88 protein-coding genes and 4 tRNA genes (2 of these 92 only partly in view) are annotated in these 115,343 nt (G+C 44.5%); 50 read left to right on the plus strand and 42 right to left on the minus strand.

Features of this window, described 5'->3' with window-relative positions; genetic code table 11:
* From FM038_RS01965 to FM038_RS01975, 3 genes are all read left to right on the plus strand, one after another.
* Positions 1-1,762, plus strand: the 3' portion of a protein-coding gene (locus tag FM038_RS01965; protein WP_142871708.1) for a patatin-like phospholipase family protein. It extends 452 nt beyond the left edge of the window; the window shows 1,762 of its 2,214 coding nt (coding positions 453-2,214); its start codon lies off the left edge, out of view; it ends in the stop codon at positions 1,760-1,762.
* A 194-nt stretch (positions 1,763-1,956) separates the two neighbouring features.
* The gene (locus FM038_RS01970; RefSeq protein WP_142871709.1) at positions 1,957-4,170 is read left to right on the plus strand and encodes a patatin-like phospholipase family protein; all 2,214 of its coding nucleotides are present in this window, start codon (positions 1,957-1,959) and stop codon (positions 4,168-4,170) included.
* A 142-nt stretch (positions 4,171-4,312) separates the two neighbouring features.
* On the plus strand, positions 4,313-6,364 hold the full coding sequence (locus FM038_RS01975; protein ID WP_142871710.1) for a M13 family metallopeptidase: 2,052 nt from the start codon (positions 4,313-4,315) through the stop codon (positions 6,362-6,364).
* A 102-nt stretch (positions 6,365-6,466) separates the two neighbouring features.
* Here FM038_RS01975 and hxpB read toward each other — a convergent pair whose 3' ends face one another.
* Complete coding sequence (gene hxpB, locus FM038_RS01980; RefSeq protein ID WP_142871711.1) at positions 6,467-7,132, minus strand: hexitol phosphatase HxpB; 666 nt, start codon at positions 7,130-7,132, stop codon at positions 6,467-6,469.
* Positions 7,133-7,545: 413 nt separating this feature from the next.
* Between hxpB and acnB the strand changes: the two genes are divergently transcribed.
* Complete coding sequence (gene acnB, locus FM038_RS01985; protein WP_142871712.1) at positions 7,546-10,143, plus strand: bifunctional aconitate hydratase 2/2-methylisocitrate dehydratase; 2,598 nt, start codon at positions 7,546-7,548, stop codon at positions 10,141-10,143.
* A gap of 175 nt (positions 10,144-10,318) precedes the next feature.
* Here acnB and rsd read toward each other — a convergent pair whose 3' ends face one another.
* Positions 10,319-10,786 carry a sigma D regulator gene (gene rsd, locus FM038_RS01990; RefSeq protein WP_142871713.1) on the minus strand — a complete coding sequence of 156 codons (468 nt, stop codon included), beginning with the start codon at positions 10,784-10,786 and terminating at the stop codon, positions 10,319-10,321.
* A gap of 493 nt (positions 10,787-11,279) precedes the next feature.
* Here rsd and hemE point away from each other — a divergent pair, with 493 nt between their 5' ends.
* Positions 11,280-12,344, plus strand: coding sequence for a uroporphyrinogen decarboxylase (gene hemE, locus FM038_RS01995; protein ID WP_142871714.1), 1,065 nt, complete (start codon positions 11,280-11,282; stop codon positions 12,342-12,344).
* Positions 12,345-12,406: 62 nt separating this feature from the next.
* Here the strand turns inward: hemE and FM038_RS02000 are convergent, their stop codons facing one another.
* The 4 genes from FM038_RS02000 to FM038_RS02015 all read right to left on the minus strand — a co-directional run bounded on the left by FM038_RS02000 (position 12,407) and on the right by FM038_RS02015 (position 16,195).
* Positions 12,407-13,879 (minus strand): sensor histidine kinase, encoded by a 1,473-nt coding sequence (locus FM038_RS02000; protein ID WP_142871715.1) that lies wholly within the window; start codon positions 13,877-13,879, stop codon positions 12,407-12,409.
* 38 nt (positions 13,880-13,917) lie between these two features.
* Complete coding sequence (locus tag FM038_RS02005; protein ID WP_142871716.1) at positions 13,918-14,670, minus strand: response regulator transcription factor; 753 nt, start codon at positions 14,668-14,670, stop codon at positions 13,918-13,920.
* A gap of 80 nt (positions 14,671-14,750) precedes the next feature.
* On the minus strand, positions 14,751-15,485 hold the full coding sequence (locus FM038_RS02010) for a spondin domain-containing protein (RefSeq protein ID WP_142871717.1): 735 nt from the start codon (positions 15,483-15,485) through the stop codon (positions 14,751-14,753).
* Positions 15,486-15,493: 8 nt separating this feature from the next.
* Positions 15,494-16,195, minus strand: coding sequence for a spondin domain-containing protein (locus FM038_RS02015; protein ID WP_142871718.1), 702 nt, complete (start codon positions 16,193-16,195; stop codon positions 15,494-15,496).
* A gap of 352 nt (positions 16,196-16,547) precedes the next feature.
* On the opposite strand from FM038_RS02015, the gene FM038_RS02020 reads away from it, so the two are divergent.
* Together FM038_RS02020 and FM038_RS02025 are read left to right on the plus strand one after the other, a co-directional pair.
* Complete coding sequence (locus FM038_RS02020; RefSeq protein ID WP_142871719.1) at positions 16,548-19,124, plus strand: putative bifunctional diguanylate cyclase/phosphodiesterase; 2,577 nt, start codon at positions 16,548-16,550, stop codon at positions 19,122-19,124.
* 117 nt (positions 19,125-19,241) lie between these two features.
* Entirely contained in the window at positions 19,242-20,045 is an 804-nt protein-coding gene (locus FM038_RS02025; RefSeq protein WP_142871720.1) for an SDR family oxidoreductase, read from the plus strand.
* Between the two features lie 73 nt (positions 20,046-20,118).
* Here the strand turns inward: FM038_RS02025 and purD are convergent, their stop codons facing one another.
* Positions 20,119-21,411, minus strand: a complete 1,293-nt coding sequence (purD, locus tag FM038_RS02030; RefSeq protein WP_142871721.1) for a phosphoribosylamine--glycine ligase — start codon at positions 21,409-21,411, stop codon at positions 20,119-20,121.
* 252 nt (positions 21,412-21,663) lie between these two features.
* Complete coding sequence (gene purH, locus FM038_RS02035) at positions 21,664-23,265, minus strand: bifunctional phosphoribosylaminoimidazolecarboxamide formyltransferase/IMP cyclohydrolase (protein WP_142871722.1); 1,602 nt, start codon at positions 23,263-23,265, stop codon at positions 21,664-21,666.
* 308 nt (positions 23,266-23,573) lie between these two features.
* On the opposite strand from purH, the gene zntR reads away from it, so the two are divergent.
* The 4 genes from zntR to FM038_RS02055 all read left to right on the plus strand — a co-directional run bounded on the left by zntR (position 23,574) and on the right by FM038_RS02055 (position 30,049).
* The gene (zntR, locus tag FM038_RS02040; protein ID WP_142871723.1) at positions 23,574-24,053 is read left to right on the plus strand and encodes a Zn(2+)-responsive transcriptional regulator; all 480 of its coding nucleotides are present in this window, start codon (positions 23,574-23,576) and stop codon (positions 24,051-24,053) included.
* A 2-nt stretch (positions 24,054-24,055) separates the two neighbouring features.
* Positions 24,056-25,429, plus strand: coding sequence for an SO_0444 family Cu/Zn efflux transporter (locus tag FM038_RS02045; protein ID WP_142871724.1), 1,374 nt, complete (start codon positions 24,056-24,058; stop codon positions 25,427-25,429).
* Between the two features lie 432 nt (positions 25,430-25,861).
* A complete protein-coding gene (locus tag FM038_RS02050) occupies positions 25,862-27,700 on the plus strand; it encodes a multiheme c-type cytochrome (RefSeq protein WP_142871725.1) in 1,839 nt (612 codons plus the stop codon).
* Between the two features lie 369 nt (positions 27,701-28,069).
* Complete coding sequence (locus tag FM038_RS02055) at positions 28,070-30,049, plus strand: S9 family peptidase (protein WP_142871726.1); 1,980 nt, start codon at positions 28,070-28,072, stop codon at positions 30,047-30,049.
* 88 nt (positions 30,050-30,137) lie between these two features.
* Here the strand turns inward: FM038_RS02055 and FM038_RS02060 are convergent, their stop codons facing one another.
* The 3 genes from FM038_RS02060 to FM038_RS02070 form a co-directional block, all read right to left on the minus strand.
* Positions 30,138-31,196 carry a DUF4382 domain-containing protein gene (locus tag FM038_RS02060; protein WP_142871727.1) on the minus strand — a complete coding sequence of 353 codons (1,059 nt, stop codon included), beginning with the start codon at positions 31,194-31,196 and terminating at the stop codon, positions 30,138-30,140.
* 254 nt (positions 31,197-31,450) lie between these two features.
* Entirely contained in the window at positions 31,451-32,179 is a 729-nt protein-coding gene (locus tag FM038_RS02065; protein ID WP_142871728.1) for a YebC/PmpR family DNA-binding transcriptional regulator, read from the minus strand.
* A 199-nt stretch (positions 32,180-32,378) separates the two neighbouring features.
* The gene (locus tag FM038_RS02070) at positions 32,379-33,323 is read right to left on the minus strand and encodes a LysR family transcriptional regulator (RefSeq protein WP_185965734.1); all 945 of its coding nucleotides are present in this window, start codon (positions 33,321-33,323) and stop codon (positions 32,379-32,381) included.
* 97 nt (positions 33,324-33,420) lie between these two features.
* Between FM038_RS02070 and FM038_RS02075 the strand changes: the two genes are divergently transcribed.
* The 3 genes from FM038_RS02075 to FM038_RS02085 all read left to right on the plus strand — a co-directional run bounded on the left by FM038_RS02075 (position 33,421) and on the right by FM038_RS02085 (position 36,592).
* Entirely contained in the window at positions 33,421-34,479 is a 1,059-nt protein-coding gene (locus FM038_RS02075) for an HlyD family secretion protein (protein WP_142871730.1), read from the plus strand.
* A 2-nt stretch (positions 34,480-34,481) separates the two neighbouring features.
* Positions 34,482-36,071 (plus strand): DHA2 family efflux MFS transporter permease subunit, encoded by a 1,590-nt coding sequence (locus FM038_RS02080; protein ID WP_142871731.1) that lies wholly within the window; start codon positions 34,482-34,484, stop codon positions 36,069-36,071.
* Positions 36,072-36,139: 68 nt separating this feature from the next.
* On the plus strand, positions 36,140-36,592 hold the full coding sequence (locus FM038_RS02085; RefSeq protein ID WP_142872888.1) for a GNAT family N-acetyltransferase: 453 nt from the start codon (positions 36,140-36,142) through the stop codon (positions 36,590-36,592).
* An 82-nt stretch (positions 36,593-36,674) separates the two neighbouring features.
* Here FM038_RS02085 and FM038_RS02090 read toward each other — a convergent pair whose 3' ends face one another.
* A complete protein-coding gene (locus FM038_RS02090; protein ID WP_142871732.1) occupies positions 36,675-36,920 on the minus strand; it encodes a hypothetical protein in 246 nt (81 codons plus the stop codon).
* Positions 36,921-37,142: 222 nt separating this feature from the next.
* Between FM038_RS02090 and FM038_RS02095 the strand changes: the two genes are divergently transcribed.
* Positions 37,143-38,027 (plus strand): radical SAM protein, encoded by an 885-nt coding sequence (locus FM038_RS02095; protein ID WP_142871733.1) that lies wholly within the window; start codon positions 37,143-37,145, stop codon positions 38,025-38,027.
* A 21-nt stretch (positions 38,028-38,048) separates the two neighbouring features.
* On the opposite strand, the gene FM038_RS02100 is transcribed toward FM038_RS02095, so the two are convergent.
* The 4 genes from FM038_RS02100 to FM038_RS02115 form a co-directional block, all read right to left on the minus strand.
* Entirely contained in the window at positions 38,049-38,999 is a 951-nt protein-coding gene (locus FM038_RS02100) for a LysR family transcriptional regulator (RefSeq protein WP_142871734.1), read from the minus strand.
* A complete protein-coding gene (locus FM038_RS02105; RefSeq protein WP_142871735.1) occupies positions 38,996-39,937 on the minus strand; it encodes a LysR family transcriptional regulator in 942 nt (313 codons plus the stop codon). The genes FM038_RS02100 and FM038_RS02105 overlap by 4 nt, the downstream gene beginning before the upstream one ends.
* A 646-nt stretch (positions 39,938-40,583) precedes the next feature.
* Positions 40,584-41,609 (minus strand): outer membrane beta-barrel protein, encoded by a 1,026-nt coding sequence (locus FM038_RS02110; protein WP_142871736.1) that lies wholly within the window; start codon positions 41,607-41,609, stop codon positions 40,584-40,586.
* Positions 41,610-42,002: 393 nt separating this feature from the next.
* The gene (locus FM038_RS02115; RefSeq protein WP_142871737.1) at positions 42,003-42,836 is read right to left on the minus strand and encodes a mechanosensitive ion channel family protein; all 834 of its coding nucleotides are present in this window, start codon (positions 42,834-42,836) and stop codon (positions 42,003-42,005) included.
* A gap of 231 nt (positions 42,837-43,067) precedes the next feature.
* On the opposite strand from FM038_RS02115, the gene FM038_RS02120 reads away from it, so the two are divergent.
* Positions 43,068-43,526, plus strand: a complete 459-nt coding sequence (locus FM038_RS02120) for a hypothetical protein (RefSeq protein ID WP_142871738.1) — start codon at positions 43,068-43,070, stop codon at positions 43,524-43,526.
* Between the two features lie 86 nt (positions 43,527-43,612).
* On the opposite strand, the gene FM038_RS02125 is transcribed toward FM038_RS02120, so the two are convergent.
* Positions 43,613-43,825 (minus strand): HP1242/YdcH family protein, encoded by a 213-nt coding sequence (locus tag FM038_RS02125; protein ID WP_142871739.1) that lies wholly within the window; start codon positions 43,823-43,825, stop codon positions 43,613-43,615.
* Positions 43,826-44,154: 329 nt separating this feature from the next.
* On the opposite strand from FM038_RS02125, the gene udp reads away from it, so the two are divergent.
* From udp to FM038_RS02145, 4 genes are all read left to right on the plus strand, one after another.
* Entirely contained in the window at positions 44,155-44,913 is a 759-nt protein-coding gene (udp, locus tag FM038_RS02130; RefSeq protein ID WP_142871740.1) for a uridine phosphorylase, read from the plus strand.
* Positions 44,914-45,244: 331 nt separating this feature from the next.
* Complete coding sequence (locus FM038_RS02135; protein WP_142871741.1) at positions 45,245-45,700, plus strand: NfeD family protein; 456 nt, start codon at positions 45,245-45,247, stop codon at positions 45,698-45,700.
* Between the two features lie 72 nt (positions 45,701-45,772).
* A complete protein-coding gene (locus FM038_RS02140; protein WP_142871742.1) occupies positions 45,773-46,690 on the plus strand; it encodes an SPFH domain-containing protein in 918 nt (305 codons plus the stop codon).
* Entirely contained in the window at positions 46,687-47,628 is a 942-nt protein-coding gene (locus tag FM038_RS02145; protein WP_142871743.1) for an SPFH domain-containing protein, read from the plus strand. Before FM038_RS02140 ends, FM038_RS02145 begins: the two co-directional genes overlap by 4 nt.
* 92 nt (positions 47,629-47,720) lie before the next feature.
* On the opposite strand, the gene FM038_RS02150 is transcribed toward FM038_RS02145, so the two are convergent.
* Positions 47,721-50,234, minus strand: a complete 2,514-nt coding sequence (locus tag FM038_RS02150) for a bifunctional diguanylate cyclase/phosphodiesterase (protein WP_185965735.1) — start codon at positions 50,232-50,234, stop codon at positions 47,721-47,723.
* A complete protein-coding gene (locus tag FM038_RS02155; protein ID WP_185965736.1) occupies positions 50,231-51,262 on the minus strand; it encodes an ABC transporter substrate-binding protein in 1,032 nt (343 codons plus the stop codon). Before FM038_RS02155 ends, FM038_RS02150 begins: the two co-directional genes overlap by 4 nt.
* Before the next feature lie 375 nt (positions 51,263-51,637).
* On the opposite strand from FM038_RS02155, the gene FM038_RS02160 reads away from it, so the two are divergent.
* From FM038_RS02160 to FM038_RS02195, 8 genes are all read left to right on the plus strand, one after another.
* Positions 51,638-51,991, plus strand: coding sequence for a RidA family protein (locus FM038_RS02160; RefSeq protein ID WP_142871745.1), 354 nt, complete (start codon positions 51,638-51,640; stop codon positions 51,989-51,991).
* Between the two features lie 218 nt (positions 51,992-52,209).
* A complete protein-coding gene (gene uvrD, locus FM038_RS02165) occupies positions 52,210-54,381 on the plus strand; it encodes a DNA helicase II (RefSeq protein ID WP_142871746.1) in 2,172 nt (723 codons plus the stop codon).
* Between the two features lie 98 nt (positions 54,382-54,479).
* On the plus strand, positions 54,480-55,343 hold the full coding sequence (gene ubiA, locus FM038_RS02170; protein WP_142871747.1) for a 4-hydroxybenzoate octaprenyltransferase: 864 nt from the start codon (positions 54,480-54,482) through the stop codon (positions 55,341-55,343).
* A 259-nt stretch (positions 55,344-55,602) separates the two neighbouring features.
* On the plus strand, positions 55,603-56,160 hold the full coding sequence (locus tag FM038_RS02175; protein ID WP_142871748.1) for a hypothetical protein: 558 nt from the start codon (positions 55,603-55,605) through the stop codon (positions 56,158-56,160).
* Positions 56,161-56,245: 85 nt separating this feature from the next.
* Positions 56,246-57,328, plus strand: a complete 1,083-nt coding sequence (locus tag FM038_RS02180) for a hypothetical protein (RefSeq protein ID WP_142871749.1) — start codon at positions 56,246-56,248, stop codon at positions 57,326-57,328.
* A gap of 118 nt (positions 57,329-57,446) precedes the next feature.
* A complete protein-coding gene (locus FM038_RS02185; RefSeq protein ID WP_223292981.1) occupies positions 57,447-58,151 on the plus strand; it encodes a DUF4336 domain-containing protein in 705 nt (234 codons plus the stop codon).
* A 112-nt stretch (positions 58,152-58,263) separates the two neighbouring features.
* Positions 58,264-58,818, plus strand: a complete 555-nt coding sequence (cyaB, locus tag FM038_RS02190) for a class IV adenylate cyclase (RefSeq protein WP_142871750.1) — start codon at positions 58,264-58,266, stop codon at positions 58,816-58,818.
* 688 nt (positions 58,819-59,506) lie between these two features.
* On the plus strand, positions 59,507-60,052 hold the full coding sequence (locus FM038_RS02195; protein WP_185965737.1) for a porin family protein: 546 nt from the start codon (positions 59,507-59,509) through the stop codon (positions 60,050-60,052).
* A gap of 334 nt (positions 60,053-60,386) precedes the next feature.
* Here FM038_RS02195 and FM038_RS02200 read toward each other — a convergent pair whose 3' ends face one another.
* The 4 genes from FM038_RS02200 to FM038_RS02215 form a co-directional block, all read right to left on the minus strand.
* Complete coding sequence (locus tag FM038_RS02200; protein WP_142871752.1) at positions 60,387-60,965, minus strand: nucleoside triphosphate pyrophosphohydrolase family protein; 579 nt, start codon at positions 60,963-60,965, stop codon at positions 60,387-60,389.
* Between the two features lie 202 nt (positions 60,966-61,167).
* Positions 61,168-63,117 carry an alpha/beta hydrolase family protein gene (locus FM038_RS02205; RefSeq protein ID WP_142871753.1) on the minus strand — a complete coding sequence of 650 codons (1,950 nt, stop codon included), beginning with the start codon at positions 63,115-63,117 and terminating at the stop codon, positions 61,168-61,170.
* 104 nt (positions 63,118-63,221) lie between these two features.
* Entirely contained in the window at positions 63,222-64,385 is a 1,164-nt protein-coding gene (locus FM038_RS02210) for a saccharopine dehydrogenase family protein (protein WP_142871754.1), read from the minus strand.
* A 56-nt stretch (positions 64,386-64,441) separates the two neighbouring features.
* Entirely contained in the window at positions 64,442-65,521 is a 1,080-nt protein-coding gene (locus FM038_RS02215) for a saccharopine dehydrogenase (RefSeq protein ID WP_142871755.1), read from the minus strand.
* Positions 65,522-65,682: 161 nt separating this feature from the next.
* Between FM038_RS02215 and FM038_RS02220 the strand changes: the two genes are divergently transcribed.
* Together FM038_RS02220 and nhaC are read left to right on the plus strand one after the other, a co-directional pair.
* Positions 65,683-68,070: an aminotransferase class III-fold pyridoxal phosphate-dependent enzyme gene (locus tag FM038_RS02220; protein WP_223292982.1), complete on the plus strand. Its 2,388-nt coding sequence runs from the start codon at positions 65,683-65,685 to the stop codon at positions 68,068-68,070.
* Positions 68,071-68,289: 219 nt separating this feature from the next.
* Positions 68,290-69,816, plus strand: a complete 1,527-nt coding sequence (gene nhaC / locus FM038_RS02225; RefSeq protein ID WP_223292983.1) for a Na+/H+ antiporter NhaC — start codon at positions 68,290-68,292, stop codon at positions 69,814-69,816.
* Positions 69,817-69,893: 77 nt separating this feature from the next.
* Here the strand turns inward: nhaC and FM038_RS02230 are convergent, their stop codons facing one another.
* The 3 genes from FM038_RS02230 to FM038_RS02240 form a co-directional block, all read right to left on the minus strand.
* Positions 69,894-70,832 (minus strand): acyltransferase, encoded by a 939-nt coding sequence (locus FM038_RS02230; RefSeq protein ID WP_142871756.1) that lies wholly within the window; start codon positions 70,830-70,832, stop codon positions 69,894-69,896.
* 7 nt (positions 70,833-70,839) lie between these two features.
* Complete coding sequence (locus FM038_RS02235) at positions 70,840-71,745, minus strand: acyltransferase (protein WP_142871757.1); 906 nt, start codon at positions 71,743-71,745, stop codon at positions 70,840-70,842.
* Between the two features lie 129 nt (positions 71,746-71,874).
* Entirely contained in the window at positions 71,875-73,398 is a 1,524-nt protein-coding gene (locus tag FM038_RS02240) for a YifB family Mg chelatase-like AAA ATPase (protein WP_142871758.1), read from the minus strand.
* A 192-nt stretch (positions 73,399-73,590) separates the two neighbouring features.
* Here FM038_RS02240 and FM038_RS02245 point away from each other — a divergent pair, with 192 nt between their 5' ends.
* The 5 genes from FM038_RS02245 (at position 73,591) to cysE (ending at position 77,881) form a co-directional block, all read left to right on the plus strand.
* On the plus strand, positions 73,591-74,187 hold the full coding sequence (locus FM038_RS02245; protein WP_142871759.1) for a TetR/AcrR family transcriptional regulator: 597 nt from the start codon (positions 73,591-73,593) through the stop codon (positions 74,185-74,187).
* Between the two features lie 147 nt (positions 74,188-74,334).
* Positions 74,335-75,492 carry an iron-containing alcohol dehydrogenase gene (locus FM038_RS02250; protein WP_142871760.1) on the plus strand — a complete coding sequence of 386 codons (1,158 nt, stop codon included), beginning with the start codon at positions 74,335-74,337 and terminating at the stop codon, positions 75,490-75,492.
* 102 nt (positions 75,493-75,594) lie between these two features.
* Complete coding sequence (locus tag FM038_RS02255) at positions 75,595-76,275, plus strand: type 1 glutamine amidotransferase domain-containing protein (RefSeq protein WP_142871761.1); 681 nt, start codon at positions 75,595-75,597, stop codon at positions 76,273-76,275.
* A gap of 11 nt (positions 76,276-76,286) precedes the next feature.
* Positions 76,287-76,913, plus strand: a complete 627-nt coding sequence (locus FM038_RS02260; protein ID WP_142871762.1) for a glutathione S-transferase family protein — start codon at positions 76,287-76,289, stop codon at positions 76,911-76,913.
* 182 nt (positions 76,914-77,095) lie between these two features.
* Complete coding sequence (gene cysE, locus FM038_RS02265; protein ID WP_142871763.1) at positions 77,096-77,881, plus strand: serine O-acetyltransferase; 786 nt, start codon at positions 77,096-77,098, stop codon at positions 77,879-77,881.
* Positions 77,882-77,980: 99 nt separating this feature from the next.
* Here cysE and FM038_RS02270 read toward each other — a convergent pair whose 3' ends face one another.
* Positions 77,981-78,784 carry a GGDEF domain-containing protein gene (locus tag FM038_RS02270; protein ID WP_142871764.1) on the minus strand — a complete coding sequence of 268 codons (804 nt, stop codon included), beginning with the start codon at positions 78,782-78,784 and terminating at the stop codon, positions 77,981-77,983.
* A 168-nt stretch (positions 78,785-78,952) separates the two neighbouring features.
* Positions 78,953-79,825 (minus strand): HTH-type transcriptional activator IlvY, encoded by an 873-nt coding sequence (gene ilvY / locus FM038_RS02275; protein WP_142871765.1) that lies wholly within the window; start codon positions 79,823-79,825, stop codon positions 78,953-78,955.
* A 187-nt stretch (positions 79,826-80,012) separates the two neighbouring features.
* Here ilvY and ilvC point away from each other — a divergent pair, with 187 nt between their 5' ends.
* The 7 genes from ilvC to FM038_RS02310 all read left to right on the plus strand — a co-directional run bounded on the left by ilvC (position 80,013) and on the right by FM038_RS02310 (position 90,034).
* Positions 80,013-81,494 carry a ketol-acid reductoisomerase gene (ilvC, locus tag FM038_RS02280; protein WP_142871766.1) on the plus strand — a complete coding sequence of 494 codons (1,482 nt, stop codon included), beginning with the start codon at positions 80,013-80,015 and terminating at the stop codon, positions 81,492-81,494.
* Positions 81,495-82,031: 537 nt separating this feature from the next.
* Entirely contained in the window at positions 82,032-83,687 is a 1,656-nt protein-coding gene (gene ilvG, locus FM038_RS02285; protein ID WP_142872893.1) for an acetolactate synthase 2 catalytic subunit, read from the plus strand.
* Positions 83,688-83,795: 108 nt separating this feature from the next.
* On the plus strand, positions 83,796-84,023 hold the full coding sequence (gene ilvM / locus FM038_RS02290; protein ID WP_142871768.1) for an acetolactate synthase 2 small subunit: 228 nt from the start codon (positions 83,796-83,798) through the stop codon (positions 84,021-84,023).
* 98 nt (positions 84,024-84,121) lie between these two features.
* A complete protein-coding gene (locus tag FM038_RS02295; RefSeq protein WP_142871769.1) occupies positions 84,122-85,045 on the plus strand; it encodes a branched-chain amino acid transaminase in 924 nt (307 codons plus the stop codon).
* Between the two features lie 153 nt (positions 85,046-85,198).
* Positions 85,199-87,049 carry a dihydroxy-acid dehydratase gene (gene ilvD, locus FM038_RS02300; RefSeq protein ID WP_142871770.1) on the plus strand — a complete coding sequence of 617 codons (1,851 nt, stop codon included), beginning with the start codon at positions 85,199-85,201 and terminating at the stop codon, positions 87,047-87,049.
* A 1-nt stretch (position 87,050) separates the two neighbouring features.
* The gene (gene ilvA / locus FM038_RS02305) at positions 87,051-88,625 is read left to right on the plus strand and encodes a threonine ammonia-lyase, biosynthetic (RefSeq protein ID WP_142871771.1); all 1,575 of its coding nucleotides are present in this window, start codon (positions 87,051-87,053) and stop codon (positions 88,623-88,625) included.
* Positions 88,626-88,891: 266 nt separating this feature from the next.
* Positions 88,892-90,034 (plus strand): pyridoxal-phosphate-dependent aminotransferase family protein, encoded by a 1,143-nt coding sequence (locus FM038_RS02310; protein ID WP_142872894.1) that lies wholly within the window; start codon positions 88,892-88,894, stop codon positions 90,032-90,034.
* Positions 90,035-90,139: 105 nt separating this feature from the next.
* On the opposite strand, the gene FM038_RS02315 is transcribed toward FM038_RS02310, so the two are convergent.
* A complete protein-coding gene (locus FM038_RS02315; RefSeq protein ID WP_223292984.1) occupies positions 90,140-92,134 on the minus strand; it encodes a TonB-dependent copper receptor in 1,995 nt (664 codons plus the stop codon).
* Between the two features lie 137 nt (positions 92,135-92,271).
* Positions 92,272-93,384, minus strand: coding sequence for an MBL fold metallo-hydrolase (locus FM038_RS02320; protein WP_142871772.1), 1,113 nt, complete (start codon positions 93,382-93,384; stop codon positions 92,272-92,274).
* Between the two features lie 118 nt (positions 93,385-93,502).
* Here FM038_RS02320 and FM038_RS02325 point away from each other — a divergent pair, with 118 nt between their 5' ends.
* Together FM038_RS02325 and FM038_RS02330 are read left to right on the plus strand one after the other, a co-directional pair.
* On the plus strand, positions 93,503-94,111 hold the full coding sequence (locus tag FM038_RS02325) for a TetR/AcrR family transcriptional regulator (RefSeq protein ID WP_142871773.1): 609 nt from the start codon (positions 93,503-93,505) through the stop codon (positions 94,109-94,111).
* 284 nt (positions 94,112-94,395) lie between these two features.
* Positions 94,396-95,022: a hypothetical protein gene (locus tag FM038_RS02330; protein WP_142871774.1), complete on the plus strand. Its 627-nt coding sequence runs from the start codon at positions 94,396-94,398 to the stop codon at positions 95,020-95,022.
* A gap of 165 nt (positions 95,023-95,187) precedes the next feature.
* Here the strand turns inward: FM038_RS02330 and FM038_RS02335 are convergent, their stop codons facing one another.
* The 4 genes from FM038_RS02335 to creD all read right to left on the minus strand — a co-directional run bounded on the left by FM038_RS02335 (position 95,188) and on the right by creD (position 99,676).
* The gene (locus tag FM038_RS02335) at positions 95,188-96,546 is read right to left on the minus strand and encodes a sodium-dependent transporter (protein WP_142871775.1); all 1,359 of its coding nucleotides are present in this window, start codon (positions 96,544-96,546) and stop codon (positions 95,188-95,190) included.
* Positions 96,547-96,835: 289 nt separating this feature from the next.
* Positions 96,836-97,312 carry an Lrp/AsnC family transcriptional regulator gene (locus FM038_RS02340; RefSeq protein WP_142871776.1) on the minus strand — a complete coding sequence of 159 codons (477 nt, stop codon included), beginning with the start codon at positions 97,310-97,312 and terminating at the stop codon, positions 96,836-96,838.
* A gap of 110 nt (positions 97,313-97,422) precedes the next feature.
* Positions 97,423-98,226, minus strand: coding sequence for a phosphatase PAP2 family protein (locus FM038_RS02345; RefSeq protein WP_336512790.1), 804 nt, complete (start codon positions 98,224-98,226; stop codon positions 97,423-97,425).
* A gap of 88 nt (positions 98,227-98,314) precedes the next feature.
* Positions 98,315-99,676 carry a cell envelope integrity protein CreD gene (creD, locus tag FM038_RS02350; protein ID WP_142871777.1) on the minus strand — a complete coding sequence of 454 codons (1,362 nt, stop codon included), beginning with the start codon at positions 99,674-99,676 and terminating at the stop codon, positions 98,315-98,317.
* Between the two features lie 205 nt (positions 99,677-99,881).
* Here creD and FM038_RS02355 point away from each other — a divergent pair, with 205 nt between their 5' ends.
* Positions 99,882-100,727 carry a DUF417 family protein gene (locus FM038_RS02355; RefSeq protein WP_142871778.1) on the plus strand — a complete coding sequence of 282 codons (846 nt, stop codon included), beginning with the start codon at positions 99,882-99,884 and terminating at the stop codon, positions 100,725-100,727.
* 85 nt (positions 100,728-100,812) lie between these two features.
* Here FM038_RS02355 and ubiK read toward each other — a convergent pair whose 3' ends face one another.
* The 4 genes from ubiK to FM038_RS02375 all read right to left on the minus strand — a co-directional run bounded on the left by ubiK (position 100,813) and on the right by FM038_RS02375 (position 106,305).
* The gene (gene ubiK / locus FM038_RS02360) at positions 100,813-101,067 is read right to left on the minus strand and encodes a ubiquinone biosynthesis accessory factor UbiK (RefSeq protein ID WP_142871779.1); all 255 of its coding nucleotides are present in this window, start codon (positions 101,065-101,067) and stop codon (positions 100,813-100,815) included.
* 240 nt (positions 101,068-101,307) lie between these two features.
* The gene (locus tag FM038_RS02365) at positions 101,308-104,385 is read right to left on the minus strand and encodes a multidrug efflux RND transporter permease subunit (protein ID WP_142871780.1); all 3,078 of its coding nucleotides are present in this window, start codon (positions 104,383-104,385) and stop codon (positions 101,308-101,310) included.
* 12 nt (positions 104,386-104,397) lie between these two features.
* Positions 104,398-105,516 carry an efflux RND transporter periplasmic adaptor subunit gene (locus tag FM038_RS02370; RefSeq protein ID WP_142871781.1) on the minus strand — a complete coding sequence of 373 codons (1,119 nt, stop codon included), beginning with the start codon at positions 105,514-105,516 and terminating at the stop codon, positions 104,398-104,400.
* 174 nt (positions 105,517-105,690) lie between these two features.
* On the minus strand, positions 105,691-106,305 hold the full coding sequence (locus tag FM038_RS02375) for a TetR/AcrR family transcriptional regulator (RefSeq protein ID WP_142871782.1): 615 nt from the start codon (positions 106,303-106,305) through the stop codon (positions 105,691-105,693).
* 283 nt (positions 106,306-106,588) lie between these two features.
* On the opposite strand from FM038_RS02375, the gene rep reads away from it, so the two are divergent.
* Positions 106,589-108,601 carry a DNA helicase Rep gene (rep, locus tag FM038_RS02380; protein ID WP_142871783.1) on the plus strand — a complete coding sequence of 671 codons (2,013 nt, stop codon included), beginning with the start codon at positions 106,589-106,591 and terminating at the stop codon, positions 108,599-108,601.
* Positions 108,602-108,642: 41 nt separating this feature from the next.
* Here the strand turns inward: rep and FM038_RS02385 are convergent, their stop codons facing one another.
* Entirely contained in the window at positions 108,643-111,279 is a 2,637-nt protein-coding gene (locus tag FM038_RS02385; RefSeq protein ID WP_142871784.1) for a sensor domain-containing diguanylate cyclase, read from the minus strand.
* 246 nt (positions 111,280-111,525) lie between these two features.
* On the opposite strand from FM038_RS02385, the gene FM038_RS02390 reads away from it, so the two are divergent.
* From FM038_RS02390 to FM038_RS02405, 4 genes are all read left to right on the plus strand, one after another.
* A tRNA-Arg gene (locus FM038_RS02390) sits at positions 111,526-111,602 on the plus strand.
* A gap of 62 nt (positions 111,603-111,664) precedes the next feature.
* Positions 111,665-111,740 (plus strand) — tRNA-His (locus FM038_RS02395).
* A gap of 37 nt (positions 111,741-111,777) precedes the next feature.
* Positions 111,778-111,854 (plus strand) — tRNA-Pro (locus FM038_RS02400).
* Between the two features lie 194 nt (positions 111,855-112,048).
* Positions 112,049-112,125, plus strand: a tRNA-Pro gene (locus FM038_RS02405).
* A 416-nt stretch (positions 112,126-112,541) separates the two neighbouring features.
* Here the strand turns inward: FM038_RS02405 and FM038_RS02410 are convergent.
* The 3 genes in view from FM038_RS02410 to FM038_RS02420 are tightly spaced (at most 19 nt apart) and all read right to left on the minus strand, a layout consistent with a single transcriptional unit that may run on beyond the window.
* Entirely contained in the window at positions 112,542-114,467 is a 1,926-nt protein-coding gene (locus FM038_RS02410; protein ID WP_142871785.1) for a bifunctional diguanylate cyclase/phosphodiesterase, read from the minus strand.
* Between the two features lie 8 nt (positions 114,468-114,475).
* Positions 114,476-115,183 (minus strand): transglutaminase-like cysteine peptidase, encoded by a 708-nt coding sequence (locus FM038_RS02415; RefSeq protein WP_142871786.1) that lies wholly within the window; start codon positions 115,181-115,183, stop codon positions 114,476-114,478.
* A gap of 19 nt (positions 115,184-115,202) precedes the next feature.
* Positions 115,203-115,343: the final stretch of an OmpA family protein gene (locus FM038_RS02420; protein ID WP_142871787.1), read on the minus strand. The gene runs 459 nt beyond the window's last position; only the last 141 of its 600 coding nucleotides appear in the window; its start codon lies beyond the right edge, outside the window; it ends in the stop codon at positions 115,203-115,205.

The following is a 115,343-nucleotide window of genomic DNA, read 5'->3' on the forward strand; positions in this document are numbered from 1 at the left end:
TGGTCACTTTGATGAGCTTGCAATCCCTTACCGAGCAGTAGCGACAGATCTTGAAACCAGTCAAGCCGTTGTTATAAGTAATGGCAGTATCGTTAAGGCGATGCAGGCGTCGGCCACTGTTCCTGGTGCGCTGCAGCCTGTGGAGCATGAAGGTCGGTTGTTAATTGATGGTGGCATAGCAAACAACATGCCTGTAGATGTAGTAAAAGCACTCGGTGCCGATATTATCATTGCGGTCGATATTGGTTCTGCTTTGGTAAAAAAAGAGAACTTAACCAGTACGATTGCAGTGCTTAACCAGTTGTCGACTATGTTGACCAATGCGAGCACCGATAAACAAAAGTTATTGCTAACCAGTGAAGATATTCTTATTCGTCCTGATGTGGGAGAAATGAGCACAACTGATTTTACCATCATGCCAAAAGCATTTTCATTAGGTGAACAAGCAGCGTTAAAGCATTTAGTGAGTTTGCAAAGTTTAAGTGTTGATAAAGAAGAGTTCCAAGCTTATCTGGCAAGAAAGAAGAAACTTAGTCGTCGTTGGCTCGAAGATATAAATCACCCAATTGTGAATATCGTCTTCAATAATGATTCGAAAGTCAGTGACGCTACGTTAAGGGAAACACTAGACCTGCAAGAGGGGGAAGTCGTTACTCAGGAGCGGCTAGCTAAGGGGATTGCTGATATCTACTCTTTGGATAAATTTGAACGTGTAAATGCCGAGTTTATTGATACTGACCAAGGTAGGGTCTTGACCTTAAATGCTCATGCTAAATCTTGGGGGCCAAATTATTTTCAATTAGGATTCAGTTGGGAAGATGATTTCACTTTAGACTCAGTCGTCTCTTTCGATTTCGCTTATACGCTGACAGATTTAACCGACTTAGGGGGAGAGTGGCGTAATGAGTTAAGGTTAGGTTTTGAAAAGCTTATTTCGTCCGAGTTATACCTACCATTAGATTATGATCAAGATTTTTATGCCAGAGCTGAGTTGGGGTATGAGCTTAAAGATTGGAATTTTTATGAGAACAATGCCCGCGCCCTGCAGTTATCGCAGACACTCTATCGTGGTGATTTGGGGATCGGTTACAACTATGTCAAAGAAGGCATGATGGAGTTTGGCTTTACGGGTGAATCAGGTGAGCTTGAGAACAAAGCATTTATAGATGCAATTAAGTACGATACGTTTGGGGCATATCTGAAGTTTGGATATGATGATTTAAATAGTATTAACTTTCCGACAGAGGGTAACAGATTTACTTTTAACCTTTTTTACCGCAATGAGAAAGTACCCGATCTAGTCGGTAATGCGAGTTCTGAAAACTCTTTCCAAATAGAGGCCGATTGGCGTGGTGCACTTAGTGTAGGAAACCATGCCTTTGTAGGGATTGCATCTTTTGCAACGGTGGATATAGATGACAGCTTTAGTGTCCATATGTCTGAATTAGGTGGATTTCTTAATCTTTCCGGCTATCATAAAAATGCCTTAGTCGGCCCTCATAAAGTATTTGGCGCATTCGTATATCAATATGATTTAGGTAAGGATGTGCTTGGCATGAGAGATTATCCCCTTTATCTTGGCGGTAGTGTAGAGGCTGGTAATGTTTGGACCATTAGAAGTGAGGCTGACTTGAGTGATCTCATTTTTTCTGGAAGTCTTTTTCTTGGAACTGATACAGATATAGGACCTGCAGCACTTGGTTTCGGTTGGGCAGATGATGGCGAAAAAACTATCTTCCTATTTATCGGTAAGAACTGGTAAAAACGACTAATCACTCAGTACTACTGGGTGAAACTGTTCATGGATGAGTTAATGTTACTCTCTCGTTTATGCCTCCCACAAACTCAAGGATTAATTCAAGTTAGTACTGCTTTGATTGTATTTAAGCTTTAATTTGAGTTTTTGTTAGAATAGGCTCACAAAGTGGCAACAATAACAAAAGAATCCAATAGACTATGACACGTTCAGTTACTTTTTTTATCATATTGTTCCTTAGTTTTTCTATATTTGCCGAAGAAATCCGTCCTAAAATTGGTTTAGTGCTGAGTGGTGGCGGGGCTAAAGGTGCCGCTCATCTCGGTGTGCTTAAAGTATTGGAAGCGAATCGTATACCCGTTGATTATATTGCTGGAACAAGCATAGGTGCTTATGTCGCGGGTATGTATGCGTTAGGCTACACGGCAACCGAAATAGAGAAGATCATGCTCAATGAGACATGGTCCGATGGCTATTCAGATACCATTCCTCGCCAAACATTGACCTACAGAGATAAGCAGCATAGAGATACCTTTAATATTCCAATTAACTTAGGTTATAGCGATGAAGAGGTTCAGGTGCCTAATGGCTTGCTTCGTGGGCAAACAATGTCTCAACTCCTGCAGCGTTCTACTGGCTTAGTGAATCAATTTGGCCATTTCGATGAGCTCGCTATCCCATATCGCGCAGTTGCAACAGATTTAGAGACTAGCCAAGCGGTAGTGATCAGCAATGGCAGTATCGTCAAAGCCATGCAGGCCTCTGCGACGGTACCTGGCGCGCTGCAACCGGTGAGTTATGAAGGTAAGCTATTAATTGATGGTGGCATAGCAAACAATATGCCTGTTGATGTAGTAAAAGCACTCGGTGCCGATATTATTATTGCTGTTGATATTGGCTCAGCTTTGGTAAAAAAAGAGAACTTAACCAGTACGATAGCAGTGCTTAACCAGTTGTCGACGATGTTGACCAATGCGAGCACTGATAAACAAAAGTTACTACTGACCAGTGACGATATTCTTATTCGGCCTGATGTCGGCGAGATGAGTACCACTGATTTCACCATCATGGCACAAGCTTTTTCATTAGGTGAGCAAGCGGCGTTAGAGCATCTAGTTAGCTTGCAAGGATTAAGTGTTGATAAAGAGCAGTTCAAAGAGTATCAGGAAAGAAAGAAGGTACTGAGCCGTGGCTGGTTAGATGATGTTGAGCGCCCGATAGTTAATATTGTATTTAATAATGAATCGAAAGTAAGTGAATCCTTGCTAAGAGAAACTTTAGGCCTCGAAGAGGGAGATGTTGTCACCGAAGAGGAGTTAGCTAAGGGGATTGCAGAGATATATTCATTAGACAAGTTTGAGCGTGTTAATGCTGAGTTTATCGATACTGAAGATGGCAGAGTATTAACGATAAATACAGCGGCTAAATCTTGGGGACCCAATTATTTTCAGTTCGGTTTTAGCTGGGAAGATGACTTCTCTTTAGACTCTGCTGTAGCTTTCGATTTCGCGTACACCATGACAGACCTGACCGCTACGGGAGGAGAGTGGCGTAATGAACTCAAGCTAGGATATGAGAAGCTAATATCCACAGAGTTTTACCAGCCTCTAGATTACGATCAAGGTTTTTATAGTCGAGCAAAAGCCTCCTATGAAATAAACGATTGGGAGTTCTTTGATGATAATTCGAGAATTTTTCAGCTCAATCAAAAGCAGTATCGAGGCGATCTCGGTATTGGTTATAACTACGTCAAAGAGGGTATGGTTGAGATCGGCTTTACTGGTGAGAAAGGCAAGTTAGAAAATGCTTTATTACTCGAAGACTTAAAATACAACTCCTATGGTGGTTATTTCAAATTTGGCTTTGATAACTTAGATAGCATTAACTTCCCAACTTCTGGAAACCGACTCACACTCGATGTGTACTATCGAAAAGAGGACAGCCCGACGATAAGCCATATCGAACCTTCAGAGAAGTCTATTCAGATTGAGCTTGATTGGCGAGGTGCATTGAGTTTAGGCAATCATGCATTCGTAGGCATAGCATCACTGGCTACAGTCGATAAGGATGCAGGGTTTAGTGTTCATGTTTCTGAGCTTGGTGGATTCCTGAACCTCTCCGGTTACCATAAAAACGCCTTAGTTGGCCCCCATAAAGTGTTTGGCGCATTTGTCTATCAGTATGATCTTGGTCGCGATGTACTTGGAATGACTGACTACCCTCTGTACTTAGGTACAAGTATAGAAGCGGGTAATGTATGGACATATAGAGATAGCGTTGATCTTGACGATCTTATTTATTCAGGCAGTCTGTATTTCGGTACCGATACCAGTATGGGGCCTGCTGCGTTAGGTTTTGGTTGGGCGGATGATGGCGAAAAGGCTATTTTCCTATTTATTGGCAAGAGCTGGTAATTGGTTTAAGTTATGAGCAATGCATTTACAGAAGGTTACAAATGTCGGTTGTAGTGTTAAATCTCTCGATGTTAGTGTGACATGGGAAAATATAGAGCAGGCTTTAAAAAGCGTGCCGCCAAATGGATAATCGGGGATAAAAATGAATAAAGTGAGCAAACTAGCTATTGGTGTAGCCCTTAGCTTAGGGCTTGTTGCCTGTAGTAATGAACCAACAGCACCAGCTAATCAAGGCGTTGTCAAAGTATCTGGTGTCGAGAAGGCCAATTTTGATAAAGGCGTTCGTCACCAAGACGATTTCTACTACAGTGTTAATGGCCATTGGCTTGCTAATACTCCTATCCCTGCTGATAAGTCCAATTATGGTGCTTTCTCTGTGCTTTATGAGCGTAGTCAGAATGCACTAAAGAAGATCATCGATGAAACTGCTGCTATACCCAATAAAACTGCTGGGTCCAGCGAGCAAAAAGTGGGTGATTTCTACGCAAGTTATATGGATACCGATCTTGTTGAGCAGCTAGGTATCTCGCCACTGAGTGTGCAGCTTGCGGATATAGCACTTGCTAAAGACCATAATGATATAGCGAGTTTAATGGGGAGTTTGCTTATTAGTGGTGTAGAGGTGCCATTTGGTTTCTATGTCAATAATGATGCAAAAAACTCAACAGAGTATGCTGTTTACATGTATCAGTCTGGCTTAACTCTGCCTGATAGAGATTACTACCTTAAAGATGATGAAAAATTTGTTGCTAACCGAGAGGCAATGTCGACCTATGTGACTGACATTATGGTGCAGTCTGGTAGCAAAGATGCGAAACGCATTGCGGCAAGTGTGGCCAAGATTGAGCAGTTTATTGCTCAAAGTCAATGGAGCCGAGTCGAATCACGTGACGCCAATAAAAGCTATAACAAGATGGATAGGGTAGAACTTCAAGCTAAGGTGCCTAATTTCGATTTTGTTCATTTCTCTGCAAGTGCAAACATAGATAAAGTCACTGACGTCATTGTGCGTCAGCCTTCATATTTTGAGAAGTTTGGCACCGAGTTCACTAAGTTCTCAGTTTCAGAATGGCAGGACTATCTCTCTTTCCATCTGGTAGACAGCTATGCAGAGCTGTTGAGTAAAAATTTCGTAGATCTTTATTTTGCCTTTCATAGTAAAACTTTGATGGGGATTGAAGAGCAGAAGCCTCGTTGGAAGAAGGCGGTCGATGCATCCGATCAGGTTATCGGTGAGCTAGTGGGCAAAGAGTACGTAAAGCAGTACTTCAAGCCGGAAGCGAAAGAGAGAATGGAAGGCTTGATCCAAGACCTCATTAAAGGTTTTGAAGTGAGTATCAATGAACTTGAGTGGATGACACCTGAAACTAAGGTTGCCGCACAAGAAAAACTGGCTAAGTTTACTTACAAGATCGGTTATCCAGACAAGTGGAAAGACTATACTGAGCTAAAGATCAAAGCGGATCAGCTAGTGGGCAACTATCAGCGTTATGCTAAGTTCGAATATAAGACAATGCTCGATAAATTAGGTAAGCCGATCGATCGCACCGAGTGGCATATGACGCCACAAACGGTTAATGCTTACTATAACCCTGTAATGAATGAGATTGTGTTTCCAGCAGCAATTTTACAGCCACCATTTTTTAATATGGATGCTGATGATGCGGTCAACTTCGGTGGTATCGGTGCTGTGATTGGTCATGAGATAAGCCATGGCTTCGATGATCAGGGCGCAAAGTATGACGGTGACGGTAATCTTCGTGATTGGTGGACCGATGCAGATCGTGATGAGTTCCAAAAACGTGGTGAACAGTTGTCGGCGCAATACGCTGGCTATGAAGCTCTGCCAGGTAAGCATGTAAACGGTGATCTTACTTTGGGTGAGAATATCGGTGATCTGGGCGGATTGACTGTTGCGGCTCGTTCATACAACTTGAGCCTAAATGGTAAAGCGTCGCCAGTCATCGATGGGTTAACGGGTGAGCAACGATTATTTATCGGCTGGTCACAAGTATGGCGTCGTAACTACCGTGATGAAGAACTAGGTCGTCGTCTGATGACTGATTCGCACTCTCCAAGCCATTTCCGTGCCATGGGAACGCCGCGTAATATTCCTGCTTTCTACCAAGCATTTGATGTGAAAGAGGGGGATAAGATGTTCTTATCACCGGATGAAAGAGTTAAAATCTGGTAATAGATCTGCTAAGCACCTCTATTGATACCACTTGGTGGTTTGAGAGGGAATAGAGCCTGAAAATGTTGAGCCCGCCAATTTGGTGGGCTTTTTATTTATAAGTTAGATCCTAGAATCTAGGAAGCTTGGTAATTCTGTTAGATCTGCGAGCTGATGGTGAGCAATAATCCACTTAGGGTTATCTTGCTGCTCTTTTTCCGGGATAGCTATGGTCTGCATATTGGCAGCTCTTGCAGCAACAAGGCCATTGAACGAGTCTTCTATGGCGAGACAATTTTCAGGAGAGATGCCTAAATCAGCGGCACAGTTGAGATATACTTCTGGATGAGGTTTACCGTATGCGAGATGTTCAGCCGATTGTATGGCATCAAAGTATTTGGATATGCTGAGCTTGTTTAAAACGGCTTCAATGATTGCGCTGGATGAAGAGGTGGCTAAGCCAATTTTATATCCCTGGTTTTGGCAGAACTCTAAAGCCGTTAAGACTCCTTCCATAGCTGCACCGTCAGCTTCAATAAAGCTTACCACCTGATCGACAATGGCTTTTGCTGTCGCTGTATTATCGTAATTGTCCCATGGAAATCTCTGGTACCAAAAGCTGACCACCTGATCAATTCTTAATCCTGTTGTTTGAAGTGTATCTTCATAACTCAGCTGAAGCCCTAGGGCTTTCATTGTCTGAAATTCTGCTTTTTGCCAACTTGGTTCAGAGTCGATCAAAATACCATCCATATCGAAAATAATGGCTTTCAACTGCGGTGAGGTCATAGGACACCTATATATTCGTTATAACTAGCATGAATAGTACTCTTTTTTTTGAGCTGTTTCATGGCGATTTTATTAACTTTTTATACCCTATTTTACTTTTAGTTAGAGAGTAATGGCGCAGGCTAGTACTTTATTGTTAAGGTAATGCATTGTTAAATATGCTTTTAAGTGCATTGGCTTACTCTTGTCTAATATTATTCGTGATATTTATGGGTTAGATTTTTATTACCCTTGTCTTTAATGTGGGTAATGGGTTTGTTTTCCTTAGATAAGAGTGTGATCTGATTCAAACTTTTGTAAAGCTATAGTATAATAACTCCCAGAAAAAAGGGACGAGTCTGCAGGACTGTTAGCTTTCACATTCAGTAAGTGCAGTTTCGTTGTTAGAACGCCAAACAAAGAGGAATGTTGCCGTGCTAGAAGCATATCGTAAACACGTCGCAGAGCGTGCTTCAGAGGGTGTAGTCCCTAAGCCATTAGATGCTCATCAAGTAGCCGAGCTAGTTGAATTAGTAAAGAACCCACCAGCAGGTGAAGAGGCATTTATCCTCAACCTGCTTGAAAACAGAATCCCACCAGGAGTAGATGAAGCCGCTTATGTTAAAGCGGGTTTCCTGGATGCTGTTGCTAAAGGTGAAGTGACCTCTTCAATACTGTCGTCGGCCCGTGCCGTTGAGCTACTTGGTACTATGCAAGGCGGTTACAACATCGAGCCTCTTATAGCTCAATTGGATGTTGCAGCCCAAGCACCTCTTGCTGTTAAAGCCTTATCAAAAACCTTATTGATGTTTGATTCATTCCACGATGTGGTTGAAAAAATGCAAGCGGGTAACGAGTTTGCTAAGCAAGTCGTTCATTCGTGGGCCGATGCAGAATGGTTCCTAAACCGCCCTAAGCTTGAAGATAAAATCTCGCTGACAGTATTTAAAGTCACTGGTGAAACAAACACTGATGATCTGTCGCCAGCTCCCGATGCCTGGTCTCGACCTGATATCCCATTGCATGCCTTAGCGATGTTGAAGAATGCTCGCGAAGGTATCGTGCCTGATGAAGCTGGTGCAGTCGGTCCAATTAAAGAAATTGAGCAGCTTAAGACTAAAGGTTTTCCATTAGTTTACGTTGGTGATGTTGTTGGTACTGGTTCTTCACGTAAGTCGGCAACTAACTCAGTCCTTTGGTTTATGGGCGATGATATCCCTAATGTACCAAACAAGCGCGGCGGTGGTTTCTGTCTAGGTGGCAAGATTGCACCTATCTTCTTCAACACTATGGAAGATGCTGGTGCACTGCCAATCGAGCTAGATGTTGACAAGATGGATATGGGTGATGTTATCGACATCTATCCATACCTAGGCGTAGTTAAGCGTCACGATAGCGATGAAGTTATCTCAGAGTTCAGCCTGAAAACTGCAGTGTTAATGGATGAAGTTCGTGCTGGTGGACGTATTCCACTGATCATTGGACGTGGTTTGACTGCTCGCGCTCGTGAAGTGCTTAAGCTTGACGATTCAACAGTCTTCGTTTTACCAAAAGATGTGGCCGATACTGGCAAAGGTTATACGCTTGCTCAGAAAATGGTGGGTAAAGCTTGTGGTGTTACCGGTATTCGTCCGGGCCAATACTGTGAGCCTAAGATGACCTCTGTCGGCTCCCAAGATACGACAGGTCCTATGACGCGTGATGAGCTAAAAGATCTTGCATGTCTTGGCTTCAGTGCAGACTTAACCATGCAGTCATTCTGTCACACCTCGGCATATCCAAAACCTGTCGATGTGAACACTCACCATACATTGCCTGATTTCATCATGAATCGTGGCGGCGTATCTCTACGTCCTGGCGATGGAGTTATCCATTCTTGGTTAAACCGTATGCTGCTGCCTGATACCGTAGGTACGGGTGGTGATTCACATACTCGTTTCCCTATTGGTATTTCATTCCCTGCAGGTTCAGGTCTTGTAGCATTTGCTGCCGCTACTGGTGTTATGCCACTTGATATGCCTGAATCTGTATTGGTTCGTTTTAAAGGTGAAATGCAACCAGGTATCACACTACGTGATCTAGTTCATTCAATTCCTCTTAAAGCGATCGATATGGGTCTACTCACCGTTGAGAAGAAAGGTAAAGTTAACTTCTTTTCTGGTCGCGTACTCGAAATTGAAGGTTTGGAAAGCTTGAAGGTTGAGCAAGCATTTGAATTGTCTGACGCCTCAGCTGAGCGTAGTGCTGCTGGTTGTAGCATTAAACTCGATAAAGAACCGATCATCGAATACTTAAACTCTAATATCGTCATGTTGAAGTGGATGATTGCCGAAGGCTATGGCGATCGTCGTACTATAGAGCGTCGTATTACAGCGATGCAAGAGTGGTTAGCAAATCCAGAGTTGCTGGAAGCAGATACTGATGCTGAATATGCTGCTGTGATTGAAATCGACTTGAATGATATTAAAGAGCCTATTCTTTGTGCGCCAAACGATCCTGATGATGCGGTACTACTATCAGACGTTAAGGACACTAAGATTGACGAAGTCTTCGTCGGTTCTTGTATGACTAACATTGGTCACTTCCGTGCCACGGGTAAGATGCTGGATAAGTTTGCTACTACCTTGCCGACACGCCTGTGGATCGCGCCACCGACTAAGATGGATCGTGATCAGCTAACTGAAGAAGGTTATTACGCTATCTTCGGTCGTGTAGGGGCTCGTGTTGAAACCCCTGGCTGCTCTTTATGTATGGGTAATCAGGCGCGTGTTGCTGATGGTGTTACTGTGGTATCAACCTCCACACGTAACTTCCCTAACCGTCTAGGTACCGGCGCTAATGTTTACTTAGCTTCCGCTGAGCTTGCATCTGTAGCAGCGCTACTGGGTCGTTTACCATCGGCTGACGAATATCAGACGTATGCGAAAGAGTTAGATGCTACTGCAGCTGATACTTACCGCTATCTGAACTTCGATCAAATTGCATCATATACCGAAAAAGCAGGCGAAGTTATCTTCCAGTCTGCGGTATAAGCTAGGTACTAGCTCAGTCCTCTTAAACTCTCAATGTGTATAGAGGACTCTGTTAGCTAGGCTGATTGGCTGTACGGTTTTAATGTATAAAAAAGGCGAGATTCAGTTAGATGAATCTCGCCTTTTTTCTAATTTTTTAGAGCCTAGAGCCTAGAGCCTAGAGCCTAGAACCAGATCACGAATGCTTAGCGTGTAAAACCTCTAATAACCTATCTTCCAGTTCGAAACGAGTTTCCATAGCATGACCTAGAGATGACAGATCTTTATCTAGCTGAAAGAGCACCTTATCATCTTTAGACTCAGTGTATTTATCGTTAAAATCTAATGCGGAATCAGTGGTTTCACTAATTCTTGGAACTAAGTTTTGTGCCAGGTTTTGGCTAGATAGCCCATTCTTTTCACAAGCGGTCACAACTCGATCGTATACTTCAAAATGTCCTTCAGACACATAGTCTACTAACAGATCACAAAATTCTTTGACTGTTTTTACTGCGGGTAATGATTTCTCTGTGGATTCATAAGGAGGGATACCGGCAATTTGGCAATAATTAACAAGAAGTTTACGGCGATTATTGAGCCAATGATCAATAAGAGTGTTCGAACCGCCCCATTTTTGTTCGGCTTTTTCTAGTTGTCTTAACATGATCTGTCCCGTTAATAAGTTCTTCCTTGACTTCTAATGTAGGTGACAAATAGGGTAATGATCAACCATTATTCGTTTATTTAAGCAGATAATCTGAAAAAGAGTAGGGGAGGTTTTGCATGCAAAATCTGTAGCTTGCTAGAATCTTGATATAGCTGAAAATAAAATGCCCAGCGATAGAAAGCTATCGCTGGGCGAGTAATGGTTTTACAGGCTCGATATGACGAGCTTCTTGATTGTTCTTGCTAGCGCAGACTTTTTATACCAAAGGCTGAAGAAGTGTGCAACTTTTTTCTGTCATATTGGGAACATTAACACTTATTTTTTGTCAGGGTATTTTACCTATATCCTGCTGTGATCGGACGTGTAGGGCATAATTCGGATATCTGAGGGTGTTTGTCACATAAATGCTCAGATTAAGGTTACTTTATTAACGTAAATGCTAAACTACCATCCCAAGCGGATATCATTATATGTTTAGGAATCAAGCCAAATGGCAGAATTAAAGAATGATCGTTATTTACGTGCTTTATTAAAGCAACCTGTCGACAGAACTCCTGTCTGGATGATGCGTCAAGCTGGTCGTTATCTTCCAGAATATAAAGCTACTCGAGCGGAAGCCGGTGACTTTATGTCTTTATGTAAAAATCAGGATCTTGCTTGCGAAGTGACATTACAGCCACTCCGTCGTTATGATTTAGATGCTGCGATCTTATTCTCTGATATTCTGACTATTCCTGATGCTATGGGTCTTGGTTTGTATTTTGAAACTGGCGAAGGCCCACGCTTCCAACGCCCAACTGATACTATCGACTCAATCAAGAAGCTATGTATTCCAGATCCGGAAGATGAGCTTGGTTATGTGATGCGTGCGGTTAGCACTATTCGTCGTGAACTTAAGGGTGAAGTGCCATTAATTGGTTTCTCTGGTTCTCCTTGGACACTTGCGACCTACATGGTTGAAGGCGGTTCAAGCAAGACGTTTGAAAAGATCAAGAAGATGGCATATGAAGAGCCAAAGACTCTGCACTTGCTGCTTGATAAGCTTGCTGATTCAGTGATCTTGTACCTAAATGCTCAAGTGGCTAACGGTGCACAATCATTAATGATCTTCGATTCATGGGGTGGCGCACTTTCCCACCACGCATATCGCGAATTCTCATTACGTTACATGCAGAAAATTATTGATGGTTTGACTCGTCATGCAGACGGTCGTCAGGTTCCGGTTACCTTGTTTACCAAAGGTGGCGGTCTATGGTTAGAGTCTATGGCTGAAACAGGCTGTGACGCACTAGGCTTAGATTGGACTGTTGATATCGGTGATGCACGTCGTCGTGTTGGTCATAAAGTTGCTTTACAAGGTAACATGGACCCATCAGTACTCTATGCATCTCCTGAGCGTATCCATCAAGAAGTCGATCAAATTCTTGCTAGTTACGGTGAAGGTACCGGTCATGTATTTAACTTAGGCCATGGTATTCACCAACATGTAGATCCTGAGCATGCAGGCGCTTTCATTAACTCAGTACATGAGTTATCGGCTAAATATCATAAGTAATTTTTATTGCTTTTAATCGCAATAAAGCCAAAAGACTCGCCTAGATGGTGGGTCTTTTTTGTTTATATCTTTTCTAATTCAATCTGAAAGCAGCTGCCTTCGCCTGGCGTGCTGTTGATGTCGATATTGCATTGCAATAGTGTCAGTAATTGCCTCACGATAGCGAGCCCAACACCTAACTGAGGTAGTGCATCATTACGTTTAAAGCTAGGTTTACTGCGTAGCTGTTGCAGCGCCTGTAATTCATGCTTATGCATCCCAGAACCGTTATCAGAGACACTTAACCAGATGTGATCACTCTGCTGTTGAGCTTCTGTTGGCGCGCTTATCACTTTAATGCTTACTACACCACCTGATGGTGTATATCTGATTGCGTTATCCACTAGATTAGACAAAATGCGTAGCAGTAACTGCGGGTCGGTGAGCACAGATAATTCAAGGTTAAGATCAAAATCCAATTGTACTTTTTGGGTATCTGCTCGTGGTGTAAAGTAGAGCTTTAATTCTTGTAACAGTAAGCTTAATTCCGTTTCTTTTACATCAGGTTCTATTTGGCCATTTTCCAGTGCAGCAAGCTCAAGCATTTGACTGAGAAGTTGCTGTATATAATTTCCAGATTTGGCTGCCACTTCGATAAGATCGCTACTGCGCTCATTCGTAGGTAACAGTAGCCAGGTATCTATGTAGCCTTGTAAAGAGGTTAGCGGCGTCTTCAGATCATGAGACAGATGTAGCATGAAGTCATGTCTGGCCTGTTGCTGACGATTTATGGCTTGGTGTTGTTCGCTGATTTTGTTGAGTAAGCGCTTAATGTGATGACTTAATTGACGTACTTCTAGACTGCCCCGGTAATCATGGGACAAGCTTAAGCCCTCATCGAGTTTTTGTGATTCTACTAAACGTAGATCTTTCTCAAGCTTTGACAGCGGAGAGGTAAGATATCTGGCTAGCAAGGCAAACAAAATCAAGGAAAAAACCATGACTCCTAAGAGCATGCCTCCCCATATTCGAGGTGCCTGGTGCTCGCTAACAAGAGACTGCCACATATCAAAGTCTTCGCCACCTATGATGACGTATAGGTAGCCAGTTATCTTGCCTGATGTGTCTTTTAAATGAGTCGCAGAGAAAATCTTATTGCTGTGACTTGAACGTGGATCTATGCCTTTAATAGGGAGCTGTTCACCATGTATAAACGCTTCTATAGGCGGAGTCGCAATATGGCTACGTTTAATTTTTTCTTTGTTAGCGTCATAAGCGATGATCTGGCCCAGGGGATCTAAGGTATAAATCTCAAAACTTGGACCCAGTAACATAAAGTCATGGAAGGCCTCCTTTAAGGCGGCATCTGATGTTATCCCTTGAGAAAGCAAAGGGTTAATATGAGCCATATGTAAAGCGAGCTCTTTATGTAAGGACTGTTGCACCTGATCACGGTTAAAATCTTGGCTAAATTGAAACCATTGCCAAATTGTCAGAATTAAAATGAAAGCAATCAGGCTTGCCGATATAAGCAATCGGCTAAATAAACTTTTCATAACTTAGCTCTTTATTGTGTCGCTTATCTCTGGCTGGTTTAGTAGTTCAGTGGCTGAGGCGGTGGTGAAAATTTATATCCGACTCCCCACACCGTTTTGACCAGTTCAGTAGATGAAGAACTGTGAGATAACTTAGCTCTGAGGCGGTTGATATGGCTATTTACAGTATGTTCATAGCCAGTGTATGAGTAGCCCCAAACGGCTTCCAAGAGTTGCATTCGGCTAAACACCCGTTTTGGATGCTGGGCCATAAAAAGTAGCAAATCGAACTCTCTAGCCGTGAGATCTAAACTTGTATCGAATGCTATGACTTCTCGGGTATTACAGTTTATCGTGATGCCGTTAAAATCCAGCTGTGATTCTTGTTTCGCTTCTTGTTGGGCTTCCATTTGATGGCTGCGCCTAAGCAGGGCTTTTACACGTGCCCTTAGTTCTAAGACACTAAAAGGCTTAGTGAGATAGTCATCTGCACCGGCTTCCAATCCGAGCACGATATCGGCTTCAGAATCCTTAGCGGTTAACATCATGCAGGGGACCATTTGGCCTGACTCCCTAAGTTGCTGACAAAGCATTATTCCGTCACCATCAGGTAACATTCGATCGATAAGGATGAGATCGAATTGCTGTTGCTCTATGGCTTCTCTTGCATGCTTTAGTGTTGTGCTGTGAGTGACACCGTAATTAAGCGTATTGAGATTAAGGATTATTAAATTGGCCAGATCAGGTTCATCTTCCACGATCAAAATTTGCTGGCTGTAGTTACCACCAAATATCTTTTGTGCTGCGTTCATCTTGAGTCACCTAAAGCAGATCCGTAAATCAATAGACCCGCTTTGGTGAGCTTTTATTTCATACAAATTGATAACAATGACTATCTCAATCGTTCGATTGAGATGGCGAGCACAGGGTTATCGAAACGATGAGACGCCGACAGTACCGAGCTGCTTAAGCCATCGTCGCTGCTAATCACGCCTGAATGGGCATAAACTCTATCTACATCATCTCGGATGGGATTAAAGCCCTCTCCTCCGTCCGCTGGGCCTGGAATGGTCCCCTTAGCTTCAGAGTTTGCTTCTGTGCCGGCATCGTAGGCGATAGAGCTAAACTTTTTAATCATGTTAACTTCAAGCCCAGCCAGTGAAAAGCTGTTGACTCCAGCGAAGGCATCGTTAGTGTTGACCAGCATGGTGAGCAGGCTAAACGATGAGCTCTCACTGTCCGTTAGGGTTAAATCAAAGCTTTGCTTCATTCCTGGCGCGAGTGCAGCTTCTCCTGTCACGAGAGCATCCACGCCATCTAGGTTAGCAAACCCTGCACTATCTCCAGATTCAGCGAGTGTTTCTAAGGTCAAATTGGCAGCTTCGCCTGTGACCCAAGGTGTAAAGCGTGTTTGATGTGTGATTAAAGCCATGGGTGACATCGGCTGATTGGCTGTTAAGTTAGTGACTGTTACTCGATAATCCTGAGTTGGATTAGGCGCTGGCTCAGGCTCAGGTGTAGGCATTGAGCCTGTGTCATTATCTGAACACGCACTCAAAGTCAGCAGAGATGTCAGCGCAATTGAGAGAAATATTTTATTGTGAGCCATTGGTTTGATATTACTCATAGTGCCCCCTATTTAACTTCTACAACGACTCTGGCGACTGGATTCAACCATCTATGAATACGGCTATCGAGATCGCTCATACCGCCAGCGACATCAGTATCGCCTAAGACTCCAGGGTGAATATGGACGTTCAAATTATTGCTTGAATCCAACACGCCAGTACCATTCGCTCCACCATCACCGCCAGGTGCTGCTGGGATCCCCGGTGTGCCAGGCATGCCACCACCATTGATTATTTCATCATTTGCTTCAGTTCCAGCATCGTAAGCATTAAGGTTTATAGTGTAAGTCCCCGGTTGAGTTGGAATTTCCCATGCATCTAACCCTATAAACGCATCATTGGTAGGCAACACCATGGCGACAATTGATAGGTGGGTCATTGTTTGGGTATCTAACATTATCCCACTGGTTTTAGCGCCAGCGGCTAAAAGTCCCATGGCTGGGTTTTCCACTGTGATTTCGTTGTTGCCCATAGCTGCTGATGCTAAATCGCTGATGTCTCCACCTTCAGCCATTTTTTGTAATGCTGGTGTTGCCATCTCTCCTGACTGGAAAAGGTGACTGGCGTTATCATGTGCAGTGATCAAGATGGGAGTGAAATGATTGCCATGGGTCAAGTTAGTGATGCTTATCTCTAATTCAGCAGCTGAAACCGGAATGCTCATTATGCTGCCGAGAATGAAGAGGCGACTTATGTGACTTAGATTCATTGTGTATCTCCTTGATAGCGAATCGATTGGATATACATTGATTCTGACAAGGTAATGTCACTAGGTTGTCTCGGATAAATCACAAGTTAAGTAAAAAAGTATCACGAAAGTATCACGTCTCAATTTTGTGATCTGTTGTCGATAATTCAATTTTATTACTGGGGCTAATGCGCCAAGTCAATACAAGTGATTGCGAATAAATGCACTCTATTGCCTACTTTAGCAACGAGCAAAGCCGAACGGGTTTTCTCTGCGCTGTAAATGGGTTACTTTGCATGCCAAAGTTATGGAAGCGCTATCAAGTCTAGTGAGTTCCGCTGTTAATTTTTAAGATATAGCGCTGCGAGATAACATGCATATTGGCAAAAAACTGATCATCTTTGTTGTAGGTTGCTGTATACCTGCGGTGATAGCAGTCTCTTACTGTTTAAACATGTGGTTCGATCATCGAATTGAGTCATTGAAGCAAAGTACTGAGCAGACTGAGCTGGTTAAGATTAGCGCTCAGTTAGTTAAAGATATTGAACAGCTTGAGCTGTTGGCCTATGTTTATGCTTTGCCTCTTTCGGAGCTGAGTCCACTCAAAAGAGTCGCTATTGATGAAGCATGGCGAACCAGTAAAATTTCTAAGCATCTTAGTCTCTTCTATCTAAATGAAGGGGATTTACAGCCATTTTCACCTCTCTATGATGACATCATGTCGTTCGAGCTTGAGTCTATTCCTGACGATTTGTTACATGCCGTTGATGTGCAATCCGGCGTGTATATCAATAAGGGAGTAAGCTATATCGTTAGTTTGCTGCCAATCGAGCAGGGGAGAGCGATTTTAATGGTTCGCCGGCTCACAGCCGATTACTTATCGACTTATGGTTTGCAAGGGTTAGTTGATGATATTGAAATCAATGATGGACCGGTGTTAGTGCAAGGCAATAGTGTGAAAGATATATCACTAATAGCTTTGCCAAGCTTTATTAAAGATAAGCCCGTACATCTTGAGGTCATCTTCTCTGAAGATGCATTTAGTCATGTGCAGCTAAAATATGATCTGGTGTCTATTGGTATCGTTTGTATCGGTATCTTGATGCTTATTCTTGGTTATATCTGGCTTAACCTTGGCTTGATAAGACCCTTCCATCGCCTTATGAAACAGTTAGCTGAGATAGACCCTACGGCAAAATCATACACACCTTTAATCGGCAGTGGTTGTTCTGAACTCGTTGTCATGGCTGATAGTATCAACACCTTATTAGCAAGGGTTTTTCAACAAAAAGAGCGTGCAAAAACGACATTAGAGTCGATCGCCGAAGCCGTTATTCTGACGGATACAGGAGCTAAAGTTGTCTACCTAAATCCACAAGCAGAGCGTTTGCTTAGGGTCAATAGTTCGGCTGCGATTGGAGTGAGCCTTGAATCACTGCTAAAGACAGGAAGTAGCCTCAATGATGAACTGTTTAAGTTTATGCAAAGTAGGGCTGAAACTCCGGTTTTGAATAAGCTTAAGCTGACATCTGATTCGACCCGTATTATGGAGCGTAGCATCAGTAACTTGCTCAATCATCAGCAAGAGGTGATGGGTACTGTCATCGTACTTAGGGATATTACTCAGGAAGAACTTCTTAAGCGTAAGTTAAGGCAAAGGGCCAATTTTGATTCTATTACTAGTCTACTCAACCGCCGCGCTTTTGATGAACGATTAGAACAATTCAGCCATGAAGCACAATCGATAGCTATCTGTTATTTCGATCTCGAACAATTCAAGTTAATCAATGATTCGTGCGGTCACGCTGCAGGCGATAGGATGCTTGCCATGGTGGCTAAGGCGATGCAGTCATGCCTATCCCCCGATGAGATGTTGGCGAGGTTAGGTGGTGATGAATTTGGCTTGGCCATAAGAGATCATAGCGCGCTTGAAGTCGCACAGTTAGTCAAACGCGTCATTACCAGCGTGTCTATGCAGGTACTCAAAGATAAAGCATGCCATTATAAAGTCGGTGTGAGTGCGGGTGTAGCGATTGCCAGGGCGCCTTATATCTGTGCCAAAGAGCTGGTTAAAGATGCCGATATTGCGTGTATTGCTGCAAAGCGCAAAGGCAGTAATCAAGTTCATTTTTATGATGACAAAGATAAAGAGCTGAAACACCAACGCAATGCGCCCATGTGGGCGGTTAGAATTGGTCAGGCGCTCGAACATAATGAACTCTTACTCTACTATCAACCGATAAAAGGGATGGGAGCTGGAGAGCATAGGCAGCGTATGGAGATTTTGTTACGCATCCAGGAGCCGAATGGACGAATATTAGCACCGGCACAATTTATTGAGGCTGCTGAACGGTTTAAGTTGATGACTGATGTGGATAAAGAGGTGATTAGAAAAACATTCCTTTGGTTGTCTATGCATGAGGAGCTTTGGGGAGATCACTGTATTTCGATCAATTTGTCGGGCAATAGCCTAGGCGCTGAAGGTATGGTGGATTATATCGCTGAGCAATATGAACGATTTGCCATCCCTAGTGAGTGTATCTGCTTCGAGATCACTGAAACCAGTGCAATTCAAAATAGAAACCGCGCCATGGATATGATCAATCACCTCAGACAGCTTGGCTTCTCATTTGCGCTAGATGATTTCGGCAGTGGATTTGCCTCTTATGGTTATCTCAAGGAGTTGCCAGTGGATTATGTGAAAATTGATGGCTGCTTCGTTAAAAACCTAGCGACTAATGCAAAAGACTTTGCCATCGTAAAATCTATTCATGATGTCTGTGAGGTCATGGGAATTCAGACTGTTGCTGAGTTTGTTGAAAATCAAGATATCATAGATAAGTTGGAAGGCATTGGGATTAATTATGCCCAAGGTTATGCGATTGGCCGTCCGCAGCCCTTATCGAGTTATGTACCTGTTGAGCGTATATCACAGCGCTTAACTGCGTAAACCTAGACTGAAATGGTTAATCTTGACCATCAAGATATAATGAAGTTTAATCTGAAAGGTGTGTGATTAAATATATGTTATATAGTTAATATACTCATCATTATTCAAGGAATGAATATGGAAGGCTTGACTGATAAAGTTGTTGTGATCACTGGTGCATCTGAAGGGATTGGACGTGCACTGGCTCTTGCTATGGCGCCGTTAGGTTGTAAATTAGCACTTAGCGCTAGAAATGAATCCAGATTACGTTCATTGGCTCATGAAGTCTCCAGTCAGGGTCATGAACCTTTAGTTTTCTCCGCAGATGTCACCAGTAGAAATCAATGTGAAGAGTTAATCGAAACCTGCATCGAACATTTCGGCCGACTCGATATCCTTATCAATAATGCCGGCTTGACCATGTGGTCTAAATTTGATGACTTGATAGATCTCGATATTTTAGAGCAAATCATGAAAGTTAACTATTTAGGTCCAGCCTATCTCACTCATGCTGCACTACCAGAACTTAAGAAGAACCAAGGCCAGATTGTTATCGTCTCCTCTGTTGCAGGGCTTACTGGTGTGCCTACACATTCAGGTTACTCAGCCTCTAAGCATGCCGTCATCGGTTTCTTTGATTCATTGAGAATCGAGCTGGCAGAAGATAATGTCGCTGTCACAACGATATGCCCTGACTTTGTTACTTCTGAAATCCATAAGCGTGCGCTTGATAGTCAAGGTCAACCAGTGGGCTTATCTCTTATAAAGGGTGCTAAAGTTCTCACGGCTGAAGAGTGCGCTAAGATGATGGTGCCAGTGATCTCAAGCCGAGGAAGGTTACTGATCACTTCGATGAGAGGCAGAGTGGGCCGATTATTGAAACTGTTTGCTCCATGTTTCATAGATAACATTGCTCGAAGAGCGATAGCGTCTAGGTATTAGGCTCTTATAATCATTCCACAAAAAAAACCTCAGATTGAGGTTTTTTTACTTTTAAGAGGCTATCGCTCGAGTGCTAGCTCTCTCTCGAGATGGCGCGATACGCAATATCGGTACGGAAGTAAACATCATCCCAGTGGATGCTATCAACGAGTCCGTAAGCTGCTTGTTGCGCTTGGGTGACGGTATTACCTAATGCTGTGGCACATAATACGCGGCCGCCATTGGTGACAACATGGCCATCTTTCATACAGGTACCAGCATGGAAAATTTTGGCATCATTGTTACCCAGATCTAAGCCAGCGATTACATCATGCTTGCGATAAGCTTCTGGATAGCCACCGGCAGCAAGTACAACGCCAACGGCTGCACGAGTGTCAAACTCGGCAGTGACCTTATCCAATTCACCACGAGTAGAGGCTAGGCAAAGCTCAACCAGGTCTGATTTTAAACGCATCATGATAGGTTGAGTCTCTGGATCGCCGAAGCGGCAGTTGTACTCAAGCACTTTTGCGCTACCGTCAGGGGAGATCATCAAGCCGGCATAAAGAAAACCTGTATAAACATTACCTTCGGCGGCCATACCATCGACGGTTGGACGGATCACATTGTTAATGGTCCAATCATGTACAGCCTGAGTCACTACTGGTGCAGGAGAGTATGCGCCCATGCCACCCGTGTTAGGACCATTATCGCCGTTATCACGAGCCTTATGATCTTGGCTGGTGGCCATGGCAAGAATATTCTTACCATCAACCATGACGATAAAGCTAGCTTCTTCGCCTTTTAGGAACTCTTCGACAACCACGCGAGAACCGGCTTCACCAAACTTATTACCTTCTAGCATATCTTCGATAGCGGCATCGGCTTGAGCCTGATCTTCGGCGATAATCACGCCTTTACCCGCCGCTAAACCATCGGCCTTGATTACGATAGGGAAGCCAGTGCTTGCTGTCATCTCAATGACATAGGCCTTAGCCGGTGTAATTTCGGTGAAGTTTGAGTAAGCTGCCGTAGGAATATTGTGACGCGCTAAGAAATCTTTGGTGAAGGCCTTAGATGATTCTAGCTGAGCCGCCCCCTTAGTTGGGCCAAAGATGGCTAGCTTTGCTTCATTGAAAGCATCGACAACACCTAATGCCAAAGGCACTTCAGGACCAACTATGGTGAGCTCAATGTTCTTATCTTGGGCAAAGGCGACAAGAGCCGAAATATCTTCGACATTTATGGCTACATTTTCCAATTTTGGTTCAATTGAGGTGCCGGCATTACCAGGAGCCACAAAGACAGTGTCGACTTGTGCTGACTGGGCTGCTTTCCATGCCAATGCATGTTCACGACCGCCACCACCAATTACTAATACATTCATCTTTTTATCCTTTATAGCTTAACCACTTTTCCTATCTCCGCGTCGATCTTGCTCATGTGTGCTTACACACTGCGCGAGCTCTCCTTGATCTAGAAAAAGTGGCTTTACTCTAAATATTAAAAATTATTCTTTTTGCTAGAACCTAGAACCTAGAACCTAGAACCTAGAACCTAGAACCTAGAACCTAGAACCTAGAACCTAGAACCTAGAACCTGCTAGTAACCAGGCCTAGAACTAGAGCCTTCTTATCAATTAATGACGGAAGTGACGCATTCCGGTGAATACCATGGCCATGCCATGTTCGTCGGCTGCGGCAATGATCTCTTCATCGCGAATCGAACCACCCGGCTGTATGATACAGCTGATGCCAGCAGCAGCTGCTGCATCGATACCGTCACGGAATGGGAAGAATGCATCAGATGCCATCACTGAATCTTGTACTTCCAAGCCTTCATCAGCGGCCTTGATGCCAGCAACTTTCGCACTGTATACACGACTCATCTGGCCTGCGCCTACACCGATAGTCATGCTGTTCTTGGCATAAACGATAGCATTAGACTTAACGAACTTAGCCACTTTCCAGCAGAACATAAGATCTTTCATTTCGGCTTCGGTTGGCTGACGCTTACTGACAACTTTCACCTCATCGATTGCTACCATGCCTTGGTCGCGATCTTGTAGAAGCAGTCCACCATTGACACGTTTGTAATCCATACTCGTAGTCTTAGAGCCCCATTCACCACATTCAAGTAGACGAACATTCGCTTTAGCGGCAATGGCGTCACGAGCAGCTTGGCTGACTTTTGGTGCGATGATCACTTCGACAAACTGACGTTCAACAATCGCGCTGGCGGTCTTCTCATCTAATTCACCGTTGAAGGCGATGATGCCACCAAAGGCCGAAGTTGGATCTGTTTGATAAGCGCGGTTATAGGCATCGAGTAGATCGCTACCGACAGCAACGCCACATGGATTAGCGTGCTTAACGATGACACAAGCCGGCTCGCTGAACTCTTTCACACATTCAAGAGCAGAATCTGTATCGGCGATGTTGTTGTAAGACAGTGCCTTACCTTGAAGCTGTATAGCGCTAGCAACAGAGGCTTCATCAATATTAATATCGACATAGAAAGCCGCCTTTTGGTGACTGTTTTCACCATAACGCAGGTCTTGCTTCTTAATGAGCTGAGTGTTGAAAGTTCTAGGGAACTTAGAGTCTGCAGGACACTCATCTTTACTCTTACCTTGAGAGTGCGCTGGAACCATAGTGCCGAAGTAGTTAGCTATCATGCCATCATAAGCAGCGGTATGCTCAAAGGCGGCAATCGCTAAGTCGAAGCGAGTTTCGAGGGTAGTGCTACCATCATTGTCATTCATCTCTTTGATCACACGATTGTAATCATGAGTGTTAACTATGATAGTGGTATCTTTATGGTTCTTTGCTGTAGAGCGAACCATAGTCGGGCCACCGATATCGATATTCTCGACGGCGTCAGCCAAGGTACAACCTTCTTTGGCAACGGTCTCTGCAAATGGATATAGATTAACCGCAACGAGGTCGATTGGCTTGATATTGTTTTGTTCCATGACAAGCTCATCGATACCGCGGCGCGCCAAGATGCCACCGTGCACTTTCGGGTGCAAGGTTTTGACACGACCATCCATAATCTCTGGATGTCCGGTATGATCCGAAACTTCAATGACAGGCACACCGTTGTCTGCCAGCAGGCGGGCGGTGCCACCAGTAGATAGCAGTTCTACGCCTTGAGCATGTAATGCTTTTGCAAACTCAAGGATTCCGGTTTTATCTGAAACGCTTAACAGCGCGCGACGAATGGGTCTGGCATTATTCATTTTGGGTACAGTGTCCAGTAGTTATTTTTAAGGATCTTTCGGAAAACAGAAAAAACATCAAGATGTTATTTATATCTGCTTTCCAAAAGTCCCTCAATTCTAGCTGCTTTAGTGAGCCCCTATTCATAGCGCGCACATTTTACCGTAAAACCTCTATCTAGGGTGTTTTTTTCTGCGCGATTTCACAATACGCACAGCAGAACAAGCACAGGTCATAAATAAGTCGCATAATAACCCTTGACCTTAGATTTAACTCCAAGGTTTATACTGCCTATCAATTAGCTGAAAACGGGCTACGGAGCCGAAATATGTATCGAATTGGAGAGTTGGCTAAACAGTGCGAAGTGAAAGCGGACACATTACGATTTTATGAAAAACATGGCCTGCTAGCACCGTCGTCTCGTACTGAGTCTGGCTATAGAATTTATACAGAAAAGGATGCAGAAAGGCTGCGTTTTATTCTGCGGGCTAAGGCAGTAGGTTTTACCTTAGCCGAGATAATCGAATTACTCTCGATTGAGTTAGATAAGTCGAACTGGGCTTGCGCCGATGTCAAAGGTTTAGTCGACAGTAAACTTAAGCATGTGAATGACAAAATTGCAGAGCTTAAACACTTTCAAGTTTCGTTAGAGCGTTTATCTCAGGCGTGCTGCGGTGGTCCAGAAAGTGCTGAGCATTGCTCAATACTGGAAGCGTTAGAGACTAATACTGATAAAATTAAATGTGAAAATCATGGCCATCACCATGATGATTCTCAGTACACAAAAAAATGTCAAAGTAAGGGTTAGGTATGTTGTTAGCAAATTTTATTGACCTATTTTTAGACTCGGCGCCATGGTTGTTGCTGGGCTTATTTTTAGCTGGAATGCTAAAGATGTTTGTTCCTATGGCTTGGATGCAGAAGCAACTCGGTGGTCATGGCTTTAAGACAACGGTGAAGGCTGCTGTATTAGGCGCGCCCCTGCCGCTATGTTCATGTGGAGTGATTCCGGCAGCGGTAGGCTTGAGACGCTCAGGCGCCTCTAAGGCTGCCACGACGTCTTTTTTAGTCTCGACTCCGGAAACTGGCATTGATTCAGTGGCGGTATCTTATGTGTTACTCGGCCCTTTTATGGCCATAGTAAGACCCATAGCGGCTGTCATTAGTGCGATTGTTGCTGGACTCTTGGTGGGGCGAGATGAGAAAGATGAGCCTGTCTCAGCCGAACATAAATCGACAGTGATAGCTGACGAAGCAGCTACATCTTGTTGCAGCAGTAAAAGTGACAAGGTTGAGGTTAAAAAGCAGAGCTCATGTTGCTCTTCTAACTCTGCTGTTAAGCAAGAGATGAAAGCGAAGCCTGTTGTCACAATGACACCAATGACAGCAGGTGATAGCCTGATGGCAGCGCCTATTTCGAGTCTTGCGCCTGTAGGTGAAGTTAAAGCCAGTGCTTGTTGTAGCAGCAAGGCTAAAGTTGAGCTTAAGGCTGAAACAAACAAAGAAACGAATAGTGCATGCTGTAGCTCAACAAAGAGCGATACAGTTAAAGATGGTGATGAAAGTTGCTGCGAGTCGACCAAGGACATTGCCACTGAACTCAAAGGTACTTCAGTTATTAGCCGCATCGGCAAGGGCTTGCATTTTGCTGCGACTGATCTAGTGCGCGATATCACCATCTGGTTGTTGATTGGCTTGTTCTTCGCGGCATTGGTGCAGACTTATGTACCAGCAGATTTTATGGCGAAGTGGGGCGATGGTATTCTAGCCATGTTAGTGATGGTGGTTATCTCTGTGCCTATGTATATTTGTGCGACGGCATCGACACCTATAGCAGCCGGTCTATTGTTGGCTGGGGTATCACCCGGAGCAGTGCTGGTTTTCATGTTGGCGGGTCCGGCGACTAACATAGCCACACTCGGTGTGGTGACTAAAGAGTTGGGTAAGCGTGCTTTATTGGGTTATTTAGGTGGCGTGCTCGGAGTCGCTCTAGTTTCTGGCATCATAGTGAACTATCTAGTAGCAACTTTTGGTTTCGTGGTTATGCCTCAAGTTGGCGAAAATCATAATCTGCTGCCTGACGCTATCGTCTATAGCTCAGGGATCTTGCTAGCCATTCTTATGGCGAAAGTCATGCTGGATAAACTGCCTAAGAATTGGTGGCGCAGAGATTGTTGCTCATAGAGTAATACCAATCGGTAGCAGGCTTAGACTTTAGCTTGACTCAGTCATTATATTCAATCATTAAACCAGCCTAGTTGCTGGTTTTTTATTGAGTAAATCATTAATACTGTGTTTACAGTAAACATGTGTTTATCTATATGTTTAGTAAGGGTTTTAATTTTATTTTAATCTTCGCCTCAGTGTACGTTAATAGTAACGTTTGTTCTTAAAACGCCGTTAGTTTTCTTGAAATTCATCAGTTTGTTTTTATCAGGTTACTTTGTGAATTCATTTCATTGCCTGCATTGTTACCTGTTTGATTTTTAGCCTTGATTGTCATGACTTAGGTCTAGTTATCGTCTAATACCTCAAAAGTAGTAAGGCTTTTTTTATATCGTATGACTTGGGGAGTAAAAGATCTGCATATAAAAAAATGATGAATTAGGAGTGGCGATGAAAGACTTTAATAAGCGCTATCTAGCGTTGATAGTTGCAGGGGCTATGGGTCTATCTGCATGTGGTAGTGATGGTAAAGATGGTTCGGACGGTGAAGATGGCAAACCAACTCCACCGCCAACAGTTGAAGCATCAACCGTGACTAACGTTGAGATGATTGCTCACACGTTAGAAGAAGGCTTGGTGAAATTTGAGTTTGAAATAACCGATGAAGAAGGCCAATTAATATCGGGTCTCGTAAAAGCCAGTGCAGAAGTTGCAGAGCTTACAGAGAAAGGCATTGGTCGTAGTCGAGATGATTTCGAAGGAACCATTTTAGGCGGTAGTGCGAACGAAGCAACAGAAGGCGCAACGTTAACTGAAGTAGAGCCTGGTCGGTATGAGTTTGTCGCACCAATGGCTTCAGTCAGTGCTGGTACTGAGGGTTTGATCCGTCTAGCTGTCGGCGGCGGAGAGAGCATTGCTAAGTCTCGCTATATCGTTGTAGCGAAGAGTGAAAGCATACATACCACATCCACGGCGACATGCCAAAGCTGTCACGTGGACTTCTTAGCTTCTTCTATAAAGCATTCGAGCTATACGGCAATAAATCCAGAAGGTTCGACTGACTTAGTCGCTGGTTGTATGGCATGTCACGGAAATATTGCTCGTGATGATGGCGGTTATGCCCGTAACACCATGCAGAAGATTGGACATATCAATCATCAGGAATTTGAAAAAGATTTTGCACCATCAAACTGTTATTCCTGTCATGCAGAGCCGATTGAAAAAGTGTATTCACAGCAGACTTGTATTGATTGTCATGATACTGCCAATGTGGAAACTACGGCATTAGCTGCGACGTTCAACGCCTTTAATGAAGGTACTGATATGCGTCTTTTCCATAAAGAAGTAATGGAAAAGAAAGCGGTTCATGAAGAACATAGCGTCTCAATGACAGCGGTTTATAACAATGCCACCGGCGAGTTCTGTACTGATATTTCTTTATTGAAGGGTGAAGAGCTGCTCAATCTAGAAACATTAACAGCAGATGGCTCAGTTTCATATGTTGGTGCTTACCTCCATGGTTATCATAACGAGTCTGTCGTTGGCCGTGCAGCACGTACCAGCACAATATCTTATGATGCCAACGGCACTGCAAGTGTCTGTTTTGCTACATTGGATGAAGTGTTCCCTGAAACAATTGCAAGTTCACGCGTTACCTTTAACTTTGGTGCCGATGCGGGTTATGACGGGGTGACGCTACATGGTTACTCAGATGGCCTAGGTGGAACGGAATATGATCGTCGTGTATCTGTAACGGCTGATAGTTGCACAACTTGTCATACCAATGGTTCTAACTATCACAAGAACGGTAGTTACAATGATGGTGGTTTAGGTTGTATTGCATGTCATAACAATGGCCAAGATCGTAGTGCTAAGAACTCTGCACCAGGCTTTGGACCTATGGTTCATAGCATGCACTGGGGTGTAGGTAATACTGCAACCGATCCAGATGGTGAAGCAAACTCAGCCGCTAAGTTAAATGCTGAAAATTGTGTGGCTTGTCATGCTGAAGGCATAGACCTAAACGCGATTCCAAATCAGTATATTCTGTCTAAAGCCTATAACTCGGGTGATTCTGGTGTGATGACTAGCCCAATAACGGCTAACTGTTTTGCTTGTCACAATGATGATTCTGCTAAGAACCACATGCTTCAGCAAGGTGGTGAAATCAATGCTGAGAAATTAGAAGACTGGTACACACTGCCAACTGCTGAGTCTTGTGCAACTTGTCATGCCGAAGGTAAGTCATACGGTATCGATAAGTTCCACGTTTTTGACCGTGCGTTATAAGTAAGAGCTGCTGATTATCATTTAGCAGAGGTTGGGTTACCGCTTAGCTTTAGCAGTAAACGGGGATGGGAAATGGCTACCCTGCAGGCTGTCACTTCCATCCCCACTCTCAAGATAAAACTCACTGATTAGCCAAAAGGCCCTTAGGGGCCTTTTTTGTTGTCTGCACTTTACAGATCCGTCTGTTTCTTCGCTTGAATATATTGCTCGCCTAATGTAAATGACTCGTTTTTTAGCCAATTATGCGCTAGCTTGCTAGTTACCCGCAAAATGCTGACCCAGGCGATAGTGTGTGTCTGACTCAATGTTGGCAGCGTGAAGTACATGGATTTTAACGATCTTTTTCGATGACAATACAAGAGGAACACAATGAAAAAGTCTCTTCACCTTAGCGTTTTGGCGCTGGCTGTTAGCTTAGGTCTATCAGCGTGCTCAATGAATACCGCAACCAAGATTACTAATACGGACTCAGTAGCTGCACCGCAGACTCAGCAGGAGCCTGTTCAACAGTATGATGCCAAGACTTTCTTCGAGACGACCACCTATTTCGGCTCGTCTTTCTCTGCCGATGGTAAGTCGATATTAATCGGTTCGGATCAATCTGGGATCTTTAATCTGTATAAGGTCGATGCCACAACGGGGTCGCAATCTCCTTTGACAACATTTACAGATACTACCTATCCCGTATCTTGGTTTCCTAACGATGACAGAGTATTGCTGACCCAAGATAATGGCGGCAATGAGCTTTATCATCTATTTGTGCGAGAACTCGATGGCCAGGTTGTCGATATCACGCCGGGTGATGAGACTCGTGCCGGTTTTGTGAACTTTACCAATGATGGTCAATACTTCTTTGCGACAACTAACGAGCGCGATCCTAAGTTTATGGATCTCTATCGTTATGATGCTAAAACTTATGAACGTGAGTTAGTGTTTACCAATGAGCTAGGCTTCGATATCTCAGAGGTCTCCAGTGATGGCCATTTTGTTTCTCTCTCTAAGACCCATACTAATAGAGACAGTGATACCTATCTGTTAGATTTCAGGAAGCGTATCGCTAACCCCAGCCTTATTAGTCAACATACTGATCCTGCCAACTATAATCCTATGACCTTCTCGGCGGATGGCAGTGCCTTGTATTACAGTACCGATGCTAAGGGCGAGTTCTCTCAAGTATGGCAATACGATATCGCCACTGGCGAGCATACATTAGCGGTGAAAGATGACTGGAATGTCAGTTTTGTTTACTTCTCAGAGTCTGGCCGTTATCGCGTATCCGGTGTGAATGCCGATGCCAGCACTCGTATCAGCATCTTAGATACCAAGACAGGCAAGGCCCTTAAACTGCCTACGTTACCCGATGGCGATCTTCGCAGTGTTAACTTCTCTAAAGATGAAGCCAGAGTCGCTTTCTACATTAACTCAGATACTTCGCCATCGAACCTGTTTGTATGGCAGCTAGGGACAGATTCCGCTAAACAACTGACTCAAGCCCTGAACCCTAAGATTAATTCAAATGACCTGGTTGCCAGTGAAGTGGTGCGTTTCAAGAGTTTCGATGACTTAGCGATCCCTGGATTATTGTTTAAACCTATCGATGCCAGTGCAGATAACAAGAAGCCAGCCATTGTATTTGTCCATGGTGGCCCAGGTGGCCAGAGCCGCACTGGCTATAGTGCTATGCGTCAGCATCTTATCAATCATGGTTATGCGGTATTTGCTGTCAATAACCGTGGTAGTTCGGGTTATGGTAAGACCTTCTTCCATCTAGATGATAAGAACCACGGTGAGAATGACCTGCAGGATATCGTTTACGGTAAGAATTACCTGCAGACATTAGATTGGATCGATAAGGATAAGATTGGGATCATGGGTGGCAGCTATGGTGGTTATATGACGGCAGCGGCTTTGGCCTTTGAGCCTGACGAGTTTAAGGTCGGTATCGATATTTTCGGTGTCACTAACTGGGTGCGGACGTTAGAGTCTATTCCACCTTGGTGGGAGTCCTATAAAAAGGCACTTTTTGATGAGATGGGCGATCCTGCCACCGATGGTGAGCGTCATCGGGCTATCTCACCGTTATTTCATGCGCAGAATATCACTAAGCCTTTGATGGTGATCCAAGGGGCAAATGATCCTAGAGTACTTAAGGTTGAAAGTGATGAGCTGGTGGACAAGGTGAAGCAAAACGGCGTACCGGTTGAATATGTGGTATTTGACGACGAGGGCCATGGGTTCCGTAAGAAGCAAAACAGAATTACCGCCTCTGAAGCCTATGTGAAGTTTCTCGATACTTACTTGAAAGGTGATGCCAGTCAGCTTCCTGGTGAGCGGGTTGCAACTAAGTAGCGGCGAAACATGCTGATTTGATTTAGAACGTTAAAGGCACTCAATTGAGTGCCTTTTGTTTTATAACAGTGGGTTATCGCAATTGGTATTAACTTGCCGGAACAAAAGCCTCAGGAAAGTGACGCTCAGTGCTTGAGCCAAGCTCCACAACAACAGCTTGTTCATCGACATGAATAAAGAATGGCTCTATTTCATCGTCTGGAGTGTTGGCTGCATCTGGATCATCATTTTGAGCCACGCAGGTGTAGCCTAAGCCATATGTGCCAGCATCGAGAAAGCCGAACTCGTATCCCTGACCAATTTCATTCTCATCAGCATCCAGAATCGGGTTAACCCGAGTCGATGCGATAGGCGCTACTTCCGTTAATAGGTAAGGCTCATTTTCTGCTCTGAAATCAGCCATATCAGCTAATGTAGTATCGATTGGGTAGAGATAAACAGCTTGGCTGTAGATATCTGGTAGGCCTAAATCTACGGCTGCTGATTGGCAGTCTGCGAACGTATCTGGACTAATTTGTCCTGAAATTCCGCCAATTTCATTCGCGTTAACGAGTTGAACCGATGTTGGTTTTAGGGTCCAGTAATCTTTATTACCATGGGGGGCTTGTAGTCCTTTAGCTAAGTTAAATTCGGCTACAAAGGTGTTGCTTCCCTCCTCAATCGAGAAGGTCTTATTTAAAAATAATCGGCCAGTGTCTTCATCTTCGGCGCCGACGCCACCGCAGGAACCATTGCTATTGGTTGTTAGCCCTTCAATCCCGTTGGCCGTTTCTACATAAGAGCTGTCAGTGGAGCCTGTTTCACTTTTTTGCATGTAGATACACATCTGGTATTCGCCTATTGGCACAGACTCACCGCTCACAAGTGTAGCCACTTCGGCCCCCTGTACAGTTAACAGATCTACGTGTTTAAGCTCACCGCCGTCAGAGACATCGAATGAGATTGAGCCTTCACTATTTTTTAAGACGACCTGCTTGAAAGCAATATTGACCACTTCAGCATCGGCTGGATTATCTGATACGCCCAGGCTAAATGTGCCTGTAGTGGGATCGGGAGTTTCTGGGGAGCTATTGTCGCTATCGCTGCCACCGCATGCTGCGAGTAAACTTGTTAGTGCTATCGCTAGCAGTGTCTTAGTATGTTTCATGTTTCACCTAATCATCTATTTATGAATTGCAGGAAAGCTTATGGGGATCGTGTTATAGCGCTTTCTTCATAGGATATTTCGTTAAATATAGTTCTTCAACGGGCATTAGGATAGAGACTGAGGATTAAAAGTCTATGAAGAGTGAGACAGCATAGCGGAGTATGTAGCAGGTTTAATCTGAGGTAAGGGATAAGTTAATCAATTAAAAAAATAACAAGGTGCTATAGATAAATAGCACCTTGAAACTGGGTATTTTAGTCTTCTGGCAACTCAGCATTGTGGTAGACGTTTTGTACATCATCACAATCTTCAAGCGCAGCAAGGAACTTTTCAAACTGTTCGACCACTTCTGGATCGGTAATTTCTGTCATTGTCTGCGGAACGAAGGTGATCTCTTCTACTTCGAAATTGATATCCGGAGTCTCTTCAGTCAGGGATGTCTTGACCTTAAAGAATTCAGTGTGAGGGGCAAATACACTGACAATACCGTCTTCAAGTTCGACATCAGTCACATCGACATCGGCCATCATAAGCGCTTCAAGCACGGCTTCTTCATCTTCACCTTTAAAGGCAAAAACAGCTTGGTGATCGAACATGTGACTAACAGTACCTGGGCCGCCGAGCTTAGCATCGTTCTTCACGAAAGATTGGCGAACCTCGGTAAAGGTACGCTTACCGTTATCGGTTAAGCAGTCGACGATAACCATAGCGCCGCCAGGGCTGAAGCCTTCGTAGCGTGCTGTTTCATAGTCTTCACCACCGCCGCCTTTAGCCTTGTCGATAGCACGTTCGATAACGTGTGCAGGAACTTGATCTTTCTTGGCTTTAGCGATCAGTTGACGAAGTGGTAGGTTACCGTCGGGGTCGAAGCCACCATTTTTTGCGCAAACATATATCTCTTTGCCATATCTTGAGTAAACTCTGGTTTTTTGACCAGCAGTTTTAGCCATAGACTCTTTGCGGTTTTGGTATGCTCTTCCCATCTTGCCCTATCTCATTATGCGTAAAAAATTGTTTGCAATGTTAGCAGCTTTAACGGCACTTTGCAGGGGTAAGCTTTGAAATGTGGAAATAGCTCTCAGTTTACCAAATGAAAACGGTGTAGATGTTTGAAGCGTGAATGCATTGCTTTAGCTAACTAATGAGCAAAAACCGTTAATGGCTACACTCATCACAGTATATCTATGACTGATTATTGCTTGGTAAGGTAACAAAGTCAGGTATATCGAGAAGTATATAGTCGGTGTTTTCACTTAGGCTCTGATAAATGAACTCGATAAATACTTTATATTTACGAGGCAGATAGGCTCGCTGTGGAAAACAGATGGTGACCTTAGTTTGTGACATAGGGAAATCTTCTAGCAATGGAATAAGTTGTTTGTCCTCTAAGGCTTGTCTGGCAATGAGATCCGGCACAGTGGCTATCCCTAATCCCTCTATGGCGGCTTCTCTTGCCAAAGTGACATTATTAACCGTCAGTCTTGCTTCTGGCTCATAAGTGACCCAATTCTGGCCATCAAATAGGGTCCAGCTAGCATCGATATGGGCTGATTTGAGCCGTATACCCTTATGTTGTTGCAGATCTTTAGGCGTTGTAGGTGTACCAAATTTTTCTAGGTATGCGGGGCTTGCCATCAAAGTCTTAGCCGTGTTGATCAGATCGTAGCTCTGCAACCTTGTATCTGTGGAATTGGTTATTTGAAAAAGAATATCGATACCCTCTTCAACCACATCGACCTTACGGTTACTGAGCTCTGCTTCTATGGTGATATCAGGATATTGCGCCAGAAAACGAGCAAAAATACGCCCAAGAAACAACTGACCTAATTCAATAGGGCAGACTAAGGTCAGATTACCTTTGATGACTTCCTGATTAGCGCTGAGCTGATCTTCGGCATTTCTGAGATCGGTTAAGATCCTATGGACCTTGCTGTAATAAGCTGAGCCTGCCTCGGTCAGCTTGAGTTTTCTGGTGGTACGAAACAGCAGTTGTACGCCAGCATCGGCCTCTAACTCGGCTATCTTACGGCTCACCGTGGCCTTGGTTAGACCTAAAGCCTTAGCCGCTGCGGTAAAACTGCCTTGCTCGACGACCTGAGCAAACATCTGAACGCGATTCAAATCCATGATTGTTACACCTGTGAAACAGTGGGTTGAATTTTAACTATCTAATAAACATTAGGAGACAGTAGTAGACTATCAATGTCTAATCAAGGAGTCTGTTATGTCCAAGAGCAAAATTTTTATTATCGGATCATTATTAATTGCGGCCCTATTGGGTGGTGGTTACTACTGGTGGACGCAAGTGCGCTTCTTTGAATCGACAGACAATGCCTATGTTGAGTCAGACATCTCCCATATAAGTGTCAAAGTACCGGGTTATGTGGTGATGACAGATATTACCGATAACCAACATGTGGAAGCTGGCCAGCTATTGGCTCAACTCGAAGATAATCAATATGTCGCTAAAGTCGCTCAGGGTAACGCAGAGTTAGACAGTGCCATCGCAGATCAACAAACATTAATCGCTAAGGTGAGTCTGCAACATGCCTTAATCAATCAGGCTGAAGCCGGGGTTGCTGCAGCAAAGTCAGACCTTTCTAGGGCACAGCAGCAGTTATCGCGATCGAAGAAGCTAAAGGTGAAAAACTATAGCTCCCAGGATGATGTCGATGAGAGGCAAGCCGGCGTCGAGTCATCCGTAGCTCATTTGGATGAGGCTAAGGCGGCGCTAATCGCTCAGCAAAGAGAGCTTGCGGTATTCAATGCTCAGCTGCAACAGATAGATGCCAATGTGGTTAAGGCTAAGGCCGGGCTTGAACTGGCCAAGATTCAGTTAGAAGATACTCAAGTGCGTGCACCATTTTCAGGTGTGATAGGAAAGCGTGGGGCCATGAAGGGCCAGTACGTGCAGCCTGGGCAGGCACTATACAGTTTGGTGCCGGATGGGGCTGTGTGGATCACGGCAAACTTTAAAGAGACCCAGATCCAGAATATGCAGCCTGGTCAGCAGGTACAGGTGAGTCTAGATGCGTTTCCCGACCAAACCTTCACAGGTGTAATCGACAGCTTGTCACCTGCTTCCGGCGCCAAATTTAGCTTGCTGCCAGCGGAAAATGCCACCGGAAACTTCACCAAAATAGTACAGAGAATTCCGGTGAGGATCCGTTTGGACTTGAGTGAGGCTCAGGCGCGAGTCGTTCCTGGTTTGAGTGCTGTTGTTAAGGTCGATACCCATAGCGAGCCACTCGATCAAGCCATTGCTGCCAATCTAGGTCACTAATTATGGCGACTGCAATATCAACAGCAGACAAAGCATCACAGGTAGAGGCTCAACCCAAGGGCTATGAACGGGGCAGCCGCAGAGCCTGGATTGCCGTGTTTGGTGGTCTTATCGGTGCCTTCATGGCGATTCTGGATATTCAGATAACCAATGCTTCTATGAAAGAGATCCAGGGAAGCCTAGGTGCCACATTGGAGGAGGGGTCTTGGATCGCAACGGCCTATCTGGTTGCCGAGATGATAGCCATTCCGCTCTCTGGCTGGCTCAGCCAGGGGTTATCGGTGCGCCGTTACCTGTTGTGGACGACCTCCTTGTTTATCGGTGCATCACTCTTGTGTTCCATGGCCTGGAACCTGGAGTCAATGATCGCCTTTAGGGCCTTGCAGGGCTTCTTTGGTGGCGCCTTGATCCCTCTGGCGTTCAGGCTGATTTTAGAGTTTCTTCCTGATAATAAACGCTCAGTTGGAATGGCCTTATTTGGGGTTACAGCGACTTTTGCACCATCAATTGGGCCAACATTGGGTGGTTGGTTAACAGAGCAGTTTAGCTGGCACTATCTGTTCTATATTAACGTGCCTCCAGGGTTGTTGGTGATGGCCATGCTTGCCTATGGCTTAGAGAAGAAACCTGTCATATGGGACAAGCTTAAGAATGTGGATCTTTCGGGGATTATTACCATGGCGCTGGGCATGGGCTGCCTGGAAGTCGTGCTCGAAGAGGGTAACCGTAAAGATTGGTTTGGCTCAGATCTGATCCGTAATCTAAGTATCGTCGCAGTCATCAATATCTCACTGTTTATCTATATTCAGCTGAAAAAGAAAGAACCTCTAGTTAACCTTAGGTTGCTGGGGCAGAGAGACTTTGCCATTTCGACACTGGCATACTTCTTACTCGGTGTAGCGCTGTTTGGGGCGATTTATATGATCCCTCTCTACTTGTCACAGATCCATGATTATAGTCCGCTGGAGATTGGCGAAGTGATTATGTGGATGGGCTTTCCCCAGTTGTTGGTACTGCCTTTTATTCCTAAGCTTATGGAGCGTTTTGATGGCCGTTATCTAGCGGCATTTGGTTTCGCCATGTTCTCTTTAAGCTACTATATGAATAGCCACATGACTGCAGACTTTGCCGGCGATCAGATGATTGCCTCGCAAATAGTACGTGCACTAGGTCAGCCATTTATCTTAGTGCCCATAGGCATTATAGCGACCATGCATATCAAACCCCATGAGAATGCCTCTGCATCGACAGTGCTTAATGTTATGCGTAATTTGGGTGGCGCCTGTGGTATTGCCTTAGTGGCAACCATGACAGATAACTTGTCCAGAGAGCATTTGGCCAATATCAAAGAGACATTACCCGCCGTTAGTCCTCTGGCTAATGACTACCTGACTCAAACTGCAAATGTGTTTATTCAGGCTGGCTCAGATCCTGTCACTGCCTCGGCGCAAGCCAACGCCATGCTGAGTCAGACCATGACACAGCAAGCTTATATTCAAGCCTACAATGATGTGTTTTTCATATTGTCAGTCTTGTTACTTGTTGCGGTCGTTGCGGTGCTTTCAATCAGAAAACCAACTAAAAAAACTTAGTTATATTTGCCTGCTTAGATTATTAGCCTCTGTGATAAACTGATCTTTTACTGGGTCGGAGAATGGAAATGCAATGGAGTGATTTGGCGTTTGATGCACTCTCAGTCGATGAGCTATATGAGCTAATGAAGCTCAGGGTGGATATATTTGTGGTAGAGCAAAACTGCCCTTATCCTGAGTTGGATGGTAAAGATCGTCACCCAGAAACACGCCACTTACTGGGGAGAAATCCGCTTGGTGAAATCGTGGCTTATTCACGTATTTTAGCCCCAGGGATAAGCTATCCAGAAGTAAGCATTGGCCGTGTCGTTGTGGCTAAGCAGGCTAGAGGTGCTGGAGTTGCTCACCAACTGATGATTGAATCGATAAAGTTAGCCAAGAAAAATTGGCCCGATGAGAATATTCAGTTAGGTGGACAGGAATATTTGAAAAGTTTCTATCAGAAGCTGGGATTTGAACCTGTCTCTGAGGTGTACCTAGAAGATGGGATCCCGCATCTGGATATGCTGTTCAAGCGTTAGTGAAAATGAGTGAATAAAAGGAACACATGATTTATGCATAAATCATGTGTTCCTTTTTGGGTAACGCCTCAAAAAATGAGGTTTAATCCCTTAGCTGAACCGATGGATGATAATCCACATTACCATTACTACAGATCGATGCTAGTTGGTCCTGTTGAGCGATAATGGCCAAAGGTCCAGAGGGCAAATGGCGGACAAACAACAGCCGATAACCAAATCGGTGCAGGCTGTATAGTGCCATTTTTTGCTCAGCGTTCATTAATTGCCAATGCTCGCTTTGCTGTATGGGGCTAGTTCGCCTATCTTGCAGTTGTTGTGCTATTTGCATATTTTTATCTTTACGTATGCAGGCCGATGCTGCCTGACTGTTTGCACACTAATGTGCCTTCATCTGATCTCAAATTGAAGATTAGATGGTTATTATAATATCACTGTATATCTGAACAAAAATTGAACTGCATCATCGTATACTTATTTATGGGTAGATAAAAGTCATTATTGCGAGCTGCCTCACAGTTTATTAGGTGTAGGTTTATTAGGAGAGGTTAACTTGCTGAATTATATAGAACCTGTGTTTCGACCACCCTCTGAGTGGAAATCACTTATTTTGCAGGTGACTAACGGCTGCAGTTGGAATCAGTGTAGCTTTTGTGACATGTATACAGCACCACAGAAACGTTTTCGTGCTCAGAAATTAGATCAGATCGTTGAGGATATTCTAAAGGTGTCACAGCTAGGTGCGTCTGTCAGTCGGGTTTTTCTGGCTGACGGTGATGCCATGAGTTTGCCTTTCTCCAGACTGGAAGCCATCTGTCTATTGATTAAAGAGCATCTCCCCCAAGTTACCCGGATAAGCAGTTATTGTTTGCCGAGAAATTTAAACAATAAGACCCCTGAACAGCTCTTAAGGCTTAAAGAGTTGGGCTTAACCTTGCTCTATATTGGCTGTGAAAGTGGTGATAATGAGGTACTTGATCGCATCGAGAAGGGTGAGACTTATGAGTCTTCATTGAATGCCTTGTTAAAGATAAAAGCCGCTGGCATCAAGTCTTCTGTGATGATACTTAATGGCTTAGGAGGCACTGAATTATCCCATCAGCATGCGGTTAACTCTGCTAAGTTAATGAATGCGGCTCAGCCCGAGTACTTGTCTACATTGGTGGTGACGTTACCGTTAGGGACACAAAGCATGGATGCGAGATTTGACGGTGCATTTCAGCTACCCGATCAAATGGGCTTATTTAAAGAGATGCAGACGCTATTACAGGAACTCAATCTCGATAAAACAATATTTAGATCCGATCACGCATCTAACTACCTGGTACTCAAAGGAATACTCGGTAGAGATAAAGCCCAGCTACTCGCTCAGGTTGATCAAGCCATCACACAACCGCAGCAGACCATACTCAGGCAGGAGTGGCAGCGAGGTTTATAATACCAATGCAATAGGTATAAATTACTTTTGTGGTTGCATCAAGGTGCCATCATCTTTCAAGGATGACACAATATTTAAACAGTGATCTTTGAACCACTGGATCAATGGGTCCCTATGTACTCTTGCATGCCAGTAGAGAGTACTTTCTAAGGGGGGAAGCGGCGCGATTGATGCGCCTACAAACTTATCTTTCCATAGTTCATATTGCAGGGCACGTTCAGGAATAAATCCTACATGTTTACCAGCCATTAAACCATGCATCATGACCATTATTGAGTTGCTAACAAAACTCACTTTACGCGTTAGATTATGAGCCTGCACCATGAGGTTTATTTGACCCTCAACGAGGTTCGATGATGAGTATTCAGCGGTTTCATAAGAAAAAATCTGCGTTAAACTGGGGTTTTTTATCTTCGCCAGTGGATGTGTTTTTGCAAATGCCGCGCAATATTGGTCTTGATTGAGCCGGCGGCCATATATATTAGCCGGTGGCGCCTCTGTACCTCCGGCGGCTAAGTCCAACTCACCAGATTCGAGCATAGTGAACAGGTCTCTTGGTTTATGAACGAACTCCAGTTCAACATTGGGCGCCTCTTTCATTATCTTATCTAACATCATAGGGATCATTTGCTGAGTGAGATCATCCATAAAGGCGATACGAATGACGCCATGGGTTTCGGCAGGGTCGAAAGGTTGTTGTAAAATCAGTTGGCTACTCATCTGCAACCACTCTCGTAATTTTGGGAGTAGAGCGATGGCATGTTCCGTTGCTTTGATCCCCTGACCATGTTTGACAAACAGGGGAGTATTAAACAAGGCACGTATTTTTTTGAGGTTTTGGCTCATGGCTGGCTGAGAGATGTCGAGTCTATCGGCACTCTTAGATACGCTTTGCTCTTCGATTAAGATGACTAAACTCAGTAATAAGTTTAAGTCACAGCCTTGAATTATTTTCAGATCTGAATGATTCATGGAGTCATACTTTCGATTGTCAGGTGAGTTTGTAAGATGTCAGACAGCTCTTTTCTAAACCATTTCTGCAGCTCGGCATTACGACTATGGCTATTCCAGCAAAGCTTAAGTTCCAGAGCAATAGGCTCACCTAACCAGTTAAAGGACTCTGCTTCATATTCAGATAGTAGCTTAGTGATATAGTGAGGGATAAGCGTGGCGGTATTCTCAGTCTTAAGCGCCTGGATCATCGTGGACAGTGAACCAGATGTGAGTGCGTATGAGGCCTCTTGTGCGTTTATTTTTTTCAGCGCATTAATCACATGGATTTGGTTATGTTCTTGATATTGGTATCTCAACAGTTTCAGGCCTGTTTCCGCATTATATTCGCCTTGCTGTACGGCGAAGTCATGGCTCAAAGAGACCATCTGCCAGTTAGCTCGCGCTAGCGTCATACTTTGGATGGGTTTAGGGACATTGTCATAAAATCCGACGATAAGGTCTACCTGACCACGACGTAATTCCTGAAACCCATCTCGTCGTTGGGTTAGATATTCAATTTCAAGATTAGGTGCTAGCTCATTCATTCGGCTCAGCAAAGGCGCAATACACAATTGGGCGGTGGCATCGTTCATGATAAAACGTATGCGCCCTCGTGCCGTCTTAGGATCAAAGTCATCAGTTTCTAACAGTTCTATGACCTTCACCAGCAAAGGCTTTAGATCTTGTTCTATGCTGAGTGCTTTATTGGTTAATGTCATGCCATTGTGCCCCTTTACTAACAGGGGATCTTCGAACATAAGCCGTAATCTTTTTAAGACCTGACTCATTGCCGATTGAGATAAATTAAGCTGCTTAGCAGCCTTAGTGACATGTGCTTCTTTCAGCAATACCGATAAAGCTATCAGTAAGTTGAGGTCACAATCTTTTAGTTGTTCGAAGTTTCTGTGTAATGGCATCCAGCGGCTCGAATAAGTTAATTCGTTGACAGCTCGACTATAGTGTAAATGGGATTATGATCAAAGCGGTAACAGTTGAAATTAGGGGGTGTTAAGTGAAAAAAAGGCCGATCCTTGGCCTTAGGGGTCACAAACTAGCGTCTTAAACAAAGATATTGATTAAGAGGGAAAAATCCTTTTAAAGGTCCTTCTTGTTGAACTACCTAGCTATCCTTAACTAGGCTTTAGCATCCTGCTAATGTCATTTTATTTCCGTATTGGTTTCGCATGTATAGTCTCTATTTCACTTCAAACCAGGACATCCGGGTTCTGGGCGCTTCCTGCTAAGTTGAAGTCAGTCGTCCTTGTGGTAACTTGTTCCATGTTACAACTGGCCAACACATCCTGTGTTAATTGCATCTTGCTAGGCCTAGCTTATCTTTCCTGATTCAATGAGTAATACCAATGGGTATTAAATCCTTTTTAAGCAGTGCAACATCCGTATTAACCTGAGCCTATTTTCCTAACAGACTTTCCTTAACTAGAGAGAATGAATCCCTTCTATGTCAGACACTCAATCCTAGAGTTATCGGGTCCATATATTCTGACAAAATGTGCGTTAACACGCTGATAGCCTATCCTTGGCAGTCAGAGTTACATCTCAAGTTTAAGATGCAATAACTTGTGTTTCACTGGTTAGCGTGATGATAACGCGACGCTCTAGAGCACGCTCTTGAGTCGTATTAGCATGAGCACCTTGCTCACCAGAAGCTTGTTTCTCTAGCTGTTTAACTTCAACACCATGAGAAGTCAGGTAATCTTCAACGTGCTGTACACGTGCTTCAGATAGATTCAGGTTGTAAGTCGCATCACCTTGGTTATCTGCTTGACCGTTAAGCATGATGACATCGCTGTCATTTTTCTTAGAGATGCGAACGACTTCGTCAAGCTTTGCTTGAGCTGTGCTGCTTAACTCTGAAGAATCAAAACCGAATAGGACAGCAATACTGCTCTTTTCTACTTTTGTCTCGTAGACTGGCTCAGGGCGTGCTGCTGGCTTAGTCTCTTTGATCACAGCAGGAAGAACGACAGCTGTTTGAGTTGGCGTTGGCTTCACACCGAAACGGTAAGTCATTTGAAGACCTACAGTTTGCGCATCCATATTGGCAGTGTTCCATGCTGACTCATCGATACCGGCGAAACGACGGTATTTAGCAGAGACAGATAGAGAGTCAGTGATGTTGTAACCCACACCAGCACCAAAGTAAGCAGCAGTATCAGTAGCGCTTACATATTTATCAGCATTCATCTGATGTGCAAGGTGGTATTGGTAAGCACCGGCTTCACCAGTTAGGAACCACTTTTCATTTAATGGAAGTGTACCGACCATACCTAAAGTAAAGCCATCAACTTCAATGCTTTGCCCATTATCGGTACGCATGTGATTGTCATCAGCAGTACCAAGATCTTGCCAACCGGCTTCTACAGCGAAGTATTTGTTTAGCTGGTAACCAACAATGGCGTTCCAAGCTAGGTCACTGTCGTCACCGAGGTAATCGCCGTTTGTTACATCTACTGATTCGTAGTTGCTTTGACCTGCACCGGCACCTAAGTACCAAGTGTTGTCGATATCTGCAGCGTTTGCATATGAGAAAGTACTCATAAGTGCGATAGCTAGTAGTGATTTTTTCATCTTTGTGCTCCCTAATGGAAATTTCAAAATCATTATGTGTTTTGTTTCTATGGGGTGCATTTTGGGGGAAGTAGATAATTTGATCGATAGAGTATCTCTTATAATGATTATTCGAATTCATTATGTATAGCCTCAAAGTCTTAGCTGGCTTAAGTTTCGATTAAGTTTTGTGCTTAGAGGTTTTATGAATGTTTATGGATTTCATCCGATACTATACTTGTATGTTATGAATGGTATCTTTTGTAACTATTTGATTTTTATTGTTGAGTTTAATTTATGATGATTTCCGTACTTTTTATTGCCCCTATTGAGTCAGCAAACGAATATCTTATTAATAGTCAGTCTCAACTAACTATTAATAAGGTAAATGAATTAACCTTGGTTTTTATTTGTCTACCTTTCTATATGAACTTCTCGCACCGGGCAGGGGATTTTAATGCCTGCGGCGTTCAGTGCTTTATAGATAGCCAAGTTTGTTTGGTACTTATCCTGATAATAAGTTTGTGTTGGTACCCAGTAGCGTATGCCTATTTCGATACCTATGCTGTTAAAACCATTAATACCGACATGTAGGCCCTTATCTTGGTATACCTGTGGACTCTCAGCTAATAGCTTGGTTGTCAGCGCTGTTACGTGTTCAGGATCGGTTTGGTAGCTGATGTTAAATCGGGTTTCGACTAGTTTGTTAGCAAAAGAGTTATGCAATATCTCGCCAACGATATGCTTGTTAGGGATATTTATCTGTTCGCCCTCCTCATTGGTCAACACTGTCATCCCTAGAAAAATATCCTTAACGACACCAGTGACCTCTTTGACTGTGATGGTGTTACCTACGACAAATGGTCGGGTGACTATGATGGTGATGCCTGCAGCATAGTTAGACAGCATTCCTTGTATGGCAAGGCCTGCTCCAAGAGAAGCTGCACCAATAGCCGCAACCATAGGTGTGACACTGATCCCCAATTTCCCCAAGGCTACAATGGCAACCATGATGATGATAAGTATGCGAACTAAGTTACTGACGAAGCTGCTTAAGGTGAGATCAATATTGTGCTTTTCAAATTGTCTAGTGACAAGGTTTGAGACTTTAGCTGCTAACCATAACCCGATTAAGAAGATGATGAATGCGCCGACGAGGCGGAAGCTGTATTGCACTAAAAATTCAGTGATCAGCGTATATACGTTTTGTAACTGCTGAAGCTCCTGTTGCAGATGTTCTTCCGGCATAACTTGTCCTTTTTATCGCTGGTAAACTTGAGACTAATACTCGATGGTAATGTTACTCACATTTACTGACAATTGTACTGATATTGTAAGGGAATTTAGTAAAACTTAGATGAGCCATATGACAATCTGAGGATCAACGTGAAGAAGATCATGAATTGGGTGTGAGGTTACTGTAGCGCCTCGAGGGATCGGATACCCTGATATTCTATAACCCAATTTTGGAGCTATTTTATGAGAGCGCTTATTTTTACAATCTGCACCCTGTTTGTTGGCATTGCTCAAGCATCTTACTACGCAGAAGGTGAGCGTGTTGCGCCCATCACACTGCAAGACCAGTTTGAGCAGCAGGTAGTGGTTGATGCTAACACTCAGGTATTGCTATTTAGCCGCAATATGAAAGGTGGCGACATTATTAAAGAAGCATTAGAGAAAAAAGCGGCTGATGGTCAGACTACAGAAGACTTAGTGTATGTTGCCGATATCAGCGGTATGCCTTCATTAATCGCTAAGTTTGTGGCTATTCCGCAGATGAAGGATCTGCCGTTTTCAATGGGCTTAGACAGAGATGGTGATGTTTCGAGCATGTTGCCCGGTGAGAAAGACAAGGCGACCTTGATTAAGCTTGATAAGTTAAAGATCGTCGATGTAGAGATTTTTGATTCGAGTGAAGCATTACTAAAAGCCTTGTAAGACTAATTCTGATAAACATTAACGATATAAAAATGGGCGCGCTGCGCCCATTTTTATATCTGAATCTTATAGGAGTTGGCTTAGTGCTATTCGGCTTTTTGTAATATAGAAAATATCTCTTCTTTCAAATGAAGCTTCTTCATTTTCAGTTCTTGGATCTGGTTATTTATATCACTGTCGCTGTGCTGCTCAAGCTCCTTGATTTCATGATCAAGGGCATTATGCTTATTAAATGCCTTGAGGAAGTGGTTGTCATGACTCTTAAGTTTAGTGATCAATTCTCTGTATTCGGGAAACATGTTTTAACTCCTTTAATCTGCTTTTATCCTTTGGTTCAAGTTTAAATTAGCCCAGTTTTTAGACAATGAATGTGATCTATATCAACTAGACTAATAATAGTTTTTAGACGATGCATACAAGCTAAAAATTGTGTATACGCATGAGTTCTATAGGCATAAATGGCTTTGGGTCTCTATAAAACCAAATAATCTATTCTGTAACTGTCTTACATCAAAATATTTACCTGTTGCCAGAAAAAGTGTGATCGAGTTAACCTTATTGGCATCGATACTAGGTTAAAGTCGAAAATAGAAGAATTTTATAATCAAAATTGAAAGGGGTTTTCACAATGTCTGATGTATTTCACTTAGGCTTGACCAAGAAAATGTTAGATGGAGCAAGCTTGGCGATAGTGCCAGGTGATCCTGAAAGAGTTAAACGTATTGCCGAATTAATGGAAGGGGCAACATTTTTAGCGAGTCACCGCGAATATACCAGCTACCTAGCTTACATAGACGGCAAGCCCGTTGTTGTTTGTTCTACCGGTATTGGTGGGCCATCGACTTCAATTGCAGTTGAAGAGTTAGCTCAATTGGGTGTGACGACCTTCCTACGAGTCGGTACTACCGGTGCGATTCAACCTCAAGTCAATGTGGGTGATGTCATTGTGACTCAGGCTTCAGTACGCTTAGATGGTGCTAGTTTGCATTTTGCTCCAATGGAATATCCAGCAGTAGCAAACTTTGAATGTACTACCGCTATGGTAGCAGCGAGTCGTGAGGCTGGCCTTGAGCCACATATTGGTATCACCGCTTCATCTGATACCTTCTATCCGGGTCAAGAGCGTTACGATACCGTATCTGGACGCATTACACGTCAATTCAAAGGCTCTATGCAAGAGTGGCAAGATCTTGGTGTGTTGAATTATGAGATGGAGTCTTCGACACTATTTACTATGTGTGCTTCTCAAGGTTGGCGTGCAGCCTGCGTTGCAGGTGTTATTGTGAATCGTACTCAACAGGAGATCCCTGATGAAGTCACGATGAAGAATACTGAAGTCAGCGCGATCTCTATTGTTGTTGCGGCGGCTAAGAAGTTACTCGCATAAACAGGCCCTAGCGATTAGCTGGAGTGTTTAAGATTAAGCTTCCCTGCAATTAGCTTAATACTGCTGTAATACAGATAAAAAGGCGCCTCAGGCGCCTTTTTTATACCTGTGATTAAAATGAATGAATAGATGTCTTGATCTATTCCAGCCACTGCTTTTAAGTATTAAATACCATTAAATTAAGGCTCTTTACATAAATTATTGTCATAGTAAATAACCGGTTAGCATGGTTGGACACGTTTCAGTATCATTCTTTGACATAATATGTCGCGAAGAGGAGTTTCTGCTGATATAGTGGTTTTTACGGAAACTATCATTCCAAGGGGGAAATATGGAGTTTTCAAGTGCCTTTATCTGGGCGTGTTTAGGGGTGATTTTAATGCTGGCGGAGATCGTTATTCCCGGTGGTATTGTTATTTTACTCGGTGGTGCATGCTTAGCTGTTGCCGGAGCGTTAGCCGTAGGTCTTGTGGATGGAATCGTTCAGGCATTGACCATGTGGTTTATTGTTTCTATTGTGTTGTTATTGAGTTTTAGACGAGTCACTCAGAAGCTGGTTGGTGGTGATGCTCATGTTGACAACACCGACGAAGAACTAGACCTCTATAACCAAATTGCTTTAGTAAAAGAAGCTATTGGACCCGCACAAAAGCAAGGTCGTATCGAATTTCAGGGCACCGAATGGTCTGCCTTAGGTGACGGTAGTGAAATTGCTGTCGGTACACAAGTTCGTATTATCTGCAGGGACAATATTGCCTTTGTCGTTGAGCCCCATGAAAGGGCGTAATTGTCTTAATTTGTTTGTTATTTATTTAGATTAAGAGTGTTCGTGCTCTATCGTTAAGTAAGGATGGAATCTATGTTTGCGTTTACCCTATTTGTGCTTTTTGTTTTTTTTATTCTCTACAAGTTATTACTTATTGTCCCTATGCGAGAAGTTAATGTTATTGAGCGTTTAGGTAAGTTTCGTGCAGTGCTACAACCCGGGTTTCATTTCTTAATCCCTTTCTTCGACAGAGTGGCCTATAAGCATGAAATTCGTGAACAGGTGCTCGACGTGCCGCCTCAAAGCTGTATCTCAAAAGATAACACTCAATTGGAAGTTGATGGCCTAGTCTACCTCAAGGTGATGGATGGCAAGTTTGCCAGTTATGGTATCGAAGATTATCGACGCGCAGCAGTTAACTTAGCGCAAACCACCATGCGTTCTGAAATTGGTAAATTATCCCTAAGCCAGACCTTTTCCGAGCGAGATAGTCTCAATGAGTCGATTGTCCGAGAGATCGATAAGGCGTCAGACCCGTGGGGGATCAAAGTACTCAGATATGAGATTAAAAATATCACTCCGTCCAGACACGTGATCCACACGTTAGAGAAGCAGATGGAAGCTGAGCGCAGTAAGCGTGCAGAGATCACCTTAGCGAATGCGGAAAAAGCGGCGATGATCAACTTATCTGAAGGGGAGCGACAAGAAGCGATTAATATCTCAGAGGGTCAAAAGCAGAAGCGTATCAATGAAGCTAAAGGTACGGCGCAAGAGATCAGTATTGTTGCTAAGGCTAAAGCCGAGGGTATGGAGCTAGTCTCCGCTGCACTGGCAGTAAATGGTGGTATTGAAGCGATGAATATGCAGCTTAAAGAGCAGTTTATTGGCCAGATAGGCAAGATACTCGAAGAGGCCGATGTCTCGGTTGTGCCGGCTGAAATGGCAAAGTTAGAAGGTTTTTTTGAAGGGATGGAACAGGTTACTCAAACAGTGAAAGGAGGTCGCTCATGATTGCAGGAATAGATACGGATCTTATCGTTTTAGGGATCTGGGCACTGATCTTTGCCGTTTTCATTATTAAGCTGTTTCAATCGATTCGCTTGGTACCAACCAAGTCGGCCTATATTGTTGAACGATTAGGTAAGTACCACTTAACATTAGATGCAGGTTTTCATGCCTTAGTACCTTTTGTCGACAAGGTCTCTTACATTCATGATTTGAAAGAGGAGACGATTGATGTGCCGCCTCAAGAGTGTTTCTCAAGTGATGAGGTCAATGTCGAAGTTGATGGTGTGATCTATATTTCAGTCGTCGATCCCGTGAAGGCAAGTTATGGCGTTACTGATTACCGCTACGCGGCGATTCAGCTAGCACAGACGACAACACGCTCGGTTATTGGTACGCTCGATCTCGATCGCACCTTTGAAGAACGTGATGTCATTAGTGCCAAGGTCGTTGAGGTATTAGATCAGGCTGGTGCTACGTGGGGCATTCGGGTTCATCGCTATGAAATTAAAAACATCACTCCTCCAGATACGGTCAAAAATGCCATGGAGATGCAAGTGAATGCTGAGCGTGAACGCCGTGCATTACTCGCAAAGAGTGAAGGGGATAAGCAGAGTAAAATAAATCGCTCTGAAGGTCTTAAGGCCGAAATGGTGAACATATCTGAAGGTGAGATGCAGCGTAGAATCAATGAGGCTGAAGGTAAGGGGGAAGAGCTGCTTACCATAGCGCGCGCTACTGCCGAGTCGATTGAGCGAATGGCCGAAGTTATCTCGGCGCCAGGTGGTCAAAACGTGATGCGAATGCAATTAGGTGCTCAATACCTCAAGCAGCTGGATGGTTTAAGTAACCGTGCCAGTAAGATTGTGTTACCAGGTAATATGATGGACTTCGATCATTGGATGGATAGCATTGGCTTGAAGGAAGAAAAGCCAAAGAGTTAATGGCTGGCACTTGATGAACGATTGATATTTTAAATGACGCACTGAGTTTTTTGGGCGTCATTTTTTATTGAAAGGTCGAGTCTTGTGTAAGGTCATGATGATTTGATGATTTTAATATTGCACTGAGGTTGTGGATTAGACAGTAGCAATTTGACTACTGAGTCTGGTTCACTAAAGAAAAATCCTTGGGCATAATCGCAGTTGATATGCTTGAGGTAGTCGAGTTGAGCGGCAGTTTCTACCCCTTCAGCCACGACACGTATACCTAAAGCATGAGCCATAGCAATCATGGCTAGAATGAGCTCCTTGTTGGCAGTTCCTTTCTCGATGTCATTGATAAAAGTACGATCTATTTTCAGTACATTAAATGGATAAGTCCTGAGGTAATTGAGTGAAGAATAGCCTGTGCCGAAATCATCCATGGCAATAGAAAATCCAGCCTGGCTCAAGCTCCCTAGTGCTTCGGTGATGTAATCATGACCGCTGAGTAAAACACCTTCGGTAATTTCAAGTTCAATCTCTTTAGCTGACAGCTCGGACTGATTGACTTCATCTATGATGAAGGACACCAGATCTGGGTCCCTAAATTGGCAAGGAGAGAGGTTGATGGCAATTCTAAATGGACTAGCATGCTTCTTCTTCCATAAGCTTGTAGCCACTATTGCTTGCTGAAATACAAACTTACCAAGTGGAATTATCACGCCAGTTTGTTCGGCAATAGGAATAAATTCATCAGGCGATATCTTACCAAGTGCTGGATTTGACCAGCGTAGTAAGGCTTCGGCTCCCATGATGAGGTTGTGATTGATATCAACTTGAGTTTGATAATAAACCGTAAACTCGCCACGCTCTAATGCTCCATGGATCTGCTCTTCAATTGCCAGTCGTCTGGAAACCTCTTTATTCATCTTGTCGGTGAAATATGAGTAAGTATTTCTGCCTTGCTCCTTGGCGTGGTACATGGCGGAATCTGCATTTCGTAGTAATTCGGAAGCCGTTTGACCATCGGCTGGGTAAATCGATATACCAATACTGGCGGTCAGTACCAATTCTCGGACTCCCACGATAAAAGGCTTTCTAAAGCTATTTATAAGGTGCTCAGCGACCGGTCTAACATCGGTCGCTAACTTGAGCCCATGCAGTAATATAATGAACTCATCACCGCCTAAACGACCTACAGTGTCACCATTACGAATAGAGGTGCGTAAGCGTTCAGCGGCTTCGATAAGGAGTTTATCGCCCGTTTCATGGCCGAGAGAATCGTTGATTTTTTTAAAATCATCTAAATCGAGAAACAACACCGCGATATTCTCGTTTGAGCGTTCGCTCTCTTCTAACATTTGCGATAAACGCTCTAAGGCCAGAAAGCGATTTGGTAGATCTGTCAGTGTGTCATAGTGAGCCTGATGCCGTATCAGTTCAGCGGCTTTCTCTCTATCAGTAGTATCGAGAAAGGTCACGACAGCACCAATCGTCTTTCCTTCTCGTTCAATGGGGTATGACCAATACTCAGAAGTGAACCCTGTACCATCTGCTCGCCATAATTTTTCTGCATCAACGTGGACACCTTCGCTTGAACTCAGTACACCATATATGGGGCAATCTTCCAGTTTATAGGGGGTGAAATCAGCATGTTTATAATGAATAAGATCATGCATATTCTTGCCTAACAACTGATCGATATCGGTATATCCCAATATATTGATACAGGTTGGATTGGCAAAGATGCAATTGCCATTGAGATCAATACCGTAGATTGCTTCTGCCGTGGAGTTAAGAATATCCGTCATCAGATGTTTTTGCTCTAAAATGGCTAATTCCGCTTTTTGACTGAGTTCGAATCTTTCTTCAAGTTGAATCGCCATATCGTTAAATGACCGACCGAGTAGTGCTATTTCTCCCTGACCTTGTATTTGGCAGCGGGCTTTTAGCTGACCTTTGGCTAAGTCATTAGAGCTATTAACTAAGTTCTGAATTGGGCGAGTGACAAATAAGTTGAGAAATAGGCTAATTGTTGTCATTGCTATCAGCAAAAGTAGGCCTATAGGTATGCTAAATAGACTCACATTAGACCAAATTTGTGATTGTTCAGGCGTCAAATCATAAATGACAAAAATACCCCCAGTTTGGGTTGGACGAATTTCATCGGGGGAGCGGGCAAGAATTAGCGGGTAGTATGCCGTTATGCTATGGCCATCTTTCGATAGCCGAATGTCCATCTGCTTGTTTTTTTGTATCTGAATAAAACGTTTTATTTCAAATTGAGGAAGTATCACGTGTGCCATCATTCCCTTGATGGCAAATCTTGTTGAGTGGAGTATTTTTCCATTCTCGTCGAGTGAAATTAAGACTTTATAACGTGTGTTGACCCCTCTTGCTGACAGTGATTGTCCCGCTTCTAATAGTCTGTTATGGCTGATCTGTTTTTCCATCTGTCGCTGCAATGCTGAGATATCTTTGCGAATAAAGTTCAAGCTCGAATTGATAAGTTCAGATTCAAGGTCTTGATAGACTTGTAGGACAACAAACCCGCCTAGTGAAAAGAAGGTGAATAAAATAAATCCAGGTAACCAGAGTTTTAACGAAAGCGTTCTAATCCCTTTCATGGTGATACCTTTAAGGTAAACTGGTCTGTGCCTATCGCCTTTACTGATACTTCATGGCTAAGTAGCTTTCGTTGACGCATAAAGCTTGATAAATCGGTGGCAATCTCCTCGAGTTTAGAGCTTTCACCTCTTAATAAATCTATGTTTTCAGCCAAGCTAGGAAGGTGAAGGCCTTCATAGCTCGCGAGTATTGCAGAGGGAGTCAGTCTCATTCTGTCTTTCATTAATTCTGCAGCAGCTAAAGGTTGCTGATTAAAGTAATCAATGGCTTTGAAATAGCCGCTAATGAGCTGGTTGAGTGCCCTAGGGTGTGACTCCAACGTTTTTGTATGCACAGCAAGCACGTCGATAATTCTGCCCGGTATTTGGCTGCTATCGAATAGTTGATTGGCCCCTAGTGCCAGTATGCTTGTTCTATTGGGCTCAAAGGTTACCACAGCATCAGCGTGTAAATAACAGAATTGGTGCTCATCGAATGAGCAGGCAATGATATTGACATCTTCGGCGCTAAGGTTAGCGGCTTGCAAGGCTCCATTAAGTAAAATCGCGCCTACGGCAGTATATTCAACGGCGATATTTTTTCCTTTTAACTCAGCTAACGAAGAGATGTCAGGCTTACTGAGTAGCACATCGCCACCGTTTGAGAAATCCATGACGAGTATCACCTTTAAGTCGTAGCCATCTTCCATCACGGTGAGCACTTCATCTAAGGTCAGGGCCGCCCCTTCTATAGTATGGTTTCGCAGGGCATGAATGACCTCTGATGCAGAGGTCATTTCGACTAAATTGACTTGGGTGTTATCAAAATGACCAAGGTTTCTGGCTAAATAAAGTGGCTCATATCCAGGCCAAGTGTTACTTGCAATACGAAGAGGTGATTCTTGTGCTGGTTGGCAAGCTGTAAGAATAAGGGTGAGCGTTAATAAACCAAGGAGGCGGAAATAGGGGATGAGGCCTACTAACTGATGAGGACAAGCTAGCAAATGAGCACGTAGAGATACGTGTAAACCAGTAAAAGAAGCGTTCATGCAATTTACCATCCTATAGTCCATTACAAAGCCTAGTAATTCTACGTACTAGCTCGTTAACACAGCATCAGATGCGCTAAAGCTCGCCTTTCAGGAGTATTTTTGGCCGCCTACTTCTTCGTTGAATAGCTTCACAAGGGAATAACCATTCCATCACCTATTCAGCTTGAATTAGTTTGCCAAAAATAACTCTGAGTAGATCACTTTCTTATACTGATTGGTATTAAGTATAGTTGATAAAATCTCATGGTATGAGCAGATATAAGTGCTGATCCAGATCAGCAAAATTATCACTAGATATCACTAGATATCGCTAGTTAGTGCGCTTCTAGGTAAGATAACCCTTCTTTTTTATCCCATTACTAAGGTATATCAATGACAATTGAACGTATGGAAACTGGCGCACGTATGAGCCGCATCGTTAAGCACAACGGCACTATCTATTTATGTGGTCAGGTGTGTAAAGATGCCGAGCAAGGGATCACTGAGCAGACGCAGTCTATGCTGGATAAAGTCGATGCCTTGCTTGAGCAAGCGGGCAGTGATCGTGAACATATTTTATCGGCAACTATTTATGTGAAAGATATGAGCTATTTTGCCGAAATGAATGCTGTCTGGGATGCTTGGGTCGCAGAAGGGCATGCACCAGCTCGAGCCTGTGTTGCGGCTAAGATGGCAAGAGAAGCGCTTCTAGTAGAGATTTCGGTTGTCGCAGCAGAGAAAGTTTAAAACAAGGTTTGAGTTCCTAGGAGCGAGGAAGAGAGTAAAGCCAAGATGATGGCCTTTGGCCTGTCGCTTCGCAGACGGCTGCGCTTGTTCGACGGGCATTGCCCTAGAGAAGCTGTAGAAGGTTCTTTTGCGCTAACAGCGAAGCGTCCTTGTCTTAGCCCCTAGGATCTAGTCCCCTGCTCCTGCTATACTACTTGCTTGATTTTTTGGAGGCAAGAATGGACGTATCTTCTTTACTAGACGGCCTGAATGATAAACAGCGTGAAGCCGTAGGGGCACCTCAAACCAGTATGTTGGTCTTGGCGGGTGCAGGTAGTGGCAAAACTCGGGTATTGACCCATAGAATTGCCTGGCTGATGCAGGTCGAACAGCAGAGTCCATATTCAATTCTAGCGGTAACCTTCACCAACAAAGCGGCGGCAGAGATGCGCGAGCGGGTGGAGAAGGTGAGCGGCAGTAATATGGGTCGTATGTGGATCGGTACTTTCCACGGATTAGCACATCGCTTGCTACGTACTCATTACAAAGACGTGAACTTGCCTCAAACGTTTCAGATCATCGATTCAGATGATCAGCTGCGTTTAATTAAACGCATCCTAAAAAGCCTTCACTTAGACGAGAAGCAATATCCCCCTCGTCAGGCTCAGGGCTATATCAATGGCAAGAAAGATCAGGGACTAAGACCTAAGCATATTGATGCGGGTGGTTTCCCAATAGAGCAGAACCTGTTGCAGATCTATCAGGTTTACCAAGAGTCTTGCGATCGTGCTGGCTTGGTCGACTTTGCAGAAATCTTACTGCGTGCTCATGAGCTTTGGCTCAACAAGCCGCATGTGCTGCAGCATTATCAGGATAGATTTAAACACATTCTGGTGGACGAATTCCAAGATACTAACGCGATTCAGTATGCCTGGATCCGCGTATTGGCTGGCGAGTCCGCTAATGTGATGATCGTCGGCGATGATGACCAATCTATTTACGGTTGGCGTGGTGCCCAAGTTGAAAATCTACATAAATTTTTAGATGATTTTCCTAAAGCAAACACCATTCGTCTAGAACAAAACTATCGCTCAACCGGCCATATTCTCAAAGCGTCTAACGAACTCATCGCCAATAACCCCGATCGTCTGGGTAAAAAGCTATGGACCGATGATAAAGACGGTGAGAAAATATCTATTTACTGCGCATTCAATGAGATGGATGAAGCCAGATTTATCGTGGGTCGTATCAACGATTGGCATGAAATGGGCGGAGATCTGAGTAACTGCGCCATCTTGTACCGCTCTAATGCTCAGTCGCGAGTGCTTGAAGAAGCCTTGCTACATAAGGGCTTAGCTTATCGAATTTATGGCGGTTTGAGGTTCTTCGAACGCCAAGAGATTAAAGATGCCATGAGCTATCTGCGTCTCATCAACAATAAAGATGATGATGCGGCTTTCGAGCGAGTGGTTAATACCCCAACTCGTGGGATCGGTGGGCGTACTCTAGATATATTACGCGCCACGGCTAAGCAACAAGAGTTGACGCTATGGCAAACCTGTTTACGTGCTCTCGAAGAGAAGTTACTTAACGGACGCGCGGCGAATGCAGTGCGTGGCTTTATGGACTTGATTGTTGAGATGCAACAAGACACCACAGAGATGAGCTTACATCGTACGACCGATCACGTGGTCCGCGAGTCGGGTCTCAAGGCGATGTATGAAGCAGAAAAAGGTGAGAAAGCACGTTCACGAGTCGAAAACCTCGACGAGCTAGTGACCGCAGCGCGCACCTTTATCATGCCTGAAGATATTGAGGAGATGGGCGAGCTCAGTGCTTTCCTATCCCACGCTGCGTTGGAAGCAGGTGAAGGACAAGCCGATGCATTTACCGATGCCGTGCAGTTAATGACCTTGCATTCTGCCAAGGGTCTCGAGTTTCCAGTGGTGTTTATGTCCGGTGTTGAGGAGGGGATCTTCCCGAGTCAGATGGCCATGGATGAAGGGGACAGGCTCGATGAAGAGCGTCGTCTCTGTTATGTCGGCATGACTCGTGCGATGGAGAAACTCTATATCACCTATGCAGAGACGCGTCGGATATATGGCCGAGAAAACTTTGCTAGGCCGTCACGTTTCATCAAAGAGATCCCGGAGCAGCATGTCGAAGAGATCAGATTAAAGGCCAAAGTCAGTGCACCGCAAAGAGCGAGCAAGTCTGTCGTACGCAGTCGCAGTATCGTGGTAAATCAGTCAGGCTTCCGGGTTGGTCAGAGCGTATCACATTCCAAATTTGGTGAAGGTAAGGTGACCGATACCGAGGGAAGTGGTCCACAGGCACGAGTGCAAGTTGATTTTCACGATGTTGGTAGTAAGTGGTTAGTGGTGGCTTATGCCAAGCTGGAAACAAGCTAGAAAGCGCTTGAATCCTTGTATGTGTCAGTCATAATGCCTATAGAATTTAGTGTGTCTAGTTGAATAAAGGCCAGAGTCGTATTAGGAGAGCCTAAAATATGAGCGTTTTGAAAGAAAAGCTAAATATTTATCTGCGTCTTGCTCGGATGGATAGACCTATAGGCACCTTGCTGCTGTTATGGCCATGTTTAATGGCACTGATTTTAGCCGCTGGTGGCATGCCTGATCTTAAGGTGTTGGTGATCTTTATTGTTGGTGTTGTGGTCATGCGTGCGTGTGGCTGCATCATTAATGACTATGCCGATCGCGATCTGGATTCACATGTAGAAAGAACAAAGTCGCGGCCGATAGCGAGCGGTGAGGTGTCGAGCAAAGAGGCGCTCCTGCTATTTGTGGTTATGGGCTTGTGTGCGTTTGCCTTAGTCTTGATGCTAAATCCGCTGGTGGTTAAATTGTCAGTGGTGGGCATCATACTGACGATTATCTACCCCTTTACCAAGCGCTTTACTCATATGCCGCAGATGTTTCTCGGTATCGTGTGGAGTTGGTCGATCCCTATGGCCTATGCCGCGCAAACTGGCAGCGTACCAGCCGAAGCCTGGTGGCTATTTGCCGCTAACTGGTGTTGGACAGTGGCTTATGACACCATGTATGCCATGGTCGATCGTGAAGATGATTTAAAGGTCGGCATCAAGTCTACCGCCATCTTATTTGGCAAATATGACAGACAGATCATCGGCTTATTTCAACTAGCCGCATTGGCTTGTTTTATCACAGCAGGTTGGGCCGCGGATCGTGGTCTGGTTTATGGTTTAGGTATTATCACCTTCATCGGTTTTAGCCTTTATCAGCAACGACTCATTTTTGCTCGTGAACGGGCGCCTTGTTTTAAGGCGTTTCTTAATAATAACTGGGCTGGTCTGGTGCTGTTCATTACCTTAGGCGCTGATTACTTAATCTAGCATCCGGTAGGACATTGAGCTTCCTCGCTTAATGTCCATATTATCGATTTTCCCCTCTCAAATTTTCATCCCCAATCTATACTTATCAATGTAACTCACCTCGCCTTGCTATGGTGACTTTCATCGTTTTGACATCTCGTCATATTAAGCTCCTCGCTAATGGCTGTAGCTCACCGCAGTCATTGATATTTGAGCCGCTTATATCGTGAGTGATACTGCAAGAAGTAAATGGATTTAGTTGGATCATACGGAGGGGAACATGGCCTATTCAGCGACGGCTTTCGAAGCAGGAGAGTGGCAAGTCTTCGAGCTTATCTTGGCTGCAGGTGTCGCTGGACTCATTATTTTCTGGTTGATCTTAACGCGTTTCAAGCGTCAGGGATTCATCTCATGGAGTTTGCTGATCTTGGTGTGTATCGGTATGACAAGCCTATGTGTGCATAGTCGGTTAAATGCCATGCAGCTGGATAGTTTACTGTCCCGTGGGAAAAGCATAGAGATTATCGATGGTGAGTTTCATTATGGAGCTTACCATTTTCCTTATACGGCAAAGCACGGTATCGATTATCGAGAAATAAGTTTAGATGGTCGAAAGCTCAAGCTCTATCATTCTGGCTACCTGCCAAATAGGCGTTGTTACCGCGACTTTTATAGTGATAACCATTTCAAAGATGATGTGAAACTACGACTCTATATTCATTGGTTTGACAATGATTATCAGTTTAAGCAGCAAACATTCATACTTAAGGTACCCTGCATTATTAAGATTGAGCAGATCAATCGTGGCGGCAATAATCCACTTGTCAGTCATATCTAGCAAAGTCGGCTTCCTCGTTTCCTCGTTTCCTCGTTCCTAAAAAATGATATAACATAGTGTCAACATCTTCTCGCAAGGAGCCTTTATGAGGCGTAGCGTAAAATTCAGACTCATCTTTTTGCTGAGTGCCATAGTCTGTTATTCATTAGGTTTTCAATTTCTGCCACAGAGCTTGGAGGCTGCTTATAGCCAGATCTTACTTGTTGGATTTTCTACGCTCTACTTCATTTTGCTGCCGTTTATTTATTGGTTTTGCATCATCAAGGTGGGTGAACAGAGACTTTGGAAGATGCTGCTGATATTGAGCTTGAGTAGCTTGATGGCTAGGTTTAGTTTTCCTGTTGAAATCGCCATGTATTTCGAGTTTATAGCCTGGCTGCGTTACCCAATTATTGCGGTGTTATTGGCTTTTCAGCTATTTTTGATGACAAGTATTATCAAGGCGCTTTGGCAAGCAAGAAGTCTGTCTGGGGACCCTAGAGTCCATATCTTAGATACCTATCAAGAACAAGATGATAAGAAGCGCTCTCTGGCCTTAGTCATGGCCTCTGAGCCTGCGAGCTGGTATTACGCTATTCCTTATTTGTCACGTAAACATGTCAGCGCTATCACCTGTTTAGCATTGCGCTCAGCGTCCAGATGGCATTGGTTGTTGATGGCTCTGGGAACGTTTGTCTTAGCCGCCGTCGTTTTTATGCTCATCTCCCCCTGGAGTGAGTTGGTGGCTATCATAGTGGCCAGTTTTATCAGTTACAGTGTGGTAATGGTCACTGCTAATTACAGAATATCCCGTTATTTCTCTGTCTACGGACATGCAGATAAGTTGATTATTAACAACAGTGTTTGGGGCTTTATTTCGATAAACATTGAGGATATAGACAGTGTTGAATTAGACCGTTATTTAAGAAAGGACGACAAAGAGGGATTGCACTTTGGTTATGGTGACAGCAGTAATATCAAGCTGAGCTTTAATCGACCCCAGACCTATTTCGGTGGCCTAGGTCAGCTTACCGAGCAAGTCGATGTTATCGACATGCAGGTAGCGGAGCCGCAAGTGTTGGCTGAATTTATTGATAAACACTTAGCTAAACATGCCACAAGAGATTTAGCTGATCAGGGGAGAAAGGTGCAAGATACACAAGATATCCCACTAAGTGTGATGACCTAGAAGTGTCATTTGCTCTGAGTCATGCGTCTTAAGCATAAATCTTTACGATTTGTCACTGTTCATTAAGTACGACTCTCGGTAGGTTAACGGTTACAGCAAACGAACTACAAGGACAGTTATGACATTGGCATTAACGCAGTTAGGTGAAGATATTTGGGCCCACGAAGATACGATGCCGTTAGGGGGAACACAGTTAAGGTTACGCATGACTGTGGTTAAACTGGCTTGTGGTGGATTATGGCTGCACACGCCGACAAAACTGAGTACTGAGTTACAGGCTGCTATCGATCAACTTGGTCTGGTCCGCTATCTGGTGGGCCCGAGTAATGGCCATAATATTTGGCTAAATGACTGGCAGTCAGCCTATCCCAAGGCAACATTGTATGTCAGTGGCGGCATACCGAAAAAAATCACCATCGCCAATTATCAGCTGCTCGATGAGCATTTCGACAATATCTGGAGTGAAGACTTCGATAGGCAATATATGCCAGGGGTCAACTTCTTCAATGAATCGGTATTCTTTCATAAGAAATCGAAATCCTTGTTAGTCACAGATTTGATTCAAAACCACAGCGATGCTTGTCCATCGGGTTTTGCTGGCCTAATGACAAAGTGCGTATTTAGGCCTCTTGGCTTTAAAGATCATTGTATCGCTCCGCCTTTGAAAATGGGTTTTACCATCAAGGATAAATCGGCATTTGCACAATTTATCAATAATATAAAAGCATGGAATTTTGATAAAATCGTGGTCACCCATGGGGATGTGATTAGCCAAAACGCTAAATTAGAATTTTCCCGTTTAGTCGAAAGGTTTGTGAGCTAGTTGTGAGCTATTTTTGAATTAGTTGTTTACGTTTTTTGTGATTTCTAGCCATGCTATTTGCTATGCAATCGAGTAACCTTCTCACTTTATATTCTAGGTATGTAGAGCATAGATGAACAAACATTTCGAAGGTCGCTATGAAGTCGAACTCAAGTATCGATTAGCGAATAGATCGCAATTTTTGGCTTTGTTAGCGAGTAAAAATCCTGAGGTGATGCACGAAGATAATCTGGAGCATGATACCTATTTTGACTTGCCAGACGCGAGTTTATCAAGCCAAAACAAATCAGTGTGTATCCGAGAGATACAACCATCAGGCATCATGCTGTGGATCGTCAAAGGGCCAGAAGCCGATCGCTGTGAAGCCGTCAATATCAATCATGTAGCCAAAGCCAGAAGCATGCTCAGTACCATGGGCTATCAGCAAGTCTTGGAAGTCAAAAAGCTGCGCAGCATCTATTTTCTCGGCAAGTTCCATCTCACTGTAGATACACTAGAAGGTTTAGGAGAGTTTGCCGAGTTGGCCATCATGACTGAAGATGAATCCAAGTTGGAACTGTATCGAGAGGAACTTCTCTCTCTCGCCGCAGAGTTAGGCTTGTCGGCGGAACAATTGGAATCCCGCAGTTATCGTGAGTTACAGAGTGATCTGGAGTCATCAAGCTAGGCTTGAATCTTATAATTAGACTACGTCTAATAACTAAAGTCGTGGGTCTTCAACCCACACCCGACCAAGGAGGACTGCTCGTCCTTATCCTCCTTGGATCCACCATGACGCCCCGGCGAAGTTGTCTTCCTTCGGTCTCCCTTGAAAATAGCTAACGCTTCCGATGGGGCGTCCAAGCCCCCCGAAAGCTAGCCTCACATCCATGTGAGTCTTACGCTATTTTCTGCGGCTCCCTACGGCAACTTCCAACGGGGGATTATTGAACCAGCAGGCTATCAGAAAGGTTCTAGTGCACAAGAATCGAAAGGTTATTCTATGTTGAGAATAGTAAATTTGAATGGAGTAGAAGCTAATTCGCTTCGACCTCTTTATTGCCTTTATTGCCTTTATTGATGCTTCTTGTTCATAGTTCATAGTAGCTTATGGCTACGACATATTCAGCTTTCAACAGGGAGTTATTGAAGCTGCAAGTCACCTGATAAATTCTATCTAGTATGAATCGATAAGCCTTAGTTTGAGAATGTTGTAGTTGTAGCTAAAATGGAATTTCCCCCTGTCTATTTTGTATTGTTATTTATTACTCTTCAGGTATATGCATATCTTCATATTGCAGTATTCTGAGGCCATAACTTGATATTCCTTTGTTTTATCCTATTTTAAAAAAGTGATGATAAATGAGGATCATAAAATGATTAAAGGAAAAGCAGGGATTGCAGCAATAGCATGTGGGATGTATCTATTTGTAAGTATTGCTAATGCAAGTGAAACAGAAGGAATGTATGTAGGTCTGGGAGTAGCCAGAATTAATGTTGAGTTGAGTGTAGATAATCTAGGAAGCGTTGATATCAGCAATAATATGCTTGGAATTTTATTAGGATATCAATTTAACGACTATTTTTCAATTGAAGCAAGAGGTTACAGTAATTTATCGGATGAAGAAATAGGTGGTGTTAATGTTGAAGTTGATCATCAGTTTAATGCGCTTATTCGAGGAGGGTATCTTATAGCGCAATATTTCAAACCATATGTTTTATTTGGTTATGGTACTTCCAAGTTGAGCGTTTCTGGCTTATCCGAATCTGATGAAGACATGGTTTACGGGGTGGGACTTTCTGTCAATAGCGGGCAGCCATTACACTTAGAAGTTGAATGGCAAAAAAGTTATGATAATAAATTTGATGGGTATGGTTTAGAAGCTGATAGCTTTCAAGCTAATTTGGTTTATTACTTCTAGTTGAAGTAACCGAATATTAGCTTACTCACTCTGTTCGAAGAGATGAATAATCCGGTGTAAACGCGGCTGTGACCTTCGGTTTCAGGGATGAAACCGCAGAGCGTATAGGGATATATTCATAGCGTGTCGCAGAAGTGTTTGCACTTAAGCCTGCGGCAGGCAATAGATCACAATGAAGCTATGGTTTTCAATTCAATAACCCAATATGAAAATTGGAACCGTAAGAAAACAAAAAAGCACTTCGAACGAAGTGCTTTTGATTTTAATTAGTAGAGTGAAGTAAGTCAGAATTCAACAACAACCCACCAGAAATCAACGAACCAAAATGAACGACCTAAGCTTTCACTAGCTTAGCCAGATCTGCTGGTCGATAGTAAACCGACTTAAGCACCTTACCTTGACGCACAATTTTACCCGCCATATCTACATCTTTAGCGCACTTGGCGATGATGAAATCACCCTTGGTGCTGCCAACAATCTCGACGCCTTGCTTGGCGTAAAACTCGATAGTCTCTTCAAGCTCTTTCTCGTTGCGACACACCTTGCTCATGTTGCTCGAGTGAACTTCATCCCAGCAAGTGATGAAATCGATTTCGCGGTTCTTGGCCACATGTAACAGCAGGTCGATGACATAGCTGATCTCCATGCGATCACTGACCTGAGTGGCACCAAGGTGAACTAAGCGGCCCATCAGTACATAGACTGAATCGACGATAGCATCGGCTTGCTCCATGCGGCTGTCGGCTTCGGCAAGCTCGGTGAGCTCTTCGATGGCCAATGAGGTGTGCAGTGTGTCGGCCTTGTCATCGAGTGTGCTCTCATCTTCGCTTGGCAGATCGAAGGTTGAACGAAACTGTAAGATGTCACGGTAAAGGTGATCGTAAAGTGGCTGAGTAAGTGCGGTAAGTTTCATTGATTTGCCTTGAAGCCTGAGCTTGCTGTTTGAATATTGGAATTGCGGTGATTCTAATTTAATGGCAAGCCAAAATAAAGGGGTGAGCACTAAGTTCAAGAGAAGTTCAAGCCAAGTTCAAGCAGGCTTTAAATGGGGCTTTAGCTGGGTTCAAACAGAACCCAGGCTGAGCTTAGAAGCTATTTCAATCGGTTATAGAGGGCTATTGTCGTGAACTAGGTCCAATATGCTTATCTAGAAAAACTTCCAGGCGCTTAAACAGTTTTACATTGTTCTCATACTTTGCAAATCCATGACCCTCTTTGGGCTCCACCATGGATTCATAGGGGTAATTAAGCTCATCTAATCGCTCGGTTAGTGCATCGTATTGCTCAATGGGAACACGCACATCTTCGCCACCATGAACGATAAAGAGTGCAGCTTTCAGTTTTTCAAGATGATTAATAGGGGAGCGCTCTATCAAGAATTTATCATCATTATAGCCCCATGCTTCATTAAGGAAATTTTTGCCATATCGGCTTTTGGGGATATCAGAATATTTATGTAACTCGATGTCGTAGACACCAGCATAAGGGATGGCACATTGATATAACTCAGGCTCTTTTACCACTCCCATTAACGCGGCGTAACCTCCGTAGCTTGCGCCAAAGATGCAGATCCTATCTTTATCCGCATAGCCTTGCGCTATGGCCCAAAGCGTGGCGTCGGTTATATCGTCCTGCATTTCGGCGCCCATCTGGCGATATGCATCATATTGAAAGCTATGTCCATAACCACCTGAGCCACGATAGTTTACCTGTAAAACCCCATAGCCACGGCTAGCGAGAAACTGATTCCTGCTGCTGAACTTCCAGTAATCTCTAACGCCATAGGGGCCACCGTGTATGCTAAGTACGAGAGGCAGATTTTTAGTTTTTCCTTTGGGTAGAGTGAGGTAGCCATGGATTTCGAGTCCATCTCTGGCAGTGAATTTAATCGGTGTAACCTCACTCATTAGGTTTTTATCTAGCCAAGGCCTGCTAGAAAATAACGGCTTTATCTTATTTGTCTGAATATCAAACAGATAAAAGTCTCCAGAGTTAATGTCATTAAGGGCATGAATAACAGCAAAATATCCATCTCTGCTGTATTCGATGATTAGATCATTATCTGGCAGTAGACCTTGTAAGCTAGCAAACCTTTGCGCTTCGCCGCGGCTATTATCAAAGAATGTCGTACTTGGGTATCCTGCATCTTGCCTATAACCTATCGGAGTCGCTCTGTATTTACCTGAACCATAGATGAGAGCTGTTGCTTCAAAGGGCTGCTCTGCAATTAGCGTGCTGTGTTTACTGGCTAAGTCGTACTCATATAGCCCTTCAGGCCCAGTATCAGAGGCTGGGAGCCAGGTATAAATTCCTTTTCCATCAAGGGTAAAGCCAATGGGCTCCATACCCGCTGACTTGTTTGAGTGTTGATCCAACTTGTGCCAATCGCCTCCCTCTTCAAGGCGGTAAAAGCTTTCTTGAACATCGTCATTCGTCACGCCGACGGTTAAGCGAATATCGCCCTCACTATCTGAATACATCCTGCTGTAGTGAGCGGGACTACGGGTGACTTTTCTTCTTTTTCCTGAGTAAACATTGAGTTTATAAGCGGTAGGGTAAGCGCCTGTAGAGCTGTCTTGAATCAATATGTGTTTTTTATCTTTATCTAATGTATCGATAATTCTAAAGGGGCGGCTGTGGCCTCCGAGTGAGTTCTTTAATAGGCTTATGTCTTTTTTCTTGCTGCCATCGGCATTCGACGCGAAGTACTCCCCTGTATGAAAGGGGGTGTCGAATTGCCCTTTATTGATCACTAGGCTGGCGATAAATCGCTCATCGTTGACCCACACGAGTCGACCGATCTCAGTTTGGCCTGAAAATCGAGAGGATCGCCATTCAAATGGGGCTGTGAAAGGCTTCATATTCGCAGTGGTAAAAATATAGACCTTAGCTTCCTCTTCGGTATCGGCTATAACAGCCAGGTACTTTCCGGTAGGCGATAGGTGAGCGGATTGAATATCTCGATATTTAAGAAATGACTCAACAGATATGTCGGCAGCGGTTTTGGCAAAAGAGGATGTGAGCCCCATACAGCTAATGAGTAGGGCGATGAACAGCTTGTACATCTACTATTTCCTTATAATAAACGTGGGTAAACTTATTATGTTGAGAGCATATTTCTGGGACAGAAATTTGCCGCACAATATGCTCTCAAAAATCTTGGTTATGGTTAACCGACAAGCTGATGACGGAACACCTTCTCATTCATATTTTCCAGCTCATTAAGCCACTTATTTACCGTAGCTTCATCGTGAGGAGCGGGTGATACGCCGATGGCCAGATCGCCGGCGACGAGTGATTCGATAGCCACTGCGACGGTGAGTGATACTAGACGAGCCATGGCTGAGCCCCGCTCATCTCCGGCTTCATCGATGCCATAGCTTGAGTGCCAGAGTGTTTGCTCGCCTTGTGGATCTTTGACCTCTAACTCAACTGATAGCACTACGCGATCGGCTTCGCCTTTATCGTATTGGTGTTTATCCCAAAGCTCATCACTGAGCTCGGCTAAACGGGCAAGGCCTGTTTCGCCTACCGCATTGTCGACCTCTGTGAATAACTCAGACCAGGCTGACGACCAGCCATTGAGGCGCAGCGTGCCGCGAACAAATTCCTGAATGTTCCAGTCTTCGCTAAAACCATATTGCTTGTGGAATGGCAATGAGTCTCGGTTTGGATAGGCTTGAAAAGTCTCAAGACTGGCATCACTCATGCGCATATCGAAACTCGACAGTGCTAGCCAAGGTTTTTCTGTCCGTTTTACTTCACCATCTTGGGTCCACTGCGCAGGAGATTTAAGCGCTTTAAGTACGCCAAGTGGTGACCAGGAGAACTTATATCTGAACGCATTCGCGACCTTGGGAAAGCCGCCACAGTATGAGCGGAAGCTATGTTGGTTGGCTTTATTGAATTTATCCGATGCTTGATATTCGGCGATCAAGGCGTGGGCTAGCAGGTGATCTAGCCCAGGATCGAGTCCCACCTCATTAACGAAGCTAAGGTTTAAGCTTTTGGCTTTATCATGCAGGGCTTGCATCTGTGGTGACACATAGCTGCTGGAGACGAAATGGGCTTTGAGTCCAAGACATAGCTCGGCAACTTGCAGATGCAAGGTGGCTGGCAACATGGAGATCACTACATCACCTGGGTTAACGTCGGCTTCAAGGCTGAGCCAGTCTAGCTGCTTAGTGGGAATATTAATCCCTAAGCTGGCAACCGCTTGCTCGGCTTTGGCTATGGTGCGGTTCCATAGAATGAGTGGTTGACCCGATTGAGCCACTTTTTTTATGCCTGGAAGTGATGAGAGTCCAGCGCCTAGCCAGTGAATTGTTGTCATTGTTATTATCTCTTTAAAGTTAATCGCTCTACGAGTTTATGAAGCTAATTTACTGCTTATACTTGGCTGAGTTTGTCGGTAAACACTCGGTTGGCTCGCTGCCAAACCCCTTGAGTGAGATCGTCCAGTTGCAGCAGATGTGGCAGTAGTTGCTCGCAAAAATCTTCGCTGCTCTCGACGGGCAGCAGTGATGGCAGATGATCGATGGCGATCAAATCAACCGGGTTGTCTCCCTTGATGATCCGCAAGCATGGCTTATCAAAGGTGGTACAGCTTGAATAGATAGGCAGTGGGTTGTATGTCCCATAAGGATCGCAACTGACATCGCAGATAATTGCCAGACGTCGTGGCTCTATGTCGTTGGTCTCGAGCATCGGCAAGGTGATAAAGGGTGGCAGTGCTTGTTGCACAAAGACACAATTGACCAGTACATCAAAATCGAGAATATCTTCGAAGGGGCCACCAACTTGTGTTTCTGCCATATCCCATTCGGTGACCTCTGCGCCAACACATTTTGCCATCTCGACCGCGCCGCGGCCGCTGCGCCCTTTAGCGCCAATGACCAACACCTTAGGTGCTCGTGCTAGCGGGCTCAATGACTCGGCCACATCATCGACGAGAGCCTGTTTGCTCGGCATGGAAGTCAGCTTATTGAGCACGGGATCAGCAGCTTGCTGACGACGCCCAAATGCCTTGAGTGCCACGGCAGCGCCAGCAAATCCTGCCCAGTAGCCAAATGCTGCTACTCTGCGTTGATTGTTATCCACTAGATACTCGAGATCGTACAGCTCTCCTTCTCCCGTTTTGAAGCGGCGAAGGACCGCTTGCCAGCCCTGTTGCTCCTTATACACATGAGCAAAGTGAATATGGCGGTGGGTGAGAGGCCAGCTGTCTTCACTGAGTTCTTTAAGGCCGAGAATGATGGTGTCACTCGGCGCGTTGTGCCAGCTGTGAGCTGGCGCAATTTCACAACCTATCTCTTGATAAGCTTGAGCTGGAATTGCGCTTAGGGATGACTCTTCGACGGTGATCTTAAAACCGGCCTGCAAGAGTTGCTTAGCGACATCGGGTGTCAGGGCAATACGTTCCTCTAAGGGTTTAGATTCTGCACGTAACCAAATATGGGCTTTTGTCATACCGCTCGATCTCCTGCAAGCCTATCTGCCTGCTAAGGTTTATTCCTGTAGCAGTGAATGGCTGGAAAATTGCTATTGAAAAATAGGTAGTGTATACAATATCCATAGTTACACAAGTTTAACATTTGACGTTCAATAAGATTCTAGGGGCAGATATAGCAATGGAAGAGCTACAAACTCAAGTTGAAGAGTATTCATCATCGGCAGTGATGGCACTGGTGCAGGAACATTTCCAGATGGCGGTCGAGGTCAAATCATTGCCTGGATATGTGGATCTCAACTATCTGCTTACGGATGAATTAGGCGAGCGCTTTATCCTTAAAATCGCCAATGCCGATGAATCTCTAGCTGAGCTGGATATGCAAAATGCGGTGATGCACTATCTTAATGAACAAGATCTACAGCCCTATCTATTACCTAAGGTGATAAAAAATCTTGCTGGTAATGAGATCACGCCACTACAGGATAGTTATGGCAGGCAGAGATCGCTGCGCTTGCTAAGTTATGTGCCAGGTATTTTTTATTATGAACATCAAGAATTAGCATCGAGTCATCACGCTCAACTTGGTGCCTTATTGGGTAAGCTTGACCTGTGTTTACAAGGTTTCTCCCACAGTGCAGCCTCACGTCATTTTGATTGGGATCTTAAGCATGCCAAGTCAGTGATTGAGTCTAAGGTGGGCTTAATCACAGATTCTTCCCAGCGACAGCAGGTACTATCGATTCTCTCTGGGTTTATCCATCAAGTGACTCCCTTTATCGATGAGCTGCCTCAAGGCGTGATCCACAATGATGTTAACGATTATAATCTGCTACTTAGCAGTGGTGAGCGTGATGCCGCTGTTATAGGGCTAATTGATTTTGGGGACATGGTACATAGCTATCAGATCAATGAACTCGCCATCGCCTGTGCCTATGCCATCTTAGGCGCGGAATCGCCTCTGGCAATCATCAAGGCTATCACGTTAGCCTATCATCAGCAGCGGCCACTTAATGGCGCCGAGCTTTGGGTCTTACTGCCTCTGATTGCCGCCAGACTCGCGGTCAGTGTATGTAACTCTGCCGAGGCGATTCTAGCTGAACCCGATAATGATTATCTCTTAGTGACAGCCAAGCCTGCTTGGGCGGCGATTGCGACCTTGCTTAAACTGGATGCCAAGAGTGTCGGTTTCGAGCTGCAGCGTTTATGTCTGTCGGAAAAAGAGGGCGCTGGCAACTGTTTTTCATCAGCAGAGGGCACTGATACGACTTCATCTGAGCGACATCGCGATATTCTCAGCCAAAGAGCCGAACGCTTATTTAAGACCTTAAGTGTCTCCTATGAACAACCTTTGATTATCGAGCGGGGCCAAGGGCAGTTTCTACTGGATGAGCACAATATTGCTTACTTAGACATGGTCAATAATGTCTGTCATGTGGGCCATTGTCATCCCGCCGTGGTTGCTGCGGGCCAAGAGCAGATGGCTAAACTCAATACCAATACCCGTTATCTCAATGACAATATTCTCGATTACAGTCAGGCCTTGTTAGATACCTTTCCCGAACGTCTATCAGTGGTGATGTTCGTTAACTCAGGCAGTGAGGCGAATGAGCTTGCCATGCGATTGATGCGATGTAAGACGCAATCGGATGAACTGGTGGTTGTGGACGGTGCTTATCATGGTAATACCAACAAGGCGATCGAGATCAGCCCCTACAAATTTAATGGTCCAGGCGGCGAAGGGGCGGCGGAGCATATTCATATCGTGCCTATGCCAGATCCCTATCGCGGCCCATTTAAAGGCATGTCCGTTGAATCTGGTCAGGCTTATGCCCAGTCGGTGGAGCAAGCGATTAGCGCATTGCAACAAGATGGCAAACAGTTAGGGGGTTATATTTGCGAATCGCTGCAGGGCGTTGGCGGCAATCTCATCATGCCAAACGGTTATCTTAAGGCTGTCTATCAAGCGGTTCGTCATGCCGGTGGAGTCTGTATTGCCGATGAAGTTCAGGTGGGCTTTGGCCGAGTAGGTTCTCATTGGTGGGCATTTGAGACCCAAGATGTAGTGCCGGATATTGTCACCTTAGGCAAGCCTATCGGTAACGGTCATCCGATGGCGGCGGTGGTCACCACCAAAGAGATTGCCGCTGCGTTTGTGACTGGCATGGAGTACTTCAATACATTCGGCGGCAACCCAGTGTCGTGCGCCATAGGTAAGGCGGTAATCGACACAATAGAGAGTGAAAATTTGATGGGAAATGCGCGCGATACAGGTGATTATCTGCAGACATGTCTGAGGAAATTACAAAAGCAGTTCGACATCATAGGAGATGTCAGAGGCTTAGGACTCTTTATCGGTGTTGAGCTGGTGGAGGATGAAAAGTTGACCCCAGCAACAGCAAAAGCGCAGGCATTAATTGAGTGGTTAAAGTCTCGCCATATCTTGCTCAGTCTCGATGGTCCTTTCAATAACGTACTTAAAATTAAGCCGCCAATGGTTTTTAACAAAGATAATGTCGATTATTTTATTGAACAGCTAGCTCAGGGATTATCTCGAATAAATGCATAAATAGTAAGAATGGTGACTTTGTACTGAATTTCTAGTCCTTTCTGCTAGCGATTCATACTTAGTCGCTAGGCATCGACTCACACGCACACGTTACGTGATCTAGATCTCATTGTTAATTTTATGTAAGGATGTTCGGCCGCAGTAATTAATAAGCCATCGGATGAATGGTCGTTATTGCGAGGCAGTTGCCGACACTAAAAAAATAAAAAGGAAGATATAATGACCTCGAATCAAGCACCTTTAGACCAAGAACCAGATAATCTGACGGGGCAAGAAGGTGGTCGGCCCAAGAAGTTGCCAAGTCTAATCGATGCGCTCATTCCTGTTTTTGCACTTGTGTCCATGTTGGCGGCCGCTGTTTACCTTTATTCATCGGATAGCTCTTATGGGGCTAATCAGATAGCGCTTATTTTGGCGGCGTGTATTGCGCTCATTGTTGGTGTTAAAAATGGTTACAGCTGGAAGGAGATGGAGGCCGGTATCGTTAAGAGTGTGGCCGTATCAACGGGTGCTTTGTTAATTCTGTTCTCTGTTGGTTCCCTGATCGGTACTTGGATCCTCGCCGGTACTGTGCCAACCATGATCTATTACGGCATGTTAGTGCTCAATCCTGAATATTTCTATGCGGCGGCTTGTCTTCTGTGTGCAGTCGTAGCCTTAAGTATCGGTAGCTCTTGGACAGTCGCAGGCACGCTCGGTATCGCCTTGGTGGGTGTGGCTGGTGCTATGGGTTTAAGCGTGGAGATCACCGCAGGTGCTATTATCAGTGGTGCTTACTTTGGCGATAAGATGTCGCCAATGTCTGATACCACTAACTTGGCGCCAGCGGTTGCTGGTACCGATATCTTCAGTCATATCCGCCATATGGTATGGACCACTGCGCCGAGTATCATCATCGCCATGATTGGATTTTTAATCTTAGGTTTCACCAGTGAGCCAAGTGGAGAGGCGAGTGATTTACAACACAGTATGCAGTTATTAAAAGAGCAGTTTAATCCTGGGCTGCATCTCTTGTTGCCACTGCTAGTGGTTTTAGTGTTGGCTTTTAAGAAGATGCCCGCATTCCCCACGGTTATTTTAGGGACTATTGCAGGGGCCTGCTGTGCAGCAATTTTTCAGTTTGACAGCATCATCGCCTTTGTTGCCGATGACAGCCTACCGCCAATAGTGGCGATGGTGAAAGGGATCTGGACAGCCATGTTTAATGGCTACACCGCCAATACCGGCGATGAAGTGCTCGATAGCCTGCTGAGTCGAGGCGGCATGAGTCAGATGACCAATACGGTTTGGTTAATCCTCTGTGCGATGGCATTTGGTGGGATCATGGAGGTTACTGGTCTGCTTAAGCGTATCTTACAGAGTATGTTGAGTTTAGTGACTTCCAGTGGCAGTTTGATTATCACCACACTGGCGACGGGGATTGGTGCAAACTTGATCACAGGCGATCAGTTTATCGCCATCATCTTGCCGGGTCGTATGTTAAAAGCTGAGTACACAGAGCGAGGATTAGCGGCGGTGAACCTGAGTCGTGCATTGGAAGACTCTGCGACCATTACTAGCCCGTTAGTGCCATGGAATACCTGTGGTGCTTATATGGCCAGTACATTAGGCGTCGCAACACTTGCTTATCTACCTTATGCTTTCTTTAACTTGGTGTGTCCATTGGTGAGTGGCAGCTATGCCTATTTCAACTTTAAGATCCTGAAACTTGCGGATATGCCTGAACTCGAAGCCGCGGCGGCTTAGGGGGATTTTGAGGTCCTAGGAACTAGAACCTAGGAGCTATTGAAATGGCTAGGCAATGAGCCTAGCCGTTTTTGGAACTAGGCTGCTGTACTCTTTTCTGCTTTATCATCTTCAACTGCACCATGCTTAATCATAAGCTGGTGGATCTGTTCATCTTTCTCTTCCCAGATCTGATTTAACCAGCGCTGAAATTCAACACGACATTGAGGCTCAGAAAAGTAGCGCTTGTTATCGACCTCGGGTACTGGAAGCACCTGAACTCTAATCACAATCTTCTTAATCTTGCCATGCATGACTTCAGATAGCGGATCGTCTTGTGCCTCGGGATAGACCAAGGTGACATTGAGTAAGTTGGTAAATTGTTCGCCCATCGCTGATAGCGTAAAGGCGATGCCTCCAGCTTTAGGGCGCAATAGGTAGCGATAAGGTGAGTCTTGACGTGCATGCTTCTCTTTGGTGAATCGACTACCTTCGACATAGTTGATGATAGAGGTCGGCATGGTCTTAAATTTTTCACAGGCACGTCTGGTAGAGATAAGATCTTTACCTTTAAGTTTTGGGTTTTTCTTTAATTTTGCAGGGCTAGTACGGCTCATAAAAGGCATATCGAGTGCCCAACAACCTAGTCCTAAAAAGGGAATATACATTAGCTCTCTTTTAAGGAAAAACTTAAGCATGGGAATGTGATTTCTTAGTACATAGGTTTGAGCTGCGATATCGAAGCCACTGAGGTGATTACTGATGAGCAGATACCAGTCATTTTCATTGAGATTTTCTAGCCCTTCAATATCCCACTCGATATCGGCAAGTAGGAATAAAATCCCCCCATTACAGGTCGCCCATGCCCACATAAAGCGGTTCATTATTTTAGTCAGAAAGTTGCGGCCAGCGGTAAATGGCACGAACAGTTTTATGATCCCGCCGAGGCTGATTAAGCCTGCCCAGACAGTGGTATTGATCGCTAATAGCACTGAGCTTATAAAATAAAGCACTGAACCTGGTAAGAAATTTAACATCGTTCGGTTATACCTTTTTCTTTGCGGTTTTTTCTTGGGCGAGCAGATCGAGTGTTTGATCTTTCTCGAACCAAATTTTATTGAGTTGCTCTTGGAAAGCAATTTTAAACTCACGATCCTTCATATAATCACCGCGCATTTCACTCGGTATCTCAGATACGCGAATATGCACATGGACATCTTTTACTTGGCCGCTGATATAGTCCCAGTAGCTAGGTACTTTGTCAGGATAATAGATAGAGACATCAACCAGCTTATGAATATGCTCTCCCATCGCCGATAAGGCAAACGCTAAACCGCCAGCTTTAGGTTTAAGTAGATGCTTAAATTGAGAATTTTGCTTCTGGTGTTTCTCAGTCGCAAAACGCGTGCCTTCGACAAAATTCATCACACTAACAGGCTTGGATTTGAACTTTGCACAGGCTTTGCGGGTGATCTCAATATCTTTGCCTTTTAGCTTAGGATTTTTCCTCAGCTGAGCCGTGCTGTAACGGCGCATAAAAGGAAAATCCAATGCCCACCAGGCCAATCCCAGAAATGGGACGAAGATCAGCTCTTTCTTGAGAAAGAACTTCAAAAAAGGAATTTTTCTATTGAGTGCTTTCTGCAGTATCAGGATATCGACCCAAGATTGATGATTGGCAATGACCATATACCACTCTTTTGTGGAGAGCTCTGCATCACTATGGATATGGACTCTTACTGGATGAAATATTCGTTCGATTAAGCCGTTGATCGTGATCCAGGCTGTGGCACAGTTATCGACAAACGCCGAACAGGCGGTTTGGGTCACTGTGATCGGGATGAGTTTAATCGGGCTAAAAATGATGATGGGAAGCACCCAGAAAATAGTATTCGCTAGCCAGCACACGAATGCCAGACAGCCTCTGATTAATGACAAAACTCTACCCACTTAAGATCCCTTCAAAATTGGAGACCTATACTACTCTCAGAAGGCTATTTGCTCAATCGCGATGTGGCCGCTAACAGAAATTTTCACAATAACTTATAGCTATCTATGAGGGATATTTGCTGTTAAAGCTTAATACTGAGCTTTTAAGCTATTCAAAAGTCGGTCCATGGCCCTATAGCCTAGTGCTTGGGCAATATGCCTGCGTTCAACGTTAGTGCACTTATTTAAGTCGGCAATGGTGCGCGCAACTCTTTGTAAGCGATGGTAACTCCTGACCGATAAACCTAATTTGTTGACGCTTTGTTCCAGAAATAGCAAATCGACCTGCTTGAAATTACCCAACTGCTTTAGCTGCTTGGCCGTTAAGTCACTGTTTAGTACTCCAGCCCGTGCCAGCTGTGATTCTCTGGCAGCTTTAACCCGCAATGCGATGGATTTACTGGTTTCTGCTGCAGCAGTTTTTTGAGTTAACGCACCGTCAGGAAGTCGTGGAACTTCGATAGTCAGATCGAATCTATCTAAAAAAGGCCCAGATAGCCTAGAGAGATATCTCTGGATTTGATCGGGTGTTGCTCTGGCATTATTGGTATCGCCACATGGGCTAGGGTTCATCGCGGCGATTAATTGGAATCGGCTGGCGAAGGTAAGCTTAGCGGCGGCGCGTGAGATAACCACTTCACCAGCTTCCATAGGTTCTCGCAGGCAATCGAGTACCTTACGTGGAAATTCGACCACCTCATCGAGAAACAGTACGCCGCGATGAGCCAAAGATATCTCGCCAGGCTTTGGGTTGCTACCACCCCCCACCAATGAAATTGCTGAGCTAGTATGATGAGGATTTCTAAAAGGTCGCCGGTAAAAATTGTGTGGGTCGATAAATTGGCCTGCTACCGAGTGGAGTGTCGCGACCTCTAAGGCTTCGTCGTAATTGAGTGGTGGCAGTAGTTGCATCATTCTACTGGCCAGCATACTTTTTCCGGTTCCAGGAGGACCCAATAAAAGTAGATTGTGGTTGCCTGCTGCCGCGATTTCTAAGCCTAGCTTGGCCTGATATTGACCAACAACATCACTAAAACATAGCTGAGGTTCTGCGTCATTGGTATTGATCCACTCCAGTCCTGGTTCAATACCGGGAAGTTGAGATTGGCCATGTAAATATTCACTCAGGCCTTGTAGGTGGGAAGCAAAATAAACCTTATTGAAGCCCACTAGTTCGGCCTCGGAGCGATTATCTAAGGGGAGCACCAAAGCTGTATCTTGTTGACGAGCCTCTACGATAACAGGCAGAAGGCCATGACAGTGTCTGATATGGCCTGAAAGGGCCAGTTCGCCGACAAACTCATGTTTATCGAGTGATTTTTTTGGGATTTGATCTGATGCTGCCAAGATGCCGATAGCAATGGGTAGATCATAGCGCCCGCCTTGCTTAGGCAGGTCGGCTGGAGCCAAGTTTACTGTGATGCGTCGCATGGGAAATTCAAATCCCGCATTGATAATCGCGCTACGTACGCGTTCCTTCGCTTCTTTGACTGAGGTCTCAGGTAAGCCAACGAGATTGAATGCGGGTAAGCCATTACTGAGATGAACTTCGACGGTGACAAGAGGGGCTTCTACTCCCTTATTGGCTCTAGTGGCGACACAGGCGAGGGCCATAAACAAATCCTTTTGTTTAGCTGAAGCGTTATCTGGGCTGTTGTTATGAGTGTAGCAGGTAAACCTTGTCAGCTCCTTTGTTGAACGACACCTAAGAGGTTTATCAAAGGATAGGTTATGGATGGAGTACAAGTTATAGTGCTTAAAAATGTCACTAGACGACCGGTCTAGTTTGGCGTAAACTCGCTTCCCATGAAAACAGAATCTCCAACACAATCCACTCGTCAGCATATTCTCGACATTGGCTACAAGCTGATCGTCGCTAAGGGATTTTCCTGTGTGGGATTATCGCAACTGCTGCAAGCGGCAGAGGTGCCAAAGGGCTCCTTTTATCATTATTTCAAGTCGAAAGAGCAGTTTGGTGAAGCGCTTATCCAAGGCTATTTCGACAGCTATAAATCGGATCTAGATAACCTGTTTGGTAATACTAGTCTGAGCGGTTATGAACGCTTGATGACGTACTGGCAGCGATGGCTGACAGCGCAGACCCAAGGTTGTATCGATCAGAAATGCTTGGTGGTTAAACTCAGTGCTGAGGTTGCCGATCTCTCAGAGACGATGCGCTTGGCCCTGCTAAGAGGTTCGGCTGTTGTTATTCAGCAACTAAATGATTGTATTGCGGTGGGTGTCAAAGATGGTTCCATCGCGGAGCAAGAGTCACAATCCACAGCCGAAATGTTGTACCACATGTGGCTAGGTGCCAGTTTGATGAATAAATTGGGCCATAGCTCAGATGCTCTCGATAGAGCGTTAGAGACAACTAAATCTGTACTGCAGCCTAAAGTTTGAAATACAAATAAATTAAAATCCTGCCTACCTAATAGTTAAAGGTACGCGGGGATTTTTTTCAATAAATACTAGACGACTGGTCTATTTTTATCTTGTTAGTGATTAGATAGAGCAGTTCAAATAAGATAATTAGTGTGAGGCAATACCATGTTTAATTTCGATTACTACAACCCGACTCGTATCAGCTTTGGTAAAGGGAAAATTAGTGAGCTTGATAAGTTAGTCCCGCAAGATGCCAAAGTATTGGTGCTATTTGGCGGTAGCAGTGCCCGTAAAACTGGCACCTTAGATGAGGTTAAGCAGGCCCTGGGTCAGCGTGAGTTACTCGAGTTCGGTGGCATTGAACCTAACCCGACCTATGAGACCTTGATGAAGGCGGTCGAAGTCGTCAAAGCAGAGAAGATCGACTTCTTACTCGCTGTGGGCGGCGGCTCTGTGATAGACGGTACTAAGTTTGTCGCTGCGGCGGCTGTTTTTGAGGGTGAACCTTGGGACATCTTGCTCAATTGGGGCGGGAATGTCACTCAGGCTATGCCTTTTGGCACAGTATTAACTCTACCTGCTACCGGCAGTGAGATGAATAATGCCAGCGTAGTGACCCGTAAATCTATCAAGGCAAAACTGCCGTTCCGTAACGATCTTGTGTATCCGCAGTTTTCGGTTTTGGATCCGACTAAGACCTATACCTTACCTGAGCGTCAGGTGGCTAACGGCGTCGTCGATGCCTTTATTCACATTACTGAGCAATACCTGACATATCCGGTCAATGCCGCGGTGCAAGATAGAATAGCCGAAGGCCTTCTCCAGACGCTTATAGAGTTAGGTCCTCAAGTGTTAGTCAATCCAGATGACTATGATATACGGGCCAACTTGATGTGGGTCGCCACGACAGCGCTCAATGGCACCATAGGTAGCGGCGTTCCCCATGATTGGGCGACACATATGATAGGTCATGAACTCACGGCCCTTTATGACATGGACCATGCTCGCACCTTGGCGGTCATTCTGCCTTCATTGCTGACACTGACAAAAGAAGCTAAGCGTGAAAAATTACTCCAGTTTGCTGATCGTGTGTGGCATCTGCAGGAAGGCAGCGATGATGAAAAGATTGAACTGGCTATCACTAAGACCCGCGAGTTCTTCGAAGCGATGGGGATCCCGACTCGACTATCAGACTATGACTTAGGCAAAGAGGATGTTGATGCTGTTATCGCGCAATTAGAAGCGCACGGCATGGTGGCGCTCGGTGAGCACGAGAATATCGATCTCGCCATGAGTCGCGATATTTTAACCTTAGCGCTATAACTTATTTGAATCTATTTCAAGCCGTCGAGTACGGCTTGTTAGCTCGGCTAACGACTAATACCTTTGGGTATGAGATTACTTTTTGAATATTAAGGATCAAAAATGAACATTCTTATGGTACTGACTTCTCACGATAAGCTCGGCGATACTGGTCTTAAGACAGGCTTCTGGTTAGAAGAGTTTGCTGCGCCCTTTTATGTATTTAAAGATAAGGGCCACAGTATTACATTGGCCTCTCCCTTAGGTGGCCAGCCGCCTTTGGACCCTAAGAGTGATGAAATCGATTTTCAAACGGCGGCGACAGATAGATTCGCCAAAGACTCAGATTCTCAGGCGCTACTGGCTAATACTCAGGTTTTAAATAGCATTAATGCCGAAGATTACGACGCGGTATTTTATCCCGGTGGTCATGGTCCATTATGGGATCTGGCCGAAGATAAAGATTCTATCGCACTGATAGAAGCGGTCCATCAGTCAGGCAAGGTACTTGGGCTAGTATGTCATGCACCAGCGGCGCTACAGTATCCCAAAGGGACCGATGGCAAGCCGTTAGTCGATGGTAAACAAGTCACTGGGTTCAGTAACTCAGAAGAAGATGCGGTGCAGTTGACAGATATCGTGCCTTTCTTAGTGGAAGATATGCTGCAACAAAAGGGCGGCACTTATGTGAAGGGCGATGACTGGGCAAGTTTTATCGTCACCGACGGTAACTTGATCACAGGTCAAAATCCCGCATCATCAGATGCGGTAGCCCAAGCCATGATGGCGCAACTTAACCGTTAAGGAAGACCGTTATGATCACCTTGCATCATCTAAATAAGTCGCGCTCTAAACGTATCATCTGGTTGCTCGAAGAGTTGGGTCAGGCTTATGAGATCAGGAGCTATCAACGTGACAGCCAGACATTTTTGGCGCCACCCGAGCTTAAGCAGATCCACGCTCTGGGCAAGTCTCCTGTTATCGAGTTCGATGGTCAGGTTATCGCCGAGTCTGGTGCGATCACCGAGTATCTGATTGAGCGGTTCGCGTCCGACAGGTTAGCACCGGCTCGTAATAGCCAAGATCACATCGATTATCTACAATGGATCCACTTTGCAGAGAGCTCGGCAATATTGCCTCTGCTACTGCGCATGTTCGTCGAAAAAGATGGCTGCACCACGAACTTCCTCGAAGGTTATGCCAAGGTGGAAGTGGAGAAGGTGCTGAATTATTTCAACGATATGCTCGAAGATAAATCCTATTTAGTCGCTGGCAAGCTCAGTGGTGCGGATATCATGATGTCCTTTATCGTTGAGATAGTGCAGAACAATGGCGAATTGAGTAAGTATCCCCATATTGAACGATACGGAGCATTATTAGGTCAGCATTCCAACTGGTTAAAGTCGGTTGAGATTGAAGCTGAACTGGATAAAACCGCTTAATGGTCAGCTTGAAAAAGAGCTAAGCTCACTGCTTTGAGTCTATCTCTTTTTCTCTATTTAGCTGTCTAGCGGGTTATAAAGTTATTCTATATAACCAATTACTCTTATGATTAGATGTTTTATCTAGAAATTAGTTTAAAATTTACTTTCTGCCAATGGTTCTATGAATAAGAGTCACAATTATGCGTTATGAAGTTTGGGAACAGCTAAGGGTTGAAGCCGAAGCCTTGGTTCGTAAAGAACCTTTACTGGCTAGTCATGTTTACTCATCAATACTCAATCATGAGTGTTTAGGCTCGGCATTAAGTTTTATTGTGGCCAATAAACTTTCCGATAGTGTGGTTTCACCTTTTACCTTTCGTGAGCTTTTCGACAAGGCCTTTATTCATTGCGATCAGATGCTGACCAATGTGGCTACCGATATCAAGGCGGTAAAAGAACGCGATCCAGCAATTGTTAGCTACCTAACCGTTATCCTGAACCTCAAAGGTTTTCAAGCTATTCAGGTGCATCGTTTGGCTAACTGTTTGTGGAATCAAGGGCGCACTGAGCTAGCTCAGTTTATTCAGAGCCGTAACTCCGAAGTATTTGGTGTCGATATACACCCTGCTTGTAAAATGGGCACAGGCATTATGTTTGACCATGCAACAGGCATAGTTATCGGTGAAACAGCGGTAATTGATAATAACGTATCGATACTTCAAGGCGTGACATTAGGTGGTACGGGTAATCAGCAGGGAGATCGTCACCCTAAAATTCGTGCAGGCGTGATGATTGGGGCGGGCACACAAGTCTTGGGTAATATCGAGGTGGGTGAAGGGGCTAAAATTGGTGCAGGCTCGGTGGTATTAACCAATGTTGCCGCTCACACCACGGTCGTAGGCGTACCCGCTAAAACAGTGGGTAGACCCGCGTCTATGTGCCCAGCCGAAACGATGGAACAGACGATCTTCGAGTCAGATTGTTAACTAGAATTCAGTGCATCCAATAAGCAAACATTCAGTCATGGAGCATCAGTCATGAATAAATCGTTCATGGCAGTGCTTCTTTTTTATATAAACCACTAATTATGTCAGATGAGTTTGATATATCTGGTAATGCTCATCGTTCTTCTTAGCGTGGTACATGGCCGTATCGGCACTCTTCATGATACTTTTTCTGTTATCACCATCTTTTGGATATTGAGCGATGCCGATACTGACGCCTATGATGAGGGAATGGCTTTCACAACTGATCTCTTTCAGTAACTCGTTTTGTATAGCTTGAGCTATGATGACGGCATCTTCGGCCAAGGTTGATGGCAGTACCACAGTAAGCTCATCTCCACCGAGTCTCGCAGAAATGGCATCTTGTGGGATCATCTTAGTTATTCTGTCTGCAACGACCTGTAGTACGTGATCGCCTTCTGCATGACCGAAAGTATCGTTAATCATTTTAAAATCATCAAGATCCATCATTAGGCAGCTAAACACCTGATCTTCTTCGGCAATCAGCTTATCGATATCCTCATAAAATTGATTGCGGTTGGGCAGGCCTGTTAATGGGTCATGGTGAGTCTGATAGTGTTTTTCTTGGATGGTTTTCTTTAGCTTAAAAATAGTCTCCCGACTCATCTTAGTCACGAGCCAGACGAAGCCACCGCCACCACAGAAGATGATCGCTATGATTAAATCTAAGGTGTCGACCTTATGAGTAAACAGGGTCCATAAAAATCCCAGATAGCCGAAAATAAACATAAAGATCATGCTGAGTAAGACTAGCCAGCCATTATGTTGATGATCTGGGATATTGCACACCTGGTGAGTGGGAACCAGAGAGGCAATCAACCCTAACAATCCAATAATTACCAAGACAATCGCAACAATATCCATAGTGCTCTGTTGATAGTTCCATTAAGTAATATTAAGCAGGCTTGTTGTGGACGATTTTTATTGGCTTAAGTATAGATGAACTTATTGGGAGGGCGCGAAGGTGAACCTAGCACCTACTATTTAGATGCTATTTTTTGCTTTATACGGATAGGTACTAGAGAAACTTACCTATATCACCTTCAAAAAGGCGGCAAGGATAGGATCTTCAAGCCGATTTTTTTTACAGCAGCATCCCAACTCGAAAGGGGGAATGTCTATAGGTGTGGGGATGATTTGAATACGATCTCTCACTGGGCTGTTAGTGATAACCACTTCAGGGGTAATACTGACGCCACAACCAAGTGCCACCATAGAGGCAATCGCTTCTTGTCCAGAGACTTGGGCATAAATATTAGGGATGAGCCCAAGTTGTTTAAACCAGTTGTCGATACGTCGCCTTCCCGGGCCGTGTTCAGGCACGATAAAGGGCAGGCGATCCCAGGGAACATAAGACTCTGTTAATAGTTCTTGCACCTGACAACGGTATGTCGGGGCTATGATGACTAGAGGAATGTCATCTATCTTGGCGAAATATAGATTTTCAGGGAAAGGGTCTGGTAGGGCGGCGATGGCGATATCGACGCGATTATTTTTGACTTCATTCACTGCGTTGGCGGCATCACCCGTTGTCAGGGTGATTTCAACCAAAGGGTGTTCACGTCTAAAACTATCGAGTAGCCCAGGCAGATGGCTATAAGCTGCAGTGACCGAGCAGTAAAGGTTTAGCCGACCTCTGAGCAGATCTTGCTTTGGGTCAATCTTGGTCTTAAGTTTGGTCCAATGATCTAGAGTCTGTTCGGCGAAGTGGCGGTATTCAACGCCAGCGCTGGTCAGGGACACACTGCGGTTATCACGTAGGAAAAGCTTGGCACCAACCTCATCTTCTAGCCTCTGCATGGCTCGGCTCAATGTCGATGGGCTGACATGCATCGCCTGAGCGGTTCTGGAAAAGTGTAGGCTTTCCGAGAGATGCAGGTAGAGTTTGATTGTTTTTATGTCCATTTTTACCTCATCAGGATTCAGGTGCCCAGCTATTCGGTATTGCAATATCTGCAACGCAGTATCCCGAATATATCATTTTAAGCAATCTAAATCATGAGCTATAGTGATCTCAATCACTGCTCTAGCGCATCTTATTTCAGCGCGTGGAGCAAGTTTCCTAAATTCGATACAGAAGGTGGTATATCAGATGGCTAACTATTTTAACTCTCTGAACTTGCGTCAACAATTAGAACAGCTGGCACAGTGCCGCTTTATGGATCGTAATGAATTTAGTGAAGGCTGTGACTTCATTAAGGGCTGGAACATTGTCATTCTAGGCTGTGGTGCTCAAGGTCTAAATCAGGGCTTGAACATGCGTGACTCTGGTCTGAATATCGCTTATGCGCTTCGCGCCGAGGCGATTGAAGAGCAACGTGCTTCATATCAAAAAGCAACCGGCAATGGTTTCCGCGTAGGCACTATCGAAGAGCTTATTCCCGATGCCGATCTCGTACTAAACTTGACGCCAGATAAGCAGCACACTAACGCTGTGACGACTGTTATGCCGTTGATGAAGCAAGGCGCAACTCTGTCTTACTCTCACGGTTTCAATATCGTTGAAGAGGGGATGCAGGTTCGTGAAGACATCACAGTCATCATGGTCGCACCTAAGTGTCCTGGCACCGAAGTACGTGAAGAATATAAGCGTGGATTTGGTGTGCCGACTCTGATTGCGGTTCACCCTGAGAACGACCCTCAAGGTCAAGGTTTCGATATCGCTAAGGCTTATGCCAGTGCAACAGGTGGCGACCGTGCGGGTGTGCTTCACTCATCATTCATTGCAGAAGTTAAGTCTGACCTTATGGGTGAGCAGACCATTCTTTGTGGCATGCTACAAACAGGCGCAATTCTTGGTTACGAGAAGATGGTTGCCGACGGTGTAGAGCCTGGTTATGCAGCGAAACTGATTCAACAAGGTTGGGAAACAACCACTGAGGCGCTTAAGCATGGTGGTATTACCAACATGATGGATCGCCTGTCTAATCCAGCCAAGATCAAAGCATTCGATATGGCTGACGAGTTAAAGGTCATTCTTGCTCCTCTGTTCGAAAAGCACATGGATGACATCATAGGTGGTGAGTTCTCTCGTACCATGATGACCGATTGGGCTAATGATGATGCAAATTTGCTGAAGTGGCGCGCCGAGACGGGTGAAACCGCCTTCGAAAATGCCCCCGTTAGCGATGAAGATATCGATGAGCAGACTTATTTCGATAAAGGTATCTTCCTTGTGGCCATGATTAAGGCGGGTGTTGAGCTAGCGTTCGATACTATGGTTTCTGCCGGTATCATCCAAGAGTCGGCTTATTATGAGTCGCTACATGAAACCCCACTTATTGCTAACACCATTGCGCGTAAGCGTCTCTATGAGATGAACGTGGTTATCTCAGATACTGCAGAATACGGTTGTTACCTGTTTAACCATGCAGCCGTACCTATGCTGCGTGAATATGTACAGAACATGTCCCCAGAGTTCTTAGGCCGCGGACTAACTGATAGCAACAATGGTGTCGATAACCAGCGCTTAATCGAAGTGAACGCCGCCATTCGTGGTACAGGCGTTGAAAAGATAGGTGCCGAGCTACGTGGTCATATGACGGCTATGCAGCAAATTGTCGAAGAGAAGTAAAAGATAATTTCAAGATAGAGGCTAGGTTACCGAGTCATTTAAAGCGCTGACTGAATGTTATCGTTTGAATATTGAAACTAAGTGTTTCTTCTCGGTAAAAGGTTTTTGTTGTGTTTTTTATTGGCTTTGTGGTATTGATTAATGGTCTTGAGAATTAATGATCTCGAGAGAGTTAATCAAACAGACACCGAATTTAAGCAAACTAATTAGGAAACAGTGTAAACATGATAAACCAAGCTGCCCTACTCATTATTGAGATTATTACCGTGGTGATTATTAGATCACAGCGGGGGGCTCCCATGGCGCATCGAAACACCTAATTAGGTAAAGATTGCAACTAACCCCCCGCTCCGAAAGGACCGGGGGGTTTTTCGTTTAAAGCCCAGATGAAAGATAAGACTTAGGCTTTACCCTACAAATACTGGACAGTGAACGTTCAGCAAAGAGTGAGAGATGCAAATGGAACAAGGGCAGACACAGCAAGGTGATCCTAAAAACGGGCAAGCGGAGCAAGGCGAGACTCATTCCCCACAAAGGATGCGTGGTGCCGATGCGGTTATCAAGGCATTGGTCGACCATGGGGTCACTAATATCTTTGGTTATCCAGGTGGCGCTATTATGCCTATCTATGACGCACTCTATGGCGCTCCTGTTGAACACCTTCTTAGTCGTCATGAACAAGGTGCAGCTTTTGCGGCTCTAGGTTATGCCCGTGCGACAGGCAAGACAGGCGTGTGTTTTGCAACATCAGGTCCGGGGGCTACCAATCTTGTTACTTCACTCGCTGATGCCTTGCTCGATTCGGTCCCTGTCGTTGCTATCACAGGTCAGGTCTCTACTGCCGTTATCGGGACTGATGCGTTTCAGGAGATCGATGTTCTGGGTATGTCGCTGTCGTGTACTAAACACAGCTTCATGGTGACAGAGATGGATCAGCTAGTGCCGACCCTTTATAAAGCCTTTGAGATAGCGGCATCCGGTCGACCAGGTCCTGTATTGGTTGATATTCCTAAAGATATTCAGATTGGCATGATGGAGTATAAGACTCCACAGCAAGAGAAAATGTCGCTACCAGTATTTGAAAGTGCAGATATTGATGCTGCACTGACGCTGCTTAACCAAACCAAGAAACCTATGCTCTATGTGGGCGGTGGTGTCGGTATGGCCAAAGCCGTACCTGAGTTACGTGAATTTATTGAGGTGACTGGGATCCCCTCTGTGGCAACGCTTAAGGGTTTGGGCACTATTGAGAAAGAGACTGCAGGCTATTTAGGGATGTTGGGCATGCATGGCTCGAAAGCGGCAAATATTGCCGTTCAGGAGTGCGACTTATTAATCGTTGTCGGCGCACGTTTCGATGATCGGGTTACCGGTCGTTTAGCCTCTTTTGCCGAACACGCCAAGGTGATCCATCTAGATATCGATGCCGCAGAACTCGGTAAGCTACGCTTGCCGGAAGTCGCCATTGCCGGTGATCTACGTCAGATACTGCCAGCATTGGCCACTGAGCTGGAAATCGCTCCTTGGTGCGCTGAAGTTGAGCTGCTAAAAGACGAGCATCAGTGGAATTATGACCGTCCCGGTGAGCTGATTTTTGCTCCTGCTATGCTGAAGCGCTTAGCAGATAAGCTGCCAGAGGATAGTGCGGTATGTTGTGATGTAGGTCAGCATCAGATGTGGGTGGCGCAGCATATGTGGTTCCGTAATCCTGAAGATCATCTATCTAGTTCAGGCCTTGGCACCATGGGGTTCGGTTTACCAGCCGCTATTGGCGCTAAGGTTTCTCGTCCCGATGCTACCGTGGTTGCCGTTTCTGGCGATGGCTCATTTATGATGAACGTACAGGAACTCACTACGATTAAGCGTCGTAAGTTAGCGGTAAAAATTCTGCTTATCGACAACCAAAAGTTGGGCATGGTGAAACAGTGGCAGCAGCTGTTCTTTGAAGAGCGCTATAGCGAGACTGACCTTTCCGATAACCCGGACTTTGTCACCTTGGCATCGGCATTCGATATCCCCGGCCGTACCATCACCACAACAGATCAAGTGGAAGAAGCGTTAGAGCACTTAGTCAACTGTGAAGGCCCATACCTGCTGCATGTGAAAATAGATGACGCTCACAATGTCTGGCCGCTCGTCCCACCAGGAGCTTGTAACAGAGACATGATGGAAGAGATGGATAAACAGACTTAACGCTGTGTGGTCACTCATCCCACAAGAATCGTGCTTATAGTCACGACATGATGGAAGAGATGGATTAACGCACAAAGCAGGTAAAGAACAAGTGGATAGGGAGTAGAGATGAGTTATCAATTGAGCTTAACCTTAGTACAGCAGCCTGAAGTGTTGGAGCGTGTATTGAGAGTGGTGCGTCATCGTGGTTTTAAGGTGACCAAGATGGAGATGCAGCTAGCAGATGACACTGCACTGCTACACATGCAGGTTGAGAGTGACCGAGCGATTGAATTATTAACCAATCAAATAGAGAAGCTTTATGACGTTATTAATTGCCAAGTGAAGCTTCAGTGAGCAGTGAGTAGATCATTAGGCCCGATTTTAAATTTAGATAACGTACAGCGAAAAGCTAAAGCATTGCAGTAGCTATTGTAGAGAGTGAGGAGATTGAGATGACCGCGAAGAAAGCAGAGTTTATATGGTTTAATGGTGAGATGATGCCTTGGGGTGATGCTAAGGTGCATGTTATGTCCCATGGCCTACATTATGGCTCGTCTGTCTTCGAGGGGATCCGTGTCTATGATACCCATATCGGTCCCGCGGGGTTTCGTCTAACCGACCATGTTCAGCGTCTGTTCGATTCGGCTAAGATCTATCGTATGCCAATTCCTTATACATTAGATGAACTGATGCAAGCCTGCAGTGATAGTGTGCAGCAAAATGGCCTCAAGAGTGCCTACATTCGTCCGTTAGCTTTTTATGGTGATGTAGGCATGGGGATCACCCCACCTAAAGATGCCGTGTGTGATGTTATGGTCGCAGCCTTTCCCTGGGGAGCCTATTTAGGTGAAGACAGTATGGAAGCGGGTGTTGATGTTGCCGTCAGCTCCTGGAACCGACTCGCGCCCAATACCATACCTACGGGCGCCAAAGCGGGGGGGAATTATTTGTCATCGATTCAGATCTCGACAGAGGCAAAACGCAACGGTTTCGATGAAGGTATCGCACTCGATGTAAATGGCCTGGTGAGTGAAGGTGCAGGTGCCAACCTATTTGTGGTAAAAAAAGGTAAAATCTATACGCCGCCAGCGACCGCTGCCATTTTGATGGGCTTGACCCGAGATAGCATCATGATCTTGGCTCGTGATAAGGGCTATGAAGTTGTTGAAGAGGCGATGTCACGAGAGTTTCTCTACCTTGCTGACGAGATATTTATGACCGGCACAGCCGCAGAAATTGTGCCTGTACGTAGCGTAGATAGAATTGAAGTGGGTACGGGCAAACGTGGCCCGATCACTAAGTCGATTCAGGACAGTTTCTTCGGCCTGTTTAATGGTGAGACCGAAGACAAGTGGGGTTGGTTAGAGGTTTTATAAAAGAAGGTTTTAGGTTTTAGAACCTAGGTCCTAGGAAAGCAAAAAATACAGCAGCCTAAGAGTTGACTCTTGGACTTAAAAATTAATTTGAAGGTAAGATTGAGTCGTTTCTTCATCCTAGGAACTCGTACCTTCTCAATAAGGACAATCGCAATGCCAAAATTACGTTCAGCTACCAGTACCGAAGGTCGTAACATGGCCGGAGCTCGCGCCCTATGGCGTGCAACCGGCGTTAAAGATGGTGATTTTGGTAAGCCAATTATTGCGATTTCCAACTCTTTCACTCAATTTGTTCCCGGCCATGTACACCTTAAAGACATGGGCTCATTAGTCGCCGGTGCTATCGAAGAAGCGGGCGGAATTGCCAAAGAGTTTAATACTATCGCGGTAGATGACGGTATTGCCATGGGTCATGGCGGTATGTTGTACAGCTTGCCATCGCGTGATCTTATTGCTGACAGCGTCGAGTACATGGTTAATGCCCACTGCGCCGACGCGTTAGTGTGTATCTCCAACTGTGACAAAATTACCCCAGGCATGCTGATGGCGGCATTACGTCTAAATATTCCGGTAATTTTCGTCTCCGGTGGCCCAATGGAAGCGGGCAAGACTAAGCTTTCTGACAAGATCATCAAGCTCGACTTAGTTGATGCAATGGTGGCTGGCGCTGACAGTCGCGTATCGGATGCTGACAGTGAACAAATCGAACGTAGTGCTTGCCCTACTTGTGGGTCATGCTCCGGTATGTTTACCGCCAACTCGATGAACTGCTTAACCGAAGCCTTAGGTTTATCTCTGCCTGGTAATGGTTCAATGCTGGCGACACATGCAGATCGTCGCGAACTTTTCTTAGAAGCGGGTCGCCGCATCATGGATCTTGCGACCCGTTATTATAGAGATGACGATGAGTCAGCGCTGCCGCGTAACATAGCTAACTTCAAGGCGTTCGAAAATGCCACGGTCTTAGATATCGCCATGGGCGGATCGAGTAACACGGTATTGCACCTGATAGCCGCGGCTCATGAGGCAGAAGTTGATTTCACCATGGCTGATATCGACAGACTTTCACGTAAAGTGCCTCATCTGTGTAAAGTAGCCCCAGCGACACCAGAATACCATATGGAAGACGTGCATCGTGCCGGTGGCGTGATGGGGATTTTGGGCGAGCTCGATAGAGCGGGCTTGCTCCATAACGACGCATATCATGTTGCAGGTAAGAGTTTAAAAGACGTATTAGCCAAATGGGACATTGCTCAAAGCGATGATGCAAGCGTACATAAGTTTTACTCAGCGGGCCCTGCCGGCATTCCAACGACTAAGGCATTTAGCCAATCTTGTCGCTGGGATAGCGTAGATGATGACCGCGAAGCTGGTTGTATCCGCAAGCGTGAGTTTGCCTTCAGTCAAGAAGGTGGTTTGGCTGTCCTTGCCGGTAATATCGCACTCGATGGTTGTATTGTTAAGACCGCAGGTGTCGATGAAGAAAATCATATTTTTATTGGCTCGGCTCGCGTTTATGAAAGCCAAGATGACGCGGTTGCAGGTATTTTAAATGGTGAAGTGGTAGCCGGTGATGTGGTGGTTATTCGCTATGAAGGCCCTAAGGGAGGCCCTGGTATGCAGGAGATGCTTTACCCGACCAGTTACCTTAAGTCACGTGGCCTGGGTAAGGCTTGTGCCCTTATCACAGATGGTCGTTTCTCCGGTGGTACTTCAGGCCTGTCTATCGGCCATGTTTCTCCAGAAGCTGCGGCTGGTGGCACCATAGGTCTGGTTGAGACCGGTGACAGAATTGAAATTGATATTCCGGCTCGCTCGATCAAACTTGCTATCAGCGATACTGAGTTAGCGGCTCGTCGCACTGCAATGGAAGGCCGTGGTAAGCAAGCGTGGAAGCCAGTGAATCGTGAACGCTCTGTTTCTCTGGCACTCAAGGCCTATGCACTTCTTGCAACCAGTGCCGATAAAGGTGCTGTGCGAGATGTAACCATGCTGGAGGATTAATATGACGACTCTTGCTTCAAGCTCACAAGAAGGTTCAACCACAAACTTGCAAGTGGATTTGGCTCACTATTATCTGCAGAAGACCTTGCTGTCTTCTGTCTATGATGTGGCCAAAGTTACCCCACTCTCTAGCTTAAATAAATTGTCAGCTCGTCTAGGTTGCCAGGTGTTTCTTAAGCGTGAGGATATGCAGCCAGTACACTCTTTTAAGCTGCGTGGCGCTTACAATAAAATATCTGAATTGACTAGCGATGAGTGTCAATCTGGCGTGGTATGTGCCTCTGCGGGCAATCATGCTCAAGGGGTTGCCATGTCGGCAGTCGCTCGTGGTATTAGCGCCGTTATCGTGATGCCAGAAACCACACCAGAGATTAAAGTTGATGCGGTTAGACGTCTCGGCGGTAAAGTCGTTCTCCACGGTCAGGCATTCGATCAGGCCAATGCTCATGCTCAAAAACTCGCCGAGACTGAAGGGCGAGTGTATGTCGCGCCATTTGATGATGAGGCGGTGATTGCCGGTCAAGGAACCGTCGCTCAAGAGATGCTGCAGCAGCAAAGAGATTTAGAGATTGTTTTTGTACCCGTTGGTGGTGGTGGCCTGATCGCCGGTATTGCCGCATTTTATAAAGCCGTTATGCCCCAAGTTAAAATCATCGGTGTAGAGCCGGAAGATTCTGCTTGCTTGAAAGCAGCACTGCAAGCCGATGAACGTGTGGTCCTGTCTCAAGTTGGCTTATTTGCCGATGGTGTGGCCGTTAAGCAGATCGGCGCTGCGCCATTTGAAGTCGCTCGTCAGTATGTGGATGGGGTGATAACCGTAAGCTCAGATGAGATCTGTGCTGCGGTTAAAGATATTTTCGAAGATACTCGCGCCATCGCCGAGCCAGCCGGTGCACTATCACTTGCCGGTCTCAAGAAATATATGGGTGATGCCGGTCAAGGCGAGAAAGTGGCCGCCATTCTCAGTGGCGCCAATGTTAACTTTCATAGCCTGAGATATATCTCCGAGCGCTGTGAACTTGGAGAGAAAAAAGAGGCTATTCTGGCGGTTAAAGTCCCTGAACGTCCTGGTATCTTTCTGCGTTTTTGTGAGCTGTTAGAAAAACGCGTGATGACCGAATTTAACTATCGATTTAGCAGTCGCGATAAAGCGGTGGTTTTTGCTGGGATCCGTTTGTCTGAAGGGCAGAGTGAGCTCGATGAGATCATCGCTAGGCTGGAGAATGATGGTTTTGAAGTTCAAGATCTCTCCCATGATGAAACCGCTAAGTTACATGTTCGCTATATGGTGGGCGGTCTGCCACCAGAGGAGCTTGATGAGCGGTTACTTAGCTTCGAGTTCCCAGAGCATCCAGGCGCGCTATTTAAGTTTCTGACTACTCTGCAGAGCAAATGGAATATTAGTTTGTTCCATTACCGCAACCACGGCGCCGCTTTTGGTAAGGTATTAGCAGGTTTTGAGGTTCCTGAATCTGATAATGAGGCTTTCCAGCAGTTTTTGACTGAGCTTGGATTTGTGTATCAGGAGGAGACTAATAGCCCTGCCTATAAGCTCTTCTTGGATAATAGAGAGTAAGTCTTGTGAGACTCATGGTGTAAGCATTTATAAGAAGGGACGCATTTGCGTCCTTTTTTATGATATGGTCAATATTCAAACACTAGTTTGAATATGAGTTAGCCTTAAGTCCACTTGCGCTAAACTGCAATCAAGATGATAGTAAAAACAAGATGCCAAAAGGCACATAGTACGAATACTGTTAATACGTAGGGAGTTAGCTATAGCGATAGTTAGGCTGAACAAATAGTTAATACCACATAATCTAGAGTTTTCGAGGAAATATGATGTTAGCAGCACCTAAGATTGATTCGTTTTATCCCCCGCGTAGAACCTTGATGGGACCAGGTCCCTCTGATGTGTATCCTGAAGTGCTCGCCGCACAATCCCGTCCGACTATTGGCCACTTAGACCCACTATTTGTCGGTATGATGGATGAGCTTAAATCACTTATTCAATATGCGTTCCAGACAGAAAATGAGATGACCTTAGCGGTTTCTGCACCAGGCAGTGCCGGTATGGAAACCTGTTTTGTGAATCTTGTTGAAGCTGGTGAAAAGGTCATTGTTTGTCGAAATGGCGTATTTGGCGAGCGCATGCGTCAGAACGTTGAGCGCGTTGGTGCCACAGCGGTTATGGTTGATAACGAGTGGGGTGAGGCGGTCAGCCCTAGCGATGTCGAAGCGGCATTAAAGGCTCATCCAGATGCTAAGTTTTTAGCCTTCGTTCATGCAGAGACTTCTACCGGCGCACTTTCAGATGCTAAGCGTTTATGTGCACTGGCAAAACAATATGATTGCTTATCGATCGTCGATGCCGTGACATCAGTGGGTGGCGTCGAACTTAGGGTCGATGAGTGGGGCATAGATGCTATTTACGCTGGTAGTCAGAAATGTCTATCTTGTGTGCCTGGCTTGTCACCTGTGTCGTTTTCACCTGCTGCAGTGGCAAAGATTAAAGCCAGAACCACTCAGGTACAAAGCTGGTTTTTAGATCAGACATTGGTAATGGGTTATTGGAGCGGTACGGCTGATAACAGTGCCAAGCGCAGTTATCACCATACAGCGCCAGTCAATGCGCTTTATGCGCTACATGAATCTTTACGAATACTGGCCAATGAAGGCTTAGAGGCGGCGTGGCAGCGACATGCAGATATGCATCAGATATTACGCCAAGGCTTAGAAGGTTTAGGGCTAAAGTTTGTTGTCGATGAGGCTTCACGTTTGCCACAGCTCAACGCAGTTTTTATTCCAGCAGGGATAGATGATGTAGCGGTGCGCAACTTGCTTTTAGAAAACTATAACCTTGAAATCGGTGCCGGTCTTGGTGCATTAGCGGGTAAGGCATGGCGTATTGGCTTGATGGGCTTTGGTGCTCGCCGCGAGAATGTGGCCTTGTGTTTAAAGGCGCTGGAAGAAGTACTGAATTAGACAGTTAATTCGTCAATACACTATAGGAAGGCCATTCGATTTCGAATGGCCTTTTTCGTTAAGCACAGTCGTTTTTATAAAAATTAAGTATCAGAGGTTAAAACACTAAAAGGTGTAATCCATTTTTACCCAAGCAGTGCGTCCTGGCTCATTGACCTGAAACATCGGGCTGCTACCTGGAATATCATTACCGGCACCTGAGCGACTGATGTGTTCTGCGTAGGTGATATCAAACAGGTTTTCAACGCCTAGGCTGACAAGAATGCTCTCTTGATGCTTCCAGCTAGCATTTATTGAGAGCGTGCCAAAACTGCTACTGGCCGCTAAATCTTGACCTGAAATATTGCCCTCACCAATAGCTACTCTGTCTTGAGCCGCGACAAGTCGCCAGAGTAAGCCTGCACTCCATTGCTGGTATTGATAATCTAAGGTGAGCCTTCCCTCGAGTGGCGGGATCTGGCCTAAAGGCGTGTTAGCAGTATCATTATCACCATGGCTGTAGCTAACACTGGTTTGGCTTGACCAATGCTCACTAATAGGGAATGTTGCCGCTATCTCCCCGCCATAGACTGTTGCATCAATATTGTAGGCTGACGTTTTATTGCTGTTAGCATCGATAAGAATATAGTCGCTGATCACCCCATAAAATAGCGAGGTTGAGATATCTATTTTACCTTGATAGAGCCAGCCAATATCGAGCTGTGAGGTTTTCTCTGGCGCTAGGTCGAACGCTTTATTCGATATATTGTCGACATCGGCTTTCATTATCTCCCAGTAATCAGGCATACGCTGGGCATGACCCACTCCTGCAAAGTACTGACTGTTGCCAGAAGAGAGCTCATAGCGAGTGTAGCCACTGAATAACTCATCGGTTCTATTGCCGCCTTGGGCAAGCATTAGTTCGGTTTGCCAATAATCTAATCTCACACCTGCAAGCAGCTTACCCTGTGATAGCAGTAGCTCTGATTCGACAAAGAGGCCACTATTTTGGTAGTGCATATTATCGTTGAAGGGCTTTGAGAGGAGATCATCAAGACCATTATCTACACTGGGGTCGATCTTGCGTCCCTCGTGCTTACTGTCCATGTAATCAACACCTAAGGTGAGATTCAAGCTGTCGCTTAAACTCAAGTCAGCCCAAAGGTGTGCTCCCATCGTGGCACGACGAACATTACTCCCAGAGTTAACGCCTTGATCGAACTGATCCATAATATGGTCATTTTCATTGCTATAAGCTTGAAATTCTAGGCTTTGTAACAGTTCACCATCAAAGTCACTCTGAACTAAAAAGGTGAGGTTTTCATTATTGATCTCTCGGGCTTTATTAGCGCGGTCAGCATACTCTGCCTCTCCAGAAGAGCGGCCATAGGCAAGCTCTACCACGGTCTCATCTGAAGGTGTCCAACCTAGCGCAACATTATAGTTCTGTCTGTCGTAACTTGACTGCACTGCGTTGCCATCACCATCTTGGAAGTGGTCGCTGCTAGATTGGTTAATATCCATATCGATATAGTGATCGCTATTGCCCGCTTTTAGTTCAACCAGGTAATCTTGTCTATCGAAGCTGCCCCCTGTGATACTGGCTCTTCCCTCGGTATCGGCCTCTTCAAAACGGTGACGATTTTTTTCAAACAGGACTGTGCCAGCTGAGCCTACTGGGCCATATTTTACGGTTTGAGGCCCCTTGATCACTGTGATGTTATCGTAGGCTTCTGGATAGATATAAGCGGTTGGAGGATCCATACGTCCTCCACAGGTACCATAGACATGCTGACCGTCATCGACAATGCTCAGTCTGGAGCCGCCCAAGCCTCTTAATGTCGGGTCTCCGCCTGCGCCACCTTTACGACCTATGCTGAAGCCTGGGATTGTTTTGAGAAAGCCTGCGCCATCATAAGCGGGGAGTGGCAGCCTGGGTTTTTTAGGATCGCTTGAAACTCTAGTCGGGTCTTCAACTTGCTCTCCAGTGACGAGAATGCGCTCAATTGCAGGTTGCTTGTCATTATCACCACTAGCTGGTGTCGATTGGGCGAAACAAAATGGACTAAAAATAGTGGTGGCTAAAACTGGAATTGCCAAATTCTTATATAGAAACATCATGGCGAGCTCATCTTTTTTTATGATTTCGCTCTTTATACACTGCTGTTTTCCACCGACAAGAGGTAAGTGCGCAGGTGCGGCAAAGGGTCACAGGCTGACGTGACCAAGATCACTGACCTCGTTGATATTTCGTCTATTTAATATGCAGCTAACAACTCAGTTTGCATCACCTCTCGCCACCAAGCCTGACTAGATTTAACTTGGGTATCAAGTGCTACAACCTGTCCCATTATGGGAGTCACAAGTTTAACATTTGCTGTTGCAGCTAAGGCCGTGATCCGCTCTAAGGGTTCATACCAACTATGAAATGCCAGATCGAAAGTGCCGTTATGTATCGGCATCATCTGGCGGCCTTTAAGGTCAATATGAGCTTGCAGGCTTTGCTCTGGAGTCATATGGATGGTCGGCCAATCTTTGTCATAGGCACCAGTTTCGACCATAGTGAGATCGAACGGCCCGAAGCGTTCGCCTATCTCTTTAAAGCCATCGAAGTAGCCAGAGTCGCCACTGAAATATAGCTTACTGTTTGGCGAGGCTATGACATAGGAGGCCCACAGGGTCTGGTTTTTGTCAAAGAGTCCACGTCCAGAAAAATGTTGAGTAGGGGTTGCAGTCAAGGTGACATCAGCAATTGTTACCGATTGCCACCAATCTAGGCTGGTGATTTTATCCGTGCTGACCCCCCATTTTTCAAGATGATTGTCTACGCCAAGAGGAACGACAAAATGGGCGATCTTATCGGCTAAGGTCTTGATGGTCTGTTTGTCGAGGTGATCATAGTGATCATGAGAGATAATCACCCCATCGATATCAGGCAATTCATTAAGTGAAATGGGTGTTTGGTGGAAGCGTTTAGGCCCTGCAAAACTAAAAGGCGAGGCTCTGTCGCTGAATACTGGATCGATAAGCCATCTCTGTCCCGCTATCTGGATGAAAATACTCGAATGTCCAAGCCTGATAACGGTATCTTGGTCTCGCGGGAGTTGTTCTAGAGAGTTAGCCGTTTGTTCAATGACAGGAATTGCATTTTTAGGTAGTGAGTCTACACGTTTCTCTGTTGCATAACGTAGCAACAGAGGAAGAATCGCAGTGTCTTCTGTGAAGTCTTTAGCCGTATTAATGTAACCACCATCTGCCAGGTGATGGGTGGCAGAAATCTTTGTTGTTTCGACTAAACCTGCGTTTGACTGTGTAGTGGCGAGCATAATGCCTCCGATGAGTAAGCCGATAATCAGTGTTGTTAGTTTCATAAATATGGAATCATTAAGTAAACTATACCGTGTAGTTTACTTAATGATTTTGAAAAGTAAACCGATCAGTGTAAAATAACTAAGCCGAACAACGGATACTCAAACTAAGAAACTGAAAATGATAGAAAAAAAATTATCTCGTAGTGAATTTAAGCGAAAAGCTATTATTGAAGCAGCTATGGCTGAGTTTGAGGCAAAGGGGTTTAAGGCCACGAGTATGGATGATATTGCTAAGCGGGCGGAGGTTTCAAAGCGTACGGTTTATAATCACTTTGCGAATAAGGATGCGTTATTTAGTGCCATTATGGTTGAGATGATGTCGCTGCTTTGTACTTTTGAGCATGTGCCGTTTTCAGAAGAGACATCATTAGAGCTACAGTTAAGCTTGGTCGCTGAGCAGGAGATCTCACATCTGCGATCCGAAGCATTTCTCCCTATGGCTAGGGTGATCATCGCCGAGGCGATTCACTCTCCAGACCTGATTCAAGAAGCGATGCTAGAGTTTAGTGATAAAGAATCTCCACTGACAAGTTGGTTTTATGCTGCCTACGATGCGGGTGTCTTGAAGACTGAGCACCCTGAAATTGTAGTCACTCAATTTATGGCTGTGATTAAAGCATTTTGTTTCTGGCCTCAACTTATTCAAGGCGCTAAATTTCCAGCTGATGACGAAATCGCTAGGATTAAGGAAACTGCAGTACAGATGGTGTTGAAGCAGTACACCTAAAAATCGTTCATTCATGCTGGATGAAACCCCTATTAATAATGGGTGTGTGACCCATTATTAATAGCAGTGAATAAGGTTATATCTAGTCACACCTATCTTCTGGTTAAGTCTTGCTAGCTATCAAGCAGTTCCTATAAGCCAATCTGGCTTACTAGGTATTTTATCTTTTTTATTTTCTAAGCGTTACGCAGGCCTGTTTGTTCTTGTCTACTATCTATATTGATTAGCTTTCCACATGAGCCATTTGGGCTCTCATGGGCATAATCAACAATATAGGTTAAATCATGGAACGAAAACTTATACTTCTACTGCTAATTTTTATTCAATTTCCCTTATGTTCACAAGAGCTTGAATCTTTACCTGAGGTCAGGATAGCAAGCTCAGTGAAAGACTTACTCGTGTCGACGAGAAAGATTTATACCATGGAAGTCACCAATAAATTATTCAAAGATGGCACAGGCTCAATTAAGGAGTACAAACACCAAAGAGGTTTTGCCCCCTTGCCTGCCCAGCTGATTAAGGGCATTGCGCAAGATATGATCCACGAGTCTAAGGATGAGGTGATTATTCACCTGAAGAGCAAATATTTTGTGAGTGAAGAGGGCAGGCTCGTTGATGATAAAGAGAAGGCCGCGTGGGACTTTTTACTGCAGCAGCAAAATGCAGCAACGAATGTTGAGGGGATGAACTGGGAGCCATATTTGTATATCAGTAACAAGGAGGGAGTCGATTACCTTACTTATATCTCGTCAGACATTGCTACCACAAAGCAATGTGTTTCTTGCCATGAAATTCAAGAGTTAAACGCATCGGTGCAATATGCACGTAAACAACATGGAATAACAGATAAACCCACATTGAAACGATGGCATATGATAGGCATATTTAAGATTGAAGTTAAGCTGAAATGACTGCAGGCATAGTTTACATCGCTATCACTGGTGTTAATTAGACTGCTTATACCAATCTGGATAAGTAAGTGGTTTTAACCAGTAAGAATGATCAAGTATTTATGCGGGTTGGTATTAATGATTGACGACTCTCCATAACCCAATAGGGAGAGTCGTTTGGCTAATTTATTTATTAAATAGCTGCACTATGATCAGGATGATGAGCAGTGGACAGACATATTTCACATACACAGGCCAAATCCGCCAGAATAGACTACTACAGTCGGCTCCTTCCTGAGCTTGGATCTCTTTAATAAGATCGTTTCTCTGCCATACCCAGCCAAGATAGATAGCAATACCTAAGGCAATTAAAGGCTGAGCTCTTTCTGTTGTCACAGTGATCATAAAGCTAAATAGCTGTTCGAAGTTTAAGACGACTGTGAGCGACATTATAATGATTAATCCGCCGACCAGGTAAGTGGCCTTATTACGTCCGATCTGTTTCTTCTCTACCAAGTAGCTGGTGGGCACTTCAACAATAGAGATAGCCGAGGTGAGGCCTGCTATGGTCATTAGCACGAAGAAAATGAAGGCTAATATATATTGCAGGCTCCCACCTAACGTATCAAACAAAGCGGGAAGTACGGTAAAGACCAAGGTGTCTGAGTTTAATAAGCTGCCATCTTCACTGAAGATCTGTACACCATTATGTTGAGCGACATACATGGCCGGTATGATCATCATAGCGGCAAGAAATGCCACGCTGGTGTCTGTAAGCGTGACGTAAGCAGTCAACTTACCTATGTGCTCTTTTTGGCTTAAGTAAGCGCCGTAGACCATCATGGCACCGGTACCTATGGTCAATGAGAAGAAGGTCTGACCTAAAGCACCTACTAACACATCGGCATCCCATACTCGGGAAAAGTCAGGGATAAGCAAGACTTCCAGTCCTTCCATCGCGCCTGGCAGAGTTAAGATATAGATCACCCCTAAGACTAATATACTGAGCAGTAATGGCATTAAGCGTTTTGACCAGCGTTCTATGCCTTGCTGTACACCTTGGCGAATAACCCAGATAACCATCAAGATAAACAGAGTAGTGAACACCAAGTTTCGGGATAAAGAAAAATCCATTAACCAAGATGAAATATCTGAAAAACCGAACATTTCGGCGAGTGGTGCTAAGGCAAAACTGACGAACCAGCCTGAAAGTATGGTGTAAAAAGTACAAATTAAGGTGGCTGTTAAGATTGAAGCAAAACCGATAAATTTACCTATGCCGCGACTCAAAGGATTTGACCCTAGCTTGCTCATTGCATCGGCGGGGTTTGTCTGACCATGTCTACCAATCATCAGCTCGGCGACAAGCATGGGGTAACCAAGAATAACGATCAGTACCAAGTAAACCAGCAAGAAAGCGCCACCGCCATGGTTTGCTGCTTGGGTAGGGAAGCCCCAGATATTACCGACGCCGACGGCTGAGCCTGCAGCTGCCATGATGAAGCCAATTCTTGAGCTGAAATGGTTAGAACTTACTGAACTCATACTTATCTCTCATTTTTTAATGAGGGCGCATCATAGTCCTTTATTTTAGCTGGTCAATGGTGTTTTATCGCTTTAACTAAGCAGTATGCGAGTGCTTTATCACGGAAAGATTGGATTTGATGATATTTATTCTTTTGATTTTGGTTATTGGCGAGACTATCTTGCGGATTGTTTTTCAAGGTTAAAGATAGCGCAAGATTATTGCGTATTAGTTTTTTACTCTTTTTGCGATCGAATAGATAAAAAGTAATCGGAGTCGGTATTTTCTCTAGCTGTATATCACTTGATATTAACTTGGCAGAGGAATGCTGGTTTGGCTCTTGACCTGTTTTAGCACGAAGCTTGAATGGATCCCTGCGATATGAGGGTGAGTGGTGAGTTTATCGAGTAGAAAGAGTTTGAATTGAGCCATATCGGCGACCAAGACTTTTAGCTGGTAATCGGCGTCGCTACCAGTAAGTAAGCAGCATTCCTGCACCTCGTCATAATTACTCACAGTTGCTTCAAATGACTCTAGGATCTCCTTAGCATGCTTTTCTAATCTGACTTGCACGTAGGCTGTCAGTGAAAGCTGGAAGTGTTCGGCCGAGAGTAGGGTGGCGTAACCTGAGATAACCCCAGACTCTTCCAAAGCCTTAACTCGGCGAGAGCAAGGCGAAGCGGAGAGCCCTACTTTTTCGGCTAACTCCTGATTAGACAGCTTGCCATGACTTTGCATCAGTCGCAGAATCGCCAGATCTATTTTGTCTAATTGCAGCTCTGCCATAGGGTTCTCATTGGTGTCTTAGAAAGAAAAATTTGTTAGACACTCATAATAAAGCATTCTTGATGCTTGAGGTTAGTCAAAGAGAGTATTTCATCTCTTTGGCTTGATATTTATGACGGTTTGATTGGTTTCCAGAGTGTCAGCAGTTTATTGGCCATAGACCCGATATAGGGGAAGATCTTATGTATGACAAGCAAGCTTACCAGTCCTATTATTCCGCCTAAAAAGGTGGAGGCGAGCACATCTTGTGTCCAATGCATCCCGAGTAGCATACGGCTGAACCCCATGGCAATACTCCAGCCAAAGAGCAGGCTGGGGATCCATATATTGCCAGCTATGAGGAGGTAATAGCTGGCGACCATAGTTAAGGTGATTGCAAAAAGAGTATGACCGGATGGGAAGGCGAAGCCTATTTCATGCTGCCAGTGTTGTTTCACAAGTGGTGCTAGTGTCAGCTCTGTATCTGCAAATTCTATCTGATTAACTGCTGTCATCATGAGTTCTTTGCGTTCGGCTTTGGAAAGCGTGTAAAAGCTGTCTGTATTAAGTAGGTAATGCTGATCTAGCCAGACAGCGTTGGGGCGAGCCTCATTGAAGAAAGGTTTTAGATAATGATTGAGACCTAAAGTGGTGCACATGCTTAGCGAGATAGCGAGAAACAAGCTAAAAAATCGTGCGCGTTCCAGTCTTCGATAACTAAGCAGTAAGATTAACAGTACGCTTGCTACACCATAGGGGGCTGTTCCGGTAGAGGTGATCCAAAACAGAGCTTCAGCAGTGGTGGAATCGAGAGATAGCCAGGGAAATAATGAGGCATCTGAGACAAATAGTATGCCGGGAATGATGAGTAATATTAACCAGCCAAGCATTAATGGAAATATCACGGATGGCATAAGAGAGGAGAGATGCTTCAAAGGAATAGCCTCAGAGTAAAAGAGCCTAGGCTAACTTGTCAGTTATTAGCAAGCTAGCCTATTAGAGGGGAATATGAATTAAATATCGTTAATCTGTCATTGTTGATTCGGACTCATTGATACCTGAACGCCGAGTGATAAACATCAGGACTAACATGATGACCACTAACAATCCTGTTCCCATCAAGAGGGCGTAATCCTCTAATTTTAGAATTGAATAGAGTACACCATACAGGCCGATAAGCATGGCTAGCATGATCCCGCCACGCTTGAGACTAGCCGTAGCACTGGCGACATAAGCCGATACGGATAGTACTGGAACACTGGCTGCTATGATGTAGGCCAACGAGAAGGCTAAGTGCTCTGACAGTGACAGAAGTAATAGATAGAACAGAGTCATGGCAGTTCCCACAAGTAGATATTGAATTAGACTCAACTTGCTGTTTTGACTAAGCTCAAATATTAGCAAGATGATAAAACTTAATACAATAAACAGCAGGCCATATTTTACTGAACGTTCTATCTTTCCATAATGAGTCACAGGTTCGAATAAGATAGTATTGGCGTTAATTTCCCGTAAATTAATCTGCTGATCCTTACTAAATACCTGCGGGAAGTTGCGACTAAGGTGACTGATATTCCAGTTAGCTTTGAATCCTTGCTCGGAGATAGTTCTATCCGCTGGGAGTAGTCCATTAAAACTCGGATGAGGCCAGTCTGCACTGATCTTTATATGTGTTTGTTCTCCCAATGGGAGGGCACTAATAGACTGAGACCCTCTAAGCATTAGGTCAAAACCCAATGAGATTGTAGTTTGCTTTGGGTTTAAGCCCACCGGCTGATGGAAGCCTCGCTCTAACCCTATTTGATTAGCGAGTCCTGTACCAGACATGATGCTGGACTGAGTGGTGATGACCTTTGACTGTTCATCTCTTAGCTCAAAGTTATTAATCTTATCGATGGCCTGATTGGCTGAGATGCCGAAGACCATGCGGGCGTTTTCAAGATTGAGTTTGATGAGATTGGGGATATTGATCTGAGTGAGTTCGAAATTTGCTGTGCCATTGAGCTGCGCATTGTAGACCAAAGACTGAAAGATTCCTCTGCTTCTGAAGTCATGTTTAAGCTCGATATTCAGTTCTAGCAGCTTGGGTAAAATAACCAACTCATTTTGATAGGTACTGGTAAATTTTCTTACTTTCCCCTCGTCGCTAACAGCTTCCTGAATGACTTGGTAGGTATAGGGTACTACTAGAGCAGGTCCTGAAATCTCCTGCTTATCTCCCCAAGATTGTCCTATCTCAGCAACTACATCATGGTATAAGGCTTCTCTTTCCCACGCCATATCCATCACTAAGCCTAATGGGATGAGAGAGAGTAAAGAGAGGCCTGCAACGATCAGTATTTTATGAGTAAGGTTAGTTTTGGCTGAAGTAAAAAGATCAAACATGAAAATTCCCTCTAATGATGATAGACACCATTGGAACAAATCTCAGCATGCATATGGGGGCTAAGCTGTGATCAATAGTGGCGATAAAAGGGCAATCTAGTGAGGAATTGAGTCGCTTAGTGTGACTGATGTACTTTTATTCATTTTCGATGAAATAGTTATTCTGGTTAAGAGGTCTATTGGGGCAGCTTACTTGGAGAAAAACATGTTTAAGATGAATTCAACACACGCCCTAATGGTATCGAGAGTGCTACTGAGTCTATTTTTGCTGACAACGGCAATGAGCCGATTTACATCGGTTGATAGTGATTATTTTGCCAAACAGCTAACTGCGGTAGGGTTACCTGCAATTGCCTGGCTGTCAGCCTTGTTAGGTGCCGTACAGTTAACTGTGGTCATAGCATTAATCTTTCCGAAACAAAAATTGAGTCAGTATCTGCTCTATAGTTATTCGTTACTGGCTTTGATACCTATATTGATGCTGCTGACTCATCCTGTGTGGATTGATAGCCTAGGCGGTTTTCCAGCAATTGGCGCTGGTCAGGGACTGATTAAATATTTAGCCATTGCGGGGGTGAGTGGGTATATCGCCTCACATTATGCAGGGGCTCAGCAGCTAAAGCGTTTATCTCTCAAGCTGATATGGGCTGGTATTGTGCTAGTCATGCTATGGATTGGCGGCATGAAGTTTACCCAAATTGAAGCCGATGGCATTGAGCGTCTTATGGCGACGAGCCCGTTCTTTAGCTGGATATACCAATTATTTAGTGTACTTCATGGCTCATATTTTATTGGTGTCATAGAGTTGATTGCCGTATTAGGTTTAGTCCTTGGTCTGAAGTATCACAGTGCAAAAAGTGTGGGTTTAGCGATGGGTGCACTGACCTTTTTGGCAACTCAGACCTTTATCATCAGCCTACCAGCTTATGAGCTGAGTCATGGACTTCCTTTGCTGACGGGGAGTGGCCAATTTATCGTGAAAGATCTGGTTTTATTAGCGGGCTGCATCTTGTTATATAGTGCGAGCACAAGGCCAGATGCTCAATCATAAGGAGTATTAGAAAATAAAAAAGGAGCGCCATTCACTTAAGGTGAGTGGCGCTCCTTTTTATTGACTGTAAATAGGCGCTAAGGACCTATTCGCTGTCGTTTAATCTTTTTTCTAATGCATCAACTTGTGCCTGTAGGGCTTCGAGTTTTTCGCGGGTCTTGAGTAAAACATGCTGCTGCACTTCAAACTCTTCATGAGAGACCACGTCTAACTTCATTAGTTGGTTTTGAAGGATCTGTTTACTCTTGTCTTCAAACTCGCCAGCGAATTGTTTCAGGCCGCTTGGCAGGCTCTCGCTAAGCTGCTTAGCAACTTCTTCAATTTTTTTTGGATTGATCATGTTAAGTGTCCGCCGTTAGCTAATGCAATTAGTTCTAATGCTTTTAATATAAGCTGAATTGTACCTGAGCACACTGGCTATTGGAAAAAGATTACTCACAAAAATTGAGTAATTAAATTTAGTGCAAATAAAAGGCCTGAATAATAGAAATATTATTCAGGCCTCACTTAGGCTTTAGAACCTAGAACCTAGAACCTAGAACCTAGAACCTAGAACCTAGCACCTAGCTTTATAACACATTTAACTCTTAGGTAAGCCTTCGTCAAACACGGGTAGCGGCTCGTGTCTCTCTGCAAGGTAGGTGTAGATAACTGGCAGAACAAACAGAGTGAACAGGGTGCCTATGGCAAGACCCGATACAATCACTAAACCTATGTTAAAGCGTGCCACGGCTCCGGCACCGACAGCAAATAACAGCGGGATTAGACCTGCTATCATCGCTGCTGTCGTCATCAGAATTGGGCGTAGACGAACGGTTGCGGCAAGTTTAATCGCTTCCATCTTGCTAAGGCCGTTATGTAGTTGCTCTTCCTTAGCGACTTCACACATCAAGATACCGTGCTTAGTGATCAAACCGACTAAGGTTATCAGACCCACTTGGGTATAGATGTTCATCGACGATAGACCAAAGACATGGGTCCAGCCGAGGGCGATGAGTGCACCACTGATGGCAAGTGGCACAGAGACCAAGATAACCAGAGGGTCACGGACACTCTCGAACTGACTAGCCAAAACGAGAAAGATGATTGCCAAGGCCAAGCCAAAGGTAGCAAATAGCGCCGAGCCTTCGGTGACGAATTGTCGAGATTCGCCTAGGAAGTCATAGCTGTAGCCTTTAGGAAGATCGGTATCACCGATATTTTTCAAGAAGGCAATAACATCACCCATAGCCACTCCGGGCGTAGCAACACCGCTCACCGTCAGAGAATTCATCTGGTTAAAGTGTGGCAAGGATCTTGGCTCAGATATCATCTCAATATCCACTAGACTCGACAGAGGAATCGAACGGCCATCAGCAGCCTTCATATAATATCCATTGAGTGATTCAGGATTAGCACGGTATTGACGCTCAACCTGAGGTATCACCTCATATGAACGGCCGTCGAGATTAATCCTGTTAACGTAGCCATCACTCATCATGGTTGTCAGCGTGATACCAATATCTTGCATGGTGATGCCATAGGTGCCGGCCAAATCACGCTTGATATGCAGCTTCATGGTGCCTGAATCGAACTTCAAGTCTATTTTAGAGTAGACAAATAAAGGACTTTTTTGCACCTTATCAAGCACACCACTGCCAATTTGGAACAGACTCTCAAATGAATTTGAGGTCGTGATAACAAACTGGATAGGTAGGCCGCTGGATGCACCAGGCAGTTCAGGCATCTGGAAGGTGGCGACCGCCATTCCCGGAACTTCCTTAACTTGTTTTCCTAGTATCTTTTGTATCTCTTTTTGAGATTTATCACGCTCACTCCAGGGCACTAATGGTGCTAGACCAAAGGCTTGGTTTGAGTTAGGCACACCAACAAAAGCCAATGACGCCGCACTATCCGGGTGCTCCGTAATGATGTTAGTCACCTGTGTCATCGTCGCTTGGATATAGTCTAAGTTTGCTGTAGACGGGGCGGTGCCCATCATCATGACGACACTTTTATCTTCGTTAGGTGCGAGCTCTGACGGGATAAAGTAAAACATCACAGGTAGTGAGGCGAACACGATAACCGCGAAGCCGACAACCACTGGGCGTTTTTCCATCACGGCATTAAGCATACGCTGATAACGCTTAGTCATAGCTTCAAGGAAGCCCTCGACTCCACGCTCGAAACGATTAGGTGCCGTGTGAGGTTTGAGGATCTTGGCGCACATCATAGGTGATAGTGTCAGTGCCACGATCCCCGAGATGAATACCGCACCGGCTAAGGTCAGGGCAAACTCTTTAAACAAAGAGCCTGTTATCCCACCCATTAGGGCGATAGGTGCATAAACGGCTGCTAAGGTGATAGTCATGGAAATCACAGGCAGTGCAATTTCTCGAGTACCGATAATAGCGGCTCTAAATGGTGTTTCACCAAGTTTGATATGCCTGTCGACATTTTCCACGACCACGATGGCGTCATCCACCACTAAGCCGATGGCCAATACCATAGCGAGTAGGGTCATCAAGTTCAGCGTAAAGCCAAACATCAGCATGATGACAGCGACACCGATCAGTGACAGAGGAATGGTCACGATCGGGATAATAACGGCGCGAAGTGAGCCTAAGAAAAGGGTGATTACCACGATAACGATAAGCGAGGCTTCACCAATAGTCTTGATCACTTCGTTGATAGACTCATCGATGGCAAGAGAGGAATCATACAAGATGCGCACCTTCATCGAGACAGGCAGGTTACGCTCAATATCTGGCATTAGAGCGCGTGCATCGGCAGCGACGACTAGTGGGTTAGCTGTGGGAGTGACATCCAGTGCGACAACGACGGCTTCTTGTCCATCGGCTAAGGCGCGATAAACATCATGACTCTTTTCAAGACTGACGTCGGCAATATCACTCAGACGGACGATTAAGCCTTCTTTGCTGGTGATAACTAGATTTTTGAGCTCATCTACCGTAGCAACCTGAGTATCAGCAGTGCCGTTAAATAGGGTAAATACCCCGTTCGCCTGACCTACAGCAGATTGATAGTTGTTGGCTTGTAGCACCTGCATAACTTCAGATGACGATAGGTTAAAGGCCCCCATACGAGCTGGGTCTAGCCATATTCTCATGGCGTACTTGATACCGCCATAGAGGTTAACTTTAGCCACTCCATCTATGGTAAATAGCTCAGGCTTAACGACACGTTCGAGATAATCCGTTATCTGACTAGAGTTAATCTGATCGCTGTAGAAGGAGATATACAGGACGGAGGTCTGTGAACCCGTCGACATATCCACGGTGGAGTCTTCAGCCTCTTTAGGAAGCTGAGATCTCACCGAGTTAACCTTGGCCAGAATATCGGCTAAGGCACCATTAGGATCTGTGTTGAGTTTCATGTACACAGTGATCTTGGAGGTACCAAGAGAGCTGTTTGAGGTCATGAAGTCGACATTGTCGGCTTGAGCAAGGGCTTGTTCCAATGGCTGAGTAATAAAGCCTTGGATCAGGTTTGCATCGGCACCATAGTAGCTGGTGGATACCGTGACCACAGTATTGGTCATTTCAGGGTATTCACGAACCTGCATACTGTTAAGGGAGTAAAATCCTAATAGCAGCAGGAGTAAGCTTATCGAGGCGGCGAGTACCGGCCTACGAATGAAAATATCAGTAAAGCGCATTGCCAGCTCCTATTACAGTTGTGGCATAGTGGCAGGAGGAGTCAAAGAATCATCCTCTGTCACTTTGACTTTGCTGTCGTTATTCAGCCTGATTTGACCTGATGTTACAATTAAATCATTGGCTTTCAGGTCTCCACTGACGAGTGCATTGTTACCATTACGCTCTATCACTTCAACATTGATCTGCTTGACGCGCTTAACAGTCTCACCATCTTCTTCTATATCATTGATTAAATAGATAGAGTTACCATATAGCGTGAAGTTAATAGCTGTTTGAGGGAGTACAAACTGATCGGTCAGCTCTGGCAGTAGAATGGCGACACGGGCAAACATGCCACTACGCAGCTTTGCATCTATATTCGGTATTTTTGCCTGGATCTGGATCAAACCACTTTGATAGAAAACGGCTGGTTCGATAGCCGATATCTTGCCTTCGAAAGGATGCTCTGGGTAGGCATCGACATAGACATGAATCGTTTGTCCTTTCGAGATACTTGGCAATTGATTCTGAGGTACGGTGAAGCGGATCTTCATCGAGCTGATATCTTCGAGTCGAACAATATCGGTACCCGCCTGCAGATATTCGCCTAGATTAACGCTGCGGATCCCGATAAGGCCGCCAAATGGCGCATCGATTTGTCTGCGCTCTATCGTTGCATTTAGGCTCTCGATATCTGCCTTGAGTACAAGGTACTTTGCCTCACTATTATCTAGATCTTGCTTAGATACCGACTTTTGCTTATACAGACGTAGTAGTCGTTTATAGTCGGCCTCTGCAGCCGGAAGCTGAACCATCTTGCTCTTAAGGTTGGCTTTTTCTACTGCGGAGTCGAGTACAACTAAGCTTTGGTCAACCTTTACCTCACTGCCGTTTTCGAAATTAATTTCTGAGACGACACCGGATAGCTCATTAGCTATGGTCAGGCCTTGGTTCGGCTCGACGAAACCAATGGCGTTTATGGTTGGTTGCCACTTCTCGGGGGTTACTATCATCGCAGTAACGGGTGAAATAGGTTCAGGCATATTGGCTATGGCATCGGCAATTTTGCCTTTAACCATTAAGTTAAAGCCGATTACTGAGCCAAAGGTGAGTAGTGCGATGATTAGCATAACCAGGGTCCACTTTTTCATTGTCCTGATCGCTCCTTGTTAGTTAAGTTTGATAATTCTGTTTGGTAGAAAAAACAATAAGCAGTATCAGGTTGATTCAAGTCATTCATTGTCCTGATAGCTCCTTGTTAGTTGAGTGCGATAATTCTATTTGGTAGAAAAAACAATAAGCAGTATCAGGTTGATTCAAGTCATTCATTGTCCTGATCGCTCCTTGTTAGTTAAGTTTGAGAGTTTAATTTGGTTATCTTGTTTGTTAATCGTTTGCCAACACAGGCTGCAGGCGAGTTCTAGTTCAGCTTTATCGTATTTGAGTTGTCCACGTCGAATGTTACGTCCTAGGGCGACCGCGGGCTCTAACGAAATAGCAAATAGAGTCTTGTTCTGTAAAGAGTGAAACACACCTGCATCTTTACCTTCTTCAAAGAGAACATGTAGTTCACTAAAGGTTGCATTTTCAAAGGTCTGATGAGGATCTGAATCAATACCAGGAAGATGAATATACTGCTCATAGCTGAGGTTTGCCGGTGTGCGCTGACGACCGAAATCAACGATATTGAACCAGACCCGTATAAACCTTTGCTCCAGCGTGCCTTCGCCGCTATCTTTTAAAATGTGACTGGCGACAACGCGCAGCACATTTTTTCTCAGTTCGCCGATCAACTCATCTTTATCTTTGAAGTATCTATAAATAGTCCCTGCTGCAACACCTGCTTCATTGGCTATCTGTTGCATAGACAGACCCTGCAGTCCTTTGCTAGCGATTATTTTTTCTGTCGCCTTGAAAATAAGTTCACGCTTATTATCCATTAGGTTTAAATTCCATAGTGAATGAACGTTCATTCACTATTTTATGCCACAGAAATTATTTACGCAATTAACTATTGATAAACTTACATAGTTGCACATTCAGTTTGGCTAATCATTTAAGTATACGGCTAGGTAGACAGTTGATCTGCAAATAAGTTTTATCTTATTTAATTTTTAGCTTGATGAAACTAAATTAAGATAGTTAATTTGTGAGATTGAAATGTCGCAGTTTCTGGTATGATCGCTTCATCTACAACTCTTGATTGCTGGTAAACGTAAACCCATGAAGCTTAACCCCGGACAAGATGAAGCCGTACACTATGTATCTGGACCCTGCCTAGTACTTGCTGGTGCTGGTAGTGGTAAAACTAGGGTGATCATTAATAAGATTGCCCATTTAGTGCAGAAGTGTGGCTATAAAGCTCGGAATATTGCGGCCGTGACTTTTACCAATAAAGCGGCTCGCGAGATGAAGGAGCGTGTCGCTCAATCTATGGGGCGTAAAGAGGCTCGCGGGCTATGGATTTCAACATTCCATACCTTAGGCTTAGAGATTATTAAGCGTGAGCATAAAGTGGTGGGCTTAAAAGCGGGCTTCTCATTATTTGATGATCAAGACAGCTTGGCATTGCTAAAAGATCTTACCGAGGATGAATTAGACGGGGATAAAGATCTACTCAGAGCCCTGATGACAGCGATTTCAAATTGGAAGGGCGATCTTATTGTCCCTGAGCAGGCGATCACAATCGCTAAAGATGAGCAGTCACAGCTCTTTGCCGCACTGTATAAACGCTATGCCCAGCATATGAAGGCCTACAATGCATTGGACTTCGATGATTTGATCTTAATACCCACGCTTATCCTGAGGCATAACGCCGAAGTGAGAGCGCGTTGGCAAACTCGCATTCAATATATGCTGGTGGATGAATATCAGGATACCAATACCAGTCAATACGAGATGGTTAAGTTGCTGGTGGGTGATAGAGCCAAGTTTACTGTGGTAGGTGATGATGATCAGTCTATCTATTCATGGCGTGGCGCTAAGCCGCAGAACTTAGTATTGCTGGGGAAGGATTTTCCAGCCCTTAGATTGATTAAGCTTGAACAAAACTATCGTTCCAGCCAACGAATTTTAAGAGCGGCTAACATTCTTATTGCTAATAACCCGCACGTTTACGATAAGGCGCTATTTAGTGAGCTTGCCTACGGTGAGCCACTTCGTGTACTCATTGCTGCTAATGAAGAGCAGGAAGCTGAGCGAGTCATTGCTGAGATGATCCGTCATAAGTTTATGGGTAAAACACAATACGGTGACTATGCCATTCTATATAGGGGCAACCACCAGTCACGTTTGTTTGAAAGAGCCTTGATGACTAACCGTATTCCTTACAAGATTAGTGGTGGTACCTCATTTTTTGGTCGGGCCGAAATCAAAGATATCATGGCTTATCTGAGATTAGTGGTTAACCCTGATGATGATAATGCCTTTCTACGCGTAGTTAACTTACCAAAGCGAGGCATAGGCCCCTCTACTTTAGAGCGTTTAGGTACCTTCGCTAATGAACGCCATATTTCTATGTTCGAGGCGAGCTTTGACTCTGAGTTGAATCATTATCTTCCTCCTGCAGCAATGGCTTCTTTATATAAATTTGGTAAGTTTATTGTTGATACGGGTGAAACGGTGAAGCGCGGTGAGCCTATTGACGCGATTAAACACCTGATTCGAAATATTAACTACGAAGATTACCTGTACGAAACCAGTACCAGTGCAAAAGCTGCTGAGATGAGAATGAAGAATATCTCTGAACTCTATCGCTGGGTAACAGAGATGTTAGAAGGAGATGAGCTGGATGAAGGGATGACCTTACCTGAGGTCGTTACTCGTCTGACGCTAAGAGATATGATGGAGCGTAACAGTGAAGATGAAGGTGGTGATCAAGTTCAATTGATGACGTTGCACGCTTCTAAGGGGCTAGAGTTTCCCTATGTATTTATGGTTGGCACCGAAGAGCGGATTTTGCCACATCAAAGCAGCATAGATGAAGGTAATGTCGAAGAGGAGCGCCGCCTTGCTTATGTCGGGATCACTCGCGCTCAAAAAGAGCTCTGGTTTGTATTATGCCGCGAGCGTCGTCAGTTTGGTGAAACCATGCGCTGTGAGCCTAGTCGCTTCTTACTGGAGTTGCCACAAGATGATCTTATTTGGGAGAATCGTAAGCAAGTCCAAAGTGAACAGCAAAGGGCCGATTCCGGCAAATCTAATATTGCAAACTTAAGAGATATGTTTAAAAAGTAATGTGTTTAATGTTTGGTGCTTAACCAAGGTAAACGATAAGGTTAAGCACAGGCAACGTCGTTATTGTTAGTGGTCTGAGTGAGGCGAATAACTTCCCCTAGAGCCTGCCCTTGCCCTAGGCTAAAGCCAATTTGTTGCATCACCTTTTTTTGTTGTGCGGTTCTAATCCCATCGACAAAAACTGATAACTCAAGAGCTTGTGCAGTTAAGTAGTGAGCGGTCAACAACTTCAGATGCTGCTCACTCTCTAGATGGTTAGCGTAACTAGGGTCCAGCTTAAGGCCTTGTAGTGGCAAAAAGGTGAGACTGCTTAATGCGCTATGCGCACTTCCATAGCCTGTTAGTCCTAATTTGACATCAATGCTCTTAAGAGTATCGAACGCATTGATGTGATTATCTGTATCTAAAATAAAGCCTTTTTCATCGAAAAATAGCCATAGCTGTTCAGTGGGGAAAATGCTTTGCTTAAGTTTATTTTTCAGTTGTCTTACAGCATGTTTATGCTTTAGGTGCGCCGCAGAAATATTGAGGTGCAATGGTAAGTGTTCAAGTGAATGAGCTGATAACAGCTGATGTTCAATATTCAGCTTTTCTAAAAGGTAGATATCTAGCTCTGTGATTAAGTTGCAATGTTCTGCAATATTATTCAGTTGAGCCTGCTTCACCTTTCCCAGCATAGGGTGGTTCCAATAAAGACGCGGTTCTAAAGCGACTGTAGCCTGTTGGTCGAGGTTTTGAATGGGTACATAACTCAGCTCTAGCTGATGATTCGCTATTGCTCCTCTTAGCTCAAGCTCAAGCTCTATATCTTTGACTAATTTTTTATGAGATTTCTCATCAAAAATGACGTAGCAGCCTTTTCCTTTAGATTTGGCTTGATACATAGCTAAGTCGGCATCTCGTAAGAGAGACTCTGCAGTATCAGATTTATGGTTATTGCTAAAAGCAATGCCAATACTTGCACCAGAGTTAAAGCTTTGATTGGCTAACTTATAGGGTTTAGCAAGTTCTGTTAACACTCTTTCTGCCACTTCTTTGGCGTCACTGGTTCCATTAATACTATCAAGTAAAATAACAAACTCATCGCCGCCTATGCGTCCTAAGGTATCATTGTCCCGAATACAAGTTTGTAGTCGCTTTGAGGTTTCAATCAGAAAGCGGTCACCCTCTAGGTGCCCTAAGGTGTCGTTAATCAGCTTAAACCGGTCTAAATCGATGAAGAGTAATCCAAAGCGTTCTAAACCGTGTCTTCGAATATGTTTCACTGCTTGAGTCAGTCGATCCATAAACATGGCGCGATTCGGTAGCTGTGTTAGGGAGTCGTGATTAGCATCGTAAACCAGTTGTTGTTCGACTTTACGCCTTTGGGCGACTTCTTTCTCAAGATCATGATTGAGTAATGCCAGAGCCTTAGTGCGAATAACGACTTTTTCTTCAAGCAGTTCATAACTCGATCTAAGCGATTCTGCTGACAGCTTTCTTTCAATAGCGGTCGCGATATGCTGAGAGACGAAGGTTAATAGCTCAAGATCTTTTTCCTGATAGCTTTGAGACATGCATAAGCTATATATTGCCAAAATGCCTTTGACTTGCCCATGGATAAAGAGCGGGATACCGATCCATTGAGAAATCTCTCGAGTGTAGTTAAGTTCCGGCGTTTTTGCATACACTAGGCCAGAGGCTATCAGTGAGTCCAAGTCATTGCGTTGTAGCAAGATAGGTCGACGATTTTTTATCACGTACTCGGTTAATCCATCACAAGTCATTCTCGCTTGTGGCTGGCTTGTATCATCTTGAGTGACATAAAAAGGAAAACTTATCCGAGTGAGTCGATCATCAAGCAGGGCAATATAGCAATTGTTAGCGGGTAATAGATGACTAATAACTCTGTGTAGTTCTGAATAAAATTGCTGACTGCTGATATTGGAAGTGGCGAGATCTGCTATTTCAAATAATGACTTCTGCAGGCGTTCAGCGCGTCGTCTTTCGAATACTTCAGATTTTAATTTGTCATAGGCAATACTGAGTTCTTTGGTTCTTTGTTCTATAGCGAGCTCTAATTGTTCTTGATGCTGAAGACGTTCCAAGAGCCCTGATATTTGATAGCTGACAAAATGAAGCAGCTCTATTTCCATTTCGCTGAAATTAATATCAGAGGAATAACTTTGTACTACCAGTGCACCTGAAACGGTATTGTTAACTCTTATGGGGATCCCCAGCCAGAGGTGACAAGGAGCGCCTCTGCTGACAATTTCTTTATCTGCTATCAGTTTATCAAATATAGCTTCATCGCAGAGCAGTGCTTCGCCAGTTTTGAGTACATAACCTGTGAGGCCTGATAATAAGGTTCTAGAGGTGTTTTCCTTGGAATATAGTAAATCAGGATGGGGGTCCTTCTCATCAAGGAAAAATGGGATCTCTAAATTCTGAGAACTAGGGTTCAGTAATGCCACGAAAAAATTGTCGGCAGGGATAAGTAAATTAAGAGATCGGTGAACCTCTGAAAAGAATGCTTTAGGTGTATTAACATGAGCCGCGAGATTCGATATTTCTAGCAGTAAGTTCTGAGTGACTTCGGCCCGCTTATATTTAAGAGCTAAACTCTTTAAGCGTGCAATCCTTTTTTGCAAACGTTCAACATCACGAGGTGTATGTTGAATCAATTCTTCCCTAAACATGATTTCCGCCAATCGCTAATTATTATTTGAGAGCTAGGATTTGGACTGCATTTGGACAAGAGATATAAATAGCATGAAAAAACAGCAGTGCCAAGTCATTATTTTGACGTTCATTGCGGGAAAGTAGTATTTATTGACTCTAAAAGGGCTAATTGGTTAAAAGTTGAGTGAACGAACAACTAAATCAATAAAAAGAGTAGACGCGGACTAATATAATTCATATTATGTGCGCCGCTAACAAGGCAGGCACCCATAGCTCAGCTGGATAGAGCGCACCCCTCCGGAGGGTGAGGCCGAGGGTTCGAATCCTTCTGGGTGCACCAGATTGATAGAACGCCATGTTAGTGATAGATGTAGATAGAAATGTAAAAGTTGAAAGTCAGTGGTGATTGTAGCTCAGTTGGTAGAGCCCCGGATTGTGATTCCGGTTGTCGTGGGTTCGAGCCCCATCAGTCACCCCATTTCAATTAGTTTAATAGTTTTAAAGATACAAAGACTCGGTGATTAGCGCAGCCCGGTAGCGCATCTGGTTTGGGACCAGAGGGTCAGAGGTTCGAATCCTCTATCACCGACCACATTTAAAAGGTATTGAATTGATTTTTGATTTGATATTTAGAGTTAAAAAGATTTATGGACTCTTTATGAGTAAAAGTGCGCAGCCCGATAGCGCATCCGGATTGAAACAAGAGTGGACCAGAGGGTCAGAGGTTCGAATCCTGCTTTTTATAAAAGATAGGGCCGACCACACTAAGTTTCAATAAAAAGATTACGGTGATTAGCGCAGCCCGGTAGCGCATCTGGTTTGGGACCAGAGGGTCAGAGGTTCGAATCCTCTATCACCGACCACTTTACGAAAAAGCCTTCTGAGAAATCAGAAGGCTTTTTTCGTTTGGACCAAAAAGATCAAAGGTTCGAATTCTGCTTTTTATAAAAGATAGGGCCGACCGCGCTCAGTTTCAGTAAACAAGTTTACGGACTCTTAATGAGAAAAAGGTGCGCAGCCCGGTAGCGCATCACTATTTACTCTTTAAAAAGAGAGTAAGAGTGGACCAGAGGGTCAGAGGATTCGGATCCTAACTCTCTATAAATACAGGCCGACCACTTTACTAGAAAGCCCTTCGAGAAATCGAAGGGCTCTTTGTTATTTAAAATTGGCTAGAAGATTCAAATCCTCTCTCTTTACGACTGAATGGCCGACCACTTATAAAAAAGCCTCAGAGGTTATCTGAGGCTTTGATAATGGGTTTAGCTAATGGGAGGGCCTAGTTAGGTCCAACATCCACTGGTGGGTGAATATAGCCCATGTAGGCGCTGGTTTTTAATGGAACAAAACGCTCTAATTGAGGCTTCTCCTCTATGCCTGTCACTATGACCTGAATATCTAAACCTCTGGCGACATTAATCAAGGCACGGCACAGCTCGCTGCTATGTTCACTCTCATCATAATATGCAAATGATTGATCGAGTTTTACATAGCTAGGTCTGAGTGTTTGCAAGTAAGACATGGAGCCAAACTGACGACCAAAGTGATCGATGCCAAAGTGAGCGCCGTTATCGCGAATAATGGTGCAAAGTGCTTCACATGAGTCTGGATCACTGTAAACACCAGTTTCTGGAATATCAAAACAGATCCGCTCCGATAGATTCGATGAACGTAAGAAGGAATTTAACCATTCATGGAATTTAGGATCGCTTAAACTGTGAAAGGTTAAGTTAATCGCAATAGGTTCATAATTGCGCTCTAACAGTTTCTGTTCATTGAGGGTTTCTATCAGACATTTGTCGAGAAGAGCGCCTAATGAAAGCAGTTCTACATAGGGCATAAACTGGCCCGCATGTATGGTCTTATCACCAATTTCGAGCTGACAATAGAGCTCTCTTTGGCTGATAGAGTCGCCATCATTGAGGTGTACTGGCTGCCACTTAAATTTAAATTGGCGGTTAGTAATCGCGTTGCTTAGATGTTCTCGCCACTGCTCACGGGTAAACAACTGCTTTTCTGTCGTTTCAAACCAATGGAACACCTTATCTTCTTTAATCGCTTTCTGAAGGGCGTTATCTGTTTGGGCTAAGATGTCAGAGACTGACATTTGGCCTATACGTTCGGCAAGACCGATTGAGAAATTCTCATTAGGTTTGCAGCCAGCCTTAGACATCTCTTGGTTAATTGTTCTTATTAAGGTTTGTAAGTATTTACTGGTTTTTTCATGTTCTGCACTAGTAATTAAAAAAGCAAATTCATAAGCCGCAATACGGGCTATGACAGAGACAGTGATCGCATCCAAGTGCTCTTTCATTTTTTCTGAAAGCAGCTTGATAGTTTCATCTCTGACTTGATAACCGTACTTGCTGTGGACCTCTTCTAACCAATCAAATTTAGCCATGACTAAGGCGCCACTTTTTGGTTCGCTTAACCAGCTATTTAGGCGGCCCATCATGTACTGACGGTTAGGTAGTCCAGAAACTTGGTCTATCAGGTTTTTCTTTCTTAGCTCGCCGACTTCTTCATCGAGTGAGTTAAAAATCTGCTTAAGCTGCTCAGACATGCTATTAAAGGCGAGAACCACTGACTTTAACTCCATGGTTTTTGGAATTTTCATATCAGGACCAAATTTACGTTGAGCTATCTCTTTGGCATGTTCTGCAATTTCGTGTAGTGGACGTAAAATCCATGTGAGTCCAAGGCGTGCACAGACAATTGCGATAAGAAAGAGCACAGAAAACACCATGATTGCGTTGGTCATGGTTCGCCACAATTCGTGATAACCGAAGCCTGGGTGAGCTGTTATTTCTAATCTAGCGAGCTGGATCCAACCCGATGTGATAGTGCTTTCTTTTTTAATCGTTTTAAAAAAATCGAGGTCAATAAACCATTGTGGTACACCTTGAATATTGACAGGATTTTCCCAAGCTTGTTGTTTACCATCTACAAGCCAAGTGAGTTTCACTTGTTGGTAATAACCGCCTTCAAAGATCACATTGATCAGAGTTTCGGCACCAACAATGTCTCCTGCTTCAAGATCTGGGATCAACATAATCCCTAACGAGTTACTGGTGTTGTTGAGATCTGACTCCATTTGTTTGGTCAGGAAATTTTGAGTTTCAGTAAACTGTACATAGCCTAGACTCGCCACTACCAACAAAAATAGGCCAAATAGTAGTGAGTAAATCTGTCGAAACAGTGTCATCTTTCTAGCTACTCCAATCTTAATTTGGGTGTTCTGAGTCTTTCGACACCCAATCTATGTTTGAGATCATTCCATTTCGCTAGTTTTTTAGATGAACCAGCTAGAACGCCTCGTCCTTTTTCTTTGTTTAACCAAAGCTGTCGACCATTAAAACTGTATACCGGTAGTAGATCTTTTCTCTGTGTTGCTGGCTTAATTCTTCTGTCTAAATTGTCTAGCACCAAAGGAATTGAAGAGGGTTTCTCATAGTAAGCGAGCACCATGTGATACTGATTGACTGTGGTCGCTTTTACCATGGTGATCCTTAATTTATCTTCAGAGATCCCTAGTTGTAGTAAGGTAAAATATTTAGCAATAGAGAAATCTTCACAATCCCCACCGTTAACACCAATGAACTCCATGGGGGTAGCCCAATAATTGTTATCACCCCAAAGCTTTATGTCGTCAACAAAACGGAAAAGATTAAAAAAGTTATTCACTTTAGTGATCTTTTCAATTTCACTAAGACCTTGAGACGCATCGAGCACTTTAAACCAAGCTTTAGCGCGTTTACCTGCCCGCTCACCATACTTAGACTCAAGTGTTGAGACTATATGTCCCTTATTGAGCTTTTGGGTCGGAGAAGCATATAGGCACGAAACCGCTAGAGTCAGTGCCACTACGATGAATTGGCAGACTTGTTTAAATGATAATGTACGACTAAGCCTGCCTTTCATAGTGCTCAGATTAATGCCTCTATTTCACTTCTTCATCGACGGTATAGATATGCCACTTCATATCAGCCGTTGTATCTTCTCCGGTAACTTCGGCAATAACACGCCTGTTTCGGGTATGAGCGATATCTGTACCGCTTTCATCAACGGGTCGATCATAGCT

It is taken from the genome of Shewanella eurypsychrophilus (genome assembly GCF_007004545.3).
Classification (GTDB): Bacteria; Pseudomonadota; Gammaproteobacteria; order Enterobacterales; family Shewanellaceae; genus Shewanella; species Shewanella eurypsychrophilus.

What these genes read in the sequence shown, in the direction of transcription:
- FM038_RS02110 (WP_142871736.1), bottom strand. Translation starts at nt 41,609, where the DNA reads ATGAAAAAATCACTACTAGCTATCGCACTTATGAGTACTTTCTCATAT.
- FM038_RS02055 (WP_142871726.1), top strand. Translation starts at nt 28,070, where the DNA reads ATGAAAAAGTCTCTTCACCTTAGCGTTTTGGCGCTGGCTGTTAGCTTA.
- FM038_RS02200 (WP_142871752.1), bottom strand. Translation starts at nt 60,965, where the DNA reads ATGAAACTTACCGCACTTACTCAGCCACTTTACGATCACCTTTACCGT.
- FM038_RS02025 (WP_142871720.1), top strand. Translation starts at nt 19,242, where the DNA reads ATGGAAGGCTTGACTGATAAAGTTGTTGTGATCACTGGTGCATCTGAA.
- FM038_RS01975 (WP_142871710.1), top strand. Translation starts at nt 4,313, where the DNA reads ATGAATAAAGTGAGCAAACTAGCTATTGGTGTAGCCCTTAGCTTAGGG.
- FM038_RS02160 (WP_142871745.1), top strand. Translation starts at nt 51,638, where the DNA reads ATGACAATTGAACGTATGGAAACTGGCGCACGTATGAGCCGCATCGTT.
- FM038_RS02295 (WP_142871769.1), top strand. Translation starts at nt 84,122, where the DNA reads ATGACCGCGAAGAAAGCAGAGTTTATATGGTTTAATGGTGAGATGATG.
- ilvD (WP_142871770.1), top strand. Translation starts at nt 85,199, where the DNA reads ATGCCAAAATTACGTTCAGCTACCAGTACCGAAGGTCGTAACATGGCC.
- hxpB (WP_142871711.1), bottom strand. Translation starts at nt 7,132, where the DNA reads ATGACCTCACCGCAGTTGAAAGCCATTATTTTCGATATGGATGGTATT.
- ilvG (WP_142872893.1), top strand. Translation starts at nt 82,032, where the DNA reads ATGCGTGGTGCCGATGCGGTTATCAAGGCATTGGTCGACCATGGGGTC.
- ubiK (WP_142871779.1), bottom strand. Translation starts at nt 101,067, where the DNA reads ATGATCAATCCAAAAAAAATTGAAGAAGTTGCTAAGCAGCTTAGCGAG.
- FM038_RS02125 (WP_142871739.1), bottom strand. Translation starts at nt 43,825, where the DNA reads ATGTTTCCCGAATACAGAGAATTGATCACTAAACTTAAGAGTCATGAC.
- FM038_RS02155 (WP_185965736.1), bottom strand. Translation starts at nt 51,262, where the DNA reads ATGAACGCTTCTTTTACTGGTTTACACGTATCTCTACGTGCTCATTTG.
- FM038_RS02120 (WP_142871738.1), top strand. Translation starts at nt 43,068, where the DNA reads ATGAGAGCGCTTATTTTTACAATCTGCACCCTGTTTGTTGGCATTGCT.
- FM038_RS02005 (WP_142871716.1), bottom strand. Translation starts at nt 14,670, where the DNA reads ATGAACGCAGCACAAAAGATATTTGGTGGTAACTACAGCCAGCAAATT.
- FM038_RS02185 (WP_223292981.1), top strand. Translation starts at nt 57,447, where the DNA reads ATGACATTGGCATTAACGCAGTTAGGTGAAGATATTTGGGCCCACGAA.
- FM038_RS01970 (WP_142871709.1), top strand. Translation starts at nt 1,957, where the DNA reads ATGACACGTTCAGTTACTTTTTTTATCATATTGTTCCTTAGTTTTTCT.
- FM038_RS02230 (WP_142871756.1), bottom strand. Translation starts at nt 70,832, where the DNA reads ATGTTAAATTTCTTACCAGGTTCAGTGCTTTATTTTATAAGCTCAGTG.
- ilvM (WP_142871768.1), top strand. Translation starts at nt 83,796, where the DNA reads ATGAGTTATCAATTGAGCTTAACCTTAGTACAGCAGCCTGAAGTGTTG.
- FM038_RS02330 (WP_142871774.1), top strand. Translation starts at nt 94,396, where the DNA reads ATGGAACGAAAACTTATACTTCTACTGCTAATTTTTATTCAATTTCCC.
- FM038_RS02215 (WP_142871755.1), bottom strand. Translation starts at nt 65,521, where the DNA reads ATGACAAAAGCCCATATTTGGTTACGTGCAGAATCTAAACCCTTAGAG.
- rsd (WP_142871713.1), bottom strand. Translation starts at nt 10,786, where the DNA reads ATGTTAAGACAACTAGAAAAAGCCGAACAAAAATGGGGCGGTTCGAAC.
- zntR (WP_142871723.1), top strand. Translation starts at nt 23,574, where the DNA reads ATGTATCGAATTGGAGAGTTGGCTAAACAGTGCGAAGTGAAAGCGGAC.
- FM038_RS02355 (WP_142871778.1), top strand. Translation starts at nt 99,882, where the DNA reads ATGTTTAAGATGAATTCAACACACGCCCTAATGGTATCGAGAGTGCTA.
- ilvY (WP_142871765.1), bottom strand. Translation starts at nt 79,825, where the DNA reads ATGGACATAAAAACAATCAAACTCTACCTGCATCTCTCGGAAAGCCTA.
- FM038_RS02220 (WP_223292982.1), top strand. Translation starts at nt 65,683, where the DNA reads ATGGAAGAGCTACAAACTCAAGTTGAAGAGTATTCATCATCGGCAGTG.
- ilvC (WP_142871766.1), top strand. Translation starts at nt 80,013, where the DNA reads ATGGCTAACTATTTTAACTCTCTGAACTTGCGTCAACAATTAGAACAG.
- FM038_RS02315 (WP_223292984.1), bottom strand. Translation starts at nt 92,134, where the DNA reads ATGATGTTTCTATATAAGAATTTGGCAATTCCAGTTTTAGCCACCACT.
- FM038_RS02175 (WP_142871748.1), top strand. Translation starts at nt 55,603, where the DNA reads ATGGCCTATTCAGCGACGGCTTTCGAAGCAGGAGAGTGGCAAGTCTTC.
- cysE (WP_142871763.1), top strand. Translation starts at nt 77,096, where the DNA reads ATGCGTTATGAAGTTTGGGAACAGCTAAGGGTTGAAGCCGAAGCCTTG.
- FM038_RS02240 (WP_142871758.1), bottom strand. Translation starts at nt 73,398, where the DNA reads ATGGCCCTCGCCTGTGTCGCCACTAGAGCCAATAAGGGAGTAGAAGCC.
- FM038_RS02255 (WP_142871761.1), top strand. Translation starts at nt 75,595, where the DNA reads ATGAACATTCTTATGGTACTGACTTCTCACGATAAGCTCGGCGATACT.
- FM038_RS02060 (WP_142871727.1), bottom strand. Translation starts at nt 31,196, where the DNA reads ATGAAACATACTAAGACACTGCTAGCGATAGCACTAACAAGTTTACTC.
- FM038_RS02260 (WP_142871762.1), top strand. Translation starts at nt 76,287, where the DNA reads ATGATCACCTTGCATCATCTAAATAAGTCGCGCTCTAAACGTATCATC.
- FM038_RS02085 (WP_142872888.1), top strand. Translation starts at nt 36,140, where the DNA reads ATGCAATGGAGTGATTTGGCGTTTGATGCACTCTCAGTCGATGAGCTA.
- FM038_RS02150 (WP_185965735.1), bottom strand. Translation starts at nt 50,234, where the DNA reads ATGAAAGGGATTAGAACGCTTTCGTTAAAACTCTGGTTACCTGGATTT.
- FM038_RS02410 (WP_142871785.1), bottom strand. Translation starts at nt 114,467, where the DNA reads ATGACACTGTTTCGACAGATTTACTCACTACTATTTGGCCTATTTTTG.
- FM038_RS02310 (WP_142872894.1), top strand. Translation starts at nt 88,892, where the DNA reads ATGTTAGCAGCACCTAAGATTGATTCGTTTTATCCCCCGCGTAGAACC.
- FM038_RS02080 (WP_142871731.1), top strand. Translation starts at nt 34,482, where the DNA reads ATGGCGACTGCAATATCAACAGCAGACAAAGCATCACAGGTAGAGGCT.
- nhaC (WP_223292983.1), top strand. Translation starts at nt 68,290, where the DNA reads ATGACCTCGAATCAAGCACCTTTAGACCAAGAACCAGATAATCTGACG.
- creD (WP_142871777.1), bottom strand. Translation starts at nt 99,676, where the DNA reads ATGTTTGATCTTTTTACTTCAGCCAAAACTAACCTTACTCATAAAATA.
- FM038_RS02415 (WP_142871786.1), bottom strand. Translation starts at nt 115,183, where the DNA reads ATGAAAGGCAGGCTTAGTCGTACATTATCATTTAAACAAGTCTGCCAA.
- FM038_RS02015 (WP_142871718.1), bottom strand. Translation starts at nt 16,195, where the DNA reads ATGAATCTAAGTCACATAAGTCGCCTCTTCATTCTCGGCAGCATAATG.
- FM038_RS02250 (WP_142871760.1), top strand. Translation starts at nt 74,335, where the DNA reads ATGTTTAATTTCGATTACTACAACCCGACTCGTATCAGCTTTGGTAAA.
- FM038_RS02090 (WP_142871732.1), bottom strand. Translation starts at nt 36,920, where the DNA reads ATGCAAATAGCACAACAACTGCAAGATAGGCGAACTAGCCCCATACAG.
- FM038_RS02000 (WP_142871715.1), bottom strand. Translation starts at nt 13,879, where the DNA reads ATGAAAAGTTTATTTAGCCGATTGCTTATATCGGCAAGCCTGATTGCT.
- FM038_RS02045 (WP_142871724.1), top strand. Translation starts at nt 24,056, where the DNA reads ATGTTGTTAGCAAATTTTATTGACCTATTTTTAGACTCGGCGCCATGG.
- FM038_RS02020 (WP_142871719.1), top strand. Translation starts at nt 16,548, where the DNA reads ATGCATATTGGCAAAAAACTGATCATCTTTGTTGTAGGTTGCTGTATA.
- hemE (WP_142871714.1), top strand. Translation starts at nt 11,280, where the DNA reads ATGGCAGAATTAAAGAATGATCGTTATTTACGTGCTTTATTAAAGCAA.
- FM038_RS02270 (WP_142871764.1), bottom strand. Translation starts at nt 78,784, where the DNA reads ATGGATATTGTTGCGATTGTCTTGGTAATTATTGGATTGTTAGGGTTG.
- ilvA (WP_142871771.1), top strand. Translation starts at nt 87,051, where the DNA reads ATGACGACTCTTGCTTCAAGCTCACAAGAAGGTTCAACCACAAACTTG.
- FM038_RS02115 (WP_142871737.1), bottom strand. Translation starts at nt 42,836, where the DNA reads ATGCCGGAAGAACATCTGCAACAGGAGCTTCAGCAGTTACAAAACGTA.
- rep (WP_142871783.1), top strand. Translation starts at nt 106,589, where the DNA reads ATGAAGCTTAACCCCGGACAAGATGAAGCCGTACACTATGTATCTGGA.
- FM038_RS02205 (WP_142871753.1), bottom strand. Translation starts at nt 63,117, where the DNA reads ATGTACAAGCTGTTCATCGCCCTACTCATTAGCTGTATGGGGCTCACA.
- FM038_RS02335 (WP_142871775.1), bottom strand. Translation starts at nt 96,546, where the DNA reads ATGAGTTCAGTAAGTTCTAACCATTTCAGCTCAAGAATTGGCTTCATC.
- FM038_RS02325 (WP_142871773.1), top strand. Translation starts at nt 93,503, where the DNA reads ATGATAGAAAAAAAATTATCTCGTAGTGAATTTAAGCGAAAAGCTATT.
- uvrD (WP_142871746.1), top strand. Translation starts at nt 52,210, where the DNA reads ATGGACGTATCTTCTTTACTAGACGGCCTGAATGATAAACAGCGTGAA.
- FM038_RS02320 (WP_142871772.1), bottom strand. Translation starts at nt 93,384, where the DNA reads ATGAAACTAACAACACTGATTATCGGCTTACTCATCGGAGGCATTATG.
- purH (WP_142871722.1), bottom strand. Translation starts at nt 23,265, where the DNA reads ATGAATAATGCCAGACCCATTCGTCGCGCGCTGTTAAGCGTTTCAGAT.
- FM038_RS02135 (WP_142871741.1), top strand. Translation starts at nt 45,245, where the DNA reads ATGGAGTTTTCAAGTGCCTTTATCTGGGCGTGTTTAGGGGTGATTTTA.
- FM038_RS02145 (WP_142871743.1), top strand. Translation starts at nt 46,687, where the DNA reads ATGATTGCAGGAATAGATACGGATCTTATCGTTTTAGGGATCTGGGCA.
- FM038_RS02195 (WP_185965737.1), top strand. Translation starts at nt 59,507, where the DNA reads ATGATTAAAGGAAAAGCAGGGATTGCAGCAATAGCATGTGGGATGTAT.
- FM038_RS02180 (WP_142871749.1), top strand. Translation starts at nt 56,246, where the DNA reads ATGAGGCGTAGCGTAAAATTCAGACTCATCTTTTTGCTGAGTGCCATA.
- FM038_RS02210 (WP_142871754.1), bottom strand. Translation starts at nt 64,385, where the DNA reads ATGACAACAATTCACTGGCTAGGCGCTGGACTCTCATCACTTCCAGGC.
- FM038_RS02100 (WP_142871734.1), bottom strand. Translation starts at nt 38,999, where the DNA reads ATGAATCATTCAGATCTGAAAATAATTCAAGGCTGTGACTTAAACTTA.
- FM038_RS02140 (WP_142871742.1), top strand. Translation starts at nt 45,773, where the DNA reads ATGTTTGCGTTTACCCTATTTGTGCTTTTTGTTTTTTTTATTCTCTAC.
- FM038_RS02375 (WP_142871782.1), bottom strand. Translation starts at nt 106,305, where the DNA reads ATGGATAATAAGCGTGAACTTATTTTCAAGGCGACAGAAAAAATAATC.
- FM038_RS02010 (WP_142871717.1), bottom strand. Translation starts at nt 15,485, where the DNA reads ATGAGTAATATCAAACCAATGGCTCACAATAAAATATTTCTCTCAATT.
- FM038_RS02065 (WP_142871728.1), bottom strand. Translation starts at nt 32,179, where the DNA reads ATGGGAAGAGCATACCAAAACCGCAAAGAGTCTATGGCTAAAACTGCT.
- FM038_RS02245 (WP_142871759.1), top strand. Translation starts at nt 73,591, where the DNA reads ATGAAAACAGAATCTCCAACACAATCCACTCGTCAGCATATTCTCGAC.
- ubiA (WP_142871747.1), top strand. Translation starts at nt 54,480, where the DNA reads ATGAGCGTTTTGAAAGAAAAGCTAAATATTTATCTGCGTCTTGCTCGG.
- cyaB (WP_142871750.1), top strand. Translation starts at nt 58,264, where the DNA reads ATGAACAAACATTTCGAAGGTCGCTATGAAGTCGAACTCAAGTATCGA.
- FM038_RS02050 (WP_142871725.1), top strand. Translation starts at nt 25,862, where the DNA reads ATGAAAGACTTTAATAAGCGCTATCTAGCGTTGATAGTTGCAGGGGCT.
- FM038_RS02070 (WP_185965734.1), bottom strand. Translation starts at nt 33,323, where the DNA reads ATGGATTTGAATCGCGTTCAGATGTTTGCTCAGGTCGTCGAGCAAGGC.
- purD (WP_142871721.1), bottom strand. Translation starts at nt 21,411, where the DNA reads ATGAATGTATTAGTAATTGGTGGTGGCGGTCGTGAACATGCATTGGCA.
- FM038_RS02340 (WP_142871776.1), bottom strand. Translation starts at nt 97,312, where the DNA reads ATGGCAGAGCTGCAATTAGACAAAATAGATCTGGCGATTCTGCGACTG.
- FM038_RS02105 (WP_142871735.1), bottom strand. Translation starts at nt 39,937, where the DNA reads ATGCCATTACACAGAAACTTCGAACAACTAAAAGATTGTGACCTCAAC.
- FM038_RS02365 (WP_142871780.1), bottom strand. Translation starts at nt 104,385, where the DNA reads ATGCGCTTTACTGATATTTTCATTCGTAGGCCGGTACTCGCCGCCTCG.
- udp (WP_142871740.1), top strand. Translation starts at nt 44,155, where the DNA reads ATGTCTGATGTATTTCACTTAGGCTTGACCAAGAAAATGTTAGATGGA.
- FM038_RS02385 (WP_142871784.1), bottom strand. Translation starts at nt 111,279, where the DNA reads ATGTTTAGGGAAGAATTGATTCAACATACACCTCGTGATGTTGAACGT.
- FM038_RS02075 (WP_142871730.1), top strand. Translation starts at nt 33,421, where the DNA reads ATGTCCAAGAGCAAAATTTTTATTATCGGATCATTATTAATTGCGGCC.
- FM038_RS02370 (WP_142871781.1), bottom strand. Translation starts at nt 105,516, where the DNA reads ATGAAAAAGTGGACCCTGGTTATGCTAATCATCGCACTACTCACCTTT.